Below are 113,019 nucleotides of genomic sequence, written 5' to 3' on the forward strand. Positions count from 1 at the left end.
ACGATGCATCGCCGATGGTAGTGTGGGGTTTCCCCATGTGAGAGTAGGTCATCGTCAAGATTAAATTCCGAAACCCCAATTGCGAAAGCAGTTGGGGTTTTGTTTTTGTCCGCAGAAAAGCCACGATTACTGGATTTCTATGCAATCGCTCGGTGCGTGGCTATCATGCGGGCCTCATTGTGAGGCGAGACCTGCATGCTGACGTTGTTAAAGCTTCTTAAAGATGGCCGATTCCATTCGGGTCAAGCATTGGGTGCTGCCCTGGGCGTCAGTCGTAGCGCTGTGTGGAAGCAGCTTCAGCATTTGGAGGCTGAGCTGGGTTTGTCTATTCATAAGGTTCGCGGGCGCGGCTATCAATTGTCCGCGCCATTAGCGCTGCTCGACCCTGCCGAGATCAGCGCTCAGGCGCACTCTTGCGCCTGGCCCGTCCAGGTTTACGACTCGATCGACTCCACTAATGCCGAAGCACTGCGCGCTATTGATCGCGGGCAAGCGGCACCCTTTGTGGTGCTTTCGGAGCGGCAGACGGCCGGGCGCGGGCGACGTGGTCGCAAGTGGGTCAGTCCATTCGCAGAAAACGTCTATTACAGCCTGGTGCTACGTATTGATGGTGGGATGCGTCAGCTGGAGGGCTTGAGTCTTGTTGTTGGACTCGCTGTCTTGCAGACGTTGCGTGAGCTCGGTATTACAGCCGCTGGATTGAAATGGCCTAACGATGTCCTTGTGGGCCAGAAAAAAATCGCGGGAATACTGCTCGAGTTGGTTGGTGACCCTGCTGATGTGTGTCACGTGGTCCTGGGTGTAGGTATCAATGTGAACATGCAGTCCGCTGACGAAGTGGATCAGCAATGGACATCCCTGCGGCTCGAGTCAGGCAAATTGTTTGATCGCAACCAATTGGTTGCGATGCTGGGGGAGATGCTGCAGCAATACCTGGCTCGTCACCAGGCGGGTGGTTTTTTGGCCCTCCAGTCGGAGTGGGAGCAAAATCATCTGTGGCAGGGGCAAAGCGTGTCGTTGATTGCCGGCGTCAATCAAATTGATGGTGAGGTACTTGGTATCGATGGCCAGGGCGCCTTGCGCCTGAAGGTGGATGGTGTGGAGAAAGTCTTCAGCGGTGGTGAGTTGAGCCTGAGGTTGCGTGATGATTCTTGAGCTCGATTGTGGGAATAGTTTCATCAAGTGGCGTGTGCTTGCCGCTAATGCCGGGCAGGTGCTGGGTGAAGGGGTCGTCGACTCCAATCCTGGATTGCTGGAGGGGGTGGGGGCGCTCAAGGGGCTTGCCCTCACGTTTTGCCGGTTGGTAAGCGTCAGGACCGCGGAGGAAACCGCTGCGCTGACGTCTTTGCTCGGTGATACCTTTCATGTGCCGGTTGTATGCGCAACGCCTGCGCGCGAAATGTCAGGCGTGCGCAATGGGTATGAAGAGTTTGAGCGGTTGGGCCTGGATCGGTGGCTTGCAATGCTTGGGGGCTTTCATCTGGCTTCAGGTGCGTGCCTGGTGCTCGATTTCGGTACGGCGGTGACTGCTGACTTTATCGCAGCGGATGGAGAGCACCTGGGTGGTTTCATCTGTCCGGGGATGCCGTTGATGCGCAACCAGTTGCGCACCCACACGCGCAAAATTCGTTATGGGGATCTGGCGGCCGAGCAGGCCCTGGAGCGTCTTGTTCCAGGTCGCGCGACTGTCGAGGCTGTAGAGCGTGGTTGTCTGTTGATGTTGCGCGGCTTCGTGCTGACCCAACTCGAATTGGCGCGCAGTTACTGGGGTGAGGACTTTGTCGTGTTCCTCACCGGGGGGGATGCGAACCTGGTTGCTGAGGTCGTGCCTCAGGCCAGGGTTGTTCCGGACTTGGTGTTTGTCGGATTGGCCATGGCCTGTCCCTTGTCCTGAGGTTTTTATGCGTTGGTTGTTTCTGCTGCTGCTTGTCCTCAATGGGTTCTATTACATCTGGCATCAACAAGAGGCCCCTTTGCGCGCGAAGGATGTCACGCCTTTGAGTCTTTATCGCGGATCTCAACAAGATATCCGCTTGTTGAGCGAAGCAAGTGACGTATCCAGGGATAAGGGTAAGGCTGTCTCGACAGACAATGGCTGCCTTTATCTGGGTGGCTATGCGCGCCAGGAGGCTGCACAGGCGGTTGAGCGTCGTTTGAGCGGGATGGAGGTCAAGTATCAGTCCCTGCCGAAAGCTGCGACCGAAGGGGCAGGGTATTGGGTGCGTATCGCACCGGAAAGCCGGCGTTGGCTGGACGATTTGCAGCTGCAAAACCTTTCTAAAGAATTCAATGAGTTAAAACATAAAATAATGCCGTGCGAGGGGGTTGCACCCACCGAATAGTTTGCATAGAATGGCGCCCGCTCCACAGCGAACACCGGAAACGGTAAGCGGTGTGAAGCGAGGTCAACGCAGCTAAGCTCAGGTTTTTAATGAGAAAAATGCTTGACAGAAGGCTGGCATGATGTAGAATGCCGGCTCGCTTAGGAGGGGTTCCCGAGCGGCCAAAGGGATCAGACTGTAAATCTGACGTCTACGACTTCGAAGGTTCGAATCCTTCCCCCTCCACCATTTTTAGCGAGAGCTGTAAGCCTCGCGGGTATAGTTTAGTGGTAGAACCTCAGCCTTCCAAGCTGATGATGCGGGTTCGATTCCCGCTACCCGCTCCAAGTTTACAGGTTTTGCACAGTGTTACGCTCTTGTAGCTCAGTTGGTAGAGCACACCCTTGGTAAGGGTGAGGTCAGCGGTTCAAATCCGCTCAAGAGCTCCATATAACAAGGCAGATATGAAAATATCTGCCTTTGTTTTAGGTGGTAGTGGTTGCGCCTGATTGGGTTTCTGAAGGTTGTCGGTGTCGTGAGCGCCGGCGTTGCAGCCAGGATTGCCTTGTAAGTGTTGTAAAGTCTTTTTCGGGTCGGCATAATGGTCGGCCTGATTTTGTTTTAGGTCAGTAGCTCAATTGGCAGAGCGACGGTCTCCAAAACCGTAGGTTGGGGGTTCGATTCCCTCCTGACCTGCCAGATTCACTCGGTGTATCTGGCTTTCTTTTCACAGGATCTTCATAGATGACTCCTAAAGCTGAAGCTCAAGGCTCTCGTTTCGACCTCCTCAAGTGGCTTGTAGTAGTCGCTCTGGTGGTTGTTGGCGTTGTTGGCAATCAGTACTTTTCTGCTTCGCCGATCCTGTACCGCGTACTCGCATTGCTTGCCATTGCTGCCGTAGCTGCCTTTGTAGGCCTGCAGACGGTCAAGGGCAAGTCTTTCTTTGTACTGGTTAAGGAAGCGCGCACCGAAATTCGTAAAGTCGTTTGGCCAACTCGCCAAGAAACCACGCAGACCACGTTGATCGTTGTGGCTGTTGTCCTGGTTATGGCGTTGCTGTTGTGGGGGCTCGATTCCCTGCTCGGCTGGCTTGTTTCCTTGATCGTCGGCTAAGGGTGTCCCGTGGCTAAGCGTTGGTATGTTGTGCATGCTTACTCCGGTTACGAGAAGCATGTAATGCGCTCGCTGATCGAGCGCGTAAAGCTGGCCGGTATGGAAGATGGCTTCGGCGAGATTCTGGTTCCCACTGAAGAAGTGGTTGAAATGCGCAATGGCCAGAAGCGCAAAAGCGAACGCAAATTCTTCCCTGGCTATGTGCTGGTGCAGATGGATATGAACGAGGGTACTTGGCACTTGGTCAAGGACACTCCTCGGGTGATGGGTTTCATTGGCGGTACTGCCGATAAGCCTGCGCCAATCACCGATAAAGAAGCAGAAGCGATTCTGCGCCGCGTTGCCGATGGCAGCGACAAGCCGAAGCCGAAGACGTTGTTCGAGCCGGGCGAGTCGGTGCGTGTCAACGATGGTCCGTTCGCAGACTTTACCGGTGTTGTTGAAGAAGTTAACTACGAAAAGAGCCGGATCCAGGTCGCAGTGCTCATTTTCGGTCGCTCTACTCCGGTGGAGCTCGAGTTCAGCCAGGTCGAAAAGGTCTAGTTGAACAAAAATCCCAACCCCGCAGCCGTAGGCTGTGGGGTTTTGTCGTCACTGGGATAAACGCGCAAGTAACCGGGGAGCCTCTCGAGGCGTTCGAACCCGTAATTGGAGTGCCTCATGGCCAAGAAGATTACCGCTTACATCAAGCTGCAAGTGAAGGCCGCTCAGGCTAACCCAAGCCCACCTGTTGGTCCTGCTCTGGGTCAGCACGGCGTGAACATCATGGAATTCTGCAAGGCTTTCAACGCCCGTACTCAGGGTCTTGAGCCAGGTCTGCCGACTCCAGTGATCATCACTGTCTACAGCGACCGTAGCTTCACTTTCGAAACCAAATCCACCCCTGCTTCGGTTCTGCTGAAGAAGGCGGCCGGTCTGACCAGCGGTTCCGCTCGTCCGAACACCGTTAAGGTTGGCACCGTGACTCGTGCTCAGCTGGAAGAAATCGCGAAAACCAAAAACGCGGATCTGACTGCAGCTGATATGGAAGCAGCCGTGCGTACCATCGCCGGTTCTGCTCGTAGCATGGGCCTTAACGTGGAGGGTGTGTAATGGCTAAGCTGACCAAGCGTCAAAAGGCTATCGCCGGCAAAATCGAAGCAGGCAAGGCCTACAACTTTGTAGACGCCGCTGCCCTGCTGGCCGAGCTGTCGACTGTCAAGTTCAGCGAGTCGTTCGACGTAGCTGTAAACCTGGGTGTTGACCCGCGTAAATCCGACCAGGTCGTTCGTAGCGCTACTGTGCTGCCACACGGCACTGGCAAGACCGTTCGCGTTGCTGTGTTCACCCAGGGTCCAGCTGCTGAAGCCGCTCTGGCTGCCGGCGCTGACCGTGTAGGCATGGACGACCTGGCTGCCGAAATGAAAGGCGGCGACCTGAACTATGACGTAGTGATCGCATCCCCGGATGCAATGCGCGTTGTAGGTCAGTTGGGTCAGATCCTCGGTCCACGTGGCCTGATGCCTAACCCTAAAGTCGGCACCGTAACTCCAGACGTAGCTACCGCGGTTAAAAACGCCAAGGCTGGTCAGGTTCGTTATCGCACCGACAAAAACGGCATCATCCACACTTCCGTTGGCAAGATCGGCTTCGATGCCGTCAAGCTGAAGGAAAACGTTGAAGCCCTGATCGCTGATCTGAAGCGTATCAAGCCAGCTTCCTCGAAAGGCATTTACGTCAAGCGCGTTACCCTGAGCACCACTATGGGCCCAGGTCTGGTCATCGACCAAAGCTCGCTCGACGCGTAAGACACAGATTGGCGCGAGCGATCGCGCCAATTGAAAAATTGGGGTCCCTGCCTGGCGGGGGCTATCCAAGACCGTAGGCGACGCAAGTCTTAAACCTCAAGCCTACGCAGATGGTGCTCCCGGTTCCTTACCGAATCAGACACCAAAACGACATCCGGTTTCGACCAGATGAAACGGTAACAAGCAGGAGTTAAACCCGTGGCAATTAAACTCGAAGACAAGAAGGCCATCGTCGCTGAAGTCAACGAGGCTGCCAAAGTCGCTCTGTCCGCTGTCGTGGCTGATGCCCGTGGCGTAACAGTAGGCGCGATGACCGGACTCCGTAAAGAGGCTCGTGAAGCTGGCGTTTACGTACGTGTTGTACGTAACACCCTGCTCAAGCGCGCTGTTGCTGACACTGAATTCAGTGTCCTCAACGACGTGTTCACTGGCCCTACCCTGATTGCGTTCTCCAAAGAACATCCAGGCGCTGCTGCCCGGATCTTCAAGGAATTCGCAAAGGGTCAGGACAAGTTCGAGATCAAGGCAGCTGCGTTCGAGGGCAAGTTCCTCGCAGCTAACCAAATCGACGTACTGGCAACTCTGCCGACCCGTGACGAAGCAATTTCTCAGCTGATGAGCGTGATTCAAGGCGCTACCAGCAAATTGGCTCGTACTCTGGCGGCAATTCGCGACCAGAAAGAAGCTGCTGCAGCCTAAGGCTCGTCAACTTCTCGCGTTTTTTGTTTTTTTCGATGGTCGCGTAGGCCGTCCCCAATATCAGGAATTAGATTCATGTCTATCTCTCAGAACGATATCCTTGAAGCAGTTGGCAACATGTCCGTAATGGAAGTTGTTGAGCTGATCAAAGCTTTCGAAGAAAAATTCGGTGTTACCGCTGCTGCTGCATCGGCTGGTCCAGCTGTTGCTGCTGCCGTTGCTGAAGAGCAAACCGAATTCAACGTCATGCTGACCGAAGCTGGCGAGAAGAAAGTTAACGTGATCAAGGCTGTACGTGAACTGACCGGTCTGGGCTTGAAAGAAGCCAAGGCTGTAGTTGACGGCGCACCTGCCATGGTTCTGGAAGCTGTTGCCAAAGACGCAGCTGACAAAGCCAAAGCAGCTCTGGAAGAAGCAGGCGCTAAAGTCGAGCTGAAGTAAGCATCGACTTTGCTCCTCCAGCCCGAGCGTTAAGCGACAGGCTGATGGCTGGTGGCTCTTGCCACCGGCCTTTTTCCGTTATTGGCAGCCGACTGGGTCGGTGCCGATAACGTGCTGTAACCACCCGATGTGGTGGCGCAAACCATGGGGTTTGCACGATTTTCTGGCTGCTCCCGTCGGGAGGGGCCAAACAAGCAGGTGACCAAGCTGGGGAACGCTGATGGCTTACTCATATACTGAGAAAAAACGTATCCGCAAGGACTTTAGCAAGTTGCCGGACGTCATGGATGTGCCGTACCTCCTGGCCATCCAGCTGGATTCGTATCGTGAATTCTTGCAAGCGGGAGCGACTAAAGATCAGTTCCGCGACGTGGGCCTGCATGCGGCCTTCAAATCCGTTTTCCCGATCATCAGCTACTCCGGCAATGCTGCGCTGGAGTACGTCGGTTATCGCCTGGGCGAACCGGCATTTGATGTCAAAGAATGCGTATTGCGCGGTGTAACTTACGCCGTACCTTTGCGGGTAAAAGTGCGCCTGATCATTTTCGACAAAGAATCGTCGAACAAAGCGATCAAGGACATCAAAGAGCAAGAAGTCTACATGGGTGAAATCCCCCTGATGACTGAGAACGGTACCTTCGTAATCAACGGTACCGAGCGTGTAATCGTTTCCCAGCTGCACCGTTCCCCGGGCGTGTTCTTCGACCACGACCGTGGCAAGACGCACAGCTCCGGTAAACTGCTGTACTCCGCGCGCATCATTCCTTACCGCGGTTCGTGGCTGGACTTCGAGTTCGACCCGAAAGACTGCGTATTCGTGCGTATCGACCGTCGTCGCAAGCTGCCGGCCTCGGTACTGCTGCGCGCGCTGGGCTATACCACTGAAGAAGTGCTGGACGCGTTCTATACCACCAACGTATTCCACGTGAAGGGCGAGACCCTGAGCCTGGAGCTGGTGCCTCAGCGCCTACGCGGTGAAATCGCTGTCCTCGATATTCAGGATGACAAAGGCAAGGTTATTGTCGAGCAGGGTCGTCGTATTACCGCTCGCCACATCAACCAGCTGGAAAAAGCCGGGATCAAAGAGCTGGATGTGCCTCTGGACTATGTCCTGGGTCGTACAACCGCCAAGGTCATCGTGCACCCGGCAACCGGCGAAATCCTGGCAGAGTGCAACACCGAGCTGAACACCGAGATCCTGGCCAAAATCGCCAAGGCTCAGGTTGTTCGCATCGAAACTCTGTACACCAACGATATCGACTGCGGTCCGTTCGTCTCCGACACCCTGAAGATCGACTCCACCAGCAACCAACTGGAAGCGCTGGTCGAGATCTATCGCATGATGCGTCCTGGCGAGCCGCCAACCAAGGACGCTGCCGAGACCCTGTTCAACAACCTGTTCTTCAGCCCTGAGCGCTATGACCTGTCTGCGGTCGGCCGGATGAAGTTCAACCGTCGTATCGGTCGTACCGAGATCGAAGGTTCGGGCGTGCTGTGCAAGGAAGACATCGTCGCGGTACTGAAGACCCTGGTCGACATCCGTAACGGTAAAGGCATCGTCGATGACATCGACCACCTGGGTAACCGTCGTGTTCGCTGCGTAGGCGAAATGGCCGAGAACCAGTTCCGCGTTGGCCTGGTACGTGTTGAGCGTGCGGTCAAAGAGCGTCTGTCGATGGCTGAAAGCGAAGGCCTGATGCCGCAAGACCTGATCAACGCCAAGCCAGTGGCTGCGGCGGTGAAAGAGTTCTTCGGTTCCAGCCAGCTGTCCCAGTTCATGGACCAGAACAACCCGCTGTCCGAGATCACCCACAAGCGTCGTGTTTCCGCACTCGGCCCTGGCGGTCTGACTCGTGAGCGTGCCGGCTTCGAAGTGCGTGACGTACACCCGACTCACTACGGTCGTGTATGCCCGATTGAAACGCCGGAAGGTCCGAACATCGGTCTGATCAACTCCCTGGCCGCTTATGCGCGCACCAACCAGTACGGCTTCCTGGAAAGCCCGTACCGCGTGGTGAAAGACGCTCTGGTCACCGACGAGATCGTGTTCCTGTCCGCCATCGAAGAAGCCGATCACGTGATCGCTCAGGCCTCGGCCACGATGAACGACAAGAAAGTCCTGATCGACGAGCTGGTAGCTGTTCGTCACTTGAACGAATTCACCGTCAAGGCGCCGGAAGACGTCACCTTGATGGACGTATCGCCGAAGCAGGTAGTTTCGGTTGCTGCGTCGCTGATTCCGTTCCTCGAGCACGACGACGCCAACCGTGCGTTGATGGGTTCGAACATGCAGCGTCAAGCTGTACCGACCCTGCGCGCCGACAAGCCGCTGGTAGGTACCGGCATGGAGCGTAACGTAGCCCGTGACTCCGGCGTTTGCGTCGTGGCTCGTCGTGGCGGCGTGATCGACTCCGTCGACGCCAGCCGTATCGTGGTTCGTGTTGCCGATGACGAAGTTGAAACCGGTGAAGCCGGTGTCGACATCTACAACCTGACCAAGTACACCCGCTCCAACCAGAACACCTGCATCAACCAGCGTCCGCTGGTGCGTAAGGGTGATCGGGTTCAGCGTAGCGACATCATGGCCGACGGCCCGTCCACCGACATGGGTGAACTGGCTCTGGGTCAGAACATGCGCATCGCGTTCATGGCATGGAACGGCTTCAACTTCGAAGACTCCATCTGCCTGTCCGAGCGTGTTGTTCAGGAAGACCGTTTCACCACGATCCACATCCAGGAACTGACCTGTGTGGCCCGTGACACCAAGCTTGGCCCAGAGGAAATCACTGCCGACATCCCGAACGTGGGTGAAGCGGCTCTGAACAAGCTGGACGAAGCCGGTATCGTTTACGTAGGTGCTGAAGTTGGCGCAGGCGACATCCTGGTCGGTAAGGTCACTCCGAAAGGCGAGACCCAGCTGACTCCGGAAGAAAAACTGTTGCGTGCGATCTTCGGTGAAAAAGCCAGCGACGTTAAAGACACCTCCCTGCGTGTACCTACCGGTACCAAAGGTACTGTCATCGACGTACAGGTCTTCACCCGCGACGGCGTTGAGCGTGATGCTCGTGCCCTGTCGATCGAGAAGTCCCAGCTGGACGAGATCCGCAAGGACCTGAACGAAGAGTTCCGTATCGTTGAAGGTGCTACTTTCGAACGTCTGCGTTCCGCTCTGGTCGGCCACAAAGCCGAAGGCGGCGCCGGTCTGAAGAAAGGCCAGGACATCACCGACGAAGTTCTCGACGGTCTTGAGCACGGCCAGTGGTTCAAACTGCGCATGGCTGAAGATGCTCTGAACGAGCAGCTCGAGAAGGCTCAGGCCTACATCGTTGATCGTCGCCGTCTGCTGGACGACAAGTTCGAAGACAAGAAGCGCAAACTGCAGCAGGGCGATGACCTGGCTCCAGGCGTGCTGAAAATCGTCAAGGTTTACCTGGCAATCCGTCGTCGCATCCAGCCGGGCGACAAGATGGCCGGTCGTCACGGTAACAAAGGTGTGGTCTCCGTGATCATGCCGGTTGAAGACATGCCGCACGATGCCAATGGCACCCCGGTCGACGTCGTCCTCAACCCGTTGGGCGTACCTTCGCGTATGAACGTCGGTCAGATCCTTGAAACCCACCTGGGCCTCGCGGCCAAGGGGCTGGGCGAGAAGATCAACCGCATGGTTGAAGAGCAGCGCAAAGTTGCCGAGCTGCGCAAATTCCTGCACGAGATCTATAACGAGATCGGCGGTCGTCAGGAAAGCCTCGATGACTTCTCGGACCAGGAAATCCTGGACCTGGCTCAAAACCTGCGTGGCGGCGTTCCAATGGCCACTCCAGTGTTCGACGGCGCCAAGGAAAGCGAAATCAAGGCCATGCTGAAACTGGCGGACCTGCCAGAAAGCGGCCAGATGCAGCTGACCGACGGCCGTACCGGCAACAAGTTCGAGCGCCCGGTTACCGTTGGCTACATGTACATGCTGAAGCTGAACCACTTGGTAGACGACAAGATGCACGCTCGTTCTACCGGTTCGTACAGCCTGGTTACCCAGCAGCCGCTGGGTGGTAAGGCGCAGTTCGGTGGTCAGCGTTTCGGGGAGATGGAGGTCTGGGCACTGGAAGCATACGGTGCCGCTTACACTCTGCAAGAAATGCTCACAGTGAAGTCGGACGATGTGAACGGCCGTACCAAGATGTACAAGAACATCGTGGATGGCGATCACCGTATGGAGCCGGGCATGCCCGAGTCCTTCAACGTGTTGATCAAGGAAATTCGTTCCCTCGGCATCGATATCGATCTGGAAACCGAATAACACGTGACGCGAATCGAGAGCGGGGCAAGATTGCCCGCTCTCTGCTCCGCCAGGAGGAAAGGCCTTGAAAGACCTACTGAATTTGCTGAAAAACCAGGGTCAAGTCGAAGAGTTCGACGCCATCCGTATCGGATTGGCATCGCCTGAGATGATCCGTTCGTGGTCGTTCGGTGAAGTTAAAAAGCCGGAAACCATCAACTACCGTACGTTCAAACCTGAGCGTGACGGCCTGTTCTGCGCCAAGATCTTTGGCCCGGTAAAGGATTACGAGTGCCTGTGCGGTAAGTACAAGCGCTTGAAGCACCGTGGTGTGATCTGCGAGAAGTGCGGCGTTGAAGTCGCGCTGGCAAAAGTTCGTCGTGAGCGCATGGCGCACATCGAACTGGCCTCGCCAGTTGCCCACATCTGGTTCCTGAAATCGCTGCCGTCTCGTATCGGCTTGCTGATGGACATGACCCTGCGTGATATCGAACGCGTTCTCTACTTCGAGAGCTACGTCGTTATCGATCCAGGCATGACCACCCTTGAAAAAGGTCAGCTGCTGAACGACGAGCAGTACTTCGAAGCGCTGGAAGAGTTCGGCGACGATTTCGATGCCCGTATGGGTGCCGAAGCTGTCCGCGAACTGCTGCACGCTATCGACCTGGAGCACGAGATTGGCCGCCTGCGTGAAGAGATTCCGCAAACCAACTCCGAAACCAAGATCAAGAAGCTGTCCAAGCGTCTGAAGTTGATGGAGGCCTTCCAGGGTTCCGGCAACCTGCCAGAGTGGATGGTGCTGACCGTTCTGCCGGTTCTGCCGCCGGATCTGCGTCCACTGGTCCCGCTCGATGGCGGTCGCTTCGCGACTTCCGACCTCAACGATCTGTATCGTCGAGTGATCAACCGTAACAACCGTTTGAAGCGCCTGCTGGATCTGTCCGCTCCGGACATCATCGTGCGCAACGAAAAGCGTATGTTGCAGGAAGCTGTCGACGCATTGCTCGACAACGGTCGTCGTGGCCGCGCTATCACCGGTTCCAACAAGCGTCCTCTGAAATCCCTGGCTGACATGATCAAGGGTAAGCAAGGTCGTTTCCGTCAGAACTTGCTCGGTAAGCGTGTTGACTACTCCGGTCGTTCGGTAATTACCGTAGGTCCGACCCTGCGTCTGCACCAGTGCGGTCTGCCGAAGAAGATGGCTCTCGAGCTGTTCAAGCCGTTCATTTTCGGCAAGCTTGAAATGCGTGGTCTCGCTACCACCATCAAGGCTGCCAAGAAGATGGTCGAGCGCGAGCTGCCAGAGGTTTGGGACGTTCTCGCTGAAGTGATTCGCGAACACCCGGTTCTTCTCAACCGTGCACCGACCCTTCACCGTCTGGGTATCCAGGCGTTTGAACCGGTACTGATCGAAGGCAAGGCTATCCAGCTGCACCCTCTGGTCTGCGCCGCGTACAACGCCGACTTCGACGGCGACCAAATGGCCGTGCACGTACCGCTGACGCTGGAAGCCCAGCTCGAAGCGCGTGCGTTGATGATGTCGACCAACAACATTCTGTCGCCAGCCAACGGTGAGCCAATCATCGTTCCGTCGCAGGACGTTGTATTGGGTCTGTACTACATGACGCGTGAAGCGATCAACGCCAAGGGCGAAGGTCGTGTGTTCGCGGATCTGCAGGAAGTTGACCGTGTGTTCCGTGCCGGCGAAGCCGCACTGCACGCCAAGGTCAAAGTCCGGATCAACGAAACCGTCAACGACCGTGATGGCGGCAGCGTGACCAACACCCGTATCGTCGACACCACTGTCGGCCGTGCGCTGTTGTTCCAGGTTGTGCCAAAGGGTCTGTCGTACGACGTCGTCAACCTGCCGATGAAGAAAAAGGCGATCTCCAAGCTGATCAACCAGTGCTACCGCGTGGTTGGTCTGAAAGAGACCGTGATCTTCGCTGACCAGTTGATGTACACCGGTTTTGCCTATTCGACCATTTCCGGCGTTTCCATCGGTGTTAACGACTTCGTTATCCCGGATGAAAAAGCCCGCATCATCGGTGCAGCCACCGACGAAGTGAAAGAGATCGAAAGTCAGTACGCCTCCGGCCTGGTAACCCAGGGCGAGAAGTACAACAAAGTGATCGACCTTTGGTCCAAGGCGAACGACGAAGTTTCCAAGGCGATGATGGCCAACCTCTCGAAAGAGAAAGTCATCGACCGTCATGGCGTCGAAGTCGACCAGGAATCCTTCAACTCGATGTACATGATGGCTGACTCTGGTGCGCGGGGTTCCGCAGCACAGATTCGTCAGCTGGCCGGTATGCGTGGCCTGATGGCCAAGCCGGACGGTTCCATCATTGAAACGCCGATTACCGCGAACTTCCGTGAAGGTTTGAGCGTACTCCAGTACTTCATCTCCACTCACGGTGCTCGTAAGGGTCTTGCGGATACCGCGTTGAAAACGGCGAACTCGGGTTACCTGACTCGTCGTCTGGTAGACGTGGCGCAGGATCTGGTTGTAACCGAGATCGATTGCGGCACCGAACACGGTCTGCTGATGACTCCGCACATTGAAGGCGGTGACGTTGTAGAGCCGTTGGGTGAGCGCGTATTGGGTCGAGTTATCGCCCGTGACGTATTCAAGCCAGGTACCGAGGACGTCATCGTTCCTGCCGGCACCCTGGTAGACGAGAAGTGGGTCGAGTTCATCGAGCTCAACAGCATCGACGAAGTGATCGTACGTTCGCCGATCAGCTGCGAAACCCGTTTCGGTATCTGCGCCAAGTGCTACGGCCGCGACCTGGCTCGTGGTCACCAGGTGAACATCGGTGAAGCTGTCGGCGTTATCGCTGCCCAGTCCATCGGTGAGCCGGGTACCCAGCTGACGATGCGTACGTTCCACATCGGTGGTGCGGCAAGCCGGACCTCCGCTGCGGACAGCGTCCAGGTGAAGAATGGCGGTACCGTTCGTCTGCACAATTTGAAGCACGTGGAACGAGTGGATGGTCACCTGGTTGCCGTGTCCCGTTCCGGTGAGCTGGCCATCGCTGATGACTTCGGTCGTGAGCGTGAGCGTTACAAGCTGCCGTACGGTGCCGTGATTTCGGTTAAAGAAGGTGACAAGGTCGAAGCTGGCGCCATTGTGGCCAAGTGGGACCCGCACACTCACCCGATCGTTACCGAAATGAAAGGTACCGTGACCTACGTGGGCATGGAAGAAGGCATCACGATCAAGCGTCAGACCGACGAATTGACCGGTATGACCAACATTGAAGTACTCGACGCCAAAGACCGTCCAGCTGCCGGTAAGGACATCCGTCCTGCCGTGAAGATGGTCGACGACAACGGCAAGGATCTGTTGCTGCCAGGCACTGACGTTATCGCTCAGTACTTCCTGCCAGCCAACGCCCTGGTCGGTGTGGCGGATGGTGCGAAGATCGCGATCGGTGATGTTATCGCTCGTATCCCGCAAGAGACTTCGAAAACTCGCGACATCACCGGTGGTCTGCCGCGTGTTGCCGACTTGTTCGAAGCCCGTCGTCCGAAAGAAGCGTCGATTCTGGCTGAAGTCAGCGGCACCATCGCGTTCGGTAAAGAGACCAAGGGCAAGCGCCGTCTGGTTATCACCCCGAACGACGGTAGCGATCCGTACGAAGAGCTGATTCCGAAGTGGCGTCACCTGAACGTGTTCGAAGGCGAACAGGTAAACCGCGGCGAAGTTATCTCCGACGGTCCTAGCGATCCACACGACATCCTGCGTCTGCTGGGTGTGAGTGCGCTGGCCAAGTACATCGTCAACGAGATCCAGGACGTTTACCGTCTGCAAGGCGTGAAGATCAACGACAAGCACATCGAGACCATCCTGCGTCAGATGCTGCGTAAAGTTGAGATCGCTGAATCCGGCGATTCCAGTTTCATCAAGGGCGACCAGATGGAATTGACTCACGTGCTGGTAGAGAACGAGCGCCTGAGCGGCGAAGACAAGTTTGTCTCCAAGTTCACTCGTGTTCTGCTGGGTATCACCAAGGCGTCGTTGTCCACCGAATCGTTCATCTCGGCGGCTTCCTTCCAGGAAACCACTCGCGTACTGACCGAAGCGGCGGTAACCGGCAAGCGCGATTACCTGCGCGGCCTGAAAGAAAACGTGGTCGTGGGTCGTCTGATCCCGGCTGGTACCGGCCTGGCTTATCACAGCGAGCGTAAGCGCCGCCGTGATGCAGACAAGCCGTTGCGCGTAAGCGCCAGTGAAGTGGAAGCTGCACTGACCGAAGCGCTGAACTCGAGCGGTAACTGAGTTCTGCGGTAAATGAGTGTGAGGCCCTGGTCACTCCGTTCATCGAATCGAGACAAATTGTCGAGATTGGATGAGCGGGGAGGGCGGGGCCTTGCCTTGACTGGGGACAAGATCCTCTTTAGACTCTTGTACCCCTAAATTTGGCGGGAACTCGTTCCTGCCATTTTGCTTTTCTTGCAAGACAATAGCGTCGCAAGACAACAGTGGAGCTAGTAGATGGCAACTATCAACCAGCTGGTACGTCAGCCGCGTAAGCGTATCGTCGAGAAATCCGACGTGCCTGCGCTGCAGAACTGCCCGCAACGCCGTGGCGTGTGCACCCGTGTGTACACCACCACGCCGAAAAAACCTAACTCGGCACTGCGTAAAGTATGCCGTGTGCGCCTGACCAACGGTTTCGAGGTTTCCTCGTACATCGGCGGTGAAGGCCACAACCTGCAAGAGCACAGCGTGGTACTGATCCGCGGCGGTCGTGTAAAAGACTTGCCAGGTGTTCGTTACCACACCGTTCGCGGTTCGTTGGATACTTCCGGTGTTAAAGGTCGTAACCAGGGTCGTTCGAAGTACGGTACCAAGCGTCCGAAGTAATCGGCCGTTTTGCAGTTTTTCATTTTATTGAGTCGATAAGAGTAAGGTCGGGCACGCATCCATTGGAGCTGTCCCGGGCTAACCTGAAGACCGTTTGAGGGCTTATCAATGCCAAGACGTCGCGTAGCAGCCAAGCGTGAGATTCTGGACGATCCGAAATACGGAAGCCAAATCCTCGCCAAATTCATGAACCACGTAATGGAAAGCGGCAAGAAAGCCGTTGCCGAGCGTATCGTTTATGGTGCCCTGGATACCGTGAAGGCTCGTAAGGCCGGCACCGATCCCCTGGAACTCTTCGAAAAAGCACTCGACGCCATCGCTCCGCTGGTCGAAGTGAAGTCGCGCCGCGTTGGTGGTGCTACTTACCAGGTTCCGGTCGAGGTTCGTCCTTCCCGTCGTAACGCTCTGGCAATGCGCTGGTTGGTAGACTACGCCCGCAAGCGCGGCGAGAAGTCTATGGCTCTGCGTTTGGCTGGCGAACTGTTGGACGCTGCCGAAGGTAAAGGTGCTGCAGTTAAGAAGCGTGAAGACGTTCACCGTATGGCTGAAGCCAACAAGGCTTTCTCGCACTACCGCTTCTAATTTTAGCGTCACTAATTTTGCGAGGGCTTTATGGCTCGTACAACACCGATTAATCGCTACCGTAACATTGGTATCGTTGCACACGTGGATGCTGGTAAAACCACCACCACCGAGCGCGTCCTTTTTTACACTGGCAAAAGTCACAAAATGGGCGAGGTGCATGACGGCGCCGCGACCACAGACTGGATGGTGCAGGAGCAGGAGCGTGGTATTACCATTACTTCTGCTGCCATTACTGCCTTCTGGCAGGGTTCCGCCAAGCAGCACAAAGACCAGTACCGTTTCAACGTCATCGATACCCCGGGCCACGTAGACTTCACTATTGAAGTTGAGCGTTCCCTGCGTGTACTCGACGGCGCGGTCGTTGTGTTCTGCGGTACTTCCGGCGTTGAGCCTCAGTCCGAAACCGTATGGCGTCAAGCCAACAAGTACGGTGTTCCACGTATCGTTTACGTGAACAAGATGGACCGTGCCGGTGCGAACTTCCTGCGCGTGATCGCTCAGATCAAACAGCGTCTGGGTCACACTCCGGTGCCTATCCAGCTGGCTATCGGTTCCGAAGACAACTTCCAGGGTCAGATCGATCTGATGACCATGGAAGCCGTTTACTGGAACGATGCCGACAAGGGGATGACTCCTCGTCGTGAAGCCATCCCTGCTGAACTGCAGGAACTGGCTGAAGAGTGGCGCAACAACATGGTTGAGGCTGCGGCCGAAGCCAGCGAAGAACTGATGAACAAGTACCTTGAAGGTGAAGAACTCACCATCGAGGAAATCAAGGGTGCTCTGCGTCAGCGTACTATCGCTGGTGAGATCGTTCTGGCTGTTTGCGGTTCTTCTTTCAAGAACAAGGGTGTTCCCCTGGTTCTCGACGCCGTTATCGACTACCTGCCGGCTCCAACCGACATTCCTGCCATCAAGGGTACTGACCCGGATGACGAGGAAAAGCAAATGGAGCGTCATGCAGACGACAACGAGCCGTTCTCGGCTCTGGCGTTCAAGATCGCTACCGACCCATTCGTGGGTACCTTGACTTTCGTCCGTGTTTACTCGGGCGTGTTGGCCTCCGGCGACGGCGTGATCAACTCGGTCAAAGGCAAGAAAGAGCGCGTGGGTCGTATGGTGCAAATGCACGCAAACGCCCGTGAAGAGATCAAGGAAGTACGCGCTGGCGACATCGCGGCCCTGATCGGCATGAAGGACGTCACCACTGGTGAAACCTTGTGCAACGCTGACAAGCCAATCATCCTGGTTCGCATGGACTTCCCGGAGCCGGTTATTTCGGTTGCCGTAGAGCCTAAGACCAAGGATGACCAGGAAAAAATGGGTATCGCTCTGGGCAAACTTGCTCAGGAAGACCCGTCTTTCCGCGTCAAGACTGATGAAGAGACTGGTCAAACGATCATCTCTGGCATGGGCGAGTTGCACCTGGACATCCTGGTTGACCGGATGCGCCGTGAGTTCAACGTCGAAGCCAACATCGGTAAGCCTCAGGTTTCGTATCGTGAGCGCATCACGAAGAATTGCGAAATCGAAGGCAAGTTCGTTCGTCAGTCCGGCGGTCGTGGCCAGTTCGGCCATTGCTGGATCCGTTTTGCTCCTGCTGACGAAGGTCAGGAAGGTCTGCAATTCGTGAACGAAGTAGTGGGTGGTGTGGTTCCTAAGGAATACATCCCGGCTATCCAGAAGGGTATCGAAGAGCAGATGAAGAACGGCGTAGTTGCCGGCTATCCGCTGATCGGCCTGAAGGCTACCGTGTTTGATGGTTCTTACCACGACGTCGACTCGAACGAGATGGCGTTTAAGGTGGCTGCTTCCATGGCGACCAAGCAACTGGCCCAGAAGGGCGGTGGTGAGTTGCTCGAGCCGATCATGGCGGTAGAGGTTGTTACGCCTGAAGACTATATGGGTGACGTGATGGGCGACCTTAACCGTCGTCGCGGCATGATTCTGGGTATGGAAGACACGGTCTCCGGTAAGGTGATCCGTGCTGAAGTTCCGTTGGGCGAGATGTTCGGTTATGCGACCGACGTTCGTTCGATGTCCCAGGGTCGCGCAAGCTACTCTATGGAATTCAAAAAATACAATACAGCTCCGTCGCACATCGTCGAAACTGTAACCAAAAAACAAGGCTGATTCAGTCCTTTAGGCAAGGAGTTAATTGTCGTGGCTAAAGAAAAATTTGATCGTTCCCTACCGCACGTCAACGTTGGCACCATCGGTCACGTTGACCACGGTAAAACCACTCTGACCGCAGCTCTGACTCGCGTTTGCTCCGAAGTTTTCGGTTCCGCAATCGTTGATTTCGATAAAATCGACAGCGCTCCAGAAGAAAAAGCTCGTGGTATCACCATCAACACCGCGCACGTCGAGTACAACTCGAAGATCCGTCACTACGCTCACGTTGACTGCCCAGGTCACGCTGACTATGTGAAGAACATGATCACCGGTGCTGCCCAGATGGACGGCGCGATCCTGGTTTGCTCGGCCGCTGATGGTCCGATGCCACAAACCCGTGAGCACATCCTGCTGTCCCGTCAGGTAGGCGTTCCGTACATCGTGGTTTTCCTGAACAAGGCTGACCTGGTAGACGACGCTGAGCTGCTGGAACTGGTCGAGATGGAAGTTCGCGACCTGCTGTCCACCTACGACTTCCCGGGCGATGACACTCCAATCATCATCGGTTCGGCTCGTATGGCGCTGGAAGGCAAAGACGACAACGAAATGGGCACCACTGCCGTTCGTAAACTGGTTGAAACCCTGGACAGCTACATCCCGGAACCAGAGCGTGCTATCGACAAGCCATTCCTGATGCCAATCGAAGACGTATTCTCGATCTCGGGTCGTGGTACTGTTGTGACTGGTCGTATCGAGCGCGGTATCGTTCGCGTTCAAGATGCACTGGAAATCGTTGGTCTGCGTGACACCACCACCACCACCTGCACTGGTGTTGAAATGTTCCGCAAGCTGCTCGACGAAGGTCGTGCTGGCGAGAACTGCGGCGTTCTGCTGCGTGGTACCAAGCGTGACGACGTTGAGCGTGGCCAGGTTCTGGTTAAGCCAGGTTCGGTTAAGCCGCACACCAAGTTCACCGCAGAAGTTTACGTTCTGAGCAAGGAAGAAGGCGGTCGTCACACTCCGTTCTTCAAAGGCTACCGTCCACAGTTCTACTTCCGTACTACTGACGTGACTGGTAACTGCCAGCTGCCAGAAGGCGTTGAAATGGTAATGCCAGGTGATAACATCCAGATGGAAGTTACCCTGATCAAGACCATCGCAATGGAAGACGGCCTGCGTTTCGCTATCCGTGAAGGCGGTCGTACCGTCGGCGCTGGCGTCGTAGCCAAAATCATCGAGTAAGCATCTCTTTTGAGATAGCTTCGATGCTTTGAAAAGCCCCCGCTCAGCGGGGGCTTTTTTATTGGGTTGACACCCATCTGGGGCGTCTATAGAATTGCGCCTCCTTTTAACGGGCGTATTGCGCCCGGTGGGAATAGCAGCCGGAGTCTGAAATCCAATGCAAAATCAGCAAATCCGTATCAGGTTGAAGGCTTTCGACCATCGCCTGATCGACCAATCAACCCAGGAAATCGTGGAAACCGCGAAACGTACTGGTGCTCAAGTGCGTGGTCCAATTCCACTGCCTACCCGTAAAGAGCGGTTCACCGTTCTGGTCTCCCCGCACGTCAACAAAGACGCGCGTGACCAGTACGAGATCCGTACTCATAAGCGCGTTCTGGACATCGTCCAGCCAACGGATAAAACCGTTGATGCTCTTATGAAGCTTGATCTTGCGGCCGGTGTGGAAGTGCAGATCAGCCTCGGCTAAGACTCGGTCTTAGTCGTGTAACGCTCTGAAATGGGCGGCCATAGCGGGTGAAAGCCCCGTACACTCATGAGGTTTACAACATGACTATTGGTGTAGTCGGTCGTAAATGCGGTATGACCCGTATTTTCACCGAAGAAGGTGTCTCCATTCCGGTCACGGTCATTGAGATCGAGCCGAATCGCGTCACCCAGTTCAAAACTGAAGAGACCGATGGCTATCGTGCAGTGCAAGTCACTGTCGGCGAGCGTCGTGCTTCGCGTGTAACAGCAGCTCAGGCTGGCCACTTCGCTAAAGCGAACGTTGCCGCTGGTCGTACCGTAATGGAATTCCGCCTTGAAGAAGGCGAGTACCAGGCCGGCGATCTGATCAACGCTGAAATCTTCGCCGCTGGTCAACTGGTTGATGTAACCGGTCAGTCCAAGGGTAAAGGCTTCCAGGGTACGATCAAGCGTTGGAATTTCCGCGGGCAAGATAACACCCACGGTAACTCCGTATCCCACCGCGTTCCAGGCTCTATCGGCCAGTGCCAGACTCCTGGTCGTGTATTCAAGGGCAAAAAAATGTCCGGTCATATGGGCGCTGAGCGCGTGACCGTGCAGTCCCTCGAAGTAGTGCGCGTGGACGCTGAACGCAATCTGTTGTTGGTCAAGGGCGCTGTTCCTGGCGCTACTGGCGGCAACTTGGTTGTACGTCCAGCAGCCAAGGCTCGCGGTTAAGGGGAAGCTGACATGCAATTAAATGTAAATGACGCTCAAGCGATCGAAGTTTCCGAACTGACATTTGGCGGCGAATTCAACGAGACGCTGGTTCACCAAGCAGTCGTAGCCTACATGGCTGGCGGTCGTCAGGGTTCCAAGCAGCAAAAGACCCGTTCCGACGTTCGTGGTGGCGGTAAGCGCCCATGGCGTCAGAAAGGTACTGGCCGTGCTCGTGCCGGTACTATCCGTAGCCCAATCTGGCGTGGCGGCGGTACCACTTTCGCAGCTCGTCCTCAGGATCACTCCCAGAAGCTGAACAAGAAGATGTACCGCGCAGCAATGCGTTCCATCCTTGCTGAGCTGGTGCGTACTGATCGTCTGGTCGTGGTTCAGGATTTCGCCGTTGAAACGCCGAAAACCAAAGACCTGCTGGGCAAACTGAACAACATGAGCCTGACCGACGTTCTGATCGTGTCCGACGCTGTTGATCAGAACCTGTACCTGGCTGCTCGTAACCTGCCACACGTAGATGTACGTGACGTGCAAGGTTCCGATCCAGTTAGTCTGATCGCATACGACAAGGTGTTGATCACCGTGTCGGCCGTGAAGAAATTCGAGGAGCTGCTGGGATGAACCAGGAACGCGTATTTAAAGTTCTGCTTGGCCCGCACGTTTCCGAGAAGGCTACGGTTCTGGCAGACAAGAAAGGCCAGTTCGTTTTCAAGGTTGCTACCGACGCAACCAAGCTGGAAATCAAGAAGGCCGTCGAAAGCCTGTTCAGCGTGAAAGTAGAGCGTGTTACTACCCTGAATGTTCTGGGTAAGAGCAAGCGCACTGCTCGCGGTCTGGGCAAGCGTAATGACTGGAAGAAGGCAGTTATCTCCCTTCAGCCAGGCCAAGATCTCGATTTCAGCAGCAGTGCTGAGTAAGGAAGGGGTGCATCATGGCAATCGTTAAATGCAAACCGACTTCCCCTGGCCGCCGTTTTGTGGTCAAGGTGGTCAACCAGGAGCTGCATAAAGGCGCTCCTCACGCACCGCTGCTCGAGAAGAAATCGAAGTCTGGTGGTCGTAACAACAATGGCCGTATTACCACTCGTCACATCGGTGGTGGTCATAAGCAGCATTATCGTCTGGTCGACTTCCGTCGCAACGACAAAGATGGCATCTCTGCCACTGTCGAGCGTATCGAATACGATCCAAACCGTACTGCTCACATCGCTCTGCTGCTGTACGCAGATGGCGAGCGTCGCTACATCATCGCCCCTAAAGGCGTGAGCGCTGGCGACCAGCTGATCGCAGGTGCCCTGGCACCGATCAAGCCGGGCAACGCTCTGCAACTGCGCAACATTCCAGTTGGTAGCACCGTACACGGCATCGAATTGAAGCCAGGTAAAGGCGCTCAGATCGCTCGTTCCGCTGGTGCTTCGGCTCAGTTGATCGCTCGTGAAGGCGTGTACGTTACCCTGCGTCTGCGTTCCGGTGAAATGCGTAAAGTCCTGGCTGAATGCCGTGCGACCCTGGGCGAAGTCTCGAACTCCGAGCACAGCCTGCGTTCGCTGGGTAAAGCTGGTGCCAAACGCTGGCGTGGCGTTCGCCCAACCGTTCGTGGTGTTGCCATGAACCCGGTTGACCACCCACATGGTGGTGGTGAAGGTCGTACCTCTGGTGGTCGTCATCCGGTATCGCCATGGGGCTTCCCGACTAAGGGCGCGAAGACTCGTGGTAATAAGCGTACCGACAAAATGATCGTCCGTCGTCGCAAGTAAATAGAGGGATACGACAGTGCCACGTTCTCTGAAAAAAGGTCCTTTTATCGATCTTCACCTACTGAAGAAGATCGAAGTGGCGGCGGAAAAGAACGATCGCAAACCGGTGAAAACCTGGTCGCGTCGTTCGATGATCCTGCCACAAATGGTCGGTCTGACCATCGCAGTACACAACGGTCGTCAGCACGTCCCAGTTCTCGTGAACGAAGACATGGTCGGCCACAAACTGGGCGAGTTCGCCGGTACCCGCACTTATCGCGGGCACGTGGCAGACAAGAAAGCCAAGCGTTAAGGGGTTAGGAAATGGAAGTAGCCGCTAAGTTGTCGGGCGCTCGAATCTCCGCCCAGAAAGCCCGCTTGGTCGCCGACCAGATCCGCGGGAAGAAGGTGGGCGAAGCGCTCAACCTGTTGGCTTTCAGCAGTAAGAAAGCCGCCGAGATCATGAAGAAAGTGCTGGAGTCGGCCGTAGCCAACGCCGAGCATAACGAAGGCGCAGACGTTGATGACCTGAAGGTCAGCACTGTTTTCGTCAACGAAGGGCGTTCGCTGAAGCGCATCATGCCACGTGCCAAAGGCCGTGCTGATCGCATCGTCAAGCGGTCTTGCCATATCACTGTCAAGGTTGCTGACAAGTAACGGAGTCGAAGAGATGGGTCAGAAAGTACATCCCATTGGCATTCGCCTGGGAATCGTCAAGGAGCACACCTCCGTCTGGTACGCAGACGGTCGGACTTATGCGGACTATTTGCTCGCAGATCTGAATGTGCGTGAGTACCTCCAAGACAAACTAAAAAGCGCGTCCGTAAGCCGTATCGATATCCATCGTCCGGCCCAAACTGCACGCATCACCATCCACACCGCTCGTCCAGGTATCGTTATCGGGAAGAAAGGTGAAGATGTTGAGAAACTGCGTCAGGACCTGACCAAGCAAATGGGTGTGCCTGTGCACATCAATATCGAAGAGATCCGTAAGCCGGAGCTCGACGGTATGCTGGTTGCGCAGAGCGTAGCTCAGCAGCTGGAGCGTCGCGTAATGTTCCGTCGCGCTATGAAGCGCGCCGTACAGAACGCCATGCGCATTGGTGCCAAAGGCATCAAAATCCAAGTGAGCGGTCGTCTCGGCGGTGCTGAAATTGCACGTACTGAATGGTATCGCGAAGGTCGTGTGCCATTGCACACCCTGCGTGCCGACATCGACTATGCCAACTACGAAGCTCACACCACTTACGGTGTGATCGGTGTAAAGGTTTGGATCTTCAAAGGCGAAGTAATTGGTGGTCGCCAAGAAGAACTGAAACCACAAGCACCAGCGCCTCGTAAAAAAGCTGCTAAGTAAGGGGTACGCCAAATGTTGCAACCAAAGCGTACGAAGTTCCGCAAGCAAATGACTGGTCACAACCGTGGCCTGGCATTGCGCGGTAGCAAAGTCAGCTTCGGCGAGTTCGCGCTGAAGTCTGTTGCTCGTGGTCGTCTCACCGCTCGTCAGATCGAGTCAGCGCGTCGTGCTCTGACCCGTCACGTAAAACGTGGCGGCAAGATCTGGATCCGTGTATTCCCGGACAAGCCTATTTCCAAGAAGCCACTCGAAGTTCGGATGGGTAAAGGTAAGGGTAACGTCGAATACTGGGTTGCCCAGATTCAGCCAGGCAAAGTCCTGTATGAAATCGAGGGTGTTTCTGAAGAGCTGGCGCGTGAGGCTTTCGCCCTGGCTGCTGCAAAGCTGCCGCTCGCCACCTCCTTTGTTAAACGGACGGTGATGTGATGAAAGCGAATGAACTTCGTGAAAAATCCGCACAGCAGCTGAACGAGCAACTGCTCGGCTTGCTGCGCGACCAGTTCAATCTGCGTATGCAGAAAGCAACTGGCCAGTTGGGGCAGTCTCATCTGCTCTCGCAAGTTAAGCGTGACATCGCTCGCGTGAAGACTGTGCTCAACCAGCAGGCAGGTAAGTAATCATGGCTGAAGCCGAAAAAACTGTCCGTACGCTGACTGGCCGTGTTGTCAGCGACAAGATGGACAAAACCATCACCGTTCTGATCGAGCGTCGCGTTAAGCACCCGATCTACGGTAAATACGTTAAGCGTTCGACTAAGCTGCACGCGCACGACGAAACCAATCAGTGCCACATCGGCGACAAAGTCACTATTCGTGAAACTCGTCCTTTGGCCAAGACCAAGTCTTGGGCGCTGGTTGATGTTCTCGAACGCGCTGTGGAAGTCTAAGGACTAGGGGTCGGAGAAATTATATGATTCAGACTCAATCCATGCTCGATGTGGCCGATAACAGCGGCGCTCGCCGCGTTATGTGCATCAAGGTGCTGGGTGGCTCCCATCGTCGTTACGCTGGTATCGGTGACATCATCAAAGTTACCGTCAAGGAAGCAATTCCTCGCGGTAAAGTGAAAAAAGGCCAAGTGATGACTGCTGTTGTAGTCCGCACTCGTCACGGCGTACGTCGTGCTGATGGCTCCATTATCCGCTTTGATGGCAACGCTGCTGTTCTGTTGAACAACAAGCAAGAGCCGATCGGCACCCGTATCTTTGGGCCAGTGACCCGTGAACTTCGTACTGAGAAGTTCATGAAGATCGTCTCGCTCGCCCCAGAAGTGCTGTAAGGAGATCCGACATGCAAAAGATTCGTCGTGACGACGAGATCATCGTGATCGCCGGCAAAGACAAAGGTAAGCGCGGTAAGGTGCTTAAGGTTCTCGCTAACAACCGTTTGGTTATTGGTGGTCTGAACCTGGTCAAGCGTCATACCAAGCCTAACCCGATGTCGGGCGTGCAGGGCGGTATCGTCGAAAAAGAAGCTCCACTGGATGCTTCTAACGTCGCCATTTTCAACGGCGAAACCAACAAGGCTGACCGCGTTGGTTTCAAAGTAGAAGACGGCAAGAAAATTCGTGTCTTCAAGTCGACCCAAAAAGCGGTTGATGCTTGAACACTGCTAGGTAGATGAGACCATGGCACGACTAAAAGAGATTTACCGGAAGGAAATTGCTCCGAAACTTAAGGAAGAACTTAAGCTTTCGAACGTGATGGAAGTTCCGCGCGTTACCAAAATCACCCTGAACATGGGTCTGGGCGAAGCGATCGGCGACAAAAAAGTCATCGAGCACGCTGTTGCTGACCTGGAAAAGATCACCGGCCAGAAAGTCGTTGTGACCTACGCTCGCAAATCCATCGCTGGCTTTAAAGTCCGTGAAGGTTGGCCGATCGGCGTCAAAGTGACCCTGCGCCGTGAGCGTATGTACGAGTTCCTGGATCGTCTGCTGTCGATCTCCCTGCCTCGGGTTCGCGACTTCCGCGGCCTGAATGCCAAGTCCTTCGATGGTCGTGGCAACTACAGCATGGGCGTGAAAGAGCAGATCATCTTCCCGGAAATCGACTACGACAAGATCGATGCTCTCCGCGGTCTGGACATCACCCTGACCACCACTGCCAAGAACGATGATGAAGGCCGCGCTCTGCTGCGTGCGTTCAAATTCCCGTTCCGCAACTGATTGGAGTAGGACCATGGCCAAGATGAGCATGAAAAACCGCGAGCTGAAGCGTCAGCTCACGGTTGCCAAGTACGCCAAGAAGCGTGCAGCACTGAAAGCTATCATCGTTGATCTGAACGCAAGTCCAGAAGCGCGTTGGGAAGCTACAGTAGCCCTGCAGAAGCAGCCACGTGACGCAAGCGCTTCGCGCATGCGTAACCGCTGCCGCCTGACCGGTCGTCCACACGGCGTTTACCGCAAGTTCGGCCTCGGCCGTAACAAGCTGCGTGAAGCTGCCATGCGTGGTGACGTACCGGGTCTGGTTAAAGCCAGCTGGTAAGTACTGTCAAAGTCTCGGTGTCCAGGATCGCAAGATCCTGACCACCGGTGGCCTTGAATCTGGATCAAGCCCCTTTTGGGGCTTGATTCATTTCTGGGGTGTGTCTAGAATACCCGGCTCGCCTGAGCCCGTGTTTTTCATGCTCGGAGATTCTCGGCGACACGTAATAGCCGCAAGGCTAATTTTTTTGTATTAGGAGCGTCTAGCCCATGAGTATGCAGGACCCGTTAGCGGACATGCTAACTCGTATCCGTAATGCCCAGATGGCTGAAAAGTCCGTCGTAAGCATGCCATCTTCCACGTTGAAGGTAGCTGTTGCCAAAGTCCTGAAGGACGAAGGTTACATTGCGGGTTATCAGATCAGCAGCGAAATCAAACCACTGCTGTCCATCGAGCTGAAGTACTTCGAAGGCCGTCCGGTTATCGAAGAAGTGAAGCGCGTTAGCCGTCCAGGCCTGCGTCAGTACAAGTCCGTCGATGATCTGCCAAAAGTTCGTGGCGGTCTCGGTGTGTCTATCGTCTCCACCAACAAGGGTGTGATGACTGATCGTGCTGCGCGCGCTGCCGGTGTCGGCGGCGAAGTTCTTTGCACTGTGTTCTAAGGGGGGATAAGCATGTCTCGCGTCGCTAAGAACCCCGTTAAGCTGCCAGCCGGTGTCGAAGTAAAATTCGCAGGCCAACAGCTTTCGGTGAAGGGTGCCAAGGGCACTCTCGAACTGAACATCCACTCGTCCGTTGAGATCGTTGAAGAAGCCGGTGAGCTGCGTTTCGCTGCTCGCAATGGCGATCAACAGACTCGCGCGATGGCTGGTACCACTCGTGCGTTGGTAAACAACATGGTCCAGGGCGTAAGCCAAGGCTTCGAGCGCAAGCTCCAGCTGGTCGGTGTTGGTTACAAAGCGCAAGCAAAAGGCACAGTGCTGAACCTGGCTCTTGGCTTCTCGCACCCAGTGGATTACGAACTGCCGGAAGGCATCACCGCTGAGACTCCTAGCCAGACCGATATCCTGATCAAGGGCATCGACAAGCAGCTGGTAGGTCAAGTGGCCGCCGAGATCCGCGACTTCCGTCCACCAGAGCCGTACAAAGGCAAAGGTGTGCGCTACGCGGACGAAGTCGTCCGTCGTAAAGAAGCCAAGAAGAAGTAGGGCATAGCAAATGACCGACAAAAAAGTTACTCGACTGCGTCGCGCTCGCAAAGCACGCCTGAAAATGCACGAACTCGAAGTCGTGCGTCTCTGCGTGTTCCGCTCTTCGCAGCACATCTACGCCCAGGTCATTTCGGCCGACGGCAACAAAGTCCTGGCAAGCGCCTCGACTTTGGATAAAGAACTGCGTGATGGTGCCACCGGCAACATCGACGCGGCCACTAAGGTTGGCCAGCTGGTCGCTACGCGTGCTAAAGCCGCTGGCGTCTCGCAGGTGGCTTTCGACCGCTCTGGCTTCAAGTACCACGGCCGCGTCAAGGCGCTGGCTGATGCTGCTCGTGAAGCTGGGCTGGAGTTCTAAGTTATGTCAAATAACGACCAAAAGCGCGACGAAGGCTACATCGAGAAGCTGGTTCAAGTTAACCGCGTAGCCAAAACCGTTAAAGGCGGCCGTATCTTCACTTTCACCGCGTTGACCGTGGTTGGTGATGGTAAGGGCCGTGTTGGCTTCGGCCGTGGCAAGTCGCGTGAAGTGCCTGCTGCGATCCAGAAGGCAATGGAAGCTGCTCGCCGCAACATGATCCAGGTTGATCTGAACGGCACCACTCTGCAGTACGCAATGAAGTCCGCTCACGGCGCTTCGAAGGTGTACATGCAGCCTGCTTCTGAAGGTACCGGTATCATCGCTGGCGGCGCTATGCGTGCTGTCCTCGAAGTTGCTGGCGTTCAGAACGTTCTGGCCAAGTGCTACGGCTCGACTAACCCGGTAAACGTGGTTCACGCCACTTTCAAGGGTTTGAAAGCAATGCAGTCTCCTGAATCCATTGCCGCCAAGCGTGGCAAAAGCGTCAAGGAGATCTTCTGATCATGGCTACCGTAAAAGTAACGCTGATCAAAAGCATGACCGGCCGCATCCCTAACCACAAACTGTGTGTTAAGGGTCTGGGTCTGCGTCGCATCGGTCACACTGTAGAAGTCCAGGATACTCCCGAGAATCGCGGGATGATCAACAAGGCTTACTACATGCTGCGTGTCGAGGGTTAATCGATGAAACTCAATGATCTGAGTCCAGCGCCGGGTTCCCGTCGCGAAAAGCATCGTCCGGGCCGTGGTATCGGTAGCGGTTTGGGTAAGACTGGTGGCCGTGGTCACAAAGGTCAGACCTCCCGCTCCGGTGGCACCATTGCTCCAGGCTTTGAAGGCGGTCAACAGCCGCTGCATCGTCGCCTGCCGAAGTTCGGTTTCGTTTCCCTGAAGGCCATGGACCGCGCAGAAGTGCGTCTGTCCGAGCTGGCTAAAGTGGAAGGCGACATCGTCACCGTGCAGTCCCTGAAAGATGCCAACGTGATCAACGTCAACGTACAGCGTGTGAAAATCATGCTGTCCGGTGAAGTGACTCGCGCTGTCACTATCGGCAAGGGAATCGGCGCCACCAAAGGTGCGCGTGCGGCTATCGAAGCAGCTGGCGGCAAGTTCGAGGAATAAATGGCTAAGCAAGGTGCTCTCTCTGCGCTCGGCAAAGGCGGTATGTCTGAACTCTGGGCTCGTCTGCGTTTTCTGTTCCTGGCGATTATCGTCTACCGAATAGGCGCACACATCCCGGTTCCAGGTATCAACCCGGACCGACTCGCGGACCTGTTTCGACAGAATGAGGGGACCATTCTTAGCTTGTTCAACATGTTTTCCGGCGGCGCGCTGGAACGGATGAGCATCTTTGCACTGGGGATCATGCCGTACATCTCGGCATCGATCATCATGCAGCTGATGACCGCCGTCAGCCCGCAGCTGGAGCAGTTGAAGAAGGAAGGTGAAGCTGGCCGTCGCAAGATCAGCCAGTACACCCGCTACGGCACTGTCGTCCTCGCTCTCGTCCAGGCCATTGGCATGTCCATTGGTCTGGCGGGGCAGGGCGTTGCGTTCACTGGTGACTTTGGCTTCCATTTCGTCGCGGTATCCACGTTTGTGGCTGGTGCGATGTTCATGATGTGGCTGGGTGAGCAGATTACTGAGCGTGGTGTTGGCAACGGTATCTCGATGTTGATTTTTTCGGGTATCGTCGCCGGTCTTCCGAGAGCGATCGGGCAGTCTTTCGAGTCTGCACGTCAGGGTGATATCAACATCTTCGCCCTGGTTGCCATCGGTTTGCTGGCAGTAGCGATTATCGGTTTCGTGGTGTTCATTGAGCGTGGTCAGCGTCGTATTGCTGTTCACTACGCCAAGCGTCAGCAGGGCCGCAAGGTCTTCGCTGCGCAGACCAGCCACTTGCCGCTGAAGGTGAACATGGCCGGTGTTATTCCGGCTATTTTCGCGAGCAGCATTTTGCTGTTCCCGGCTTCGTTGGGTGCCTGGTTCGGTCAGTCTGAAGGTATGGGCTGGTTGCAGGACATCTCGCAGTCGATCGCTCCTGGTCAGCCGTTGAATATTCTGCTGTTTAGTGCAGGGATTATTTTCTTCTGCTTCTTCTATACGGCGTTGATGTTCAATCCGAAAGACGTAGCGGAAAACCTGAAGAAGTCCGGTGCCTTTATTCCGGGCATCCGTCCAGGTGAGCAGTCTGCGCGCTACATTGATGGCGTTCTGACTCGCTTGACCATGTTCGGTGCTCTTTACATGACGGCCGTCTGCCTGTTGCCCCAGTTCCTGGTGGTTGCAGCCAACGTACCGTTCTACCTTGGCGGGACCTCGTTGCTGATCGTCGTCGTGGTTGTGATGGACTTCATGTCCCAAGTACAATCGCACCTCGTTTCGCACCAGTACGAATCCCTGATGAAGAAAGCCAACCTGAAGGGTTACGGCAGCGGCATGCTGCGCTGACCCATAAGGTTCGAGGAGTTGGTGATGAAAGTTCGTGCATCGGTGAAAAAGCTGTGCCGTAACTGCAAGATTATTCGCCGCGAAGGTGTTGTTCGAGTAATTTGCAGCGCGGAACCGCGTCACAAACAGCGCCAAGGCTGAGTGTGATTGTGCTTCAAGCCCGGTAGCTAGTGCGCTACCGGGTTGATTATTTGTTATTACAGCGATATTATCTCGCGCCCTATTTCTTGGCTTCCGGGGCGTAGGTAGCTGTCAATTGGAGTCCCACTGAATGGCCCGTATTGCAGGCGTTAACATTCCAGATAACAAGCATACTGTTATCTCGCTGACCTACATCTATGGTGTTGGTCGCACTACTGCACAGAAAATTTGTGCAGAGACTGGGGTAAACCCAGCAGCAAAGATCAAAGATCTGAGCGACGAGCAGATTGAACAGCTGCGTGGCGAAGTGGCGAAGTTCACCACTGAAGGTGACCTGCGTCGCGAAATCAACATGAAAATCAAGCGCTTGATGGACCTCGGTTGCTATCGCGGTCTGCGTCATCGTCGCGGTCTTCCAGTACGCGGTCAGCGTACCAAGACCAACGCGCGTACCCGTAAAGGTCCGCGTAAGCCGATCCGCAAGTAATCGCCCCAGCGAATCGACAGGAATTTAATCATGGCAAAACCTGCTGCTCGTCCTCGTAAAAAAGTTAAAAAGACAGTGGTTGATGGCATCGCCCACATCCATGCATCTTTTAACAACACCATCGTGACCATCACCGACCGTCAAGGTAACGCTCTTTCCTGGGCTACCTCCGGTGGTTCGGGTTTCCGCGGTTCCCGCAAGTCCACCCCGTTTGCTGCTCAAGTAGCTGCTGAACGTGCTGGTCAAGCTGCGCTGGAATACGGCCTGAAAAACCTCGACGTCAACGTCAAAGGTCCAGGTCCAGGTCGTGAATCCGCAGTCCGCGCTTTGAACGGCTGTGGCTACAAGATCGCCAGCATCACCGACGTGACGCCAATCCCGCACAACGGGTGCCGTCCGCCGAAGAAGCGCCGCGTGTAATCCAGGAGATTGTAAAGAATGGCTCGTTACATTGGTCCAAAATGCAAACTCGCTCGTCGCGAAGGCACCGATCTCTTCCTGAAGAGCGGCGTGCGCGCGATCGAATCGAAGTGCAACATTGAAGCAGCACCTGGTATCCACGGCCAACGCCGCGGTCGCCAGTCCGACTACGGCACCCAACTGCGTGAAAAGCAGAAGGTCCGTCGTATCTACGGCGTTCTCGAGCGTCAGTTCAGCGGCTACTACAAAGAAGCTGCTGGCAAGAAAGGTGCAACCGGTGAAAACCTGCTGCAACTGCTCGAATGCCGTCTGGACAACGTTGTATACCGTATGGGCTTTGGTTCGACTCGTGCCGAATCCCGTCAGCTGGTATCGCACAAGTCGATCAGCGTAAACGGTCAGACCGTTAACGTTCCGTCCTACCAGGTTCGTGCTGGTGACGTGGTTGCTGTTCGCGAGAAAGCAAAAAATCAACTTCGCATTGTCCAAGCTCTCGATCTGTGTGCCCAACGTGGCCGCGTAGAATGGGTAGAAGTAGACACTGAGAAGAAGTCGGGCGTTTTCAAGAACGTTCCAGCTCGCAGTGATCTGTCCGCCGACATCAACGAAAGCCTGATTGTCGAGCTCTACTCCAAGTAAGGGCTAGAAAATAGGTGCATCCATGCAGATTTCGGTAAATGAGTTCCTGACACCCCGCCACATTGATGTGCAGGTTGTCAGTCCAACCCGCGCCAAGATCACTCTCGAGCCTCTCGAGCGTGGTTTCGGCCATACCCTGGGCAACGCGCTGCGCCGCATCCTGTTGTCCTCAATGCCCGGCTGTGCAGTAGTCGAGGCCGAGATTGACGGTGTGCTCCACGAGTACAGCGCCATCGAAGGTGTACAGGAAGACGTAATTGAAATCCTGTTGAACCTTAAAGGTCTGGCTATCAAGCTGCACGGTCGTGACGAAGTTACGCTGACCTTGTCGAAGAAGGGTTCGGGGGTGGTTACCGCTGCCGATATTCAGCTGGATCATGATGTCGAGATCGTTAATCCCGATCACGTAATCGCTAACCTGGCGTCTAACGGCGCCCTGAACATGAAGCTCGTAGTAGCTCGTGGTCGTGGTTATGAACCGGCAGATTCGCGTCAGAGCGATGAAGACGAAAGCCGCAGCATCGGTCGCTTGCAGCTTGACTCTTCGTTCAGCCCGGTTCGCCGTATCGCATACGTGGTGGAAAACGCCCGTGTCGAGCAGCGTACTAACCTGGACAAGCTGGTTATTGATCTGGAAACCAACGGTACTCTGGATCCTGAAGAGGCAATTCGCCGCGCTGCAACCATCCTGCAACAGCAGTTGGCTGCGTTCGTCGACCTCAAGGGTGACAGTGAGCCAGTGGTTGTCGAGCAGGAAGACGAGATCGATCCGATCCTGCTTCGCCCGGTTGACGATCTGGAACTGACTGTACGTTCGGCTAACTGCCTTAAGGCGGAAAACATCTACTACATCGGCGACCTGATTCAGCGTACCGAAGTAGAGCTGTTGAAGACTCCGAACCTGGGTAAGAAATCCTTGACTGAAATCAAGGACGTTCTGGCCTCCCGCGGTCTGTCCCTCGGCATGCGCCTCGACAACTGGCCGCCTGCAAGTCTTAAGAAGGACGACAAGGCGACTGCCTGATCGTCGTAATCACCGAACGTAGTGTTTGGTAAGGAATGAACCATGCGTCATCGTAAAAGTGGTCGTCACCTGAGCCGCACCAGCTCGCACCGCAAGGCCATGTTCCAAAACATGGCGGTGTCGCTGTTCGAGCACGAGCTGATCAAAACTACTCTGCCAAAAGCTAAAGAACTGCGCCGCGTTGCCGAGCCGCTGATCACTTTGGCCAAGACAGATAGCGTTGCTAACCGCCGTCTGGCTTTCGACCGTACTCGTTCGAAAGCTATCGTTGGTAAGCTCTTCAACGACCTGGGCAAGCGTTACGCTACCCGTGAGGGTGGCTACCTGCGCATCCTCAAGTGCGGTTTCCGCGCTGGCGACAACGCGCCTATGGCGTACGTCGAGTTGGTTGATCGTGCTACTGCTGGCGAAGCTGTATCTGCCGAGTAAGACGTCAGTCTGAAACAAAGAACCGGGCCTAGTGCCCGGTTTTTTGTGCCTGTAAGAAATGTACCTTCGTATAATCCTTGAATCCTTCCCCTTGTCATATTATCGGTTGGGGGCTGATCATTAGTAATTTTCTATCGATGCCTGCAAGTTAATGAATTTGTAGGTGTAACATTGATGATCAATACTCCCTCTCAGCCGATAGCCGGCAGTTCAAGACCGACAGAGGAAGGAAGATCGCATGAGCCAGAACAAAACGCTTACCACCGCCAGTGGCGCTCCTGTTGCCGATAACCAGAATTCCCGTTCCGCCGGCCCTCGTGGCCCGCTGCTGCTCGACGACTTTCACCTGATCGAGAAGCTTGCCCACTTCAACCGTGAAAACATCCCTGAGCGCCGTGTACACGCCAAAGGCTCGGGTGCCTACGGTACGTTCACCGTGACACGCGATATCACTCAATACACCAGCGCGAAGCTGTTCGAGGCGGTCGGCAAGCAAACCCCGACTTTCCTGCGGTTTTCCACCGTGGGCGGTGAGCGTGGTTCGGCCGATACCGAGCGTGATCCGCGGGGCTTTGCCTTGAAGTTCTACACCGAGGAAGGCAACTGGGACATCGTCGGCAACAACACCCCCGTGTTCTTCATTCGCGATCCGCTCAAGTTTCCTGACTTTATCCACACCCAGAAGCGTTTGCCGCAAAGCAACCTGAAGAGTGCCCAGGTGATGTGGGACTTCTGGTCGCATTCGCCCGAGGCGCTGCACCAGGTCACCATCCTGTTCTCCGACCGGGGTATCCCTGATGGATACCGGCACATGCATGGCTTTGGCAGCCACACTTACAGCCTTATCAACGCTCAAGGTGAGCGTCACTGGGTGAAGTGGCACTACAAGACCAGACAGGGGATCAAGAACCTTGCTCCTGCCGAGGCTGCGCGCCTTGCGGGTACTGATCCGGATTACGCCCAGCGCGACTTGTTCAATGCCATCGAGCAGGGTGATTTCCCGAAATGGCGCGTGTGCATTCAGATCATGAGCGAGACTCAGGCGGCGGGGCACTACGAGAACCCGTTTGATGTCACCAAAACCTGGTCGCAGAAAGAGTTTCCACTGATTGAGGTCGGAGAGCTTGAGCTCAATCGCAATCCGCAGAACTACTTCGCGGAAGTCGAGCAGGCGGCGTTCGGTCCCAGCAATATGGTGCCAGGTGTTGGTCTGTCGCCGGATCGCATGCTGCAAGGTCGGGTCTTCGCCTACGCGGACGCTCATCGCTACCGTGTCGGCACCAATCACCAGCAGTTGCCAGTCAACGCTGCGCGCAGTCCGGTCAACACCTATCAGCGCGATGGCTCGATGGCCTTTGGCAGCAATGGCGGTGCGACGCCGAACTATGAGCCGAACAGCTATGTCGAGTCGCCGAAGCAGGCGCCTCGTTACGCAGAGCCCGCATTGGCCCTCAGTGGTGCCGCCGATCGTTACGACCACCGTGAAGACACTGATTACTACAGTCACGCCGGCGCGTTGTTCCGCTTGATGACTGATGAGCAGAAATCATTGCTGGTCGGCAACATCGCCGGTGCGATGGCGGGTGTGTCGAGTGATGTGGTTGATCGCCAGCTGCAGCATTTCTACAAGGCTGACCCGGCGTATGGAGAAGCAATCGCAAAGCTGCTCAACGTACAGCTTAACGAAGTCTAAATGAGAAGCAGAACCGCCCTTATTTGGGCGGTTTTTGCGTTATTTCAGCTGGTTTTCTCAGAATATCTTCGCTTTTATTGCGTCTTGCGAGTGACGATAAGGACATGTTGGTTCAAACTACAACTTTCAAGCAGGGAGATGTAGGGCGATGCAAGGCCACCCAGATGTGATCGATTACCTCAACACGTTGCTGACCGGCGAACTGGCCGCGCGTGATCAATATTTCGTCCACTCGCGGATGTATGAGGACTGGGGTTTCACCAAGCTCTACGAACGAATCAACCACGAAATGGAAGAAGAAGCAGGGCACGCTGACGCCCTGATGCGCCGGATTCTGATGCTTGAAGGCACGCCGCGCATGCGTCCGGACGATCTCGATGTCGGCACCACGGTGACCGAGATGCTCGAAGCGGACTTGCGCCTGGAATACAAGGTGCGGGCTGCGCTGTGCAAAGGCATCAAGCTCTGCGAACAGCACAAGGACTATGTCAGCCGCGAAATGCTGCGGGTTCAATTGCATGACACCGAAGAGGATCACACCTACTGGCTCGAGAAGCAGTTGGGTCTGATCAAGTTGATCGGGCTTGAGAACTACCTGCAATCCCACACCTGATTCCGCGAATACAAAAAAGCCCCTGTCACTGATGAAGTGACAGGGGCTTTTTCATGGAGCCCGGTAAGCCCTGTCACGTTCCAGCAGCGGCTTGAGGTAGTAGCCGGTATGGGATTGCTTCATCTCTGACACTTCTTCCGGTGTGCCGACGGCAATGATCTGCCCGCCCTTGGAACCACCCTCCGGACCCAGGTCCACCAGCCAGTCAGCGGTCTTGATCACGTCCAGATTGTGTTCGATCACTACTACTGTGTTGCCGTGGTCGCGCAGGCGGTGCAACACGTCGAGCAGTTGCTGGATATCCGCGAAGTGCAGCCCGGTGGTGGGTTCGTCGAGGATGTACAGGGTCTTGCCGGTATCACGCTTGGACAGCTCGCGGGACAGTTTCACCCGCTGGGCTTCACCGCCGGACAGCGTGGTCGCCGATTGCCCCAGCTTGATGTACGACAGGCCGACGTCCATCAACGTTTGCAGCTTGCGCGCCAGGGCCGGTACGGCATCGAAGAACTCCCGTGCTTCCTCGATGGTCATCTCGAGGGTTTCGTGGATGCTCTTGCCCTTGTACTTGATCTCCAGGGTCTCGCGGTTGTAACGCTTGCTCTTGCACACGTCGCAGGGCACGTAGATGTCCGGCAGGAAGTGCATCTCGACCTTGATCAGGCCGTCGCCTTGGCAGGCCTCGCAGCGGCCGCCCTTGACGTTGAAGGAGAAGCGCCCCGGCCCGTAGCCCCGGGAGCGGGATTCCGGTACGCCGGCGAACAGCTCGCGAATCGGCGTGAACAATCCGGTGTAGGTCGCCGGGTTGGAGCGCGGTGTACGGCCGATCGGGCTTTGGTCGATGTCGACGACCTTGTCCAGGTGTTCCAGGCCCTTGATGCTGTCGTGTACGGCCGCTTCAAGGGTAGTGGCGCCATTCAGCGCTGTAGCGCTCAAAGGGAACAGCGTGTTGTTGATCAGCGTCGACTTGCCGGAGCCGGACACGCCGGTCACACAGGTCAGCAGGCCGATCGGAATCTCCAGGTCGACATTACGCAGGTTGTTGCCGCGCGCGCCCTTGAGCGACAGCGTCAGCTTCTTGTTGCGTGGCGTACGCTTGGCCGGGACTTCGATCTTCACCCGGCCCGACAGGTATTTGCCCGTCAGCGAGTCCGGGTGCGCCATGACCTCGGCCGGTGTGCCTTCGGCAACGATATGCCCGCCGTGTACGCCAGCGCCCGGGCCGATGTCTACCACGTAGTCGGCCAGACGGATCGCGTCTTCGTCGTGCTCGACCACGATCACCGTGTTGCCGATGTCGCGCAGGTGCTTGAGGGTGCCCAGCAGCCGGTCGTTATCGCGCTGATGCAGGCCGATGGAGGGTTCGTCGAGGATGTAGAGGACGCCCACCAGGCCGGCGCCAATCTGGCTGGCCAGGCGAATACGCTGGGCCTCGCCACCGGACAGGGTGTCCGCGCTGCGATCCAGCGACAGGTAGTCGAGGCCGACGTTGACCAGGAACTGCAGGCGCTCGCGGATTTCCTTGAGGATCTTGTCGGCAATTTCGCCACGCCGGCCGGTGAGCTTGAGCCCACCAAAATAATCGGATGCATCTCCGATCGGCAGGTTGGTCACCGCCGGCAGGGTTTTCTCGCCGACCCACACATGCCGCGCCTCACGCCGCAGACGGGTGCCACGGCAATCCGGGCACGACTGGGTGCTGAGGAACTTGGCCAGTTCTTCGCGCACCGATGCCGATTCGGTTTCGCGATAGCGACGCTCCAGGTTCGGCACGATGCCTTCGAACGGGTGCGAACGTTTGACGATATCGCCACGGTCGTTCAGGTATTTGAAGTCGACGTTTTGCGAGCCGCTGCCGTGCAGGATGAATTTCTGCTGGTCGGCGGGCAATTCGTTGAACGGTACTTCCAGACTGAACTTGTAGTGCGAGGCCAGCGAGCCGAGCATCTGGAAGTAATAGACGTTACGCCGGTCCCAGCCACGAATCGCCCCTTCGGCCAGGGTCAGTTCACCATTGACCAGGCGCTTGATGTCGAAGAACTGCTTCACCCCCAAGCCATCGCAGGTCGGGCAAGCGCCGGCCGGGTTGTTGAAGGAGAACAGCTTTGGCTCAAGTTCGCTGATGGCGTGGCCGCAGATCGGGCAGGCGAAGCGTGCGGAGAAGATCATCTCTTCACCCGGCTCGTCGTCCATCGGCGCCACCAGGGCGATGCCGTCCGCCAGTTTCAGCGCGGTCTCGAAGGACTCGGCCAGGCGCTGTTGCAGATCGGCGCGGACCTTGAAGCGGTCGACCACGACATCGATGGTGTGTTTTTTCTGCTTGTCGAGTTTGGGGGCTTCGTCCAGCTCATAGAGCTTGCCGTTGATTCGGGCACGGACAAAACCCTGGGCGCGCAGCTCTTCGAAAACCGACAGGTGCTCGCCTTTGCGCTCGCGGATGACCGGCGCCAGCAGCATCAGCTTGCTGCCCTCCGGTTCGGCGAGGACCAGGTCGACCATCTGGCTGACGGTCTGCGCTTCCAGCGGGATGTCGTGGTCCGGGCAGCGCGGGATACCCACGCGTGCATAGAGCAGGCGCAGATAGTCGTAGATTTCGGTGATGGTGCCGACCGTCGAGCGCGGGTTGTGCGAGGTCGACTTCTGCTCGATGGAGATCGCCGGCGACAGGCCTTCGATGGTGTCGACGTCGGGCTTTTCCATCATCGACAGGAACTGCCGGGCGTAGGCCGACAGCGATTCGACGTAGCGGCGCTGACCTTCGGCGTACAGGGTGTCGAAAGCCAGGGACGACTTGCCGGAGCCGGACAGGCCGGTGATGACGATCAGCTTGTCCCGCGGCAGGGTCAGGTCGATGTTCTTCAGGTTGTGGGTTCGAGCCCCACGAATCAGGATCTTGTCCAAGGTGGCCTCGCTCGGCGGGCGTCGAAAACGTAGGAGTATACGGCCAAATACTGGATGGATGCACACTATCGAACGAGTGGGCTACTGTCTTACATGAAGAGTGTGTCAGCAATGCGCGTCAAAGCGTCGCGATATACCCTGCCAATCGATGGGACTGGTAGAATCGCCGCCGGTTCACATGAGGTTTTTCCATGCACGATCCCCACAGCGAGCGCATGAGTGGCAGCGAGACCCGGGCGGCAAGCGGTCTGGCCCTGGTGTTCGCCTTCCGTATGCTTGGCATGTTCATGGTGTTGCCGGTACTGGCGACCTATGGGATGGATCTGGCCGGAGCCACGCCGGCCCTGATCGGTCTGGCGATTGGCGCTTATGGCCTGACCCAGGCAGTGTTCCAGATTCCTTTCGGTTTCATTTCCGACCGCATCGGTCGCCGCCCGGTGATTTACCTGGGCCTGGTCGTCTTTGCCCTCGGCAGTCTGCTGGCAGCCAATGCCGACTCGATCTGGGGCGTGATCGCCGGGCGGATCCTGCAGGGCGCCGGAGCGATTTCCGCGGCGGTCATGGCCTTGCTGTCCGACCTGACCCGCGAGCAACACCGGACCAAGGCCATGGCCATGATCGGCATGACCATCGGCCTGTCGTTTGCGGTGGCCATGGTGGTCGGCCCGCTGCTGACCCGCGCCTTCGGGTTGTCCGGATTGTTCCTTGCTACCGGCGGCATGGCGCTGTTCGGCATCGTGATCGTGATGTTCATGGTGCCGCGCTCCACCGGCCCGTTGCAGCACCGTGAGTCCGGAATCGCGCGCCAGGCGTTGATTCCGACCCTCAAGCATCCGGACCTGCTGCGCCTGGACCTGGGCATTTTTGTGTTGCACGCGATGTTGATGTCCAGCTTCGTCGCCTTGCCGCTGGCGCTGGTCGAGAAAGCCGGGCTGCCCAAAGAGCAGCACTGGTGGGTGTACCTGACCGCGTTGCTGATTTCTTTCTTCGCCATGATCCCGTTCATTATCTACGGCGAGAAGAAACGCAAAATGAAACGAGTTTTACTCGGCGCCGTCGTGACGCTGATGCTCACTGAGCTATTCTTCTGGCAGTTCGGCGATAGCTTGCGGGCTCTGGTGATCGGTACGGTGGTGTTCTTCACCGCGTTCAATCTGCTGGAAGCTTCGTTGCCATCGCTGATCAGCAAGGTTTCACCGGCCGGCGGCAAGGGCACGGCGATGGGGGTTTACTCCACCAGCCAGTTCCTGGGCTCGGCACTGGGGGGCATCCTCGGTGGCTGGCTGTTCCAGCATGGCGGTCTGTCGGTTGTGTTCCTCGGATGCGCCGGTCTGGCTGCCCTCTGGCTGGCCTTTGCTGTTACCATGCGCGAACCTCCCTACGTCACGAGCCTGCGCTTGCCGTTGTCGCCAGAGGCGATCCGCGAAGCGGGTCTGGTCGAGCGCCTGATGGCGGTCGTAGGGGTAACAGATGCAGTCATCGTCGCGGAAGAGGCGGCGATTTACATCAAACTGGACACCGAACTATTGGATCGCACCACCCTTGAGCGCCTGGTGAACAACCCGGCCGGGGCAGCGTGCGTAGCCTAGGAGAACGTTATGGCCCGTGGGGTTAACAAAGTCATATTGGTCGGCACTTGCGGCCAGGATCCCGAAGTTCGCTACTTGCCTAACGGTAACGCCGTGACCAACCTGAGTCTGGCGACCAGCGAACAGTGGACCGACAAGCAAACCGGTCAGAAAGTCGAAAAGACCGAATGGCACCGTGTGTCGATGTTCGGCAAGGTTGCGGAAATCGCCGGCGAATACCTGCGTAAAGGTTCGCAGGTCTACATCGAAGGCAAGCTGCAGACCCGCGAGTGGGAAAAAGACGGTATCAAGCGTTACACCACCGAAATCGTGGTCGACATGCAAGGCACCATGCAACTGCTCGGCGGCCGTCCACAGGGCGACCAGCAGGGCCAGGGTGGCGGTAACAACTACCAGCAATCCGCTCCGCGCCAGCAGGCTCCGCGTCCACAGCAGTCGGCGCCGCAGCAGTCGCGCCCGGCTCCACAGCAGGCCGCACCGCAGCCGGCTCCGGATTTCGACAGCTTTGATGACGATATCCCGTTCTGATTCTTTCACCGAAGAATAGAACCTGAAAAAGCCCGGCCTCCTTATGGATGCCGGGCTTTTTTGCATTTTTACCAAGGCATTCCTCGCCGGGATCGAGGACCGTCCAGCCGTCAGCGCGCAGTGATACTCTGCTATGGGTCCAGACCCTGTGCAGAGTTGCCCTATGGATCGCCTGTCTACGTTGTTGTCACAGTTCGGAGTGCGCGCGCACCTGTTTTACAGCGGCAAGCTTTGCGGCATGGCGTCCTACGATGGCGCCGACCAGCGCGGCCATATTCACCTGTTGCAGGCCGGCTCTGTCACGTTGAAAGGCCTGGGGAGGCGTGAGTTGTTGCTCACTCGCCCCAGCCTGATTTTCCTGCCGCGCCCCAACCGACATCAGCTCATCGCCAGTGACACTGAAGGTGCTCAGCTGTTATGCGCGTCGATGCTGTTCGATGGCGGCGCCAGTAATCCGATATCTGCTTCGCTCCCCGATCTTCTGGTATTGCCTCTGGATGAGCTGCCGTTGCTGGCCGACACCCTGAGATGGCTGTTCGGTGAAGCTGGCGCCGGGCATTGTGGCAGGGAGGCAGTGCTTGATCGTTTGTTCGAACTGTTGATCATCCTGCTGCTCCGGCATTTGCTCGACCACCAGCAGTTGAGCACTGGAATGATGGCCGGGTTGGCCGACGTGCGGCTGTCGCGCTCGTTGATTCAGATGCACAACCAACCTCAGCGGGCCTGGTCAGTGGCCGAGTTGGCGAATGAATCGAACATGTCCCGCGCCGCTTATGCGGTGCATTTTCGCGCGGTTCTGGGGCAAACACCGTTGGATTATCTTTTGAGCTGGCGGATCAGCCTGGCGCAGAAGCGCCTGCGGGAGGGGCGGCCGATTACGCTGATCGCCGATGAGGTGGGCTATGAAAGTCCGTCGGCGCTTGCCCGTGCGTTTCGCCGCAAGACCGGCTGCAGTCCACGGGACTGGATGAAGTCCCAGGCGGCTGAGGGCGGCGTACTGGCTGAGGATGACGATGACCTGAATGCATTGAGCTGATTCAGGCCATCGGCGGATGAGGTTGTCAGCTCAAGGAGTTTCCAGTCTGGTCAGCGAATGGCCCGCCACGAACAGGGAGGCGGCAAGCAAGCCGATGTCCTTGAGCAGGAACTGGCCTGGCGCGACCGTAATGGCCGGGAAACCAAGGCCTGGCTCAATCACTCCTGGCGTCGAGAACATAAAGCTCAAGGTGGTGAAAAATAACCCGGCAGACAAGGCGCCTCCGATCAAGGAAAGCTTTGGTGACAGCAGGCGGCCTGCAATCAGTACACCGATGGAAACCTCCAGGACACCGAGCAAACTGGAAAACAGATCGACACTGATAAGGTCATAGACCCAACCCAGGAAAGGGCTGTTGCTCACCAGAGGCACCAGTCCCTCTGCTTCATAGTGAGTAAATTTCATTCCGCCGAACCAGAAGTAGATAACGGCGAGGGCAAAGTAAATGCCGTAGGTCCCGATCGCCATGGTGGTGAGTCCGAGGGATGTTTTTTTCGACAGGTTGTCAGTGCTGATATTCATGCTGTTCATTGTTCAGGCTTCCAGTGAGTTATCCAGAAAGTGGCATGGGTGAAAGCAACATCCCCCGCGTATGCGTAGGGAGTGGAGTGATTGTTGGCTTTGGCATGACTTTCCAGGGTTCTGGCGGTATTGCGTTCGATGCAGATCGTCCAGACTCACTGGCAATAAAAAGCCCATGGCATGTGAGGCCATGGGCTTTTTCATTTTTGCTGTCTCGTCCTGAATGAGGTTTACACCTTCTGGCTTCCTATCAGGAACTCGTCGGTCGACACCACGCTGGCATACGCAAACGCCAGGGCCGCCATGAACGCTGCATGAACCTGCGCCGCCGGAACTGTCACACCATTGAACTCCAGGTCACGGGTGGCGCAGGCGTCGTGGATCACGGTGACTGTATAGCCAAAATCCGCCGCCGCACGGGTGATGCCGTCCACGCACATGTGGCTCATGCTGCCCACGACCACCAGTTCCTTGATGTCTTGTTCGTCGAGGATCGATTTCAGTTCGGTTTCACGGAACGAGTTGACGAAATGCTTGAGTACCACCGGTTCGTCGGCGCGGTTGAGGACCTTGGGATGCAGCTTGGCGCCTTCGGAGTTCGGGGTGAAAAACGGCGCCTCTTCGGAGGTGAATTCATGGCGGATATGCACCACCGAATCCCCTGCGTCGCGGAAGGCCTTGATCAGGCGTGTGGCGTTGTCTGCAGCGGCGTCGGCACCGACCAGCGGCCACTTGCCTTGGGGGAAGTAGTCGTTCTGGATATCGACTACGATGAGCGCTTGCTTGGCCATGACTGTTTCCTCGAAGTGTGTGTTGGTGTGGAATCAAGTATTGGCCCTGGCAGACGATCCGGGGATTGGCCGCACCGACAATAGAAGGGGGAAAACTGACAATGGACGCAGAAAGGGCAATCGCCGAACTCGGTGTGCTGATCTATCCCGGCGCGCAGATGGCGGCGGTGCATGGCTTGACGGATTTGTTCGGGGTGGCCAACCGGATCGCCGCCGAGCATCAGTCTGCGCAGTTGCCGCTGTTGCGGGTCAGTCATTGGCAGGTCGAAGGCGATCAGCCACCGGATCGGGTGTTCGACAGCCATCCTGGCCCGGAGCGCGCCCTGGTGGCCGTGTTGATTCCGCCTTCGATTGCCGGTTTTTCCGAGGGCCAGGCGTCACAGGGATTGATCCGCTGGTTGCATGAGCAACATGCCAGCGGTGCGACACTGGGCGGGGTTTGCGTGGGTTCTATCCTGTTGGCCGAAAGTGGTCTGCTCGACGGGCGCAGCGCCACGACTCACTGGACCTCGGCCAAAGCCTTCGCCGAACGTTATCCGGCGATCCGGCTCAAGGCCGATACGCCGATTGTCGATGACGGCGACCTGATTACCACCGCCGGGCTGATGGCCTGGTCGGAACTGGGTCTGCGCCTGGTCAACCGGCTGCTGGGGCCGAGCATCGCCACCAATACCGCACGTTTTCTGGTGGTGGAACATAGCGACAGCGCCAGTGAGTGCGGCAGCAATTTTGCGCCGATCCTCAGCCACGGCGATGCGGCGATCCTCAAGGTGCAGCACTGGCTGCAAAGCACCGGGGCGACCGATGTGTCGCTGGCGGCAATGGCCGAAAAGGCAGGGCTGGAAGAACGCACCTTCCTGCGACGCTTCCGCGCCGCAACCGGGCTCAAACCCACCGAATACTGCCAGCATCTGCGAGTCGGCAAGGCCCGGGAAATGCTCGAATTCACCAACGGCACCATCGACCATATTGCCTGGACGGTGGGTTATCAGGACCCCGGAGCGTTTCGCGCGACGTTCAAGAAAATCACCGGGCTGGCGCCGAGTGATTATCGGACGCGGTTCGGGGTGACGCCGGGGGCAGTAGCGCGGTAGGCCCATCCACAAGTCCTCTGTGGGAGCGGGCTTGCTCGCGAAGGCAGAGTGTCATTCACCGCAAATGTTGACTGAAAGTCCGCATTCGCGAGCAAGCCCGCTCCCACATGGGGTTTGTGCCAGTCTTGAGTCGTGCAAAATGCCGGAGTATCAAAGGGCGTCGTGCAGAATAAAACAGGCCCAATGCCATCACTTTCTACGCAACGGGCTGATTTAAAACCCCTTTTGCCGTAACGGGCCTTGGCCTGATCTCTGCACCCCTTCAGCTACATTCATCAAGCGTCGATTGAAGGGGGATGCATGACCCCAACAAACCGCAAAAAACTGGTGGTTGCCCATTCGGTACGCGCCGACGCGCCGCTGCACGAAGTCGAAACCAACCGTGCACTCGCCCGCTGGCTGGCGCAGATAATGGGACTCAAGTACGGCGGCAGCTACGATTCGCAATTGCACGACGGTCGGGACCTCTACCTGTTGCCGACCCAGACGCTGGTGGGCGCTGAGGCTGCCCGGCAACTGGGGGTCAAGGGACCGGAGGATTTGTGGGGGGGTTATGTCGACCATGATTTCATCTGTACCAAAGCCATCAGTCATGGGCTGCTCAACCACCATGCCCATGCGCCGCCAGGCTGGGCGCCGTTGTTTTCCGAGCGGGTGCGCAGCGTGGTGCTCGACGGTCTCAGCGTGTTCTCCCTGAAGGATGCGCGCCCGGCGGCGGAGCATCTGTTGTACACCGGGCCGATCCGCCTGAAGCCGATACACGCTTGCGCCGGACGTGGTCAGGAAGTGATCCAAAGCCTCGACGTGTTCGATGAAATTCTGGCCAGGCCCGAGGCTGACGCGACCTTCACCGAAGGTGTGGTGCTGGAGCAGGATCTTGATCAGGTGATTACCCACAGCGTCGGCCAGAGTTTAATCGGCGACAAGGTGCTGAGTTACTGCGGTGATCAATACTTGACCAAAGACGCCGGGGGCGAGGAAGTGTATGGCGGCTCGAACCTGTTGGTGGTGCAGGGCAGCTATGACGATTTATTGAAGCTGGACCTGGCCGATGACGTGCGGATGGCTATCAAGCAGGCGCAGGTGTTCGACAGCGCCGCGGATGAAGCCTATCCGCGTTTCTATGCGTCACGGCGCAACTACGACATCGCTCAGGGCATCGATAGCGACGGCAAACAGCGCAGCGGCGTGCTCGAACAGTCCTGGCGCATGGGCGGTGCCAGCAGTGCCGAGGTGGCGGCTTTGCAGAGTTTCGTCAACGATCCGGGGATGCGCGCGATTCGTGTGTCTTCGGTGGAAACCTACATTGATCAGCCGCTGCCGACAGATGCCATCGAGGTGTATCGCGGGCCGGCGCAAAGCAGTGAATTTCTCCTCAAGTATGTAACGGTTAAATCCTATGACGGCTAGAAGCGAATCCATTCAGATCGATATCGATAATGAACAGATGAGCGGGACTTTTCTGAGCCCCAAATCGAAAGTCCCCGGCGTGCTTTTTGTGCACGGTTGGGGCGGTAGTCAGGAGCGGGACCTGGAGCGCGCCAAAGGCATCGCCGGGTTGGGTTGTGTGTGCCTGACCTTCGACCTGCGCGGGCACACCGGTGGCACCGGCATTCCATTGTCCCGGGTGACCCGGGAGGACAATCTGCGCGACCTGCTGGCAGCCTATGACCGCTTGCTCGCGCACCCGGCCCTCGATACCTCGGCGATTGCCGTGGTCGGTACCAGCTACGGGGGGTATCTGGCTTCGATCCTGACCTCGCTGAGGCCCGTTCGCTGGCTGGCGTTGCGGGTGCCGGCGCTGTATCGCGACGAGCAATGGCACGCGCCGAAACGCGACCTGGACAAGCTGGATCTGCGCGACTACCGAAGCACCCGGGTGTGCGCCGACAGCAATCGTGCCTTGCATGCCTGCTCACAATTCACCGGGGATGTCCTGCTGGTGCAGTCGGAGACCGACGACTACGTGCCCCACGCGACGATCATGAGCTACCGGGCGGCCTGCCAGCAGACGCACTCAATGACTCACCGCATCATCGACGGTGCCGACCACGCCTTGAGCGACCCGGTTTCCCAGCAGGCCTACACCTCGATCCTTGTCGACTGGATTACCGAGATGGTGGTCGGGGAGCGGTTGAGCATTATTCAATCCCAGTGATTTGCGGTGTGCATGCGGACGCCTTCGCGGGCAAGCCCGCTCCCACAATGTCTGCAGGTGTTCACAAAGAATGTGTTCATCACCGATCAACTGTGGGAGCGGGCTTGCCCGCGAAGGCGTCCGCAAGCACACCCCAAATCATTTGGGTTTCCTGGTAATCCGCAACGCCTTGGCCTTGGCCTCCACCAACAGGTACATCACCAGGGCAATCAATAGCGGCAGGATGAAATAGATCGCTCGATAGGCCAGCAGCCCGGCCACCAGGCTGCCCCGCGAAACCTCGTGTTGCAGCAGCGCCACGAACACCGCCTCGAGCACGCCGAGCCCGGCCGGGATGTGGGTGATGACCCCGGCGATGGCGCTGATCAACAGCACGCCCAGTACCAGTGGATAGTCCAGTTTGCTCGGCAGCAAGCTGAAGATCACCGCGGCCATCAGCGACCAGTTCAGCGCACCGAGGGTCAGTTGCAGCACCGCCATGCGCAAGGACGGGAGGTCGATTTCGATACCGCGAATCGCCCACTCCCGACGTTTGGCAAACTGGCACGCCACCAGGTAGCCGGCGCTCAACAGCAACAACAAGACCCCCACGCCTTGCAGCGCACTGCTGTTGAGCTTCCAGCCCGGCGGCATGCGCACCAGCCCGCTGCTGAACACGGCGCCGGCAATGACCATGTAGCCGAACCAGTTGGTCGCCAGGCTCAGGCCAAGGATCTTCGCGATATTGCTCTTGCTGACCCCTAGCCGCGAATACAGCCGGTAACGCATGGCGATACCGCCGACCCAGGCGCTCAGGTTCAGGTTGAAGGCGTAGCTGATGATCCCTACGGGCAGGATCTGCTTCCAGGTCAGGTTCTGGCGGATGTAGGTGCGGCCGATCAGGTCGAAGCAGGCGTACACCAGAAAACTCACCAGGGTCAGCCCCGACGCAATAATCAGTGTGCGCACCTTGAAATCAGCCAGGTTATCGAACACTTCGTTCCATTCGAGGCGCTGGGCGAGCATGGTGAACAGCACGATCAGCATCAGGAAAAACAGCATCGTCAGCGGTCGTTTCCAGCGACTCCAGTGCGACTTGCCATGGCTTTTGGCGTGAGTTGCCGTGCCGGGCTCAGCGCGGTTCATGGTCAGCGCTCCCGGTCGGAGGGGGGAAGGGTTTCAGGCGAGGTTTATGCGCCGGCAACCAACCGGCCCAAGCCGGGAAATGCCGCAGGAAGTGAAACACCAGAAAACCGATGGTCATGTGCCAGACCCGCCCGCGTGGCGCGATGTCGTGAGACATGGCCTTGCAATGGTTGTCGCTGAGGTCTTCCAGGCGATCGAACAGAACTCGGTTGAAGCCACGGTCGCGGATCAGCACATTGGCTTCCAGATTCATCGACAGGCTCAACGGGTCGAGGTTGCTCGAGCCAACGGTGCTCCAGTCCTCATCCACCAGCGCGACCTTGCCGTGCAGCGGGCGGTCGCAATATTCGTAGATCTTCACCCCGGATTTGAGCAAGTAATCGTAGGTCATACGCGCCGCGAGCCTTGCCACCCGCATGTCTGGCTGGCCCTGCAGGATCAGCCGCACATCCACGCCTCGGCGGGCCGCGTTGCGGATCTCGCGCAGCAAACGGAAACCGGGAAAGAAGTAGGCGTTGGCGATCACCACCCGGCGCTGCGCCTGGCGCAATACATGGCGGTAAACTTCCTCGATGTCGGTCTGGTGTTCCCCATTGTCGCGGTACACCAGCCGCACCTGGCCATCGTGGTCGTTGAAGGCCAGTTCCGAGCGCCGCTGTCGACGGTGTTGCCACCAGTATTTGGCGTGCGCCGGGCGACCGCATTGCAGCAGGGCAAAGTGATGGATATCGGCCACGGCCGGGCCTTGCACTTCTACGGAATAATCCTGTTTGGCCTCGGGGCCGAAATCGGCCAGATGATCGGCGGAAAAGTTGATCCCGCCGACGAACGCTACGGTGCCATCGACCACCACAATCTTGCGGTGCAGGCGCCGGAACCAGTTGGTGCGGATGCCCAGGCGCTTGGGTGCCGGGTCGAACATTTGCAGGTGCACACCGGCGGCGGTCAGGGCGGTGAGAAACCCGGTACTCAGTTCGCCGCAGCCAAAGCCGTCGAGGCTGACGGTGGTGCGCACGCCGCGTTGAGCGGCTTCGATCAGGATCTGTTGCAGCTCATTGCCGACCTTGTCCTCGAACACGATGAAGGTTTCCAGCAGGATTTCACTTTGCGCCCGGCGCAGGGCTTCAAACACCCGGGGAAAGTACGCCTCGCCATTTTCCAGCAACTCGATCCGATTGCTGCCTTGCCAGCCATATTCGACATCGACCGCTGTCGGCTCGAAGGTGGGCGGAGCGGGGATGTGTTCCAGCGTGTTTTTTTCCATCGACTGGCTGCTCATAGCTCGATCTCCACCGACAGCGGAGCGTGGTCGGAAAGGTGCGACCAGGGCCGGGAGGTCAGCACTTGCGGATGGCTGGCCTTGAGGTTGCGTACGTAGATGCGGTCCAGGCGCAATGCCGGCCAGCGTGCGGGGAAACTGCGCGCCGGTTTGCCATGATGCGCGGCGAAGACTTCGCGTAAACCGCTGGGCTTGAGCAATGCATCGGCGCGCTGGCGCCAATCGTTGAAGTCCCCGGCGACAATCACCGGGGCGTCTCCCGGCAGGGCGTCCAGGCGCTGGGCGAGCAGCTTCAGTTGCGCGGTGCGATGGGTTTCGAGCAACCCCAGGTGTACGCAAATGGCGTGCACTTCCTGGCCGTCGCCGGGCAAGCGCAACACGCAATGCAAGAGCCCGCGGTTCTCGTGGCCGCTGAAGGACACGTCGAGGTTGTCGTAGCGGATGATCTGGAACTTCGACAACAACGCATTGCCGTGATCGCCCGCCGGATACACTGCATTGCGGCCATAGGCGAACTGCGGCCACAGGCTGTCGGCGAGGAACTCGTATTGCGGCATCGCCGGCCAGTTGGTGTAGCGCCTGGGATGCTGTTCGTGAGTGCCGTGGACTTCCTGCAAAAACACCACATCGGCAGACACGCTGCGCACCGCTTCACGCAGTTCCGGCAGGATGAAACGCCGGTTCAGCGCGGTGAAACCTTTATGGGTGTTGACCGTCAGCACGGTGAAACGACAAGTGACGGACGAACCCTGTACCCGCATCTCGGTTGCGTTTGAGTGTGCGGGAATATCGGTGTGATTCGCTGTCATGTCGCCTCCCGCCTGACGGCTCCTGTCATTGGATGACCCTGGGGCGGCGGCGAAAGTTTCGACGGGGCTACAGACGGTACCCGACTTGAACTCACATCCATCCAGTGTGGGAGCGGCGGTGCGGCGATCCGACTTGCTCGCGAAAGCGGTGTTTCAGTCACTTCATTGTCGAGTGTGCCGACGCCTTCGCGGGCAAGTCGGATCGCCGCACCGCCGCTCCCACAGGGTCCCTCAGTGGCCAGCAACGATCCGGGTCGTCCCTTCAGCCGGTTCGGCGAACACCGGGCCGAGGCGATCAAGACGCCCACTCCAAGCGGTCAACGCCAGTGCCACCAACACCACCAGAGCACCGATCCACGCGGTATGAATCAACCCCATGTGGGCCACGATCAGGCCGCCGCCCCAGGCGCCACCGGCAATACCGAGGTTGAATGCCGCGATGTTCAGGCCGGACGCCACGTCCACCGCCTGCGGGGTGTAATGCTCGGCCTGACGCACCACATACACCTGCAACCCCGGCACGTTGCCGAATGCTACCGCGCCCCAGACCAGCACGGTGGCCAGCGCCAGCCACGGATTGCCGGCGGTGAAGGTCAGCACGAACAACACGGCGGCGAGCAGGGCAAAGATGATTTTAAGGGCGTTGATCGGGCCGCGCTTGTCCGCGAGTTTACCGCCCCAGATGTTGCCGACGGCCACGGACATACCGTAGACCAGCAGCACCAGGCTGACGGTGCCGGCGCTGAAGCCGGAGAGGTCCTGAAGAATCGGCGCGAGGAAGGTGAAGGCAATGAACGAGCCGCCGTAGCCGACGGCCGTCATGGCATACACCAGCAGCAGGCGCGGTTGCTTGAGCACCTGCAATTGCTGCAACAACGATGCGGGTTTGCTGTGGGCGATATTGTTCGGCACGTAGATCAGGCTGCCGATGAAGGCGATCACGCCCAGGACCGAAACGGCAAGGAAGGTTTCACGCCAGCCGAAATGCTGGCCGATGAATGTCCCCAGCGGCACGCCTGTGACCAGCGCCACGGTCAGGCCGGTGAACATGATGGCAATCGCGCTGGCGGCTTTTTCCTTCGGCACTAGACTGGTGGCGATGGTCGAGCCGATCGAGAAAAACACCCCGTGGGCCAGGCCGGTGACGATCCGTGCGAGGATCAGCGACTCGTAACCTGGTGCTTGCCACGCCAGCAGGTTGCCGAGGGTGAACAGCACCATCAGCGACAACAGCAGCAACTTGCGCGGAACCTTGCCGGTGAGGGCGGTCAGCACCGGGGCGCCGACGGCGACGCCGAGGGCGTACAGGCTGACCAGCAGGCCGGCGGACGGCAGGCTGACGCCGAGGTCGGCGCCAATAGTGGGTAACAGGCCAACGATGACGAACTCTGTCGTCCCGATGGCAAAGGCGCTGAGGGTCAGCGCGAGCAAGGCAATGGGCATGGCTGCAACTCCGGTGGATTCATTCGATGGAGCGCAGTGTCGGGGTTTGGGTTGTGCGGAAAAATACAGGGGAGGACATTTGATATTTGCCCTGGGCGCAAAGATCGCGAGCGCGGGTGTTAATCAGTGGCGAGGGAGCCATATCCGAACTTGCCCGGCATTTCTCGATCAGTTCCATACAGACACAGCCAAAGGAGCGGGTGCTTTGATCAGGCTCAAGACCGCGATACTGCTGGGAGCGTTGCTGTTTGTGGGCAGCGAGCAACTGGAGGCCGCCGCGATACCGGGGCTGCCCGCCACCGCGACCGCAGCAACTCCGCCGGCCCACCCCGAACCGCTGGTGCAAGGCGGGTTACTGGGGGCCATCAGTACAAGCATCGACGAGGTCCAGACCAAACTCGATCTCAACGAAAACCTCGTCGACGTCTGGCGCCTGCGTGCCGATCTCGCGGTCGATGAAGTGGATCAGTTGGTCAATCAGCCGTCGGCCCGTTCGCCCTGGAGCGTCGCCGGAGATTTCCTGCTGCTGACCTGCGTGTGGACGGTGGTGTTTGCCTGTCTTTGGCTGCTCGGGCGGATGGTCGCCAGGCGGCTGTGCGAGCATCGTCTGCTGCTCAGTCGTGAACGGGGCCAGGCGTTGCTCAGATACATGCTGCCCTACACCTTTGCGGCGGTGATCAGTCTGCCGTTGACGATTTATGCCAGCCAGTTTTTGCCGATATCGGCGGGACGGGCGCTGGCACTGTGTCTGGCTTATGCCGCCAGCGCGGGGATATTTTCCGCGTCATTGGTGCTGTCGCTGGTGGTGGTGTTCAATGCCGGGCACAAGCGGCGGGCGGTGCAGATCATCCGCGAGAAGAGTCCCCGCCCATTGTTCGTTATCGGCTTTCTGGTGGCATTGAGCGACGCCCTGACCAGCCCGCAGATCGCCCATCAACTGGGCAGCAACCTCACCAGCAGCATCGCCGTGTTTACCGGGTTGGCGGCATCGATTTCCTTCGGCTTGCTGGTGATCCGCATGCGCCGCCCGGTCGCTCACGTGATCCGCATCCTGCCGCTGGCCCAGCGCCAAAGTCAGCCGGCGTTGCGTGAAACCCTGCGGATATTTTCCGGGCTCTGGTACTGGCCGATTCTGTTGATGGTACTGGTTTCGATCATCAATCTGATCGGTGCCGGGGCGGACAACCAGAGAGTGCTGCGCAGCGCCTTGTTCACCACGGTGCTGCTGATTGCCACGGTGTTTCTCAGCACCACGCTGCACCATTTGTTCAAGGCCCGCAGCGAAGCGGACCTGCGCCGCAGCGGCGCCTACAAGGAACGTTTTCTCAACCTGTCCCATGCCTTGCTGCGCATCGGCATGGCCATCGTGTTCATCGATATCCTCGGGCGAATCTGGGGCGTGTCGCTGTTCGAATTCGCGGTGAGCAATGCCGTGGGCCGGGCGATCAGTGATTCCCTGAGCCACATCGGTCTGATCCTCTTGGTGACCTGGATGGTCTGGGTGGTGCTCGACACGGCGATACAGGAAGCTCTGAAACCACCGACCAACAAGCGCTCGGCGCGCCAGCCGAGTACGCGGGTGAAAACCATCCTGCCGTTGTTGCGCAATGCGATCAAAATCATCCTGGTGGTGATCTGCGCGATCACCACAATGGCCAACCTTGGGATCAACGTCGCGCCGTTCCTGGCTGGTGCCGGGGTCATCGGCCTGGCGATCGGTTTCGGTTCCCAGCAACTGGTGCAGGACGTGATTACCGGGCTGTTCATCATCATCGAAGACACCTTGTCCATCGGTGACTGGGTGGTGCTCGATTCCGGTCACGCAGGCACGGTCGAAGGCCTGACCATCCGCACCTTGCGCCTGCGCGATGGCAAGGGCTTCGTACACTCGGTGCCGTTTGGGCAGATCAAGGCCGTGACCAACCAGTCGCGGCAATTCGCCTATGCGTTTTTTTCGGTGCAATTGACCTACGACACCGATGTCGACAAGGCCATCGAACTGATCCGCGAGGCGGGGCATTCCATCTGCAGCGACCCGTTCCTGCGCTACAACCTGCAAGGGCCGCTGGATGTGTTTGGCGTCGACAGGATGGACCTCAATGGTGTGGTGCTGACCGCGCAATTCCGCACGGTGTCCGGGGGGCAATACGCGGTGAGCCGGGCCTTCAACCAGCGTTTGAAAAAGCTTGTGGATAACTGCCCGTGGGTGCATTTCGCGCAGACTTATCCACAGCAGGCGCTGGTGCCGCGGCATCCGGTCGAGCCGCCAGTCGAGGCAGGGCATGAGCCGGATCATTCGGCGGTGCTGATGCCGGGTCGGCCGCGGTCTCAATAGTTTTTTGTCGACAGTACTGGCCCCTTCGCGAGCAAGCCCGCTCCCACAGGGGGATTTGTGAACGACACAGATCATCTGTGGGAGCGGGCTTGCTCGCGAAGGGGCCAGACCAGGCACCCTCAATGCCGGATCAGCTTGCTGCGCACCTCGGCACTCGCCTGCTGATCCAGCTCCAACCAAAAAAGCGGCTTGCCGGCAATCTCGGCAGCAACCGGCAACCCGTCCCGATACACCAGCCGATTGCTCGCCAGCGCCGGGACTTTCGCGCCGGGCAATAGCGTTCCGGCGAGGTTCAGTGGATCGACCCCGCACACCGCGACCAGGCTGCCGTCATGGGGTCGACGCCGGACCTCGCGCAACAAGGGAATCGCTTCGGGCAGGGCGAATTGCTCGCCCGCCAGGCCACTGACAAACCGCCCGCCGCGAATCTCGCCCCGCGCCTCCAGGCGATGGAACGTACGCAGCAGTTCGCGCCAGCTCGGCAACCAGTCTGCCTCACGCTCCAGCAAGCGCCAGAACACCACGCCGTAGCGGCGCAGCAAGGTCATGGCGATGTGTTCAAGGGTTTCGGCAGGCATCCGCTGGTTTTGCACCACCGGCGCGCGTCGCAACAGGGCCCAGCGCCCGGCGTCGTCCATGCCACCGATGAATGCCCCGCGTCCACGCCGGCTGTTGCGCGGCTGGCGCTTGCTGGCCGGGGTAATCAGTGCGCGCAATCCGGCGAAGCTGTCGGCATTCACCAGCCCCGCGCCCACCAGTTCCTGCAGGGCGATCTCCAGCTCTGAACGCAGCAGGTGGGCCTCATGGATCAGTTCGTCGAAAAACAGCGCGCCATGCTGGCTGAGGGCGGCGTGGACCTTTTGTGTTTTCGGCGACAGTTCGCTGACCGGCGTCTGTTCGGTCAAGCCGCTCCAGAGGCCGACCCGGTTGCGCGGCAGCAACACAATCGGCGTGCTGCGCAGGGCGGTGCTGGCGCTTTTGTTGTTCGCAGTCAGGCGCGTCCACACCAATCTGCCACTGCGGCACAGTTCATCGAGCCAGGTTGCCGAGTAGTCCTTGATTCGCGCTGGCAGGATGTCGCTGTCCCAGGCTGAAGCGGCGGCGGGGTAGCCTTCGAATTGCGCAGTAACGGCTGGCAATGCTGCCGCGCCCTGGACCTGGCTCGCGGTCGACACATGCTGCCAGTCGAACAGGAATCGCATGAAGTCCTGCAATGCCACCGGTTCGATTTCCCGACGCAGGCGCTTGACCGTGTAGCGGTGAATCCGCGCCAGCAAGTGCCGCTCGCACCATTCTTCCCCGGCGGTGCCCGGGGTGAAGCGGCCGCGCAGCACGTAGCCTTCGCGTTCCAGTTGCGCCAGGGCCTGGTTCACTTGTGCAGCGGGCAAGCCGAGTGGTTCGGCAATGCGATCGAGCGCCAGCGGCCCGAAGGCGCTTAGCCGTGCGCGGATCAGTTCGAGGACGGCTTCGTCGGTTTCCCAGACTTCATCGAAGTCCGGCAGCGCTTGCAGGGCGGGCGTCAATTCGGCTTGTGGATAGATCGCCCGCAGGCAAGTCAGGCGCTCCAGTGCCAGCCACAACGATTGCCCGGCATTGATCTGCAAACGGCCCGCACGTCCGCTGTCGGCCAGGGTATTGAGCCAGTCGGGCCACTGCGGATTGGCGCCGGCTTCGGTATCGGTGATGCACGCCAGGCCCATCAAGGCCTCGTGCATTTCATCGACACCGCAGGGCGCTGGCCAGGCTTCGTCGCGTACAGCGGCAATCGCCTCGGCGTCCAGGGCACCGAGGTCGTCGGTGGATTGCGGGTCGCTCCAGCGGCGGTTGAGCACGGCCTGGGTGCGGCGTTCTTCCAGTGGTGCATCGTCGAGAAAGGTATAGGGCCGGGCGCTGAGTATCTCCGCCGCCAGCGGCGAAGGCGCCGGCAAGTCGCGGCTGATCAGGCGGATGTCACCGCGTTCCATACGCCGCAACAGTGCCAGCCAACCTTGGGTGTCCATGGCATCGTGCAGGCAATCGTCGAGGGTCTGTTCCACCAGCGGATGGTCGGGAATTTCCCGTTCGCCGGCGAGGTTTTCCACGCAGGCAATCTGATCGGGAAACACGCTGGCGATCAGGTCGTCGCTTTTCATCCGCTGAATCTGTGGCGGGACTTTGCGCCCACCGCTGTAGCGCGGCAGGGCCAGGGCCACGCTGGCATTCCAGCGCCAGCGCACGCCGAACAGCGGCGCGTCGAGCACGGCCTGGATCAGGATGTGTTCGGCGCTGTTGCTGTGCAGGTAGCGCCAGACGTCGTCCAGTTCAAAGCTGTGGCTGGTGGACAGCGATAGCACGATGGCGTCTTCGCTGGCGGCGGCCTGCAGTTCGAAGTTGAAGGTGCGACAGAAACGCTTGCGCAGGGCCAGGCCCCAGGCGCGGTTGATGCGGCTGCCGAACGGCGTGTGAATGACCAGTTGGGTGCCGCCGGACTCGTCGAAAAAGCGCTCCATCAGCAGCGTGTCTTGGGATGGCAGGGCACCCAGCGTCTGTCGCGCTCGGGCCAGGTAATCCACCAGTTGTTCGGCGCTGGCGAGGTTCAGGCCCAGGGTCTCGGTCAGCCAGTCGAGCGCTGGCTGCAAGTTGCCTGGCGCGGCACCCAGCAGGTCGTCAAGTTGCGCCTGCAAGCGCGCCACCGCCGCAGACAATTCGGCGCTGCGCCCAGGTGCTTCACCGAGCCAGAACGGAATGGTCGGCGGCTGGCCCTGGGCGTCCTCGACCCGAACCTTACCGGTTTCCACCCGCAGGATCCGATAGGACGTATTGCCCAACTGGAAGATATCCCCGGCAATGCTTTCCACCGCAAAGTCTTCGTTGATGGTGCCGATGTTCAGCCCTTGAGGCTCCAGCAGCACGCTGTAGTCGGCGTTGTCCGGAATGGTCCCGCCACTGGTCACCGCCGTCAGTTTCGCGCCCCGGCGGCCGCGCAGGGTGCGGCTCACGGCGTCGCGATGCAGGTAGGCGCTACGGATGCCCTGACGCCCGTTGTAACCCTCGGCGAGCATGTGCAGCAGTGCCTGATAGTGTTTGTCGTCGAGTGCGGCGTAGGGCGAGGCGCGGCGCAGCATCTCCAGTAGCGCTTGCTCCGGCCACTCCTGACAACTGACTTCGGCGATGATCTGCTGCGCCAGTACGTCCAGCGGCGCTTGCGGGATCAGCAAGGTATCGAGTTCGCCCCGGCGCACGCAGTCGAGCAGCGCGGCGCATTCGATCAGGTCGTCGCGGGTGGTGGCGAACAAACGGCCCTTGGGCGTGCCGCCGACCTGGTGCCCGGAACGGCCGACCCGTTGCAGAAACCCGGCAATCGAACGCGGCGAGGCGATCTGGCAGACCAGGTCGACGTCGCCGATGTCGATCCCCAGTTCCAGCGACGCTGTGGCGATCAGCACTTGCAGGTCGCCGCGCTTGAGTCGCTGCTCGGCGTCCAGGCGAAACTCCTTGGCCAGGCTGCCGTGGTGCGCCGCCACGGCATCCTTGCCCAGGCGCTCGCTCAGGTGCCGGCTCAGGCGTTCGGCCAGGCGCCGGGTGTTGACGAAAATCAGCGTGGTCCGGTGCTCCCGGGCGAGGGCGGCGAGGCGGTCGTACACCAGTTCCCAGACATCGTTGGCCATCACGGCCGATAGCGGCACGGGCGGCACTTCGATGTCCAGGTCGCGGGGGCGGGCGTGGCCGATGTCGACGATCTCGCACGGGCGGTCGCGACCGACCAGGAAGCGCGAGACGGCTTCGATGGGTTTTTGCGTGGCCGACAGACCGATGCGCAGCAGCGGCTCCGGGCAGAGGGCTTGCAGGCGTTCAAGGCTCAGTGCCAGATGGCTGCCGCGCTTGCTGGCGGCCATGGCGTGGATTTCGTCGACGATCACCGTTTGCGCCGTGCCGAGCATCTGCCTGCCCGAGTCGGAACCGAGCAGCACATACAGGGATTCCGGCGTGGTCACCAGTATGTGCGGCGCCGTTTTGCGCATCGCCGAACGGTCTTTTTGCGGTGTGTCACCGGTGCGAACGGCGGTGGTGATCTGCAATGGCGGCAGGCCCATCACGCGCAATTGCTCGGTAATGCCGGCCAGCGGGTTTTGCAGGTTGATCCGGATGTCGTTGGACAGCGCTTTGAGGGGCGAGACGTAGACCACCAGGGTGGCGTCGGGCAAGCCTTCGGGGCTTTCCAGGCCGCGGTGCACCAGGTCGTCGATGACGGCGAGAAAGGCGGTGAGGGTCTTGCCGGAACCGGTGGGCGCGGCGACCAGGGTCGAGCGGCGCTGGCGGATCAACGGCCACGCCCGGGCCTGGGCGGCGGTGACCGCCGGGAACGTGTGGCTGAACCAGGCGCTGACGGCAGGGTGGAAGCCGCTCAGGGCACTGTCTGCGGGGATGGGCAGGTTCATGCAGCAAGTTATGCGGGTGGGGGCTGAAGATGCAAGTACCGCTCGGGATCTCTAGTGGCCTTCAGGGCCTCTTCGCGGGCAAGCCCGCTCCCACAGGGGATCGGCGGTGTACCCAAATCCAGTGTGGGAGCGGGCTTGCCCGCGAAGAGGTCAGTCCAGGCACCGCAAAAGTCGGACATCTACACTTTACGGATGACGGTTGCGCTCTAAACCCGCAAAATGCAACGATTCCGGCAATTACCAACGACATCGCCTGGGGGCGGTGTCGATAAAGCCATTGTTTCAATCAGACTGGGCCTGCTGACTCTATGCGAATGCGCCTTATGTTACTGGGCGGCGGAAATGCCCTTGGGCAGGCGCTGATTCGCCTCGGTGCGGAGGAAGACATCGGTTTCCTCGCTCCCCGCCCGCCCGAAGACGGCTGGGATGCCGCGAGCCTGACACAACTGCTCGACGACACCCGTCCCGATGCATTGATCAATCTTGCCTACTACTTCGACTGGTTTCAGGCCGAGGCAGTGAGCGAATCGCGCCTGGCCGGCCAGGAACGCGCGATCGAGCGTCTGGCGGAGCTGTGCCAGCACCACAACATCGTGCTGCTGCAACCCTCCAGCTATCGCGTGTTCGACGGCTCCCGAGCCACGGCCTACAGCGAAAAAGACGAACCGGTGCCCCTGGGCTTGCGGGGGCAGGCCTTGTGGCGGATCGAGCAAAGCGTGCGCGCCACCTGCCCGCAACACGTGCTGCTGCGTTTCGGCTGGCTGCTGGACGACAGCCCGGATGGCGCCCTTGGCCGCTTCCTCGCCCGTGCCGAACAACCCGAAGAGCTGCTGATGGCCGACGACCGGCGCGGCAATCCGACGCCGGTCGACGATGCCGCCCGTGTGATCATTTCTGTGCTCAAGCAACTCGATTGCGCCGCGCCGCTGTGGGGCACCTACCACTACGCCGGGCATGAGGCCACCACGCCGCTGGCGCTGGGGCAGGCGATTCTGACCGAAGCCCGCAGCCTGCATCCGCTGGCCATCGAAGCCCCGACCGCCCAGGCCCACGCCGCGCGTCCGGATGCTGCGGAAGAGCCGCAACACGCGGTACTGGCCTGCAAAAAAATTCTGCACACCTTTGGAATCAAACCGCGCGCCTGGCGTGCGGCGCTTCCCGGTCTACTGGACAGGTTCTATCGCCATGGCTGACGGCCCCGTTTTAATCACCGGTGGTGCCGGTTTCATTGGTTCACACCTGACTGACGCCCTGCTTGCCAAGGGCCATGCGGTGCGGGTTCTCGATGACCTGTCCACCGGCAAGCGCAGCAATCTGCCGCTGGACAATCCCAGGGTCGAACTGATCGTCGGCGACGTGGCCGATGCGGCTTTGGTCGCCCAGGCGATGACCGGTTGCAGCGCCGTGGCGCACCTGGCCGCCGTGGCGTCGGTACAGGCCTCGGTGGACGATCCGGTGCGTACGCACCAGAGCAATTTCATCGGCACGCTGAACGTCTGCGAAGCCATGCGCCAGGCTGGGGTCAAGCGCGTGCTGTTTGCCTCCAGCGCGGCGGTGTATGGCAACAATGGTGAAGGTGAGTCGATCGACGAAGACACGCCCAAGGCGCCGCTGACGCCGTATGCGGTGGACAAACTGGCCAGCGAGCAGTACTTCGATTTCTACCGTCGTCAGCATGGGCTGGAGCCGGTGATTTTCCGCTTCTTCAACATTTTCGGACCGCGCCAGGATCCGTCCTCGCCGTACTCCGGGGTGATCAGCATTTTCAGCGAGCGAGCACTGAAGGGCTTGCCGATCACCGTGTTCGGCGATGGTGAGCAGACCCGGGATTTTGTCTACGTCGAAGACCTGGTCGACTTGCTGGTGCAGGCCATCGAGAAGCCCCGGGTAGAAGCCGGTGCGGTCAATGTTGGCTGGAACCAGGCGACGACCCTCAAGCAAATGCTCGAAGCGCTTGAAGCCGTGGTCGGCAAGTTGCCACCGGTAAGCTACGGCCCGGCGCGCTCCGGTGACATCCGCCATTCCCGGGCGAACAACCGGCGTCTGCTGGAGCGCTTCACTACCACAGGGCAGACACCGATGCGTGTGGGGCTGGCGCGGTTACTGGGGCGCTGAGATTCTTGCAGCCACAAAAAAGGCGTCCATCAAGGACGCCTTTTTTGTGGCCGGAATTTGCTTTGACAGCTTATGTAATTCCTGTGGCCAGGTTCACCACCACGTGAACATTCTTCCAGCAATGTCGCTTAGAACTTGTAGCCCAGGCCAACCATGTAGATGAACGGGTCTACATCGACGTCCACACGTGCCCGGGTACCTGGGGCAATCGAGTTGTTCTCGACAGTGGCGCGGGTATCGATGTCGATGTAGCGCACCTGGGCGTTGATCATGATGTTGTCGGTCAGCATGTAGTCAGCACCGACCTGCCACGCCAGGCCCCAGGAGTTTTCCGCCTTGAAGTTGCTGAAACCGGCGGACTGCGCCTGGCTGCCAACGTGTTCGTCGTAGATATAGGTGTAGTTGATGCCGCCGCCGACGTACGGCTGGAAGGCCGACTTCGGATCCAGCGGGTAGTACACCAGGCTCAAGGTCGGCGGCAGGTGCTTGAGGGTGCCGAGTTTGCCGTTGGCCGCGCTCAGAGCCGTGCCCTTGAGTTTCACGTCATGCTCGAACGGTGTGGCCGCCAGCAGCTCGATACCCAGGTGGTTGGTGAGCATGTAGGCGAAGTTCAAGCCCAGTTGCGTGTCGCTGCTCATGGTCGCCTTGCCACCCAGGTCGGCACCTGCGAGCGGGCCTTGATCAACCTTGACGCTGGAGCTGTCAGCCTCGGGGTTGACGGTGATGGCGCCGGCACGAAGGATGATGTCACCGGCTTCGAAAGCATTGGCGAGCGGGGCTGCGAGCGCGAGGGCAACCAGCGAAGCGCTGAGCAAGGACTTGTTCATGGGGGCTCCAGAGGACGTTAAAAATGTTCGATGTCCAATGGTAAGCCGGCTAACTATTCGGTCTTTTGATGCAGCTCAATGAAAGTGGGAAGGGCGTGATTTTTGTGGTGTTTTTGATGGCCCCTTCGCGAGTAAGCCCGCTCCCACAAGGAGTTGCGCGCTGCTGAAGATTTTTGTTTCAACATTGCACCTGTGGGAGCGGGCTTGCCCGCGATGGCGATTGTGTTGGCGACAAGGAAACTCCGGCTTCACTCCGGCAATTCATACAGGTAAATCTTGTCCGCCTCCATCTGATACCCGGCATCCGCCAGTTCGCTGGTGGACGCCTTGACCTGCAATGCCCCCTCGATCCAGTAAGGCTGATACAGCTCGTCAAGCTTCACGCCGACTTCGCTCTTGACGTGCACGATCTGGTTCGACGGCGGTGGCGGCACATGGATGCAGGCGCCGAAATACGGCACCAGCAGAAACTCCGTGGTGCGGCCTTCCTCGCTCACCTCCAGGGGCACGATGTATCCCGGCAGGCGAATGTTCTGGCCGTCGAGGGTCTTGACCACCGGTGCGTTGGGCATGTCCTGCTTTGCTGCTGGCGCCGACTCTGCCGAGAGCGTGCTGCTCATCTGCGACAGATCGTGCAGCGGCGTCATGTTCGGCACTTCTTTCGGCGCGTCGGGCGGGATCATCTCCGACCAGGTCAGGTCTTTTGGCTGGGCCGCCCACAAGGGCAGGGCGACCAGCATCAACAGCGCAAGTACAGCGCGGGGCATTTTCAACGTCCTCATAAACGAATCGACAGGCCATCGGCCAGGGATTGGCGATAGGCGCGCCAAGCCGGCACGCTGCCCATCAGCAACGCGGCGATCAGGATGCCACCGAGCAGCGTCCATTCATACTCGCTCGGCCAGGACAGCGGAAGGAACAGGCCGTAGTTGGCTTGCACGTACCCTTGGGCCGCCGCGATGCACACATACAGCAACACCACACCGGCGATCACGCCCGACAGTGCCAGGGCAAAGGCTTCGAGCACCAACAGCGTTGCGATGTGCCATGGCCGAGCACCCACCGAGCGCAGGATCGCCATTTCCCGGCGGCGTTCGTTGAGGCTGGTGAGAATGGCCGTGAGCATGCCGATCAACCCGGTCAGCACCACAAACAGCGAGACCACGAACAAGGCTTTTTCCGCAGTGCCCATCAGGCTCCACAGCTCTTGCAACGCCACGCCCGGCAGGATCGCCAGCATCGGTTCGCCGCGGAATTCGTTGATTTCCCGTTGCAGGGCAAAGGTCGAAATTTTGTTGTTCAGACCGAGCATGAACGCGGTGATCGCTTGCGGCGTGAGGTCCATGTTGCGCGCCTGATCGGCGGTGATGCGCCCCTCGCCCCGAGCCGGTACGCCGTTATGCCAGTCGATGTGAATCGCTTCCATCCCACCGAGGCTGATGTGCAACGTGCGGTCCACCGGCGTGCCGGTGCGCTTGAGAATACCGACCACGGTGAACGGTTTGTCGTCGTGCTTGACCAGGCTGATCGCCGCCACGCCGTGGGCCAGCACCAGTTTGTCACCGAGTTTGTAGTGCAGTGCCTCGGCCACTTCGGCACCGAGCACCACTTCGAACGGGTCGGTTTCGAAGGCGCGGCCATCGCTCAATTGCAGGTGTTGCTGGCGGCCGTACTGGTAATGCTCGAAGTAGGCTTCGGTGGTGCCCATCACCCGGTAGCCGCGATGGGAGTCGCCGAGGGACATCGGGATCGCCCATTTCACTTTCGGGTTGCTGGCGAAATGTTCGAAGCTGTCCCAGCGGATGTTGTTGGTGGCATTGCCGATGCGGAACACTGAGTACAGCAACAGGTTCACCGAGCCTGAGCGGGCGCCGACGATCAGGTCGGTGCCGCTGATGGTGCTGGCGAAACTGGCCTTGGCTTCGGTGCGCACGCGCTCCACCGCCAGCAGCAGGCACACCGAGAGGGCGATGGCGAAAGCCGTAAGGATCGCGGTGAAGCGGCGGTTAGCCAGGCTGGCCATGGCTAGACGAAACAGATACATCTCAGACCTCGGACGGGGTAGCGGCGCGATTGAGTTCGGCCAGCGACAGGTTGTGGTCGAACAGTGGCGCCAGGCTCTGGTCGTGGCTAACGAACAACAGGCTCGACCCGGCGTCGCGGCACTCGGCGAACAGCAGGCGAATGAAATTCTCGCGGGCGTCGTAATCGAGGGCCGAGGTCGGCTCGTCGGCGATCACCAGTTCCGGTTGACCGATCAGCGCGCGGGCGGCGGCGACCCGTTGCTGCTGGCCGATGGACAACGAATCGGCGCGGCGACCGAGGATGCTTTCATCCTTCAAACCCAAGTGGGCGAGTAGCGTGGCGGCTGCTTTGTCGACACTGCCGTGGCGCTGTTTTGCCCGTTCGGCGCGCAGTTTCGAGAAGTGGCAGGGCAGTTCGACGTTTTCACGCACCGATAGAAACGGCAGCAGGTTGAACTGCTGGAAGATGTAGCCGGTGTGATCGACGCGGAAGTGGTCGCGGGCGCCGGCCGAGAGTTGCGTCAGTTCCTGGCCGAGCAGGCGGATGCTGCCGCGATCAGGTTTTTGCACACCGCCGAGCAGGCCGAGCAGGGTGGTCTTGCCGCTGCCACTGGGGCCTTTGAGGAACAGGGTTTCGCCGCGCTCCAGGCGGAACGCCGGGATGTCCAGCAGCGGCGGGTGACCGGGCCAGCTGAAGCCCAGGTCGGACAGTTCGATGAGTGCTTGGGTCATGTGAAACCGGTCTGGTTGGTGGTGAACCCTGTGGGAGCGGGCTTGCTCGCGAATGCGGTGTGTCAGAGACATTGATGCAAACTGATACGGCGCTTTCGCGAGCAAGCCCGCTCCCACATTTGATTTGCGGTGGATCAGAGTTTCAGTGCAGCAGCCTTGGCCGTCACATCAACCCCTTGCTGCCCGCTCGGGCCGATCAGTTGTACCTGAATTTTTTGGGTGGCCGGGAAGCTGGTGAAAATATTCGTCAGGTCCAGGGTCTTCAGCGCGTCTGGCGTGGCGCAGGTGAACTGATAGCGAGCGTTGATTTCGCTGTGATCATGGTGATGTTCGTGGCCGTCTTTGTCCTTGGCGTCTTCATCGTGATCATCGTCGGCCTCGTGCTGGCCGCCGAACAGCGGGCTTTCCAGTTCCTGGTTCTCCACCACGCAACCGGCGGGTTTCGGCAGGTTGAACAGGGCCAGTGGTTGCTCAAGTCGAGCACGGACGGCGGCGACTTTGGCTTTGTCTGCTTCGCTGGTGGCGACGTGCTCGAAACCCACCAGGTTCATGGCCGGGCTTTCCAGCTCCAGTTCCAGGGTCTTGCCGTCCAGCGCCGCGTTCAGGCGTCCCACGCCATGTTCGTGGGCGCTCAGGCTGCCATGTTCATGATCGTGTTCGGCGGCGGCATGGGCGACAGCCAGCGGCAACATGGCAAACGGCAGGGCGAGAAGCAGACGACGCATGGCGAGTCTCCGAAAAGTAAAATGAAGAAAATGTTATGTGATCTTATAACGTAAGTGCGGAGAGTTTGACTGCCTGCTTGGCGTTGCACAAGTCCCATGGGACCATGCCGGGAAGAAATGTGCGGGAGCAGACCTATGTTGCGAATTCGCGGAAGCATCGGCGACTGGCCGGTGGATTTGACCCTGGAGATGGACGATGCGGACTGGGCGCGATTAGGGGCGCAGTTGCAGGTAGAAAAATCCCCGGTCAGCGCCCCTGTGGCGAAACCGCTGAATCAGGATGATGCGCTGTGGCAGATCGCCCGGGATTTGCTGCGTAAGGCCGGACAGTTGAGTGGACCGGATTTGCTCGATCAATTGGAAGGCCTGACCGGCAGTGCGGCGGCGGGCAAACGCCTGTTGGTGCGCTTGCGCCATTGTGCGGATGTGAAAGTGGAAAGCGGCGGCGATACACCGTTGTACCGCTGGTTGTAGGAGCGAGCTTGCTCGCTCCTACAAGGTGGCGATTAGTACAGTGCGGCAAACAATTTACGACGGTAGGTGCTCACCAACGGATGATCGTTGCCCAGCAACTCGAACACCTGCAGCAAGGTCTTGTGCGGCAAGCCTTCGCTGTAGCTGCGGTTGCGGGTGAACAGCTTGAGCAATGCCTCCAGCGCGGCGTCGTACTGCTGACGGGCCAGTTGCTGGATCGCCAGTTGATAAACCGCCTCATCGTCCAGCGGGTCTTTCGCCAGCCGGGCCTTCAGGTCGGCGGCATCCGGCAAGTCCTTGGCCAAACCGAGAAACTTGATCTGTGCCTTGGCGCCGGCCAGCGCGGCCTTGTGCTCGTCGCTCTTGACCGCATCGAGCACGGCTTGCGCTTCGCCCAGTTCACCGCGCTCGGTCAGGCAGCGGGCGTAGAGAATCAGTGCCTTGGCGTTGGTGTTGTCTTCACCCAGGATCACTTTGAGTAGCGCTTCGGCATCGGCAAAACGGCTGTCGTCGAACAGCGCCCGGGCCTGCTCGAACGGATCGGCGGCGGCCGGTGGCGGCATCTGCACATGGGGTTCGAGCAGGGCGCGCACGGCGGATTCCGGCTGGGCACCGGCAAAGCCGTCGACAGGCTGGCCGTCCTTGAACAGCACCACGGTCGGCAGGCTGCGGATGCCGAAGCGGGCGACGATGTCTTGCTCGAGGTCGCAGTTGACCTTGGCCAACAACAACTCACCCTGATAGCTCTCGGCAATGCTCTGCAACATCGGCATCAGTACTTTGCAGGGCGCGCACCATTCGGCCCAGAAATCCACCAGCACCGGCTTGTGGAAAGAGTTCTCGATCACCGACTGGTCGAAATCGGCAGTCGTGGCGTCGAAGATGTACGGCGTTTCCTGACTCATGGGCAATCTCGTAGAAGCGTGAATTGGGCAACTATACGGCTTGGTGGGGGGCGGCCGGAAGCGGTTGGCCGTGAGAGGTGTGTTGCCTGACAGGGCGCCTTCGCGGGCAAGCCCGCTCCCACAGGGATTGAAGTCGCCACAAGATGTGTGGTTCACACCAACCATTGTGGGAGCGGGCTTGCCCGCGAAGCTTTTAGCTAGCGCTGCGCGTGGTACAGGCTCACATGCCGAAACTCGTGGGGCTCGGCCAGATCCGGCAGGGTCATCGCCTCCAGCATCTCTATGCGCCGGTACAACGGATGGCGAAAATCCCGCACTCGGGAATCCGCCACCAGCGCCTCTCGGCCGCGGCTGAGGAACTGGTCGAGCAGTGGCAGGTTCGCCCGGTCGTACAGCACATCCGCCACCAGGATCAGATCGAAGCGATCGGCCTCGGCGAAAAAGTCTGTCGAATAATTCAGCTGCACATCATTGAGCTCGGCATTGGCCCGACAAGCGGCAATCGCCAGTGGGTCGAGGTCGCAGGCCAGCACTTCCATCGCCCCGGCCTTCGCCGCAGCAATCCCTGCCACCCCGGAACCGGCACCGAAATCCAGCACCCGTTTGCCTTCGACCCAATGCGGGTTTTCGGCCAGATAGCGGGCCACGGCCAGACCGCTGGCCCAGCAGAAACTCCAGTACGGCGGTTCATGCAAAATTCGCCGGGTCTCTTCCGGGCTGAAGGCGCGGTCCATATTGTCGCCGTCGATCAGCCACAACTTCAGGTCGGTCCCTGGTAACTCACAGGCGACCAATTGCGCATCACCGAGCAGTTCACCCAACGCCTTTTGCAGGTCGAGCGGTGCACTCATGGGGCTTTGACGAATTGCAGTTGGCCCAGGGCCTGGGTGGTCGGCTGGGTAATCAGCTGCGACGGCAGGTGCAGGATCAACTGCCCGGACTGACTGGCGCGGCCTCGCAGTTCAACGCGGGCCCCGGCCGGGAAGGATTGCGGATTGAAACGCAGGTGAAACGCCAGCACCTGGTTGTTGCCGATCAGGCTGGAACTGGCGAGCAATTGTTGCGGGCGATCCTTATCGTCGATCACCAAAAGCGCCAGTTCGACTTCAGCGCCGGCCGGTACGCCTTGCAAGGTGCCGCTCAGTTCACGCTGATGGGCGGGCAGGGGGCCAAGCTCGGCGGCCTCCCGGGCTTTCTTCTGCGCTTGCTGTGGCGCCGGGCCAGGCGTTGGCGGCTGGGGCTTGGGTGCATCGCTGCCGCAAGCCACCAGCAGGCTGAAAACACTGAGCAAAATGAGCGGACGTAACGACATTGCAGGCTCCATAAAGCTGAATTCCATGGATCAAGTGATCATCCCGTCTGTATACCGCAAACCCTATGGCTTGTCTTGCCACCGGGATGCGCTACCATGGCCCTCCCTTTTTTTGTTGCCTGCCACCATGCACTGTCCCTTCTGCGGTGCCAACGACACCAAGGTCATCGACTCGCGTCTGGTCGCCGAGGGCGAACAGGTGCGCCGCCGGCGTGAATGCCTGGCCTGCGGCGAGCGTTTCACGACGTTCGAGACGGCTGAACTGGTGTTGCCGCGCCTGATCAAAACCGACGGCAGTCGCCAGCCGTTCGACGAAGAAAAACTCCGCGCCGGCATGCAGCGGGCGCTGGAAAAGCGCCCGGTGAGTGTCGAGCGCCTCGAATCGTCGCTGGTGCACATCAAACACAAACTGCGCGCCACGGGCGAGCGCGAGGTCAAATCCCTCGTGGTCGGCGAACTGGTGATGGCCGAGCTGCAGAAGCTCGACGAAGTCGCCTACATCCGCTTCGCTTCGGTATATCGCCGCTTCCAGGACCTCAACGAGTTCCGCGAAGAGATCGATCGCCTGGCCCGTGAACCGGTGAAAGAATGAACACGCCCGCAGAACTTGCCATCCTCGATGCTCATTTCATGGCCCGTGCCCTGGAACTGGCGCGCAAGGGGCAGTACACGACGCACCCCAATCCGCGGGTCGGTTGCGTGATCGTGCAGGGCGGGCAGATTGTCGGTGAAGGCTGGCACGAGCGCGCCGGCGAGCCCCACGCCGAAGTCCACGCCTTGCGCGCGGCCGGTGAGCAGGCTCGTGGCGCCACCGCTTACGTGACGCTTGAACCTTGCAGCCACCATGGCCGCACACCGCCTTGCGCCGATGCACTGGTCAATGCCGGTGTGGCCCGCGTGGTCGCGGCGATGCAGGACCCGAACCCGGAAGTCGCCGGTCGCGGTCTGCAACGTCTGGTCCAGGCCGGCATCGCCACCGAAAGCGGTGTGCTGGAAGGCGAGGCGCGCAAGCTCAATCAAGGTTTCCTGAAACGCATGGAACACGGCTTGCCGTTCGTGCGGGTCAAGCTGGCGATGAGCCTGGACGGGCGCACGGCCATGGAAAGTGGCGAAAGCCAATGGATCACCGGCCCGGCCGCACGTTCGGCGGTGCAACGCCTGCGCGCCCAGGCCAGTGTGGTGCTGACCGGCGCCGATACGGTGCTGGCGGACAATGCTCGTTTGACTGTGCGCGCCGATGAGCTGGGGCTGGATGCAGAGCAAACCGCCTTGGCCATGAGCCGTCCGCCGCTGCGGGTGCTGGTCGACGGACGCCTGCGGGTGCCGCTGGATGCACCGTTCTTCAAGGCCGGCCCGGCGCTGGTCGCGACTTGCGTGGCGGTGGAAGAGCAATACGCCAACGGCCCGGAATGCCTGATCGTGCCCGGCTACGATGGCCAGGTCGACCTGCGTCAGCTGCTGGTTGAGCTCGCCGCCCGTGGCGTCAACGAGGTGTTGGTCGAGGCTGGTCCGCGTCTGGCGGGTGCTTTCGCCCAGCTCGGGCTGGTGGACGAGTTCCAGATTTTCATCGCCGGCAAGTTTTTGGGCTCCTCGGCGCGGCCGCTGCTGGACTGGCCGCTCGCGCAAATGAAGGATGCGCCGGAACTCAAAATCACCGAAATTCGTGCAGTTGGCGATGACTGGCGAGTCATCGCCATCCCAGTGCCAGCAGCAAGCGTATAATTTCCGGCCATCGCTATAGCGCTGGCTTTGTTCTCGAGGAGAACCTCATGTTTACCGGCATCATCGAATCCATCGGCAGTATTCGTGCATTGACCCCAAAGGGCGGTGATGTGCGGGTTCACGTCGAAACCGGCAAGCTCGACCTGAGCGACGTCAAGCTGGGCGACAGCATCGCGGTCAACGGCGTATGCCTGACCGCCGTTGAGTTGCCGGGCAACGGCTTTGCGGCGGACGTCAGTCGCGAAACCCTCGACTGCACCGCCATGAACGACCTGAAAAGCGGTAGCCCGGTCAATCTGGAAAAAGCCCTGACCCCGACCACTCGCCTCGGCGGGCATCTGGTCAGTGGTCACGTCGACGGCGTGGGCGAAGTGGTTGCCCGTACCGAGAACGCGCGGGCCGTGGAATTCCGCATCCGCGCGCCGAAGGACCTGGCCAAGTACATTGCCCATAAAGGCTCGATCACCGTCGACGGCACCAGCCTGACCGTGAACGCAGTCGATGGCGCCGAGTTCCTGCTGACCATCATTCCCCACACCCTGAGCGAAACCATCATGGCGTCGTATCAGCCGGGTCGCCGGGTGAACCTGGAAGTGGACTTGCTGGCCCGTTATCTGGAACGCCTGCTGCTGGGCGACAAGGCCGCAGAGCCTGCAAAATCCGGAAACATCACTGAAAGCTTTCTGGCCGCCAACGGCTACCTCAAATCCTGACTCAAGGGGGTGCCTTGTGGCGCTCAATAGCATCGAAGAACTGGTTGAAGACATCCGCCAAGGCAAGATGGTCATCCTCATGGATGACGAAGACCGCGAGAACGAAGGCGACCTGATCATGGCCGCCGAGTGCTGCAAGCCTGAGCACATCAACTTCATGGCCAAGCACGCCCGTGGCCTGATCTGCATGCCGATGAGCCGCGAGCGCTGCGAACTGCTCAAGCTGCCGTTGATGGCGCCGCGCAATGGTTCCGGTTTTGGCACCAAGTTCACCGTATCGATCGAAGCGGCCACCGGCGTGACCACCGGCATCTCCGCCGCCGACCGCGCGCGCACCGTGCAGGCCGCCGCCGCCCGTGATGCCAAGGCTGAAGACATCGTCAGCCCGGGCCACATCTTCCCGCTGATGGCCCAGGCCGGCGGCACCCTGGCCCGTGCCGGCCACACCGAAGCGGCGTGCGACCTGGCGCGCATGGCCGGTTTCGAGCCGAGCGGCGTGATCTGCGAAGTGATGAACGACGACGGCACCATGTCCCGTCGCGCCGAGCTGGAAGCTTTTGCCGCCGAACACGACATCAAGATCGGCACCATCGCCGACCTGATTCACTACCGGATGATCCACGAACGTACCGTTCAGCGGATTGCCGAGCAGCCACTGGACAGCGAACTGGGCCAATTCAACCTGGTGACCTATCGTGATTCGGTGGAAGGCGACGTGCACATGGCGCTGACCCTGGGCAACGTGTGTGCCGAAGAGCCGACCCTGGTTCGCGTGCACAACATGGACCCGCTGCGTGACCTGCTGATGGTCAAACAACCGGGCCGCTGGAGCCTGCGGGCCGCCATGGCCACGGTTGCCGAGGCCGGCAGCGGCGTGGTGCTGTTGCTCGGTCACCCGCTCGATGGCGACGTGTTGCTGGCGCATATCCGCGAAACCGCCGATCACGCCGCGGTGAAAAAACCGACCACCTACAGTACTGTCGGTGCTGGTTCGCAGATCCTGCGCGACCTGGGCGTGCGCAAAATGCGCCTGATGTCGGCGCCAATGAAATTTAATGCGATATCCGGTTTCGATCTGGAAGTTGTAGAATACGTGCCCTCCGAATAATGACCGGTTGTTTCCGGCCTTGAATTCGCGGTTCAAATATCACCGAGGGACGCGTACGAGACGCGTCCCGGCTCTTTAAGAGATCTATCGAATGACCCTGAAGACCATCGAAGGTACCTTCATCGCCCCTAAAGGCCGCTACGCTCTGGTAGTGGGCCGTTTCAACAGCTTCGTCGTTGAAAGCCTGGTCAGCGGTGCAGTTGATGCCCTGGTTCGCCACGGCGTGAGCGAAAGCGACATCACCATCATCCGCGCACCTGGCGCCTTCGAAATTCCGCTGGTTGCGCAGAAAGTCGCCCAGAAAGGCGAGTTCGCGGCAATCATCGCCCTGGGCGCGGTCATTCGTGGCGGCACTCCGCACTTCGAATACGTGGCTGGCGAATGCACCAAGGGCCTGGCCCAGGTGTCCATGGAGTTCGGCGTTCCTGTCGCTTTCGGCGTCCTGACCGTTGATTCCATCGAACAAGCCATCGAACGTTCCGGCACCAAGGCCGGCAACAAAGGTGCTGAAGCTGCCCTGTCCGCTCTGGAAATGGTCAGCCTGCTGGCGCAGTTGGAGGCCAAGTGATTAGCGACGAAAGCGATCGTTTCAACCCGCGCGATCCAAAGCCTGCGGATGCCGGCAAGCCATCGAAAAGCGTCAAGCGTCGCGAAGCCCGTCAGCTCGCGACCCAGGCGCTGTACCAATGGCACATGGCCAAGCAATCGCTGAACGAGATCGAAGCGCAGTTCCGGGTCGATAACGATTTCACCGATGTCGACGGCGCCTACTTCCGCGAGATCCTGCACGGGGTTCCGCAGTTCAAGACCGAAATCGACACCGCGCTCACGCCATGCCTGGATTTGACCATCGAAGAGCTGGACCCGGTTGAACTGGCGGTTCTGCGCCTGTCCACCTGGGAACTGCTCAAGCGCGTCGACGTGCCGTACCGCGTTGTGATCAACGAAGGTATCGAACTGGCCAAGGTCTTCGGTTCCACCGACGGCCACAAGTTCGTCAACGGTGTGCTCGACAAGCTGGCCCCGCGTCTGCGTGAAGCTGAAGTCAAGGCGTTCAAGCGCTGATCGGCGCTTGCAACTGCTATGGGTGAGTTTGAACTGATCCGTAACTTCTTCGCCGCTGCGCCTTGTGCGCAGGGCGGCGAAGGCGTTGCCCTCGGGATTGGCGATGACTGCGCCTTGCTAGCTGTTCCTCCCGGGGAGCAGTTGGCGATTTCTACCGATACGTTGGTGGCCGGCGTGCATTTCGCCGATCCCTGCGATCCGTTTCTGCTCGGTCAGCGCTCGCTGGCCGTAGCCGTCAGCGACCTGGCCGCCATGGGCGCCACTCCGGTTGCCTTTACCCTTGCCCTGACCTTGCCGACGGTGACCGCCGATTGGCTGCAAGCCTATGCCCGCGGTTTGAACCAGATGGCGCAAAGTTGCGGCGTGGCGCTGGTGGGTGGCGACACGACCCGCGGGCCGCTGAGCCTGACCATGACCGTGTTCGGGCGAGTACCGGCCGGTCTGGCGCTGACCCGCAGCGGTGCGCAACCGGGCGACCTGCTGTGTGTCGGCGGCAACCTGGGCAATGCCGCCGGTGCCTTGCCCTTGGTGCTCGGCCAGCGCACAGCGCAAGCGAGCATTGCCGAGCCGTTGCTGGCGCATTACTGGTCGCCGCAACCGCAGCTCGGTTTGGGTCAGGCGCTACAGGGCAAGGCTACTTCGGCAATGGATATTTCTGACGGACTGCTCGCTGATTGCGGGCATATCGCGCTGGCTTCGAAGGTCGGTATCGAAGTCGAGCGGGATCGTTTACCGCTGTCGCAGAGCCTGGTCGACTTTCTCGGTCAATCGGACGCACAGGTTGCGGCCCTGAGCGGCGGCGACGATTACGTCCTGGTTTTCACCTTACCGTCCGTCGAGTTGCCGCTATTGCTGGGCGATGGCTGGCCGATCCATGTAATCGGGCAGGTGGTGACGGGGCAGGGCGTGAGGCTGCTGGACGCCGATGGCAAAGACATCACCCCGCAAACCCGGGGTTATCAACATTTTCGGGAGTCACCGTGACAGATCATCCCAAACAGGTCCCGGCGGAGTTCGTACCGCCGTCGGTCTGGCGTAATCCATGGCATTTCCTGGCGTTCGGCTTCGGCTCGGGCACCTTGCCAAAGGCGCCCGGCACTTGGGGGTCGTTGGTTGCGCTGCCCTTTATTCCGTTGTGGCAAATGCTGCCCGACTGGGGTTACTGGCTGATGCTGGGCATCACCATGCTGTTCGGCTTCTGGCTGTGCGGCAAAGTGGCCGACGATTTGCGGGTACACGACCATGAAGGCATCGTCTGGGACGAAATGGTCGGGATGTGGATAACCCTGTGGCTGGTGCCGGAAGGCTGGCAGTGGTTGCTGGCGGGTTTCCTGATGTTCCGCTTCTTCGACATTCTCAAGCCATGGCCGATTCGCTGGATTGACCGGCACGTACATGGCGGCGTCGGCATCATGCTCGATGATGTCCTGGCCGGGGTGTTCGCCTGGTTGGCGATGCAGGGGCTGGTGTGGTTTTTCGCCTGATCGAGGGGGGCCGGGCGTTAATCGGGAGAACGGTTAATCGGGGGAGGCACGGGTGGCGGTGACGAGTGGCAAGGTGAAGACAGTTGCTCCCACATTGATTGTGGCGGCGTGTATCAAACATTTTGATGGTTATCGCCGATAATTCAGCCTAAGCGTCCTCCGGAACCTGCTGTTACAATGCCGGCTCTGCGAATCTTCAGACTTTTAGATCAGGAGCACACCGGTGCCTGTCGTTTTTGTCGCCGCTTCCAAGCTGCCAACGCCTTTTGCGCAATTCACCATGCATGGCTTTCTCGATGAAGCCACCGGCCGCGAGCACGTTGTGCTGAGCCTGGGTGAATTCGACGACGGTGCCCCGGTACTCGGCCGGTTGCACTCCGAATGCCTGACGGGCGATGCCCTGTTCAGCCAGCGTTGCGACTGCGGCTCGCAACTGGAGGCCGCCTTGCAGGCCATCGCCCGTGAAGGTCGTGGCGTCTTGCTCTACCTGCGCCAGGAAGGCCGGGGCATTGGCCTGCTGAACAAGATCCGCGCCTATGAGCTGCAGGACGGTGGCGCCGATACCGTCGAAGCCAACGAGCGCCTGGGCTTTGCCGCCGACCAGCGTGACTACGCCATGTGCCTGCCGATGCTGGAGCACCTGGGCGTGAAGTCCCTGCGCCTGATGACCAACAACCCGCGCAAGGTCAAGGCTTTGACCGACATGGGTATCGTGGTCGCCGAGCGCGTGCCGCTGCACACCGGCCACAACCCGCATAACCGACTCTACCTGGCGACCAAGGCCAGCAAGCTAGACCACATGATGGGCAATGAGCATCAGGGCGAGGTAGACCGGGCGTGACCCGCGGTCAGGTGCGGCGGCGACTGTCGGTCAACTGGTGGCAATACCTGGCACTGGCCCTGTTGCCGCTGATTGTGATCAACGCGCTGTTCGGCCAGAGCGAAGCCATTCTGCCGGTGCTGGCGATGCCGTTGTTCATCGCCGGAGTCGCCTCGATGTTTGTCAGCCTGAAATTTTTCGGCGCCTACAAACACGCGCTGATCGCCACCCAGAAAGCCCTCGATACCCCTGAAGAACCTGCCGCCTGGGTCAGTCTGGCGGCCAAGCGGCGCACGGCATTCCTGGCCGCCGGACTGCCGGCCTGGATCGGTGCCCTGGCGGTGTTCGTCGGTCTCGAAGCCGTGCCGCTGATGCTGCTGGCACTGTCGACCGCGGTGCTGTTCTACCTCTACCGTATTCCGCGTCAACTCGGTTGATGCGCGCGCGCTGGCTGGCGGTGTTGCTGCTGGCCGCCAGCGGCTCGGCATTCGCGGTCGAGCGGGTTGTCAGCCTGGCACCATCGCTCTCTGAAATCGTCGTTGAACTGGGCTCCGCCGACCTCCTGGTCGGTGTGCTGGACGCCGGTGAGCGACCTGCCGAACTCAAGGGCCTGCCCTCCGTTGGCCGCTATGGCCAGCTGGACATGGAGCGCCTGCTCAGCCTGAAACCCGATCTGTTGCTGCTATGGCCCGGCAGCGTCGGCCCGGCCCAGCGTGACCAGCTCAAGCGACTGAATATTCCCACCTACATCGCCGAACCCCACAGCCTGGACCAGCTCGCCGCACAGATCGAGACCATTGCCGCTCAGCTCGGTCGGCCTGAACGCGGAATTTCGTTGGCCACCGATTTACGCCAGCGGCTGGATGAATTGCGCTTGCGCTATCGGCGCGATCAGCCACTAGGGGTGTTCTATCAGGTGTGGGATCGACCGCTGTACACGGTGGGTGGCGAGCAGATCATCAGTGATGCGCTGGAGGTCTGCGGTGCGCAAAACGTGTTTGCCGACCTGAAACTGCCGGCACCTCAGGTGAGCGTGGAGGCGGTGTTGCAGCGTAATCCCGAGGTGATTCTGGCCAGCGAACAGGCGCAGCTCGATGCGTGGAAAGCCTGGCCGCAGGTGGCTGCGGTAACACAAGGGCAATTGCGCCTGGTCACGGACAAGGGGCTGGAGCGGCCGAGTGGGCAGATGATCGAGGCGACTGCAAAGCTTTGTCATTTGATTGCGCCCGACCGCTGAGACCGAGTTGACTGTTTCGCGAGCAAGCCCGCTCCCACAGGATCGCGCAAAACCTGTGGGAGCGGGCTTGCCCGCGAAGAGGTCGGCCCAGACAGTACAAGGTCCGGATCAGATCTCCGGCGTCCACGTCACCCCGAACATCCACGCCCGACCTTCCTCGCGATACCCATACTGGCTACCTTGGTAGCTGTACAACGCCCGGCTGTAACCCTTGTCCAGCAGGTTATCGACCTTCAGTTGCAGCCTGATTTCATGATTGAGCTCCCAGCTGCTGCGCAGTCCCAACAAGGCATAGCCGCCAAGCGGCTGTTGATTGTTCAAGTCGTCATAACTGCTGCTGACCGCTTGCCAACTGGCGCCGAGGCCCAGGCGATCGAATTGCCGGTCCAGATCCCAGCTCAAGGTGCGCCGCGCACGACGGGCCAGGGTATGGCCAGTGTCGCGATCCCGCGGGTCGATGATCGCCACGCCAAGGTTGCTCTGCCAGCCGAACAACTCCTGCTTCAATGCCGCTTCAAAACCGTTGATCCGCGCCGAGGCAACGTTCTCCGGGCGCGAGTTGCTGCCGAAGATGATCGCGTCTTCGAGGTCCGTCCGGTAGAGCGAAGCCTCCAGGCGACTGTCCTCGGTCAGTTGGCTGCGCCACTGCAGTTCATAGCTTTTCGAGGTTTCAGGCTTCAGGTCCGGGTTGCTGAAGTCCGGGTAATACAGATCGTTGAACGTCGGCGCGCGGAAGCCTTCGCTGTAGGTCAGCAGCACTTCGTTGTCCGGGTTCAGCGGCAGGGTGAAGGTGCCGCTCCAGGTGTTCTGGCTGCCGAACTGCTGGTTATCGTCGTGGCGCAGGCCCAACTCCGTGGAGAAACTGTCCGCCTGAAAACGATGCTGGATAAACGCGGCGCGGTTCCAACGGCTGTCTTCGTCATACGCCGTGCTGCTGTTGATCCGGTCTTCATACCAGTCGCCGCCCAGCAGCAGGCTATTGCGCTCGTTTAGCGTCAGGTCGTTTTGCCAGGTCACCGAGTCGCGATACGTGTTGAACACCGTGCGTTCATCGCTGAGCTTGTCGAGGGGCTCCTCGCGGTTTTCGCTGTGGCCGAAATCAATGCGGGTTTTCCACAGGTCGTTGACCCGTGCATCGACATAGCTGCTGACGCTACTGACATCGAAGTTGCTGTAGGGCTGTTGCTGGACCGACGCGAACGGGCTGTCGAACTCGCTCTTGCCACGGTTATCCAGCACGTTGGCGCCGATCTCGACGTCATCGCCCAGGGCATGGCTCAAGCTCAGGCTGAACGACTGGTTGCGATACTCGTCATGGTCGCCGTCGCTGGGGTGTGACTGGTGGGTGCGATTGATCCCGGCGCTGTCGTCGAGGCTGGCGCCGAGGTTGAAGCGGGTTCGCTCATCCCCACCGGACAGGCCAAGGCTGTGCTCCCAGGTCTGGTTGCTGCCAAAACCCGTGTGCAAACGCGGTTGCAGGCCTTGTTCGCTACCACGGCGAGTGAAGATCTGGATCACCCCGCCAATCGCATCGCTGCCATAAATCACCGAGCGGGAGCCGCGCAGCACTTCCACGCGCTCGACTTGCTCGATATTGATGTGTTGCAGATTGCTGTCGCCGGAGGTCGAGCTGCCGATGCGCTGGCCGTCCACCAACACCAGGCTCTGGGCCGACTGGGTACCGCGGATGTATACACCCGGAAGGCTGCCGCGCCCACCCGTTTGCGAAACCTGCACACCCGGTACCCGACGTAGCAGATCGGTAACGCTGTCGGGTTGCAGGCGATCGATGTCCTCGCGGGTGAACACCGTGTTGGCGGCGCTGCTGTCGTTGCGCGCTTCGACCTGGCGGTTGGCGCTGATCAATACGTCGGGCAGCTTCAATGCCTGGTCGCGTTCGAAGGTGTCGGCAAGCAGCTGGCCAGCCGGCAGCAGAGCCAGCGTCAGGGCGAGGGGGGAGAGTTTCATTGGTAGTCCGTTGGTGCTTCGTGGCGCACACAAATCAAATGTGGGAGCGGGCTTGCTCGCGAAGGCGGAGTGTCAGTCAACTTTCCAGTTGAATGATCCGACGCTTTCGCGAGCAAGCCCGCTCCCACAGGGTTTTGCGTTTAGATGTTGAGCAGTTGCAAGCGCTCGCGAATGGACGCTTCGATTCCCGCCTCATCCAGGCCACACTCGGCCAGCATTTGCGCAGGCTTGGCGTGTTCGACGTAAATGTCCGGCAAGCCCAGGTGCAGCATCGACTTGAGGATGTTTTCACGGGCGAGGAATTCGCTGACCGCACCACCGGCGCCGCCCATGATCGCGTTTTCTTCGACGGTCACCAGCAGATCGTGGCTGCTGGCGATTTCGCGAACCAGTGCTTCATCCAGCGGCTTGACGAAACGCATGTCGACCACCGTCGCGTCCAGCGTTTCGGCGACTTTCAGGGCTTCGGCCAGTTGCACGCCGAATACCAGCAGGGCGACTTTGCTGCCCTGGCGGCGGACTATGCCTTTGCCGATCTCGATCGGTTCGAGGTCTTTCTCGATGGTCGCGTTCGGACCGTTGCCGCGCGGGTAACGCACCGCCGCCGGGCCTTCGTACAGGTGGCCGGTGGTGAGCATCTTGCGCAGCTCGTTTTCATCGCTCGGGGTCATCACCAGCATGCCGGGAATGCAGCGCAGGAACGACAAATCGAAGCTGCCGGCGTGGGTCGGGCCGTCTTCGCCCACCAGGCCTGCACGGTCGATGGCGAACAGCACGTCGAGATTCTGCACCGCCACATCGTGGACAAGCTGGTCGTAGCCGCGCTGCAGGAAGGTCGAATAGATGGCCACCACGGGTTTGGCACCTTCGCAGGCCATGCCAGCCGCGAGGGTGACGGCGTGCTGCTCGGCAATGGCCACGTCGAAGTAACGCAGCGGGAAACGTTCGCTGAAGGCAACCAGATCCGAGCCTTCCTTCATCGCCGGGGTAATCCCGACCAGGCGCGGATCAGCCGTCGCCATGTCGCACAGCCATTCGCCGAACACACCGGAGTACTTCGGCCCGCTGGCCTTCTTCGGCGCGGCGGCCGGAGCGTCCAGCGGTTCGAGTTTGGTGATGGCGTGGTAACCGATCGGGTCGACTTCCGCCGGAGCGAAGCCTTTGCCTTTCTTGGTGACGACGTGCAGGAACTGCGGACCTTTCAGGTCGCGCATGTTGCGCAGGGTGCCGATCAGGGTCGGCAGGTCGTGGCCATCGATCGGGCCGATGTAGTTCCAGCCCAATTCTTCGAACAGCGTGCCGGGAACCAGCATGCCTTTGGCATATTCTTCGGTCCGGCGCGCGATTTCCCAGGCGCCGGGCAGGCGCGACAGCACTTTTTTGCTGCCTTCGCGCATGCTCGCGTAGGTGCGGCTGGAAAGGATCTTCGCCAGGTAGTTCGACAAGCCACCGACGTTGCGCGAGATCGACATGTCGTTGTCGTTGAGGATCACCAGCATGTTGGCGTCCACTTCCGGCGCATGGTTCAGCGCCTCGAACGCCATGCCCGCGGTCAGCGCGCCGTCGCCGATCACCGCGATCGCCTTGCGCTCGCTGTTTTGCAGGCGGGCGGCAATCGCCATGCCCAGCGCTGCACTGATCGAGGTGCTGGAGTGGCCGACGCCAAAGGTGTCGTACTCGCTCTCGGAGCGGCGCGGGAACGCAGCGACGCCGTCCTTCTGGCGCAGGGTTTCCATGCGCTCGCGACGACCGGTGAGGATCTTGTGTGGATAAGCCTGATGACCCACGTCCCACACCAGCCGGTCGTCCGGGGTGTCGAAGACGTAATGCAGCGCGATGGTCAGCTCGATCACGCCCAGGCCGGCACCGAAATGCCCACCGGTCTGGCCGACCGTGTAGAGCAATTCCAGGCGCAACTCATCGGCCAGGGTTTCCAGCTCGGCTTCGCCTAACCGGCGCAGGCCGTCCGGCGTGTTAGCGCGGTCGAGCAGGGGCGTGGTCGGGCGCTTGCGGGGAATCTCATGAAACGTCGTGGGCATCAGGCGAATCGTTATAGGTATAAAAGATGCGGCAGTTTACCTGATGCATCGCCCCCTGCCCACGCGTTGGGCTTTTTTGGCGCAATCGCCTTCAGCTGCGGCGATCGACGATATACCGGGCCAGATCACGCAAGGGCTCGGCCGCCGCGTCAAACGGTCGCAGCGCGTGCAGGGCCTGGTCGCGCAGCTCCAGGGCATAGGCCTTGGCGGCGTCGAGTCCGAGCAGGGCCGGGTAGGTCGGCTTGTCCCGGGCAATGTCGGCGCCCTGGCGTTTGCCGAGGGTTTCGGTATCGCTTTCGACGTCGAGAATGTCGTCCTGCACCTGGAATGCCAGGCCGATGGCCTGTGCATAAGTCTGCAGGGACTTGAGTTCGTCTTTCTCGGCACGGCCGCTGGCCAGGGCACCGAGCTTGACGCTGACCTCGATCAACGCGCCGGTCTTGTGCCGGTGCATGTACTCCAGGGCTTTCTGGTCAAGCTTCAGACCGACCGAGCCGAGGTCGATGGCCTGACCGCCGACCATGCCTGCCGGGCCTGCCGCCAGCGCCAAGGCACTGACCATCTGCAGGTGGATCTCGGCGTCCAATGTGCTCAGGCGTGGGTCGAGCAGGGCGCTGAAGGCCAGACTCTGCAAACCGTCGCCGGCGAGGATTGCGCAGGCTTCATCGAATTTCTTGTGGGTGGTGGGCTGGCCGCGACGCAGATCGTCATCGTCCATCGCCGGCAAATCGTCATGTACCAGCGAATAGGCGTGGATCAGCTCCACCGCACAGGCTGCGCCGTTGGCTTGCTCGGCCTTGCCGCCCAACGCTTCGCACGCGGCGTAGGCCAACAGTGGGCGCACGCGTTTGCCGCCATTCATCACGCTGTAGCGCATGGCTTCATACAGCCGCGCCAGCTCCGGGCTCGGTGCCGTGAACAGGGTTTCCAGGGCCGCATTGACGCGGGCCTGGCTGCTTGCCGAGTACGCTGCAATCATTCTGGCTGATCCGCGTCGAAGGGTTCCTCAGCCAACTCGCCATCACGCTCGAGCAGCACCTGAACCTTTTGCTCGGCCTGGGCCAGCGCCGCCTGGCAATCGCGGGTCAGACCGATGCCTTGCTCGAAAGCGGCCAGCGAGTCTTCCAGCGACAATTCGCCATTCTCCAGACGCTCCACCAGCGTTTGCAGGTCGGCGAGGGACTGTTCGAAATCCAGTGCAGCTTTTTTGCGGGCCATGGCGGCGATTTCCGGTTGACGTTAAACCGGCGCGACACTAGCAGATAGGGGGGGCATGGGCAAATGAGCGGGGTGGTTGGTGCAAGGGTTTCAGTGCTCAGGATGCGCTTGATCGGGATATTTGATCTGGTAGCGAGTACTGCGCCCGCCACCCGGCAGGCGTTGCAGGCAATCCTTATCCAGCAGTTCCGCCAGATGCCGGGTCGCGGTCGCTTTGGAGACTTTCGCCACGGCCTGATACTGCGCCGCACTGATCCCGCCTTCGAATCCACGCTCCCCTCCGTCCAGCAAACGATTCAGTACTTTGGTCTGCTCGGTCGACAGCTCGGACTCCCGGTGCGCCTGCCAGAAGCGCGCTTTGCCCAGCACGGATTCGATCCGTGCCATGGCTTGTTGCAAGCTGCGCAATAGAGTTTGCAGGAACCATTCGAGCCAAACCGTAATGTCCGTGTTGGATTTCTGGCAGGTTTCCAGCACCCGGTAATAGCCAGATCGATCCTCGAGAATACTCGCCGACATGGCATAAAAACGGATCGCCTGAGCCTCGCCTTGAGCCAATGCAAGGTCGGTGATCGTCCTGGTCAGGCGACCGTTGCCGTCGTCAAACGGATGGAGTGTGACAAACCAGAAGTGTGCGATGCCAGCTCGCAGCACAGGGTCGGGCCCGGACTGATTTCGGCTGGTTTCAAACCATTCGAGGAAGGCATCGAGTTGGCGCTCAAGGCCCAGGCGAGGCGGTGCTTCGAAGTGCACGGTCGGTCTGTCGAGACGACCGGAAACCACTTGCATTGGATCATCGCCGCGCAAAGCACCTACACGAATGCTTTGCGCGGCCAAGCCAATTTCCTGTTCTGGAAACAGCCACTCATGCCAATCCAGCAATCGTTCAAGTGTCAGCGGCTCGGCGAAATGCCGGGTAGCATCGAGCATTAATTGCGCGAGCCCTTCACTGCGCTTGCTGACGTTGTCGCCATCATTGAGTTCCAACCCCAATCGCCGCGCCAATGAAGAACGAACTGAACCGACATTCAGCTGTTCGCCTTCAATCGCCGACGAGGTGACGATGTTCTGCAGCAATGCATCCAGTTCACTTTGCGCGCTCAGCGAACTGCCCACGGAACTGGCCATGCCCATTAGCCGGCCTTGTCCTTGAACGCACTCGCGTAACAAAGGCGCCAGGCGTTCGGCATTCCAGGTGAACCCCGGCCAATCAGGCTGCTGCCATATCCATTGAGGTGTCATGAACTTGATGCTCTAAGTGGGGTGAGCCGATTGGAAAGGATATTCGGCTCACATAATGAGCCGAATATGGCGCGTATTCGGCTCACCGTCCACCCGTTACCGTGATTCCCACCGCAATTTCGGAGCCATCCGATTGTTAAAAAACACCCGAATGGCTAACCTTTGCGCCATCTACGACCCAATAGTCACGGGTCTTTCAGACGAAACGCAGTATCGACATCTGCAATGCGCCCAGGATCAGGCGCAAGTTTTCGTCATGCATGGCAGGAGGCGTCGCATGCGCTCATTTCTTTTGCTGCTGATCGGGCTGGTTTTCGCGCCTGTGATTCTGGCCGCGCCGAATGCCGAGTTGTCGGAACCGGTGGGCGGCTGGCGTTACAACGGTCTGCTGGACCGTAGCGAATACCCGCAAGTCGCCTATCCCACGCCACCCATCGACCGGGGTGTGCAGCGCAATCGCACGATGATCGAAGGTCGGCTCAAGGCGATCGGCACCCAGCGCGGGCCGCACACCTTGGCGGTCAACGGCAATCCGCTGAATCTCTATACCGACGAGCAAGGGCGTTTCGCCCGGCCCTATGCGTTTGGCGCCGGTTCCAACAGCGTCGAAGTGCGCAGCGCCGAAGGTCAGTCCCTCAAGCGTGTTCAATTCTATGAAGCCAACAACCTGCGCACCCCGGCGCGGATTCGCGTGGTACTGGGTTGGGACGATCCGAAAGCCGAACTCGACCTGCATATTGTCACGCCAGATGGCCAGCATGCCTTCTGGGCGCACTCGGCCTTGACCAATGGCGGCGGCCTCGACCCTGACGGCGTCGATGGCCCGGGTCCGGAAATGTTCACCATGACCGCACCGCAGCGTGGCACTTATCTGGTTTACGTGAACTATTGGGGCAACTTCGGCAGCGGCGGCTATAACTTCGATGAGTCCGGCAACCAGAACGAGGTGATTACCTCGCAGATCAACCTGGTGCTCAACGAAAACACCGTCGATGAAAAACGCGAGACGTTCATCGTGCCCCTGCGCGCAATCGGCGACCTGCTGCTGGTCAAGACTTTCAACTACTAAGCATCCCCGCTCCACGGATGAACATCGGGTTTTGTGAACATGAGTGATAGCACTGTTACTCCGGCCGCTGGCGCACCAGCGGCCAAACCTTCCTTGCATTGGCCGACGCTGCTGATCGGAATATGCCTGGTCATTGGCGTGGCCGGTGGGTTGGGGTGGTTCATGCACAAGCCCAGGGCCCCGGCGCCTGTGTTGGCCAGTGACAAACTGGGCATGAGCCGCCCCGATGGCCTGCTGGAAACTCATTCCCTGAGCCAGTTGCCCAAGGACTTGCTGGCGGTGCCGTTCCTCAAGGAAACCCTGACCGAAGATTTCGTCTTCTATTACGAAACCCACGTCGACCGCCTGGGGTTGATCGGCAGCTTGCGGCGGATCATTTACGAACATGACCTGAAACTGCAGGACACCTTGATCGAGCAACTGTTCGATCAGCCTGCCGACGTAGCGTTGTGGCGCGGGGCGGATGGGCGGCTCAAGGATTTCCTGCTGGTGATGGATCGCGGCGGGTTGGCCAAGGTGCTGGAACCGCTGGCCAAAGTGGCGCTGGACGACTCGCAGTTGAGCAAAGTCGCTGACGTGAAAGTCGGTGCCGACGACGTGGCGTTCTATCAACTCAGTTACAACGCGAGCAAGGCGCTGCTGTTCGCGTCCCATGGCGACAAACTGGTGGTGCTGTCCAACCCGGCGAAACTCTACGATCCGCAGAGCGGTGCAACGGAGGAGCCGGGCAGCGTGTCGACCACGGCCATTGCCGCGTTGCTCAATGGCGACAAACTGTTCCCCGAAGCCTTCGGCCTGCCGCCGCGCGCGCCGGAGGTGAAACAACGTCTGTCGGTCAATGCCAGTGTGTTGGCCATGGGGTATCAGCGCTTCATTCCAAATTTCGCCGGTCTGCGTTTCGACATGGACGACAAGGGCTGGCACAGCTTCCTGGCCATGGATGAACTGGAGAATCAGCCGGACTTCGATTTCAAACCGATCTGGCAAGCCATGCCCATGGGCGCCAGCGCTTGCGTGGCGTTGCCGCTGGCTGCCGAACAACAGACACCGCTGCTGGTGAAACTCGGTGCGCAGGAGAAGGTGGCCCAGACGCTGACCGAACAAATGGCCGGCGCGGCGGGGCTTTGCTGGTATGCCGATTCGCGGTTGTACACACCCTTGCTGGTGGCCAGCCTCAACGATGACGACAGCGGCAAACTCGATGGGGATTTGGGCAGCCTGTTCGGCTCGATGGTCGGTGCCTACGAGAGCAATGTCGAAGTAGGCGCATTCCCGGTGGTGGAAAAACAGGAAGGCCAGAGCCATCAGTGGCAACGCCAGGTCAGCTCCAGTTTCGGTCCTTATGCGGCCAAGGAAGCTGAAGCCCCCGATGCCATTACCGGTAAGGCGTTCATGAAAGTCAGTCTGGCGCGGCATGGTTCAACCTTGCTGTTTTCCCTCGACGACAAACTCGTGGACAAGGCCCTCGGTACCCTCGACAAACGCTTCCCGCCGATGGCCGACGTGGTACCGAAAGACCTGCTGATGCCGGTCTATTTCGGTCCGGACTCGATGGCGCAACTGATGCAGCAGGAAACCCTCGACAGTCTGCCCCAGGACATGGAACCGGTGTTCTACAACGCAGCACAAACCTACCTGATCCCGAAACTGCGCAAGCTCGGCGGCTACGGCAAATATGCCCTGACATTGCCCGAAGGCAGCGAGCCCGACGGCCACTGGCAGTGGCTGCCACTGGAGTGGAAAGCCCTGTGACGGCATTGATCCGCAGTCTCGGCCTGTTGGCGTTGTTGCTGAGCACCGGTGCCCGGGCTGTCGAGACACCGCCGCTCGACCCGCAGCAATCCCAGGTGTTCCGCGCCTGGTTCGTGCGCATCGCCCAGGAACAATTGAGCCAGGGCCCGAGCCCGCGCTGGTATCAGCAGGATTGCGCCGGACTGGTGCGCTTCGCCGCTAACGAAGCGCTGAAAGTCCATGACGACAAATGGCTGCGCAGCAATGGCCTGTCCAATCGTTACCTGCCGCCGGAGCTGCCGTTGAGTGATGACCAGCGCGGTCTTGCCCAGCAATGGCAGCAGGGCGGCGGCAAGGTCGGGCCGTACGTCAATGCGATCAAATTGATCCAGTTCAACAGCCATCTGGTCAGCCGCGATGTGTCTCAAGCACGCCCCGGCGACCTGATGTTTTTCGATCAGGGTGACGACCAGCACCTGATGATCTGGATGGGCCGCTACATCGCCTATCACACCGGCACCACCACACCCACCGACAACGGCATGCGTTCGGCAAGCCTGCAGCAACTCATGACATGGAAGGACACCCGATGGATACCCGATGCAGCCAACCCCAACTTCATCGGCGTCTATCGACTGAATTTTCTCTCCCAATGACCGGTGCCCGCATGCTGCGTTATCTGTCCCTGATGTTGGTATTGGTATTGCCATTCTCAGCTGTTCACGCCGAAGACAGCGTTCCATCCAGCGGCTATACGCCAGTGGCCGGCGAGAGTTTTTTCCTGCTGGCCGACAGCAGCTTTGCCAGCGATGAACAGGCGATGGTGCGACTCGAAGCGCCGGGCCGCGACTATCGCCGGTTTCGCATGGAACCCTACGGCGGCGCCGACATTCGGGTGTATCGCATCGACAAACCGCTGGATTTCCTCAAGCGCCAGAAGAACCTGCATCGAGTGGTCAGCGATGGCCAGTTCAAGGGTGAAGGCCTGTCCAATACCCTCGCTTATCTGTGGGACAACTGGTATCGCAAGTCCCGTCGGGTGATGCAGCGGGCGTTTTCCTACGAGTCGCGTAAACAAGTCACCGAGGAAGTGCCGGAACTGAAGATGGGCAATGCGATGGCCGCGCCAACGCCCTACGATGCACAGCCGCAATTCGCGCTGATACCGGGTCTGCCGGTGGTCAGCCAGTTCCGTTATCCGTTGTGGCAGGCCAAGCCGATACAGCCACCTGCCGGGGTGAACCTGGCCGGGTCTTCCAGTGAATTCGTCAGTGTCGCGCCGGGCAACGTGTACATCCCGTTGGGCAATCTCAAACCGGGTCTTTATCTGGTGGAAGCGCTGATCGGCAAGTACCGCGCGACCACCATGGTGTTCGTCTCCAACACCGTGGCGGTGAGCAAGATCGCCGGTGACGAATTGCTGGTGTGGGCCGCGCGCAAACACGAAGGCAGCTCGGTGCCGAAGGTCAATGTGCTGTGGACCGATGGCCTCGGCGTGATGAGCAGCGGCGCCACCGATACCGACGGCTTGCTGCGCCTGAAACACGTCAGCCCCGAGCGTTCGTTCGTGATCGGCGAGGACGAAGAGGGTGGGGTGTTCGTCTCCGAGAATTTCTACTACGACAGCGAAATCTACGACACCAAGCTCTATGCCTTCACCGACCGGCCGCTGTATCGGCCGGGGGATTGGGTGTCGCTGAAAATCGTCGGGCGGGAGTTCAAGAATGCCCGGGACTCGGTGCAGCCAAGTGCGGCCGACGTCAATGTGACCGTGCTGGATGCGACCGGCACGGCGCTGCAATCCCTCGATCTGAAGCTTGACTCCAAGGCTGGCACCCAGGGCCGATTCCAGTTGCCCGATAACGCCGTGGCCGGTGGTTATGAACTGCGTTTCAACTACAAGGATCAGGCCTACAGCAGCGCCTTTCGCGTCGCTGATTACATCAAGCCGCACTTCGAGATTTCGCTCAATCTGGCCAAGCAGGATTACCGTACTGGCGAACCGGTCAAGGGCAACCTGGTGCTGCTGTACCCGGACGGAAAACCGGTGGCCAATGCCAAATTGAGCCTGAGTCTGCGCGCCCAACAGCTATCGATGGTCGACAACGAACTGCAATACCTCGGACAATTTCCGGTGGAGCTGACCAGCACCGAATTGACCACCGACGCCAAGGGCAACGCGTCCCTCGACTTGCCGGCAGCGGACAAACCGAGTCGCTACATGCTCACGGTGTTTGCCAGCGACGGCGCGGCGTATCGGGTCAAGACCACCAAGGAAATCCTCATCGACCGTGGCGCGGCGAACTTCCGCTTGAGCGCACCTCAGCGCTTCAGCGCGGTGGGCGACAAGGTTGCGTTCAGCTACACCCGCGAAGGCGAGCAGGCGCAGGCTGTTACACCGGGCAGCTACGGCTGGGTACGACTGGAAGACCAGAGCACCGGCGAAGGCAAACTCACGGCAACCGACAAAAGCTTCACGCTGGCCTTTGACCGACCGGGCACCTACAACCTGACACTCAAGGATGACCACGGTCGCGTGGTTGGCGCCACCGGGCATTCGGTCACCGGCGACGGTGTCAAAGCCGTACCCGGCACCGTGGAAATCGTCCTCGACAAGCCCGAGTACATCGCAGGCGATGAAGCGCTGGCACTGATCACCTTCCCCGAGCCAGTGAGCGATGCGCTGCTGTCTCTGGAGCGGGACAAGGTCGAAGCCACTGCGTTGCTGTCCAAGGGCGGCGAGTGGCTGAAGATGGAAAAACTCAGCGATACCCAATACCGGGCGCGCATCCCGGTGAAGGACGGTTTCGCGCCGAACCTGACCTTCTCGGTGCTGTACACCAAGGGTGGCCAGTACAGTTTCCAGAACGCCGGCATCAAGGTGGTCACGCCACAGATCGACGTGGCCATCACCACGGATAAGGAAACCTATCAGCCGGGAGAAACCGTCTCGGTGGACCTGACCACCCGGTTCGCCGGCAAAGCGATTCCCGCACACCTGACGGTCAGCGTGGTCGATGAAATGGTCTACGCCCTGCAACCGGAAGTCGCGCCGAGCATCGACCAGTTCTTCTATCACCCACGTCGCAACAACGTGCGCACCAGTGCCAGTTTGTCGTTCATCAGTTATGACGTTGCCTTGCCGGGCAGCCCCGGTGCACCGGGCAAAGCCAATCGCAGTGAGCGCGGCGTGAAAGTGCTGGAGCGGCCGCGTCGCGAGGATGTCGACACGGCTGCCTGGCAACCTGAATTGCTGACTGATGCCAACGGCAAAACCCGCTTCACCTTCAAGATGCCCGACTCCCTGACCCGCTGGCGTATCACCGCCAGGGCCATCGCCGATGACGGTCAGGTCGGGCAGAAGAAGCAATTCGTACGCTCGGAAAAACCGCTGTACCTGAAGTGGAGCGGTCCGACCCGATTCCGCGCCGGCGACAAGCCGGAGCTCGGTGTGTTCGCTTTCAGCCAGGCCGAGAAACCGGTCAAGGCCGAACTGGTGACCCGTTACGCCGGCAACGAACAGCGTGTGCCCGTGACCCTGAACAGCGGCATCAACTACATCCCGTTGCCGCCCTTTGAACTGGCCAATGGCGAGTGGAGCGCCGAACTGGTGCAGGATGGCAAAACCGCTGACGCCCTGGCGGTGCGCCTGAGCGCGACCGGTGAAGGCTGGCAGGTGATTCAAACCCAGAGTCTTGATGCGGGTGAGGGCGATACGCCGCTGATGCTGCCGGCAGATGCCAGTGATATCCGCCTGCGTCTGGACGACAGTCCGCAAGCGTTGTTCCGTTCTGCCCTCGACGATCTGTTGAGCTACCCCTACGGTGGCGTCGAGCAGACCGCCAGCGGCCTGCTGCCGTTGAGCATCGCCTACCCGACGTTGGCGGCGAATCCGCAGGTCCGCGATCGCCTGCGCCTGATCATGCAAAACAGCCGCTTGCGCCTGGTTCAAATGGCCGGCCCTTCGGCGAGCTTCACTTGGTGGGGCATGGACGGCGAACCGGATGCCTTCCTCACCGCCTACGCCTATTACGCCGACTGGCATGCCAGCCAGGTATTGGAACTGAGCCTGCCGCCGGAGCATTGGCAGCGGGTGCTGGAGGTCTACGCCAAGCAGGCGAAGAACACGCCGCTGTTGCAGCGGGCACTGATCCTGTCGTTCGCCAAACAGATGCAGTTGCCGGTCAACACCTTGCTCAGTGGCTTGATGGACGACCTGGCGAAAGCGGGCGAGGGCACCGCCGCGAATCTGATGGAAGACGGCGAAGACAGCCTGGTCATGAGCGATCCGGATTCCGCCTTGGGGCTGGCGGCCGCACGGGTGCTGACGGCATCGCTGGCAAGGCAGGCGAAGGTCGCTTTGCCGGACGCGTTCAATCGGCAACTGGCCGACGCGCAGCAACGTCTGGCGGTCAGTTCCCAGCCGATTGCCGAAGCGCTGAACCTGTCGCTGCAACCCTTCGATCAGGCTCACGCCCAGGCCTTGCTGCAACGTCTGTTGCCACAGCAATCGACCCTGGAACGTGCGTTAGCGCTCACCTGGCTGCAACGCAGTATCGAGCAGGCATCGCCCACCATTGCATTGGCCCCGGGTGAAGGCTGGAAGAAGCAGTACGGGGTTTCTGGTGAGATGTATTGGACGTGGCAGGGGCCTGCACCAGTGCCGACGGTATTGACGCTGGCCGGGGTGCAAGAGCGTCCGCTGCGCGCTGCATTGAGCTACCGCAGCCAACAGCCGGCGGTCGATCCGATGGCCGTGACCATCACCCGTCGCCTGTCGCGACTGGTGCCGGGGGATGAGGCTTTCACTTTCAAACTCGAAGCGGTCGGCAACGCGCCGCTGTCCAGCGACAACCTCTATCTTGACGAAGTGATTGTCACCAGCAAAGCCGCCAAACCGCTGCGCTATGGCCTGCTGGAAGTGCCGCTGCCGCCGGGCGCCGATGTCGAGCGTACGACCTGGGGCATCAAGCTCATGGGCAAGGCTGGCACCGAACCGACATCGCTGGAGAAGGCGCGATTCGAACCGGGGCAAATGGCTTATGCCGTTCCGGTCGATGCATTGAGTGGCGAATTGCGCCTGCGGCATCTGGTGCGTTTCTCGCAGAAGGGGCAGTTCAACTTGCCGCCGGTGCGTTTCACTCAGGTTTATGCGCCGCAGCATCAGGCGTTGGAACAAAAGGCAGCCCTTGGCCAGGTCACGGTTCACTGACGTGCACAGGCTGCTGATAGCTGGGTTGCTGTGTTTGATCCCTGTGCTGGCAACGGCGCAGGACGAACCTTTGCGCCTGGCCTTCAAGGGCGACTTGTTGTCGCTCGGCCGAACGCAGGTGATTGCCCGCGAGTCGTTGCCGCCGACTTTGCAGACGCCACTGGGCAGTGTGTGGAAGTTGTTCGTCTACGCCTGGCTGGTGGACACCGGCGCGCGTGAGCCGGCTTATGAATGCCGCGGGCAGTCGAAAGAAGAGGTGTATTGCTGCACGGCGGGCGGCAGGGTCGAGCGTGATCAGGCCTTGGTGAAATCATGCGGTCTGTATTTCGAACCTGCGCGGTTGGGCATCGCAGATGCCGACTGGCGAGCCTATTGGCAGACGCGGCAGGCGCCGCAATGGTTGCTCGATTTGCCTTCGTTGCAACCGGCTACCCGGGTTTCGGTAGCAGAACTGTTGAAGGTGTTGGCCGTGCTGCCGGCGCAGGCTCAAGCCCGACGTGTGTTGCTCGATGTGGTGCTCAATGCCGCCGATGGCCATGTCGTCGGCGAACTCGGCAGCCGCCTGCGGGTGAAGACCTGGAGCTGGCTGGCGGATCAGGATGCAACATCGCGTCAGGGCGGGTTTGCCGGTTGGACGGCGGACGGTATACCGGTCTGGGCCGGCGGGCGCGGCACCAGTCAACGGGTTCTTCGAGATTACGCGCAGGCACTGTCTACCGTGATTCCTGTTGCATGGCCTGCGGATGCAGGGCGGTGCGTAGAAGTCGACCTGTTCTCCCGCTATCCACTTCGGCGCGTGCTGTCAGGAGGCACCGCAGTGACTTCCGGGGCATTGCAGGGTGACTACCGCGTTGAATTCGCCAACGGCAATGGGCTGGATATTCATGGCGACGGCGAACTGTTTCTGCTGAACGACAAGCTTGTCGCCCGGCTGGATCGCGAAGAGTACGTTGCCCGCGTTCTCCAGCGCGAAGCCACTGCCGAACCGGTCGAGGCCGCCAAAGCCCTGGCCGTGGCCATCCGCACCTATCTGCTGCAAAACGCTACGCGCAGCGGTGAATGCCTGAGCATCGACGACAGCAGCAGCCGTCAGCGGGTCGCACCGCGACCGGCGTCGTCCGGGGCGCGCGACATCGCCGCGTGGACCAGCGACCTGGTGCTGGCTGGAAGTACCGTTACTTACCATTCCGATCAACCCGGCCCGGACAGGCTGTCCTGGCAGCAAGCCGTCGAACAGGCCCGTGCCGGCCAGCGCTACGACGCCATCCTGCTGCACGCCTACCCACGCGCCAGTCTCAGTCGCTGGGACAACCCGGTCGCGTCCTGCGAAGCGTTGCCCGCCGCGCAAGACTGGCTGCAGAAACAACGGCGCGGCTGGCGTGCGCGGTTGGAAGGCGAGGTCGGCTACAACGAAGTCAGCACCTTCGCCGTCTGCCGCCTGGCCTTCGGCCGTCCCTATGTCGACCGCGAACGCCAGCGCATCTACGTGCGTGGCGCGCAGACACTGCAAGACCGCCTCGACCTGACCCACGAATACCTGCACCTGGCCTTCGAAGCACACCCCAACGGCCAGGATGAAACCTACATCGAAGGGCTCGCCCGCCACCTCTTGCTGGAATAGTCCATGAAACTCCGTTATCCACAGGTCTTGCTGTTGCTCTGCTCGCTGCTGGCGTTGCCATCGGTGATGGCGGCTGACAGCGTCAAACTCGATACCCCCGCAGGTGGCTGGCGCACCGGCGCACCCGAGGGCGAAGGGGAAAACTTCCGGCAGACCGTCAACTACCCGGCCTCGTCGGTGAATACCCCGGCAGGGCAGGCCAACACCGCTCGCATCAGCGGGCAGATCAAAGCCACAGCCAAATCCACAGAACCCGGCCGTCTGATCGTCAACGGCGTGAGCATGCCGCTGAAAATAGACCCGGCCGGCCGCTTCGATCGCCCGTTCTCATTCCCCAACGGCAGCAACAGCGTCGAGGTTCGCAGCCCCGATGGCCAACAACGTCAGCGCACGCAATTTCTCAACAGCAGCGGCGGTGCAACCCCGGCCAAGTTGCGCGTCTTGCTGGCGTGGGACAGCGACAACACCGACCTCGACCTGCACCTGATCACCCCCGACGGCGCGCACATCTGGTACGGCGACCGCGTCGCCCCCAACGGCGCCACGCTCGACGTCGACGTCACCACCGGCTACGGCCCGGAAATCTTCGCCATGCCTGCACCGATCAAGGGGCAGTATCTGGTGTATGTGAACTACTTCGGTGGCGGCTACAGCAGTGATGAGGAAGGGCAGGAAGACGCGGTACAAGCGCTGACCACTGCGCAGGTGACGGTGATTACCGAGGAAGGCACGCCGAGCGAGAAGATGGAGACGTTCCTGGTGCCGATGCGCGCGGTGGGAGAGTTGACGTTGGTGAAGGGGTTTAGTTATCCCTGAGGGGAAAGGGACAGCAGTGCTGACACTATTCGTTTTTTATTTGTCGCAGCAGTGCTGCGACAAATGCAGGTTCTGGGCGGTTCACTTTCTTTCAGGCATTAAAAAGCCGGCTTGTGGCCGGCTTCTCGGGGACTGGCTTGGATCATTTTTGGTAAACCGCGCCAGCCTTCAAAACGTACACCCGGATCTTGCGTCCGGCTGTGGGACCTGGTGAGAAAGTCATCTGCCAGGCCAGCGCATCTGAGCCGCAGGGCGGTTCGATGCGCAAATGTGGGGCGCAGCATACGCAGGTTTGATGGAAATTCCCAGCGGGAAGTGCCGGGCAGAGCCGTTTGGCCACCCGGGTGGGTGGCCGATGGGCTTTCTGGAGTGCTTAAAGAAATGGCACCGTCGGCCGTCGTTTGTTCAGGGTAGACCACCAGAACACCCAGCCCAGCACCCTGATGTTCTGCTCTTCGATTTGTGCAGCCCGGAAGATTTCATCCGGGTATTCGGCGCGGTTGTGGCTGCGCAGTCGCAGGGAGTTGCCCGGTAGACGGTGCAGGTACTTGATGCGCAGCATGCCGTCATGTTCGATGGCGTAGATCTCGCCATCGACAATCTGGGTCAGGCCACGGTCAATCGCCAGGGTCGAACCATCTTCGATTTTTTCTCCCATGCTGTTGCCGCTCATAAGGGCGCAGACGGCGTCGGCGTGGTTGATTTCCAGGGAGTCGAGGTGGCTGCGGGGCAGGCGGATGGATTGCTCGGGGTCTTCCATGACGTGGGTTTTGTTGGAGCCCGGGGCGGTGACAGCTTCCTTGAGGAATGGCAGTTCGACGTCGACAGGCTCGATGACCGTATAGACACCGCGGATAGTCTGGGCATCGAAGGTGTTGCCGGTTTCGTCGAGCAGGCGCAGGTGTTGTGCATCTTTCGAGCCTTCGCCGGTTTTCAGCCAGTCGCTGCTGACGGACAGTTTTCTGGCGACCTCTTCCATGCAATGGGCGGGCACACCACGGGTGTACCAGTTATGTACATTTTGCGGAGCCGTATCCAGGAATTCGGCAAATCCGGTGGTCGTGATGTTCGCTGCTTCGAGGAGAGCCTTGAAGCGTGGGCCGCTAGTGTTCTTTTTCATGAGCGCGAGTCTACTGGCGGCTAACAAGGGTTTGAATAAACGCCTCGTTCAAATTTCGCGGGAAATTTACGACCGGATGTAAGACGCTCTTGGGGAATTTTAAACAAACAAAAACCGAGATCGAGCATGGTTAAACACTGTGTTTGGCGTACGAATCAAGCACCCACAAAAAACCCCGGATCAACCGGGGTTTTTCTTGCAGCTTGTCGCTTGAAGCTCGCGACTGCTCTTAACCTTTATAGGCAGCAACCGACTTGGTGATTGCGTCGCGGGCGGCATCTGCACCGGCCCAGCCTTCGATCTTCACCCATTTGCCTTTTTCGAGATCTTTGTAGTTCGCGAAGAAGTGCTCGATCTGCTGGATCAGCAGTGGTGGCAGGTCGGTGTATTCCTTCACGTCGACGTACAGCTGGGACAGCTTGTCGTGTGGGACTGCGATGACTTTGGCATCGCCGCCGCCGTCGTCGGTCATGTTCAGGATGCCGACCGGACGGGCGCGGATCACCGAACCTGGAGCAACCGGGTAAGGGGTTACGACCAGCACGTCGAGGGGATCACCGTCGTCAGCCAGGGTGTTCGGGATGTAACCGTAGTTGGCCGGGTAGAACATTGGGGTGGCCATGAAACGGTCAACGAACAGGCAATCGCTGTCTTTGTCGATTTCGTATTTGATCGGCGCGTGGTTGGCCGGAATCTCGATAGCGACGTAGATGTCGTTCGGCAGGTCTTTGCCAGCCGGAATCTTGCTGTAGCTCATTGGGCGTTGCCCCCGTTAGTTGACCAAAAACACTTGGCCGGATTGACCAAAAAGTGGCGGCGATTATAGGCATATTCCTGTGTCGACGCCATGGACCAGAAGTCGTATGGCACTCACTGGTGTGCCTGATAGACAGGGTCATGCGCCTGAAGTTGCTTCAATCTCGCCAGCGGGTCCTGGCGATAGAACAGCTTCAACTGCTGGTACACCTGTGGATAAGCCTCGTGCAGCAAATCCGGGGCGCTGAAGAAGTATTCGCTGGTGACGGCGAAGAACTCGGCAGGGTTCTCTGCGGCATAAGGGTCGATGGCAGTTTCGGCATCGGGATTGCGTTCCAGTTGCCGGTCGAGGTCGTTGTAGGCCTCTTGCATGACGCTGGCCCAGTCGCTGACGCGCATGTCGGCATGCAGCGGCGGCAGGCCGTTGGCGACGCCGTTGAGCATGTCGAGCTTGTGCGCCAGTTCGTGGATCACCAGGTTGTAGCCTTCCCAGCCACCACTGGCCATTACACCGGGCCAGGCGAGGATGATCGGGCCTTGCTGCCAGGCTTCTCCGCTGTGCTCTGCGTCCCATTCGTGCTCGACGCCGCTGGCATCGCGATAGCGCTGGGGGCTGAGGAAGTCGTCGGGGTAGAGGATGATTTCGTGGAAGCCCTGATACCAGTTCAGGTCGCCGAGGTGCAGCAGCGGCAGTTGCGCCTGGGCAGCGAGCAGCAAGCGTTGTTCCTGATGCAGTTCGACACCGGGCAGGGCGCTCAGGTGCTTGTCTTCGAGGAACAGCACGCAGGCTTCGCGCAGCCACTGGTCTTCGGCGGTGCTGATGCCATCGAGAAAACTCAGGTGATGGCGCACCCGTTGCCACATGTCATCGGCAATCGGGTGCTTTGCCAGGGTGCGCCGGCGACGCCAGGTGCTCAGGGACCACATCGTGTCAGCGCGATTCGGCTTTGGAGTTCGACCCGGCGAGGCGGTTACGCACCATGCCAATGATCATCGGCACCAGGGAGATCAGGATGATGCCGACTACTAGTAGCGACAGGTTCTTTTTGATGAACGGTACGTTGCCAAAGAAGTAACCGAGCGTCACCAGGCCGCCGACCCACAGGATGGTGCCCAGCACGCTGAAGGCGAAGAAGCGCGGATAAGGCATTTTCCCCACGCCGGCGACGAACGGTGCAAAAGTACGGATGATCGGCAGGAAGCGCGCCAGGGTCACGGTTTTGCCGCCATGCTTGTCGTAGAAGTCGTGGGTTTGTTGCAGGTAGTCACGACGGAAGATCTTCGAGTCCGGATTGCTGAACAGCTTTTCACCCGCCGTTCGTCCGATGATGTAGTTGGTGCTGTCGCCCAGGATCGCCGCCAGCATCAGCAGACCGCCGAGCAGTACCGGGTCCATGCCGCCACCGGCCGCCACGGCGCCGGCGATGAACAGCAGGGAGTCGCCCGGCAGGAAGGGCATGACCACCAGGCCCGTTTCACAGAAGATCACCATGAACAGAATGGCGTAGATCCATGCCCCGTAGTTGGTTACAAGCATGTCGAGGTAGACGTCGAGATGCAGGACAATGTCGATCGGGTTGAAATCCATGGATAGCACCTATGGTGACGGCCCGACTCGGCAGGCCTGTGCGGTTGACTTCGCGTAAGACTACGGATAGGGGTAGTTTTTCTTACAAGCCGGGAATATCGGGATTATACGAGGCGATTGGTGAAAATCGCGTCGAGATTGTAGCGGGGAATGTCATCACAGGGCTGATGTTTGATAACGATCGGGTGGGAGCGAGCCTGCTCGCGATGCCGTTGCCTCGTTGGACCCGTGTAATCCGGTCGACGCCATCGCGAGCAGGGTGCAGGTGATTCAGAGTTCGTCGCTGATCGGCAGCACATAGTTCTTGAATTCGGTGTCTTCCTTGAATCCGATGGACTCGTAGGTTTTCTGCGCGACTTCGTTGTTGCTGCTGGTGGAAACACGCATGCGCACGGCATTGGTTTCCTTGGCCATTTTTTTTGCGGTGCGGATCAGGTTGTCGGCTACCAACTGGCGGCGGGCGTCCTCGGCGACATAAATATCGTTGAGGATCCATACACGCTTGAGCGAAAGCGAAGAGAAGCTCGGGTAGAGCTGGCAGAAGCCCATCAGTTTGTTGCTGTCGTCATCCGACAGCGCCAGATAGATCACCGATTCCTTGCGACGCAGGCGTTTTTCGAGGAACGCCCGGGACGAGTCCGGATACGGCAGGGAACCATAAAACTCGCGATATTTGACGAACAACGGAGTCAGCAGGTCCAGGTGTTCGAGGGTCGCTTGAATAATCCGCATGGTAGGTCTCGTCTTCAAGTGGCTGTCTTACGTCTCTGACGGCGATGGGAAACCCTTGGCGGCCGCGCAACGATCCTGCCTGAAACTGGTACGAATGTGCAATGCGCAAGCGGTTCAGGCATTCGGCGGGCTGAGCAGGAAATTTCCTTTCATGTCGCCTCCCGTGTCCGATTCCAGTGTTTGAACCTGCGCTTCGTCCTTCAGGTTCACCCCTGACAACTGCCGCCGGCAGGCTTCGCGCATCAAATACAGCAAACGGTGTGCCGCCATGCCATAGCTCAGGCCTTCGAGCCGGACATTGGAGATGCAATTACGGTAGGCATCGGTAAGGCCGACCTTGGGATTGTAGGTGAAATATAAACCCAGGCTGTCAGGAGAACTGAGGCCAGGGCGTTCGCCGATGAGGATCACGGTCATTTTTGCGCCAAGCAACTCACCGATTTCATCGGCGACGGCCACCCGGCCCTGCTCCACGAGTACGACTGGCGCAACAGTCCAGCTGTCGCAGGCCATTTGCTCTTCGAAACGCGCCAGAAACGGCAGGGTATGGCGATGAACGGCCAGTGCCGACAGGCCGTCGGCGACCACGATCACCAGATCCACGCCTCCCGGATGGGCAGTCGCGTAATCACGAAGGGTCTGCGCCGAGGCATCACTGAGTTTTCGCCCCAGATCGGGGCGTTGCAGGTACGTGTTGCGATCCGTCGCCGCACTGTGCAGCAAAAGACACTCGCGATCGCGTTCAACCAATTGCGCGCCGAGGGAGCAATGGTCAAACGGCAAGTGCACCGCATCCCGCGCCTGAGCGTGGGCATATTGGAAGTCCAGTTGCGCGTGGGTGGGAATGCTGGTGCCGGTGCGGCCCAGAGCGATTCGCGCCGGCGTCAGGCGCCGCAGTTCCAGCCAGGGGTTGTGTGGATCGAAGGGTAGTTTATCCATGTCAATGCTCATCCCAGTTGCGCCAAGGCCTGCCGGAAGGCTGGCGGCAGGCTGTCGCCGAAGAGAACCCTGCCATCGGCTTGAGTGAAGATGCCCATTTTCGCCAGCCACTGCTCGAATTCCGGTGCGGGCTTCAGGCCCAGGGTCTGCCGGGCGTAGAGCGCATCGTGGAACGAGGTGGTCTGGTAGTTGAGCATGATGTCGTCGGAGCCGGGGATGCCCATGATGAAGTTGATCCCGGCGACACCCAGCAGGGTCAGCAAGGTGTCCATGTCATCCTGGTCGGCTTCGGCGTGGTTGGTGTAGCAGATGTCGCAACCCATGGGCACACCGAGCAATTTGCCGCAGAAGTGGTCTTCCAGGCCAGCGCGGATGATCTGTTTGCCGTTGTACAGGTATTCCGGGCCGATGAAGCCGACGACGGTATTGACCAGGAACGGTTTGAAATGCCGCGCCACGGCGTAAGCCCGGGTTTCGCAGGTTTGCTGATCGACGCCATGATGGGCGTTGGCCGACAGAGCGCTGCCCTGGCCGGTTTCGAAGTACATCAGGTTCTGGCCCAGCGTGCCGCGATTGAGGCTCAATCCTGCGTCGTAACCTTCCTGCAATATATTGAGGTTGATGCCGAAACTGGCGTTGGCTGCTTCGGTGCCAGCGATCGACTGGAACACCAGGTCCAACGGCACGCCGCGATTGACCGCTTCGATCGAGGTGGTGACATGGGTCAGCACGCAAGCCTGGGTCGGAATGTCGTAGCGCTGGATGATTGCGTCGAGCATCTCCAGCATGGCGCAGATCGAGGCGATGCTGTCAGTGGCTGGGTTGATGCCGATCATGGCATCGCCATTGCCGTGCAGCAGGCCGTCGAGAATGCTCGCGGCGATGCCGGCCGGTTCGTCGGTGGGGTGATTCGGTTGCAGGCGCGTGGACAGTCGACCGCGCAGGCCCAGGGTGCCGCGAAACTGCGTAACCACGCGGATTTTTTGCGCCACCAGCACCAGATCCTGCACGCGCATGATCTTCGACACAGCGGCGGCCATTTCCGGGGTGAGGCCGGGGGCGAGGGAGCGCAGGACCTGCTCGTCGGCGGCATCGCTGAGCAGCCAGTCGCGAAAGCCGCCGACGGTGAGGTGGCTGACGACCGCGAAGGCTTGTTTGTCGTGGGTATCGATGATCAGTCGGGTGACTTCATCGGATTCGTAGGGGATCAGTGCTTCCTGCAGAAAGTGGCTTAGCGGAGTGTCGGCCAAAACCATCTGTGCGGCCACCCGCTCGCCATCGTTGAGCGCGGCGACGCCGGCCAGAAAATCTCCGGAGCGGGCCGGGCTGGCCTTGGCCATCACTTCCTTGAGGCTGTCGAAGCGGTAAGTCTGGGCGCCGACGGTATGGGCGAATGTGGCCATGGGGCGGTGTCCTCCAATAATTACTGCAATCTGCTCTTCCTGTGGGAGCGGGCTTGCTCGCGATTACGGTGTGTCATTCAAAATGGATGCCGACTGACACGACGCCTTCGCGAGCAAGCCCGCTCCCACAGGGCAATTGCATGCACTTCAATAATGCAGGCGCCGGGCAGTGGGCCCGGCGCCGGTGCATCTCATATACCTTCGAGCATAGCGTCTGCCGGTGCCTCGGAACGTTGCCTGGCGGTCAACTGGAAGTACAGGTAACCGGCAACCATGAAGCCGAGGAAAACCAGGCCGATCAGGGTGTTGAACCAGGCCATCGCCACCAGGCACACCACCGCCAGGAACAACGCGATCCCCGGCACGATCGGATAGCCCGGCGCGCGGAAGGTGCGCTCCAGGTTCGGTTCGGTCTTACGCAGCTTGAACAGGCTCAGCATACTGATGATGTACATCACGATGGCGCCGAATACCGACATGGTGATCATCGCCGCCGTCAGGGTCATGCCTTGCAGGTTGACCAGGCCGTCGCTGTAGATTGCCGCGATGCCGATCACGCCGCCGGCCAGGATCGCCCGATGCGGGGTCTGGAAGCGCGAAAGTTTGGCCAGCCCCTTGGGCAGGTAACCGGCGCGAGCCAGGGCGAAGAACTGCCGTGAATAGCCAAGAATGATCCCGTGGAAACTTGCCACCAGGCCGAACAGGCCGATCCATACCAGCATGTGCATCCAGGTCGAATTATTGCCGACCACGGCTTTCATCGCCTGGGGCAACGGATCGTTGATGTTCGACAGTTGACGCCAGTCGCCGACGCCACCGGCCATCACCATCACGCCGATGGCCAGGAACACCAGGGTCAGAATGCCGCTGACGTAGGCCTTGGGGATCGTGCGTTTCGGGTCCTTGGCTTCTTCGGCGGCCATGGCCGCGCCTTCGATGGCGAGGAAGAACCAGATCGCAAAGGGGATCGCTGCAAAAATCCCGGGAATCGAGCCCATCGTGAACTCGTTCGAACCTGACCAGCCATTGAGCACGAAGTTACTGAAGCTGAAGCCCGGTGCGACCACGCCCATGAACACCAGCAATTCAGCGACCGCCAGCACGGTGACCACCAATTCGAAGGTGGCCGCGATGCTGACGCCGAGGATATTCAGGCCCATGAATACGAAATAGGCGCCAACGGCGGCGATTTTTGGGTCAAGTTCCGGGTATTGCACGTTGAGGTAGGCGCCGATGGCCATGGCGATGGCCGGTGGTGCAAAGACGAATTCGATCAAGGTGGCGATGCCGGCGATCAACCCGCCTTTCTCGCCAAAGGCACGGCGGCTGTAGGCAAACGGCCCGCCAGCGTGGGGAATCGCCGTCGTCAGTTCGGTAAAGCTGAAGATGAAGCAGGTGTACATCGTCGCCACCATCAACGCGGTGACGAGAAAACCCAGTGTGCCTGCGGTGCCCCAGCCGTAACTCCAGCCGAAGTACTCGCCGGAAATCACCAGGCCGACGGCAATGCCCCATAAATGCAGGGTGCCGAGTGTGGGTTTGAGCTGTGTGGAAGAAGTAGTCATAAGTCCTCTCTAATTTTTATTGTTCGATCTTTTGGACTTTCGGGTGCGAAGGGTTGAGTGCAATTCCTGAATGACGGGTACGCAAGGCCCGTGCCAGAGCGGCCAGCCTTTTGTTTTGTGTCATTTAAGACGCCTTCGCGAGCAAGCCCGCTCCCACATTGGACTTGTGTCGGTTGTCTGATGTGGGTTTACACAAACCCCTTGTGGGAGCGGCGGTGCGACGATTCGACTTGCTCGCGAAGGTGGTAGAAAGGGCGACACAGAAATACCTGTGTCGCCCCCGGTTTTTAGAAGAAGCCCAGCGGATTGATGTCGTAGCTCACCAGCAGGTTTTTGGTCTGCTGATAGTGGTCGAGCATCATCTTGTGGGTTTCACGGCCGACGCCGGACTTCTTGTAGCCACCGAACGCGGCGTGCGCCGGGTACAGGTGGTAGCAGTTGGTCCATACGCGCCCGGCCTTGATGGCGCGACCCATGCGGTAGGCGCGGTTGATGTCGCGGGTCCAGAGTCCGGCGCCCAGGCCGAACTCGGTGTCGTTGGCAATGGCCAGGGCTTCGGCTTCGTCCTTGAAGGTGGTGATGCTCACCACCGGGCCAAAGATTTCTTCCTGGAACACACGCATTTTGTTGGTGCCCTTGAGCAGCGTCGGCTGGATGTAATACCCGCTTGCCAGGTTGCCCTCGAGTTTTTCCACCTTGCCGCCGGTCAGCAGCTCGGCACCTTCGCCCTTGGCGATTTCCAGGTACGAAAGGATTTTGTCGAATTGCTGCTCGGACGCCTGGGCGCCGACCATGGTGTCGGTGTCCAGCGGGTCGCCACGTTTGATTTGCAGGACTTTCTTCATCACGACGGCCATGAACTCGTCGTAGATCGACTCTTGCACCAGGGCACGGGAAGGGCAGGTGCAGACTTCGCCCTGGTTGAAGAACGCCAGCACCAGGCCTTCGGCAGCTTTCTCGATGAAGGACGGTTCGGCCTTCATGATGTCTTCGAAGAAGATGTTTGGCGATTTGCCGCCCAGCTCCACGGTGGACGGAATGATGTTTTCTGCCGCGCATTTCATGATGTGCGAGCCGACCGGGGTCGAGCCGGTGAAGGCAATCTTGGCGATGCGCTTGCTGGTGGCCAGGGCCTCGCCGGCTTCGCGACCGAAGCCCTGAACGATGTTCAACACGCCCGGTGGCAGCAGGTCGCCGATCAGTTCGACCAGCACGGTGATGCCCAGCGGGGTTTGCTCGGCAGGCTTGAGTACCACGCAGTTACCGGCGGCGAGTGCCGGGGCGAGTTTCCAGGCGGCCATCAGGATCGGGAAGTTCCACGGGATGATCTGCCCGACCACGCCCAGCGGTTCATGGATGTGATAGGCCACGGTGTTGCCGTCGATCTCGGCGGCGCTGCCTTCCTGGGCACGGATGCAACCGGCGAAGTAGCGGAAGTGGTCGGCGGCCAGCGGGATGTCGGCGTTGAGGGTTTCACGCACGGCCTTGCCGTTGTCCCAGGATTCGGTGATTGCCAGCAGTTCGAGGTTCTGTTCGATGCGGTCGGCGATTTTCAGCAGCACCAGCGAGCGTGCCTGGGCGGACGTGGCGCCCCAGGCATCGGCCGCCGCGTGGGCAGCGTCCAGGGCCTTGTCGATGTCTTCGGCCGTGGAACGGGGGAATTCGGCAATCGGTTGGCCATTCACTGGCGAGGTATTGGTGAAGTACTGACCTTTGACAGGCGCGACGAACTCGCCGCCGATGTAGTTACCGTATTTGGCTTTGAACGAAACGATAGCGCCTTCAGTACCGGGGTGAGCGTAACGCATGGTGGTCTCTCCTTGCTTTTGTGCTTATAGGGAGTCGCGCATGTGCGCTTGCTTTAAGCGTAGAGCAAGGGCCGGGCCAGTGCCTTGCATGCCAGGTAAATCAAGGCCTTGCGTAGTTTTTGTCGGACAAACGGGGTTGGCTTGTGGCGCTTTCGGTACAGCCCTCGTGACACTTTGTACCGTTTTTGGCACGGTGTGTGACCGAGCGGTCTTGCCGGCATTGCAATGCGGGTCAGGCTGGAGGATGCTCGGCATCACATAACGCAATGCACATGTAGCAGCTGACGAAGGCTGCGTTCGAGGGCGAAGCACTCGCCTCGGTTCGGCAATGAAATCCGGGACACAGGTTTTACGACCGCTCCGCGCCCGAACGCAGCCTGCGGCAGCTGCTACACGGAGGCGAGCCAGATCTTTCTGGGAGAATAATAAGAAATGCACGACAACCATTTGAGTCGCCATGCCCAGCAAGTAATGACGGTGACCCAGGGCAAGACCCACTTGCACGGTCCCGGCAGCGATCCGTCCATCGCCCGCTCATGGCTGCGCTGCCTCGAGGACTATCACCTCGATCCGGCCCTGAGCATCGCGCCAACGGTGCTGGAACATGGCCGTGTCCTGGAAAGCCGCGAGCGCTTGCAGCAGGTTCTGCACATCGCCGGCAATGAAATGACCAGCCTGCATCAACAACTTTCCGGCGCCGGTCATGCAGTGTTGCTGACCGACGCCCGCGGCGTGATCCTCAACTGCGTCACCGCGCCCGCCGAACGGCAGATTTTCGAACGCGCCGGCCTCTGGCTCGGTGCCGACTGGAGCGAGGCCTGTGAAGGCACTAACGGTATCGGCACCTGCCTGGTGGAGCGTCAGTCGCTGACTATCCATCAGGATGAACACTTTCGCGGCCGCCACACCGGCCTGACCTGCTCGGCGAGCCCGGTCTTCGATCCCCATGGCGAATTGCTGGCGGTGCTTGATGTGTCGTCGGCGCGGCGCGATGTGTCGCGGCAAAGCCAGTTCCACACCATGGCGCTGGTCAACCTGTCGGCGAAGATGATCGAGAGCTGCTACTTCCTGCGCTGCTTCGACAATCAATGGTTGCTGCGTTTTCACCTGCAGGCCGAGTCCGTCGGTCTGTTCAGCGAAGGCTTGCTGGCGTTCGACGGGGAAGGGCGCATTTGCGCGGTCAACCAGAGTGCGCTGAACCTGCTGGGACATATTCGCGGCGGCTTACTGGGTAAGCCGGTGGAAGCGTTTTTCGATTGCTCGCTCGATGAGTTGCTCGGTCGCGCGAGCACCAATGCCGCCGCCAGTTGGCCGTTGCGCACCCGTGATGGTCGCAAGCTGTTCGCGGTATTGCGCGGTGAGGCTCGGCGGCCGCTGCCGACCCCGTTGGCGCCGGTGGTCAAGGTTGCACAAGCGCCGCGCCTGTCGGGCATTTGCCTGGATGACGCAACGTTGCAGGCGGACTTCCGCAAGGCCTTGCGCGTCTACGAGCGCGACGTGCCGCTGCTGATCAACGGCGAAACCGGGTCCGGCAAGGAGGCTTTCGCCAAAGCGGTGCACCATGCCAGCCAGCGAGCGGACAAAGCCTTTGTCGCCCTCAATTGCGCGGCCATTCCCGAAAGCTTGATCGAAAGCGAGCTGTTCGGATATCGCGGCGGCAGCTTTACCGGTGCGCGCAAGGAAGGCATGCGCGGCAAGTTGCAACAGGCCGATGGCGGGACCTTGTTCCTCGATGAAATCGGTGACATGCCACTGGCCTTGCAGACGCGCTTGCTGAGGGTGCTCGAAGACCGGCAAGTGGTGCCGATCGGCGGCGAGCCGGAATCGGTGAACGTGCGGATCATCAGTGCCACTCACCGCAACTTGCTGGACCGTGTGCAGGACGGCAGCTTCCGCGAGGATTTGTATTACCGCCTCAACGGGCTGGAAGTTGCGTTGCCACCGTTGCGTGAGCGCAGTGACAAATCCCGGTTGCTCGACTTTTTGCTGGCCGAGGAGGCGGGCGGAGAAACTGTGTTGATCGACGGGCCGGCGCGGGAAGCCTTGTTGGGGTTCGCCTGGCCGGGCAACGTGCGGCAGTTGCGAAATGTGCTGCGTACGTTGGCGGCGTTGTGTGAAGGCGGGCGGATCGGGCTGGAGGATTTGCCGGCGATGATTCGTTCGGCCAGGCCGGCGGTGGCGCAGGCTATCGAGGAGCCATCGGAGCATCCGTTGGAGGATGCCGAGCGGCTGGCGTTGCTCACTGCGCTGGGGCAGACGCGGTGGCACATGACGAATACGGCTGAGCAGTTAGGGGTCAGTCGCAACACCCTGTATCGCAAGCTGCGTAAGCACGGTATCGCCCGGTAAACCGTGTCGCGGTCATTCGCGAGCAAGCCCGCTCCCACATTGGTTTTATAGTGAACACCTGCGAGCAAAATGTGGGAGCGGGCTTGCTCCGGGCGGCGATCCGACGAAGGCGTCTTCAGATCTGAAACATCAGGTGCGATTTTTCCTACCCTAAGCTAACCTGCGGCCATGTTTTAAGAGGTCGACTAATGCACATTCATATTCTGGGTATCTGCGGGACTTTCATGGGCTCGATGGCGGTTCTGGCCAAAGAGTTGGGCCATCACGTGACCGGCTCCGATGCCAACGTCTATCCGCCGATGAGCACTCAGCTGCAAGCCCAGGGCATTGAATTGACCCAAGGCTACGCCCCGGCGCAACTCGATCCGGCCCCCGATCTGGTGGTGATCGGCAACGCCATGTCCCGGGGCAACCCGGCGGTGGAGTACGTGCTGAACAAAGGCCTGCCTTACGTCTCCGGCCCGCAATGGCTGGCCGATCACGTGCTGCAAGGTCGCTGGGTGCTGGCGGTTGCCGGTACGCACGGCAAGACTACCACCAGCAGCATGCTGGCCTGGGTGCTGGAGCATGCGGGCATGGCTCCGGGTTTCCTGATCGGCGGCGTGCCGCAAAACTTCTCGGTGTCCGCGCGCCTGGGCGATACGCCGTTCTTCGTCATCGAAGCCGACGAATACGACAGTGCGTTCTTCGACAAGCGCTCCAAGTTCGTACATTACCGCCCGCGCACCGCAATCCTGAACAACCTTGAGTTCGATCACGCGGACATCTTCCCGGACCTGCCGGCCATCGAGCGGCAGTTCCATCACTTGGTGCGGACCATTCCGAGCGAAGGCCTGGTGATTCATCCGACCACTGAGCCAGCCTTGCAGCGCGTCATCGAGATGGGCTGCTGGACACCGGTGCAAACCACCGGTGCCGGTGGTCAGTGGCAAGTCAAGTTGCTCAGTGAAGATGGCTCGAAGTTCGAAGTGATGTTCGAAGGTGTCGCCCAGGGCGTGGTCGAGTGGGACATGACTGGCCAGCACAACGTCGCCAACGCTCTGGCGACCCTGGCTGCTGCACGCCACGTCGGTGTAGTGCCATCCATGGGCATCGCCGCGTTGAGCGCCTTCAAAAGCGTGAAGCGGCGGATGGAAAAAGTCGCGGAAGTGGGTGGCATCACCATTTATGACGACTTCGCTCACCACCCGACTGCCATCGCCACCACGCTGGATGGCCTGCGCAAGCGCATCGGCGATGCACCGTTGATCGCGATCATCGAGCCGCGTTCCAACTCCATGAAGCTTGGCGCGCACCGTGACGGATTGCCGGAAAGCGTGGTCGATGCCGATCAAGTGATCTGGTACGCACCGGCCAACCTCGGCTGGGATCTGGCGGGCACCGCGGCGCTGTGCACCGTGCCGTCGATTGTCAGCGATTCCCTGGAAGGCATCATCGAGCGCGTGAAGAGCCAGGCCCAACCCGGTACTCACGTGGTGATCATGAGCAACGGCGGCTTCGGCGGCCTGCACGGCAAACTGGCTGAGGCGCTCAAATGAACACCGGCCCGGACCGCATCACCCTGGCAATGACCGGCGCTTCGGGCGCCCAGTACGGTTTGCGCCTGCTCGACTGCCTGGTGCGGGAAGATCGTGAAGTGCACTTCCTGATTTCCAAGGCCGCGCAGTTGGTGATGGCCACCGAAACCGACGTCACGCTGCCAGCCAGGCCGCAGTTGATGCAGGCGTTCCTCACCGAATACACGGGGGCTGCCGCCGGGCAGATTCGGGTGTACGGCAAGGAAGACTGGATGTCGCCGGTGGCTTCGGGTTCCGGCTCCCCTGCGGCGATGGTGGTAGTGCCGTGTTCCACGGGCACGTTGTCGGCCATCGCCACCGGTGCCTGCAACAACCTGATCGAACGGGCCGCAGACGTGACGCTCAAAGAGCGTCGGCAGTTGATTCTGGTGCCCCGTGAAGCGCCATATTCGAGCATTCACCTGGAGCACATGCTCAAGTTGTCGAACATGGGTGTGACGATCCTGCCGGCGTCGCCGGGTTTCTATCATCAGCCGCAAACCATCGACGACCTGATCGATTTCGTCGTGGCGCGGATCCTCAACCTGCTGAATATTCCTCAGGACATGTTGCCGCGCTGGGGCGAGCATCATTTGACCAACGATGAATAAGCTGCTGGTGATGGTGCTGGCGCTGCAATTGGCCGGGTGCGCCACGGCGCGCACCCTCGATGCAGCCAAACCGGGGGCGCCGGTGGTTTACTCGGGGACTCGCCTGGATTTGTACGCGTTGAACGGTGGGTGCTGTGCGATGGACCGTTTCGGTGCCGAAGCGCCGAGCTATCCGGGCGTTGATCTGCCGGCCAGTGCGTTGCTCGACACGCTGCTGTTGCCGTTGTCGTTGCTGACGGTGATAGGAGTGAGTTTTCAGGCGACGGGCGGATTGTAAGAGAGCGTTGTGGCGAGGGGGCAAGCCCCCTCGCCACAGGTTCGCGGTTTACTTGCCCAACTTCCTCAGCTCATCCGACTCGACAATCCTGACCCCATCCTGCTCTTCCAGCGCCAGGCGCCACATCGCGCGAGCCAGTTGGCAGGCTTCGATACCATGGTATTTGCCAGGGATCAGCCGAGACAACGGGCCGGCGACTTTCTCGCCCAGTCGCGGTTCGGTGCGATCACCCAGTAACAGCGAAGGGCGGCAAATGGTCAGCTGCGGCCAATCCTGCGCGCGCAGTGCGTACTCCATTTCACCTTTGACCCGGTTGTAGAAAATCGAGGATCTGCGATCGGCTCCCAGGGCACTGATCACGATCAGGTGCCGTGCGCCCATCTCCCGTGCGCGTTTGGCAAAGGCCACGACCATGTCCAGGTCCACCGCGCGGAACGCCTGTTCCGAGCCCGCCTGTTTGATGGTGGTGCCCAGGCAGCAGTAGGCGATATCGACACGGCCGTTCAGCTGCGGCAGAAACTCCGTCGGGTCGCCGACGGGGTTTTCAAGGTGCGGGTGCTTGGCCAATGGACGGCGTGAGGGGGCCAATACCCGTGAAATCGTTGGCTCGTTAAGCAGGCGATCGAGCAGATGTTCACCGGTCAGTCCGGTGGCTCCGGCAAGTAATACGTGCTGAGGCGTCAAGTACATAGTGTTTCTCCCTTGATACTATTCAGCTTAGTTGCTGTTTGCATCCTTGCTTTCGATGGACGCACTTTGCAGGGCTTTTCGTGCCTGCTGTTTACGCAGTAGCTGCCAATGCGAGAGGACGGTTTTCGGTGCCCAGATCTGGGGTTCGGACGCTTCGAAACCGTCCGCCAGCTCACGTTCGGCGACGCTGGCCTTGGTCAGTTTAAAGGCTTGTTCCAGGTCATCGGTCTGGTTCAGGGCCCGGGCGAACAGGGCATCGCCGAAGTAAGTGAAGTTGGCTTCCTCCGAGCAACCGAAGGACACTCGGTCGGCCCGCGAGGCCGTCATGATCAGGGTCCGTTCATCCTTGAGGGCGGGGATGAAACCGCCGGAGTAGCAGGACGAAATCACGATGATCTTGTCGCGATTTTTCAGCGGGGCGAGAACAGCGGCCAATTCGTCGGCCGGCAGATCGGCCAGTTCCATGCGCGGCTGATCCAGTACCAGTTCGTGTTCGCTGGTGCCATGGCTGGTCAGGTAGATGAAAATCAGGTCTTCCGGACCGCTGCGTTCGGCCAGCGCCAAGGCCGCGCGGCGCAGGTTCTCCCGGGTAGCCATCGGGCGGTCGGCGAGGTGGTCACGATGGTTCACCAGGCGGATCTGGCCGAAGGCGCCGAAACGGGTGGAGAGCATATTGGCGACGTAGTCGGATTCGCGCAGAAACACGCTTTGCTTGCCGTCACCGCCCAGGGTCAACGAATACAGCTCCACCGTTGGGGTCGAGGGCGGAATGTTGGCCAGCGCTGCGTCGAGCAAGCGCCCCTGTGCCAGCAGGCCGAGTTCGAGTGTGTCCGGCAACAGTTTGCCCTCGGCGTCGCGCACGCGCTGGCCGTTGATCCAGGTGCCGCTGAGCACGGTGCCGTCGGTCAACACCAATGTGCCGCGCCCCTGGTAACTGTCGTTGTCGAACTGGCCGGTGTAAAAGCTGCCGTCGGACAGGTTCAGGCGACCCTGGCCGGAAAAACGCCAGTCATTGAACTGGCCGATGTAGTGGCTGCCGTCAGTGCCGATCAACTCGCCCTTGCCGTTCAGCGAGCCTTCCTTGAACTGTCCCAGCCAGACATCGCCATCGGCGTTTTCGTAGCGGCCCTTGCCGTGCAGTTGATTGTTCTTGAAGCTGCCGACATAGATGTCGCCATCGGCGCTGTTGAAAGTCCCATTGCCCTCCAGCTGGCCGTCGACGAAGTGCCCGGTGAACTGATTGCCGTTGCCGTCGCCGCGCTGGCCTTCGCCATTGGGTTTGCCGTGGGCGAACTGGCCCTGATAGGAGCTGCCGTCTTCGAGTTCGAGGCGACCCAGGCCGGCGTATTGATCGGCCTTGAATTCTCCGCGATAGCTCATGCCGTTTTCTTTGAGGGTTCCTTCGCCGTTGCGCCGACCGGCCTTGAAGCCGCCGCTGTAGCTGCTGGCGTTGGTGGTCAATGCCCCCTGGCCGTCGAACAGTCCCTGATTGAACTGCCCGCGATAGACTTCGCCATTGCTGCCATGCCATTCGCCCTGGCCCTGCCACTGGCCCTTGTCGAATTCTCCGGCATACCAGCTGCCGTTCGGGTAGTCGATACGCCCCTTGCCTTGCAGCAAGCCATTGACCAGGTCACCACGATAGCGTCCGCCGTCCGGCAGGCGTGCGTCGGGAGGCAATGGCGATTCGCCGTCGCCGCAACCGGTGAGCATCAGGGTCAAGACAAGGAGTGCAAGTGGGCGCATAGCGGATTCCGGGCAATTAGGCGAGGGAGTATGCCGCAGCTATGTGACCTTATACAGGGCGAGGTACCGCGTGAGGGCGCGAAACAGCATGAGCTGCTTCGCATCCGGGACGGTTTATACGAAGCACAGGGACAGGGGTTCGGCGATGTACGCCGGTTTGTCCGAACCTTCGATTTCCAGAGTGGTGGTGGCCTTGAGCAGCCATTGGCCGGGTTTCTTCTCGATGACTTCGGTCAGGTCGACCTTCAGGCGCACTTTCGAATTGACCTTGACCGGCTGGATGAAGCGCACGCTGTCGAGGCCGTAGTTGACTACCATCTTCAAGCCTTCGGGCATGACGAGGATGTCTTCCATCAGTTTCGGAATCAGCGACAACGACAGGAAACCGTGGGCGATGGTGCTGCCAAATGGCGTTTGCGCGGCCTTGACCGGGTCGACGTGGATGAACTGAAAATCCCCTGTGGCTTCGGCGAACAGGTTGATGCGGTCCTGATCGATGGTGAGCCATTCGGAACGTCCAAGTTCCTTGCCGACATAATCTTTGAGCTCTGCAACTGGAACATAGGGCATTGAGACTCTCCTTGGGTTCATCGGTTTTATAGTTTTGGCTTGCGGGGATCTGACCTCCCGGCTTACTACTTTAGATCAACATGGCCAAACGCTCCGGTCAACTGACCATGCTTTTGGCGAATGCCGGTCTATAGCGCGAGCATGCTTATAATGCCCTGCCAATGCGGGTGACGGATTTTGCGGGAGATTTTTGATGCTGTTACGGGGCCTGACGTGGCTGGTGCTGTTCCAATTGCTCGGCACTGCGATCAATCATTTGTTCTTGCCGGTGCTGCCGGGGCCGATTGTGGGGTTGCTGCTGTTGCTGGTGTACCTCATCTGCCGCGGGCAGGTCGGCGAGCCACTGAACCTGGCGGCCAGCAGCCTGCTGCGCTACCTGCCGCTGTTGCTGGTGCCGCCGGCCGTGGGCGTGATGGTCTACGCCGCTGACATCGCGGCTGACTTCTGGGCCATTGTCGGTGCGCTGGTGTTGTCGCTGCTGCTTTCCATGGCCTTCGCCGGGGTGCTGATGCAGCGCATGGTCAAGGGGCACGCTCGCTCCGAGGACAGCCAATGATCTTCGACTGGCACGGCGCCTGGACGTCGGTGATTCATCATCCCTTGTTTGGTATCGGCATTACCCTGGGCGCCTATCAACTCGTCCTGGCGGCATTCGAAAAAACCCGATGGATCTTTTTGCAGCCGGTGCTGGTCTCCATGTTGTTGGTGATCGGCGTGCTGGTGGGCTGCGGCCTGACTTACGCCGAGTACCGCAAGAGCACCGAGATCCTGAGCATCCTGCTCGGTCCGGCCACTGTTGCGCTGGCGGTGCCGCTTTATCTCAACCTGCGACGGATTCGGCAGTTGTTCTGGCCGATATTTACTACGCTGGTGATAGGTGGGGTGGTGGCCACGGGGATGGGCGTGTTGCTGGGCTGGTCATTCGGTGCCGAGCACATGATCCTGATGACCATGGCGCCGAAGTCGGTGACCTCGCCGATTGCGATGCTGGTGGCTGAACAGATCGGTGGCGTCGCGGCGCTGGCAGCGGTGTTCGTCTTGATTACGGGTGTGATCGGCGCGATTTTCGGTCCGGCCCTGCTAACCCGGCTGGGCGTGCACAGCCCGGAAGCCAGGGGCATGGCGCTGGGCATGACCGCCCACGCGGTCGGCACGGCGGTGGCGATGCAGGAAAATGAAGAGTGCGGCGCCTTCGCGGCGCTGGCGATGAGTTTGATGGGCGTGGCCACGGCGGTATTACTGCCGTTGGCGGTGTCGATGGTGGTGTAAGGAAATGTCTATGAGTCTGCCGCTTTTTCCGCTCAACACAGTGCTGTTTCCCGGTTGCATCCTCGACTTGCAGATTTTCGAGGCGCGTTACCTGGACATGATCGGCCGCTGCATGAAACAGGGCGGCGGTTTCGGTGTGGTGTGCATCCTTGACGGTGAGGAAGTCGGGATCGCCCCGGCCGGCTACGCGCTGGTGGGCTGTGAAGCGCTGATCACCGATTTCAAACAGCAGGACAACGGCCTGCTGGGGATTCGGGTCCAGGGCGGTCGACGCTTTCACGTTTTGCGTACCGAAGTGCAGCGCGATCAGTTGACCGTGGCTGAGGTCGAGTGGCTGGAAGATGAGCCGGAGCAACCGCTGCAGGACGAGGACGCCGATCTGGTGGCGTTGCTCAAGGCCCTGGCTGAACACCCGATGGTCGAAGCCTTGAACATGGGCACCGAAGCGACCGGGCAACAGTCACTGGCCAATCAGTTGGCGTACCTGTTGCCATTTGCCGAACTGGACAAGATCGACTTGTTGCAACTTGATGATCCGCAGCAGCGACTGGATGCGATCCAGGCATTGTTGGATGAGTTGCAGGGTGAGTTGTTTGCTTAATTATTTTGTTTTGATTTCAAAGCTTAAAGTCCTTGTGGTGGTGAGTTGATTTATTTAAGTTCTCCGTGTGCCCCGGGTTTGGGGTTAATAGTAACAAGGAGAGTTTGAATTATGAGTAATAATGTTGTTGAAGCGAGGTTGGTTCATCCCTCGCAGGAGAAAGAATCTTTTATCATTCAGGCCGTTATCTGGCGTGATATAGGCGATGAGTTGATTAAGATTAATCCGGCTGTCAGATATGTTGACGTCAGGGATAAGGTAGACAAAGAGCTTAATACCGTATTCCGAGAATATTATGGGCGCTTGGATAAATACCTTGAGAAGCGCGCTGGAGACTTTGTGAATGGGCTTCCGCTTTAGAATTAAACATTTATTGTTTCAGGTTGATGGGTCGCTTCAAAGTTTAAAGGTCAAATAATTGCTTGTAAAAATAATCCCGATCATTGCGATCGGGATTATTTTTTTTGGGGGGGTAAGTGGATGTGCGGTGTAAGTAACTAATTTAATAGGCATATCTCAACATCGTATGCGGCAAATGCCGCAACACGAAGAATCCGAACAACGCCGCCAGTGCCGGCAACAGCAACCACCAGACTTTCGGCGGCATGGCATTGAGTGGTGCCTGACGCTGACCCAGCCACAAACTCGCTGCACATACACAAGCCGCCAGCATCGCCCCGGCCAATACGTCCGTCGGCCAGTGGGCACCGAGGTATACGCGGGAGAGGGAGATGGCCAGCGCTGGCAAACAGCCCACCAGCAACCAAGTCAAGCGCATACGCGGCGGTTGTTCGCGGCCGGCGAGGACGGCGAGGGTCAGGAACAGTGCGAAGGAGCCAGATGCATGACCGCTGGGCATGCTGTAGCTGGTCAGCGGGTCGGTCAACACTTCGGGGCGTACGCGGGCGAAAAAGTATTTGGTCGCGGTATTGGCCAGTGCCGTGAAGAGCAGCGTGCTGCCCGCGAAAATCGCGTGCCGCCATTGCCGCATCAGCAGCAGCAAACCGGTCAGCAGCGCACTGAACAGCAGCATGTTGCGGAATTCACCGATCAGCGTGAATACCACGGCCACTTCATCGAGCATCGGGCTGCGGTGTTCCTGTACCAACGTCATCAGCCCTTGATCGAGGGCGGTCAGGTGCGAGTAACCGATAAACAGCCCCGTCAGAATCAGCAAGCTCATTCCGGTAATGAACAACGTCGCGCGGCGATGCCGGCGCAGGCTGCTGGTCGCGCTCAAGCCGACCATCACTGCAATGCTGCCAGCAACAACCCCGGCCTGGAGCCAGAAACCTTCGGGCAACGGCAAGCGGATTGCCGCGCCCGTGGCCCAGCCAGGCAGCAGATAAGCCACCGACCAACCCGCGCCAGCCAACAGGCTGACAGCGAAGAAGCGCGGGAAAGGCATGTCGCACATTCCGGCCACCATCGGCAGCATTGGCCGCAGGGGACCGATAAAGCGCCCGACCAGCAGGCTGGCGATGCCGTAGCGCTGGAAGTATGACTCGGCCCCGGCGATCCATTCCGGATGATGGCGCAAGCCCGGCAGGCGCCGGATGTTCTGATGGAAGTGCCGCCCCAGGAAATACGAAATGACGTCGCCCAGTACCCCGGCGACGAAC

At 59.5% G+C, this 113,019-nt stretch carries 114 protein-coding genes and 4 tRNA genes (1 of these 118 only partly in view); 84 read left to right on the forward strand and 34 right to left on the reverse strand.

Going from position 1 to position 113,019, the window contains the following annotated elements; all coding sequences use genetic code 11:
- Positions 1–195: 195 nt before the first annotated feature.
- The 49 genes from birA (at position 196) to bfr (ending at position 35,613) form a co-directional block, all read left to right on the forward strand.
- Positions 196–1,155: a bifunctional biotin--[acetyl-CoA-carboxylase] ligase/biotin operon repressor BirA gene (gene birA, locus AC07W4_RS09615; protein WP_495032274.1), complete on the forward strand. Its 960-nt coding sequence runs from the start codon at positions 196–198 to the stop codon at positions 1,153–1,155.
- Positions 1,145–1,894 carry a pantothenate kinase gene (locus AC07W4_RS09620; RefSeq protein ID WP_495032275.1) on the forward strand — a complete coding sequence of 250 codons (750 nt, stop codon included), beginning with the start codon at positions 1,145–1,147 and terminating at the stop codon, positions 1,892–1,894. Before birA ends, AC07W4_RS09620 begins: the two co-directional genes overlap by 11 nt.
- A gap of 7 nt (positions 1,895–1,901) precedes the next feature.
- Positions 1,902–2,342, forward strand: a complete 441-nt coding sequence (locus AC07W4_RS09625; RefSeq protein ID WP_008053877.1) for a hypothetical protein — start codon at positions 1,902–1,904, stop codon at positions 2,340–2,342.
- Positions 2,343–2,485: 143 nt separating this feature from the next.
- Positions 2,486–2,570 (forward strand) — tRNA-Tyr (locus AC07W4_RS09630).
- Between the two features lie 24 nt (positions 2,571–2,594).
- A tRNA-Gly gene (locus tag AC07W4_RS09635) sits at positions 2,595–2,668 on the forward strand.
- Positions 2,669–2,694: 26 nt separating this feature from the next.
- Positions 2,695–2,770, forward strand: a tRNA-Thr gene (locus AC07W4_RS09640).
- Positions 2,771–2,944: 174 nt separating this feature from the next.
- A tRNA-Trp gene (locus AC07W4_RS09645) sits at positions 2,945–3,020 on the forward strand.
- A 45-nt stretch (positions 3,021–3,065) separates the two neighbouring features.
- The gene (gene secE / locus AC07W4_RS09650) at positions 3,066–3,434 is read left to right on the forward strand and encodes a preprotein translocase subunit SecE (protein WP_007984402.1); all 369 of its coding nucleotides are present in this window, start codon (positions 3,066–3,068) and stop codon (positions 3,432–3,434) included.
- Between the two features lie 9 nt (positions 3,435–3,443).
- Positions 3,444–3,977, forward strand: coding sequence for a transcription termination/antitermination protein NusG (nusG, locus tag AC07W4_RS09655; RefSeq protein ID WP_007984405.1), 534 nt, complete (start codon positions 3,444–3,446; stop codon positions 3,975–3,977).
- Positions 3,978–4,094: 117 nt separating this feature from the next.
- A complete protein-coding gene (gene rplK, locus AC07W4_RS09660) occupies positions 4,095–4,526 on the forward strand; it encodes a 50S ribosomal protein L11 (RefSeq protein WP_007933726.1) in 432 nt (143 codons plus the stop codon).
- Positions 4,526–5,221: a 50S ribosomal protein L1 gene (rplA, locus tag AC07W4_RS09665; RefSeq protein ID WP_003186095.1), complete on the forward strand. Its 696-nt coding sequence runs from the start codon at positions 4,526–4,528 to the stop codon at positions 5,219–5,221. Before rplK ends, rplA begins: the two co-directional genes overlap by 1 nt.
- Before the next feature lie 198 nt (positions 5,222–5,419).
- Entirely contained in the window at positions 5,420–5,920 is a 501-nt protein-coding gene (rplJ, locus tag AC07W4_RS09670) for a 50S ribosomal protein L10 (protein WP_007970413.1), read from the forward strand.
- 75 nt (positions 5,921–5,995) lie between these two features.
- Entirely contained in the window at positions 5,996–6,361 is a 366-nt protein-coding gene (rplL, locus tag AC07W4_RS09675) for a 50S ribosomal protein L7/L12 (protein WP_007970414.1), read from the forward strand.
- Between the two features lie 220 nt (positions 6,362–6,581).
- A complete protein-coding gene (gene rpoB, locus AC07W4_RS09680; RefSeq protein WP_007984407.1) occupies positions 6,582–10,655 on the forward strand; it encodes a DNA-directed RNA polymerase subunit beta in 4,074 nt (1,357 codons plus the stop codon).
- A 64-nt stretch (positions 10,656–10,719) separates the two neighbouring features.
- On the forward strand, positions 10,720–14,919 hold the full coding sequence (gene rpoC, locus AC07W4_RS09685) for a DNA-directed RNA polymerase subunit beta' (protein ID WP_008053876.1): 4,200 nt from the start codon (positions 10,720–10,722) through the stop codon (positions 14,917–14,919).
- A 216-nt stretch (positions 14,920–15,135) separates the two neighbouring features.
- Positions 15,136–15,507, forward strand: a complete 372-nt coding sequence (gene rpsL / locus AC07W4_RS09690) for a 30S ribosomal protein S12 (RefSeq protein ID WP_003186084.1) — start codon at positions 15,136–15,138, stop codon at positions 15,505–15,507.
- 108 nt (positions 15,508–15,615) lie between these two features.
- Positions 15,616–16,089, forward strand: a complete 474-nt coding sequence (gene rpsG / locus AC07W4_RS09695) for a 30S ribosomal protein S7 (RefSeq protein ID WP_007994653.1) — start codon at positions 15,616–15,618, stop codon at positions 16,087–16,089.
- A 30-nt stretch (positions 16,090–16,119) separates the two neighbouring features.
- Positions 16,120–18,225 (forward strand): elongation factor G, encoded by a 2,106-nt coding sequence (gene fusA / locus AC07W4_RS09700; protein WP_007994652.1) that lies wholly within the window; start codon positions 16,120–16,122, stop codon positions 18,223–18,225.
- Between the two features lie 30 nt (positions 18,226–18,255).
- Positions 18,256–19,449 carry an elongation factor Tu gene (gene tuf / locus AC07W4_RS09705; RefSeq protein ID WP_008053875.1) on the forward strand — a complete coding sequence of 398 codons (1,194 nt, stop codon included), beginning with the start codon at positions 18,256–18,258 and terminating at the stop codon, positions 19,447–19,449.
- A gap of 157 nt (positions 19,450–19,606) precedes the next feature.
- Positions 19,607–19,918, forward strand: coding sequence for a 30S ribosomal protein S10 (gene rpsJ, locus AC07W4_RS09710; RefSeq protein ID WP_003186070.1), 312 nt, complete (start codon positions 19,607–19,609; stop codon positions 19,916–19,918).
- Between the two features lie 80 nt (positions 19,919–19,998).
- Positions 19,999–20,634 (forward strand): 50S ribosomal protein L3, encoded by a 636-nt coding sequence (gene rplC, locus AC07W4_RS09715; protein ID WP_003186059.1) that lies wholly within the window; start codon positions 19,999–20,001, stop codon positions 20,632–20,634.
- Positions 20,635–20,646: 12 nt separating this feature from the next.
- Positions 20,647–21,249 carry a 50S ribosomal protein L4 gene (gene rplD, locus AC07W4_RS09720; protein ID WP_003228735.1) on the forward strand — a complete coding sequence of 201 codons (603 nt, stop codon included), beginning with the start codon at positions 20,647–20,649 and terminating at the stop codon, positions 21,247–21,249.
- Complete coding sequence (gene rplW, locus AC07W4_RS09725) at positions 21,246–21,545, forward strand: 50S ribosomal protein L23 (protein WP_002555488.1); 300 nt, start codon at positions 21,246–21,248, stop codon at positions 21,543–21,545. Before rplD ends, rplW begins: the two co-directional genes overlap by 4 nt.
- 14 nt (positions 21,546–21,559) lie before the next feature.
- The gene (rplB, locus tag AC07W4_RS09730) at positions 21,560–22,384 is read left to right on the forward strand and encodes a 50S ribosomal protein L2 (RefSeq protein ID WP_008053874.1); all 825 of its coding nucleotides are present in this window, start codon (positions 21,560–21,562) and stop codon (positions 22,382–22,384) included.
- A 16-nt stretch (positions 22,385–22,400) separates the two neighbouring features.
- The gene (gene rpsS / locus AC07W4_RS09735; RefSeq protein WP_002555486.1) at positions 22,401–22,676 is read left to right on the forward strand and encodes a 30S ribosomal protein S19; all 276 of its coding nucleotides are present in this window, start codon (positions 22,401–22,403) and stop codon (positions 22,674–22,676) included.
- Positions 22,677–22,687: 11 nt separating this feature from the next.
- Entirely contained in the window at positions 22,688–23,020 is a 333-nt protein-coding gene (rplV, locus tag AC07W4_RS09740; RefSeq protein WP_003103908.1) for a 50S ribosomal protein L22, read from the forward strand.
- 13 nt (positions 23,021–23,033) lie between these two features.
- Positions 23,034–23,720 carry a 30S ribosomal protein S3 gene (gene rpsC, locus AC07W4_RS09745; RefSeq protein WP_007970424.1) on the forward strand — a complete coding sequence of 229 codons (687 nt, stop codon included), beginning with the start codon at positions 23,034–23,036 and terminating at the stop codon, positions 23,718–23,720.
- Positions 23,721–23,732: 12 nt separating this feature from the next.
- A complete protein-coding gene (gene rplP / locus AC07W4_RS09750) occupies positions 23,733–24,146 on the forward strand; it encodes a 50S ribosomal protein L16 (protein WP_003228729.1) in 414 nt (137 codons plus the stop codon).
- Positions 24,146–24,337, forward strand: coding sequence for a 50S ribosomal protein L29 (gene rpmC, locus AC07W4_RS09755; RefSeq protein WP_002555481.1), 192 nt, complete (start codon positions 24,146–24,148; stop codon positions 24,335–24,337). Before rplP ends, rpmC begins: the two co-directional genes overlap by 1 nt.
- 2 nt (positions 24,338–24,339) lie before the next feature.
- Positions 24,340–24,606, forward strand: coding sequence for a 30S ribosomal protein S17 (gene rpsQ / locus AC07W4_RS09760; protein WP_003176419.1), 267 nt, complete (start codon positions 24,340–24,342; stop codon positions 24,604–24,606).
- A 23-nt stretch (positions 24,607–24,629) separates the two neighbouring features.
- On the forward strand, positions 24,630–24,998 hold the full coding sequence (gene rplN, locus AC07W4_RS09765) for a 50S ribosomal protein L14 (protein WP_002555479.1): 369 nt from the start codon (positions 24,630–24,632) through the stop codon (positions 24,996–24,998).
- 11 nt (positions 24,999–25,009) lie between these two features.
- Complete coding sequence (rplX, locus tag AC07W4_RS09770) at positions 25,010–25,324, forward strand: 50S ribosomal protein L24 (protein WP_003176416.1); 315 nt, start codon at positions 25,010–25,012, stop codon at positions 25,322–25,324.
- Between the two features lie 22 nt (positions 25,325–25,346).
- Positions 25,347–25,886 carry a 50S ribosomal protein L5 gene (gene rplE, locus AC07W4_RS09775; RefSeq protein WP_003210069.1) on the forward strand — a complete coding sequence of 180 codons (540 nt, stop codon included), beginning with the start codon at positions 25,347–25,349 and terminating at the stop codon, positions 25,884–25,886.
- Positions 25,887–25,899: 13 nt separating this feature from the next.
- Entirely contained in the window at positions 25,900–26,205 is a 306-nt protein-coding gene (rpsN, locus tag AC07W4_RS09780; protein ID WP_003176414.1) for a 30S ribosomal protein S14, read from the forward strand.
- Positions 26,206–26,414: 209 nt separating this feature from the next.
- A complete protein-coding gene (gene rpsH / locus AC07W4_RS09785) occupies positions 26,415–26,807 on the forward strand; it encodes a 30S ribosomal protein S8 (RefSeq protein WP_003186040.1) in 393 nt (130 codons plus the stop codon).
- A gap of 12 nt (positions 26,808–26,819) precedes the next feature.
- The gene (gene rplF / locus AC07W4_RS09790) at positions 26,820–27,353 is read left to right on the forward strand and encodes a 50S ribosomal protein L6 (protein WP_003176412.1); all 534 of its coding nucleotides are present in this window, start codon (positions 26,820–26,822) and stop codon (positions 27,351–27,353) included.
- A 10-nt stretch (positions 27,354–27,363) separates the two neighbouring features.
- Complete coding sequence (rplR, locus tag AC07W4_RS09795) at positions 27,364–27,714, forward strand: 50S ribosomal protein L18 (RefSeq protein ID WP_003186037.1); 351 nt, start codon at positions 27,364–27,366, stop codon at positions 27,712–27,714.
- A gap of 3 nt (positions 27,715–27,717) precedes the next feature.
- Positions 27,718–28,218, forward strand: a complete 501-nt coding sequence (gene rpsE / locus AC07W4_RS09800) for a 30S ribosomal protein S5 (protein ID WP_003186035.1) — start codon at positions 27,718–27,720, stop codon at positions 28,216–28,218.
- 2 nt (positions 28,219–28,220) lie between these two features.
- Positions 28,221–28,397: a 50S ribosomal protein L30 gene (gene rpmD, locus AC07W4_RS09805; protein ID WP_003176408.1), complete on the forward strand. Its 177-nt coding sequence runs from the start codon at positions 28,221–28,223 to the stop codon at positions 28,395–28,397.
- Positions 28,398–28,400: 3 nt separating this feature from the next.
- Positions 28,401–28,838, forward strand: a complete 438-nt coding sequence (rplO, locus tag AC07W4_RS09810; protein ID WP_003228720.1) for a 50S ribosomal protein L15 — start codon at positions 28,401–28,403, stop codon at positions 28,836–28,838.
- Complete coding sequence (secY, locus tag AC07W4_RS09815; RefSeq protein WP_003228718.1) at positions 28,839–30,167, forward strand: preprotein translocase subunit SecY; 1,329 nt, start codon at positions 28,839–28,841, stop codon at positions 30,165–30,167. It begins immediately after the preceding gene.
- Between the two features lie 24 nt (positions 30,168–30,191).
- Positions 30,192–30,308: a 50S ribosomal protein L36 gene (gene rpmJ, locus AC07W4_RS09820; protein WP_002555468.1), complete on the forward strand. Its 117-nt coding sequence runs from the start codon at positions 30,192–30,194 to the stop codon at positions 30,306–30,308.
- A gap of 130 nt (positions 30,309–30,438) precedes the next feature.
- Complete coding sequence (gene rpsM / locus AC07W4_RS09825) at positions 30,439–30,795, forward strand: 30S ribosomal protein S13 (protein WP_009045849.1); 357 nt, start codon at positions 30,439–30,441, stop codon at positions 30,793–30,795.
- A gap of 30 nt (positions 30,796–30,825) precedes the next feature.
- Positions 30,826–31,215 carry a 30S ribosomal protein S11 gene (rpsK, locus tag AC07W4_RS09830; RefSeq protein ID WP_002555466.1) on the forward strand — a complete coding sequence of 130 codons (390 nt, stop codon included), beginning with the start codon at positions 30,826–30,828 and terminating at the stop codon, positions 31,213–31,215.
- Between the two features lie 18 nt (positions 31,216–31,233).
- Entirely contained in the window at positions 31,234–31,854 is a 621-nt protein-coding gene (gene rpsD / locus AC07W4_RS09835; protein WP_003176404.1) for a 30S ribosomal protein S4, read from the forward strand.
- A gap of 22 nt (positions 31,855–31,876) precedes the next feature.
- Positions 31,877–32,878 carry a DNA-directed RNA polymerase subunit alpha gene (locus AC07W4_RS09840; RefSeq protein WP_007970428.1) on the forward strand — a complete coding sequence of 334 codons (1,002 nt, stop codon included), beginning with the start codon at positions 31,877–31,879 and terminating at the stop codon, positions 32,876–32,878.
- A gap of 42 nt (positions 32,879–32,920) precedes the next feature.
- Positions 32,921–33,307, forward strand: coding sequence for a 50S ribosomal protein L17 (rplQ, locus tag AC07W4_RS09845; RefSeq protein ID WP_007970429.1), 387 nt, complete (start codon positions 32,921–32,923; stop codon positions 33,305–33,307).
- A gap of 238 nt (positions 33,308–33,545) precedes the next feature.
- Positions 33,546–35,000, forward strand: a complete 1,455-nt coding sequence (locus AC07W4_RS09850; RefSeq protein ID WP_495032276.1) for a catalase — start codon at positions 33,546–33,548, stop codon at positions 34,998–35,000.
- Between the two features lie 148 nt (positions 35,001–35,148).
- Positions 35,149–35,613 (forward strand): bacterioferritin, encoded by a 465-nt coding sequence (bfr, locus tag AC07W4_RS09855; protein WP_008053867.1) that lies wholly within the window; start codon positions 35,149–35,151, stop codon positions 35,611–35,613.
- Between the two features lie 51 nt (positions 35,614–35,664).
- Here bfr and uvrA read toward each other — a convergent pair whose 3' ends face one another.
- Positions 35,665–38,511, reverse strand: a complete 2,847-nt coding sequence (gene uvrA / locus AC07W4_RS09860; protein WP_495032277.1) for an excinuclease ABC subunit UvrA — start codon at positions 38,509–38,511, stop codon at positions 35,665–35,667.
- Positions 38,512–38,702: 191 nt separating this feature from the next.
- On the opposite strand from uvrA, the gene AC07W4_RS09865 reads away from it, so the two are divergent.
- The 3 genes from AC07W4_RS09865 to AC07W4_RS09875 all read left to right on the forward strand — a co-directional run bounded on the left by AC07W4_RS09865 (position 38,703) and on the right by AC07W4_RS09875 (position 41,664).
- Positions 38,703–40,100: an MFS transporter gene (locus AC07W4_RS09865; RefSeq protein WP_495032278.1), complete on the forward strand. Its 1,398-nt coding sequence runs from the start codon at positions 38,703–38,705 to the stop codon at positions 40,098–40,100.
- A 9-nt stretch (positions 40,101–40,109) separates the two neighbouring features.
- Positions 40,110–40,628, forward strand: a complete 519-nt coding sequence (locus AC07W4_RS09870; RefSeq protein ID WP_007984430.1) for a single-stranded DNA-binding protein — start codon at positions 40,110–40,112, stop codon at positions 40,626–40,628.
- 163 nt (positions 40,629–40,791) lie between these two features.
- Positions 40,792–41,664, forward strand: a complete 873-nt coding sequence (locus tag AC07W4_RS09875; protein WP_495032279.1) for an AraC family transcriptional regulator — start codon at positions 40,792–40,794, stop codon at positions 41,662–41,664.
- 30 nt (positions 41,665–41,694) lie between these two features.
- On the opposite strand, the gene AC07W4_RS09880 is transcribed toward AC07W4_RS09875, so the two are convergent.
- Positions 41,695–42,195, reverse strand: a complete 501-nt coding sequence (locus tag AC07W4_RS09880) for a YkgB family protein (protein WP_495032280.1) — start codon at positions 42,193–42,195, stop codon at positions 41,695–41,697.
- A gap of 221 nt (positions 42,196–42,416) precedes the next feature.
- On the reverse strand, positions 42,417–42,977 hold the full coding sequence (locus AC07W4_RS09885) for a cysteine hydrolase family protein (RefSeq protein WP_495032281.1): 561 nt from the start codon (positions 42,975–42,977) through the stop codon (positions 42,417–42,419).
- Between the two features lie 101 nt (positions 42,978–43,078).
- Between AC07W4_RS09885 and AC07W4_RS09890 the strand changes: the two genes are divergently transcribed.
- The 3 genes from AC07W4_RS09890 (at position 43,079) to AC07W4_RS09900 (ending at position 46,229) form a co-directional block, all read left to right on the forward strand.
- Positions 43,079–44,071, forward strand: coding sequence for a GlxA family transcriptional regulator (locus tag AC07W4_RS09890; protein ID WP_495032282.1), 993 nt, complete (start codon positions 43,079–43,081; stop codon positions 44,069–44,071).
- Between the two features lie 300 nt (positions 44,072–44,371).
- Entirely contained in the window at positions 44,372–45,481 is a 1,110-nt protein-coding gene (locus AC07W4_RS09895; RefSeq protein WP_495032283.1) for a DUF3182 family protein, read from the forward strand.
- Complete coding sequence (locus tag AC07W4_RS09900) at positions 45,471–46,229, forward strand: alpha/beta hydrolase family protein (protein ID WP_495032284.1); 759 nt, start codon at positions 45,471–45,473, stop codon at positions 46,227–46,229. Before AC07W4_RS09895 ends, AC07W4_RS09900 begins: the two co-directional genes overlap by 11 nt.
- A 138-nt stretch (positions 46,230–46,367) precedes the next feature.
- Here the strand turns inward: AC07W4_RS09900 and AC07W4_RS09905 are convergent, their stop codons facing one another.
- The 4 genes from AC07W4_RS09905 to AC07W4_RS09920 all read right to left on the reverse strand — a co-directional run bounded on the left by AC07W4_RS09905 (position 46,368) and on the right by AC07W4_RS09920 (position 50,885).
- On the reverse strand, positions 46,368–47,354 hold the full coding sequence (locus tag AC07W4_RS09905; RefSeq protein WP_495032285.1) for a lysylphosphatidylglycerol synthase domain-containing protein: 987 nt from the start codon (positions 47,352–47,354) through the stop codon (positions 46,368–46,370).
- A complete protein-coding gene (gene clsB, locus AC07W4_RS09910; protein WP_495032286.1) occupies positions 47,341–48,633 on the reverse strand; it encodes a cardiolipin synthase ClsB in 1,293 nt (430 codons plus the stop codon). Before clsB ends, AC07W4_RS09905 begins: the two co-directional genes overlap by 14 nt.
- Positions 48,630–49,394, reverse strand: coding sequence for an endonuclease/exonuclease/phosphatase family protein (locus AC07W4_RS09915; protein ID WP_495032343.1), 765 nt, complete (start codon positions 49,392–49,394; stop codon positions 48,630–48,632). The genes clsB and AC07W4_RS09915 overlap by 4 nt, the downstream gene beginning before the upstream one ends.
- A gap of 279 nt (positions 49,395–49,673) precedes the next feature.
- Entirely contained in the window at positions 49,674–50,885 is a 1,212-nt protein-coding gene (locus AC07W4_RS09920) for an MFS transporter (protein WP_495032287.1), read from the reverse strand.
- Between the two features lie 205 nt (positions 50,886–51,090).
- Here AC07W4_RS09920 and AC07W4_RS09925 point away from each other — a divergent pair, with 205 nt between their 5' ends.
- Positions 51,091–53,220 carry a mechanosensitive ion channel family protein gene (locus AC07W4_RS09925; protein WP_495032288.1) on the forward strand — a complete coding sequence of 710 codons (2,130 nt, stop codon included), beginning with the start codon at positions 51,091–51,093 and terminating at the stop codon, positions 53,218–53,220.
- 119 nt (positions 53,221–53,339) lie between these two features.
- Here AC07W4_RS09925 and AC07W4_RS09930 read toward each other — a convergent pair whose 3' ends face one another.
- The gene (locus AC07W4_RS09930) at positions 53,340–57,638 is read right to left on the reverse strand and encodes a DNA glycosylase AlkZ-like family protein (RefSeq protein WP_495032289.1); all 4,299 of its coding nucleotides are present in this window, start codon (positions 57,636–57,638) and stop codon (positions 53,340–53,342) included.
- 308 nt (positions 57,639–57,946) lie between these two features.
- Between AC07W4_RS09930 and AC07W4_RS09935 the strand changes: the two genes are divergently transcribed.
- Together AC07W4_RS09935 and AC07W4_RS09940 are read left to right on the forward strand one after the other, a co-directional pair.
- Positions 57,947–58,831 carry a sugar nucleotide-binding protein gene (locus AC07W4_RS09935; protein WP_008053852.1) on the forward strand — a complete coding sequence of 295 codons (885 nt, stop codon included), beginning with the start codon at positions 57,947–57,949 and terminating at the stop codon, positions 58,829–58,831.
- The gene (locus AC07W4_RS09940; RefSeq protein WP_495032290.1) at positions 58,824–59,753 is read left to right on the forward strand and encodes an NAD-dependent epimerase/dehydratase family protein; all 930 of its coding nucleotides are present in this window, start codon (positions 58,824–58,826) and stop codon (positions 59,751–59,753) included. Before AC07W4_RS09935 ends, AC07W4_RS09940 begins: the two co-directional genes overlap by 8 nt.
- Positions 59,754–59,881: 128 nt before the next feature.
- Here the strand turns inward: AC07W4_RS09940 and AC07W4_RS09945 are convergent, their stop codons facing one another.
- The 5 genes from AC07W4_RS09945 to AC07W4_RS09965 all read right to left on the reverse strand — a co-directional run bounded on the left by AC07W4_RS09945 (position 59,882) and on the right by AC07W4_RS09965 (position 64,061).
- Positions 59,882–60,580: an OmpW/AlkL family protein gene (locus AC07W4_RS09945; RefSeq protein WP_495032291.1), complete on the reverse strand. Its 699-nt coding sequence runs from the start codon at positions 60,578–60,580 to the stop codon at positions 59,882–59,884.
- 248 nt (positions 60,581–60,828) lie between these two features.
- Complete coding sequence (locus tag AC07W4_RS09950) at positions 60,829–61,347, reverse strand: DUF3299 domain-containing protein (protein WP_090451674.1); 519 nt, start codon at positions 61,345–61,347, stop codon at positions 60,829–60,831.
- A gap of 11 nt (positions 61,348–61,358) precedes the next feature.
- A complete protein-coding gene (locus tag AC07W4_RS09955) occupies positions 61,359–62,624 on the reverse strand; it encodes an ABC transporter permease (protein ID WP_495032292.1) in 1,266 nt (421 codons plus the stop codon).
- Between the two features lies 1 nt (position 62,625).
- The gene (locus AC07W4_RS09960) at positions 62,626–63,336 is read right to left on the reverse strand and encodes an ABC transporter ATP-binding protein (protein WP_495032293.1); all 711 of its coding nucleotides are present in this window, start codon (positions 63,334–63,336) and stop codon (positions 62,626–62,628) included.
- A 134-nt stretch (positions 63,337–63,470) separates the two neighbouring features.
- Positions 63,471–64,061, reverse strand: a complete 591-nt coding sequence (locus AC07W4_RS09965; RefSeq protein WP_495032294.1) for a DUF2796 domain-containing protein — start codon at positions 64,059–64,061, stop codon at positions 63,471–63,473.
- A 135-nt stretch (positions 64,062–64,196) separates the two neighbouring features.
- On the opposite strand from AC07W4_RS09965, the gene AC07W4_RS09970 reads away from it, so the two are divergent.
- Positions 64,197–64,535: a hypothetical protein gene (locus tag AC07W4_RS09970; protein ID WP_008053845.1), complete on the forward strand. Its 339-nt coding sequence runs from the start codon at positions 64,197–64,199 to the stop codon at positions 64,533–64,535.
- A gap of 32 nt (positions 64,536–64,567) precedes the next feature.
- Here the strand turns inward: AC07W4_RS09970 and trxA are convergent, their stop codons facing one another.
- From trxA to AC07W4_RS09985, 3 genes are all read right to left on the reverse strand, one after another.
- Positions 64,568–65,440: a thioredoxin gene (trxA, locus tag AC07W4_RS09975; RefSeq protein WP_495032295.1), complete on the reverse strand. Its 873-nt coding sequence runs from the start codon at positions 65,438–65,440 to the stop codon at positions 64,568–64,570.
- Positions 65,441–65,637: 197 nt separating this feature from the next.
- On the reverse strand, positions 65,638–66,291 hold the full coding sequence (locus AC07W4_RS09980; protein WP_495032296.1) for a class I SAM-dependent methyltransferase: 654 nt from the start codon (positions 66,289–66,291) through the stop codon (positions 65,638–65,640).
- Entirely contained in the window at positions 66,288–66,752 is a 465-nt protein-coding gene (locus AC07W4_RS09985) for a YbaY family lipoprotein (protein ID WP_008053842.1), read from the reverse strand. Before AC07W4_RS09985 ends, AC07W4_RS09980 begins: the two co-directional genes overlap by 4 nt.
- 127 nt (positions 66,753–66,879) lie before the next feature.
- On the opposite strand from AC07W4_RS09985, the gene nrdR reads away from it, so the two are divergent.
- From nrdR to AC07W4_RS10040, 11 genes are all read left to right on the forward strand, one after another.
- On the forward strand, positions 66,880–67,344 hold the full coding sequence (gene nrdR / locus AC07W4_RS09990) for a transcriptional regulator NrdR (RefSeq protein ID WP_003228656.1): 465 nt from the start codon (positions 66,880–66,882) through the stop codon (positions 67,342–67,344).
- Positions 67,341–68,474 (forward strand): bifunctional diaminohydroxyphosphoribosylaminopyrimidine deaminase/5-amino-6-(5-phosphoribosylamino)uracil reductase RibD, encoded by a 1,134-nt coding sequence (ribD, locus tag AC07W4_RS09995; protein WP_495032297.1) that lies wholly within the window; start codon positions 67,341–67,343, stop codon positions 68,472–68,474. Before nrdR ends, ribD begins: the two co-directional genes overlap by 4 nt.
- A 47-nt stretch (positions 68,475–68,521) precedes the next feature.
- Complete coding sequence (locus tag AC07W4_RS10000; RefSeq protein ID WP_007984458.1) at positions 68,522–69,187, forward strand: riboflavin synthase; 666 nt, start codon at positions 68,522–68,524, stop codon at positions 69,185–69,187.
- Between the two features lie 16 nt (positions 69,188–69,203).
- A complete protein-coding gene (gene ribBA / locus AC07W4_RS10005) occupies positions 69,204–70,295 on the forward strand; it encodes a bifunctional 3,4-dihydroxy-2-butanone-4-phosphate synthase/GTP cyclohydrolase II (RefSeq protein ID WP_007984459.1) in 1,092 nt (363 codons plus the stop codon).
- 91 nt (positions 70,296–70,386) lie between these two features.
- Positions 70,387–70,863: a 6,7-dimethyl-8-ribityllumazine synthase gene (gene ribH / locus AC07W4_RS10010; protein WP_003228649.1), complete on the forward strand. Its 477-nt coding sequence runs from the start codon at positions 70,387–70,389 to the stop codon at positions 70,861–70,863.
- Positions 70,860–71,360, forward strand: a complete 501-nt coding sequence (gene nusB, locus AC07W4_RS10015) for a transcription antitermination factor NusB (protein WP_008053839.1) — start codon at positions 70,860–70,862, stop codon at positions 71,358–71,360. Before ribH ends, nusB begins: the two co-directional genes overlap by 4 nt.
- An 18-nt stretch (positions 71,361–71,378) precedes the next feature.
- Positions 71,379–72,344 carry a thiamine-phosphate kinase gene (gene thiL / locus AC07W4_RS10020; RefSeq protein WP_495032298.1) on the forward strand — a complete coding sequence of 322 codons (966 nt, stop codon included), beginning with the start codon at positions 71,379–71,381 and terminating at the stop codon, positions 72,342–72,344.
- Entirely contained in the window at positions 72,341–72,844 is a 504-nt protein-coding gene (locus tag AC07W4_RS10025; protein ID WP_007970166.1) for a phosphatidylglycerophosphatase A family protein, read from the forward strand. Before thiL ends, AC07W4_RS10025 begins: the two co-directional genes overlap by 4 nt.
- 223 nt (positions 72,845–73,067) lie before the next feature.
- Positions 73,068–73,685 (forward strand): GTP cyclohydrolase II, encoded by a 618-nt coding sequence (gene ribA / locus AC07W4_RS10030; protein ID WP_008053837.1) that lies wholly within the window; start codon positions 73,068–73,070, stop codon positions 73,683–73,685.
- Positions 73,682–74,101: an MFS transporter gene (locus AC07W4_RS10035; RefSeq protein WP_495032299.1), complete on the forward strand. Its 420-nt coding sequence runs from the start codon at positions 73,682–73,684 to the stop codon at positions 74,099–74,101. The genes ribA and AC07W4_RS10035 overlap by 4 nt, the downstream gene beginning before the upstream one ends.
- Entirely contained in the window at positions 74,101–74,901 is an 801-nt protein-coding gene (locus AC07W4_RS10040; protein WP_495032300.1) for a cobalamin-binding protein, read from the forward strand. Before AC07W4_RS10035 ends, AC07W4_RS10040 begins: the two co-directional genes overlap by 1 nt.
- 108 nt (positions 74,902–75,009) lie before the next feature.
- Here the strand turns inward: AC07W4_RS10040 and AC07W4_RS10045 are convergent, their stop codons facing one another.
- The 5 genes from AC07W4_RS10045 to AC07W4_RS10065 all read right to left on the reverse strand — a co-directional run bounded on the left by AC07W4_RS10045 (position 75,010) and on the right by AC07W4_RS10065 (position 81,368).
- Positions 75,010–76,869 (reverse strand): TonB-dependent receptor domain-containing protein, encoded by a 1,860-nt coding sequence (locus tag AC07W4_RS10045; protein ID WP_495032301.1) that lies wholly within the window; start codon positions 76,867–76,869, stop codon positions 75,010–75,012.
- Positions 76,870–77,009: 140 nt separating this feature from the next.
- Positions 77,010–78,908, reverse strand: coding sequence for a 1-deoxy-D-xylulose-5-phosphate synthase (dxs, locus tag AC07W4_RS10050; RefSeq protein ID WP_495032302.1), 1,899 nt, complete (start codon positions 78,906–78,908; stop codon positions 77,010–77,012).
- 91 nt (positions 78,909–78,999) lie between these two features.
- Entirely contained in the window at positions 79,000–79,887 is an 888-nt protein-coding gene (locus AC07W4_RS10055) for a polyprenyl synthetase family protein (protein ID WP_489353554.1), read from the reverse strand.
- Entirely contained in the window at positions 79,884–80,126 is a 243-nt protein-coding gene (locus AC07W4_RS10060; RefSeq protein WP_007970180.1) for an exodeoxyribonuclease VII small subunit, read from the reverse strand. The genes AC07W4_RS10055 and AC07W4_RS10060 overlap by 4 nt, the downstream gene beginning before the upstream one ends.
- Positions 80,127–80,216: 90 nt before the next feature.
- Entirely contained in the window at positions 80,217–81,368 is a 1,152-nt protein-coding gene (locus AC07W4_RS10065; RefSeq protein ID WP_495032303.1) for a Fic family protein, read from the reverse strand.
- Between the two features lie 277 nt (positions 81,369–81,645).
- On the opposite strand from AC07W4_RS10065, the gene AC07W4_RS10070 reads away from it, so the two are divergent.
- From AC07W4_RS10070 to AC07W4_RS10095, 6 genes are read left to right on the forward strand one after another with little or no spacing between them, the layout of a single operon-like run.
- Entirely contained in the window at positions 81,646–82,437 is a 792-nt protein-coding gene (locus AC07W4_RS10070) for a YfaP family protein (RefSeq protein ID WP_495032304.1), read from the forward strand.
- Between the two features lie 39 nt (positions 82,438–82,476).
- Positions 82,477–84,189, forward strand: a complete 1,713-nt coding sequence (locus AC07W4_RS10075; RefSeq protein WP_495032305.1) for a DUF2138 domain-containing protein — start codon at positions 82,477–82,479, stop codon at positions 84,187–84,189.
- Entirely contained in the window at positions 84,186–84,824 is a 639-nt protein-coding gene (locus tag AC07W4_RS10080) for a DUF1175 domain-containing protein (RefSeq protein ID WP_495032306.1), read from the forward strand. The genes AC07W4_RS10075 and AC07W4_RS10080 overlap by 4 nt, the downstream gene beginning before the upstream one ends.
- Positions 84,821–89,380 (forward strand): alpha-2-macroglobulin family protein, encoded by a 4,560-nt coding sequence (locus AC07W4_RS10085; protein WP_495032307.1) that lies wholly within the window; start codon positions 84,821–84,823, stop codon positions 89,378–89,380. Before AC07W4_RS10080 ends, AC07W4_RS10085 begins: the two co-directional genes overlap by 4 nt.
- A complete protein-coding gene (locus tag AC07W4_RS10090; RefSeq protein ID WP_495032308.1) occupies positions 89,358–91,001 on the forward strand; it encodes a DUF2300 domain-containing protein in 1,644 nt (547 codons plus the stop codon). Before AC07W4_RS10085 ends, AC07W4_RS10090 begins: the two co-directional genes overlap by 23 nt.
- Before the next feature lie 3 nt (positions 91,002–91,004).
- Positions 91,005–91,817 (forward strand): YfaP family protein, encoded by an 813-nt coding sequence (locus tag AC07W4_RS10095; RefSeq protein WP_495032309.1) that lies wholly within the window; start codon positions 91,005–91,007, stop codon positions 91,815–91,817.
- Positions 91,818–92,190: 373 nt separating this feature from the next.
- Here the strand turns inward: AC07W4_RS10095 and AC07W4_RS10100 are convergent, their stop codons facing one another.
- The 9 genes from AC07W4_RS10100 to exaC all read right to left on the reverse strand — a co-directional run bounded on the left by AC07W4_RS10100 (position 92,191) and on the right by exaC (position 101,728).
- Positions 92,191–92,937, reverse strand: coding sequence for a LexA family transcriptional regulator (locus tag AC07W4_RS10100; RefSeq protein WP_495032310.1), 747 nt, complete (start codon positions 92,935–92,937; stop codon positions 92,191–92,193).
- Positions 92,938–93,166: 229 nt separating this feature from the next.
- On the reverse strand, positions 93,167–93,694 hold the full coding sequence (ppa, locus tag AC07W4_RS10105) for an inorganic diphosphatase (protein WP_008052339.1): 528 nt from the start codon (positions 93,692–93,694) through the stop codon (positions 93,167–93,169).
- A 113-nt stretch (positions 93,695–93,807) separates the two neighbouring features.
- Positions 93,808–94,620: a M90 family metallopeptidase gene (locus AC07W4_RS10110; protein WP_495032311.1), complete on the reverse strand. Its 813-nt coding sequence runs from the start codon at positions 94,618–94,620 to the stop codon at positions 93,808–93,810.
- Between the two features lie 4 nt (positions 94,621–94,624).
- Positions 94,625–95,281 carry a DedA family protein gene (locus tag AC07W4_RS10115; protein ID WP_008052342.1) on the reverse strand — a complete coding sequence of 219 codons (657 nt, stop codon included), beginning with the start codon at positions 95,279–95,281 and terminating at the stop codon, positions 94,625–94,627.
- Between the two features lie 270 nt (positions 95,282–95,551).
- Entirely contained in the window at positions 95,552–96,013 is a 462-nt protein-coding gene (locus tag AC07W4_RS10120) for a GNAT family N-acetyltransferase (protein ID WP_007990572.1), read from the reverse strand.
- A gap of 114 nt (positions 96,014–96,127) precedes the next feature.
- On the reverse strand, positions 96,128–96,952 hold the full coding sequence (gene eutC / locus AC07W4_RS10125) for an ethanolamine ammonia-lyase subunit EutC (RefSeq protein WP_495032312.1): 825 nt from the start codon (positions 96,950–96,952) through the stop codon (positions 96,128–96,130).
- An 8-nt stretch (positions 96,953–96,960) separates the two neighbouring features.
- Positions 96,961–98,355 (reverse strand): ethanolamine ammonia-lyase subunit EutB, encoded by a 1,395-nt coding sequence (locus AC07W4_RS10130; protein WP_495032313.1) that lies wholly within the window; start codon positions 98,353–98,355, stop codon positions 96,961–96,963.
- 191 nt (positions 98,356–98,546) lie between these two features.
- The gene (gene eat / locus AC07W4_RS10135; RefSeq protein ID WP_495032314.1) at positions 98,547–99,920 is read right to left on the reverse strand and encodes an ethanolamine permease; all 1,374 of its coding nucleotides are present in this window, start codon (positions 99,918–99,920) and stop codon (positions 98,547–98,549) included.
- A gap of 287 nt (positions 99,921–100,207) precedes the next feature.
- Entirely contained in the window at positions 100,208–101,728 is a 1,521-nt protein-coding gene (exaC, locus tag AC07W4_RS10140) for an acetaldehyde dehydrogenase ExaC (RefSeq protein ID WP_150701619.1), read from the reverse strand.
- Positions 101,729–102,160: 432 nt separating this feature from the next.
- Between exaC and AC07W4_RS10145 the strand changes: the two genes are divergently transcribed.
- From AC07W4_RS10145 to AC07W4_RS10160, 4 genes are all read left to right on the forward strand, one after another.
- On the forward strand, positions 102,161–104,077 hold the full coding sequence (locus tag AC07W4_RS10145) for a sigma-54-dependent Fis family transcriptional regulator (protein ID WP_495032315.1): 1,917 nt from the start codon (positions 102,161–102,163) through the stop codon (positions 104,075–104,077).
- A gap of 188 nt (positions 104,078–104,265) precedes the next feature.
- Positions 104,266–105,615, forward strand: coding sequence for a UDP-N-acetylmuramate:L-alanyl-gamma-D-glutamyl-meso-diaminopimelate ligase (gene mpl, locus AC07W4_RS10150; RefSeq protein ID WP_495032316.1), 1,350 nt, complete (start codon positions 104,266–104,268; stop codon positions 105,613–105,615).
- Complete coding sequence (gene ubiX, locus AC07W4_RS10155) at positions 105,612–106,244, forward strand: flavin prenyltransferase UbiX (RefSeq protein WP_495032317.1); 633 nt, start codon at positions 105,612–105,614, stop codon at positions 106,242–106,244. Before mpl ends, ubiX begins: the two co-directional genes overlap by 4 nt.
- Entirely contained in the window at positions 106,237–106,521 is a 285-nt protein-coding gene (locus AC07W4_RS10160) for a YceK/YidQ family lipoprotein (RefSeq protein ID WP_008052350.1), read from the forward strand. The genes ubiX and AC07W4_RS10160 overlap by 8 nt, the downstream gene beginning before the upstream one ends.
- A gap of 48 nt (positions 106,522–106,569) precedes the next feature.
- On the opposite strand, the gene AC07W4_RS10165 is transcribed toward AC07W4_RS10160, so the two are convergent.
- The 3 genes from AC07W4_RS10165 to AC07W4_RS10175 all read right to left on the reverse strand — a co-directional run bounded on the left by AC07W4_RS10165 (position 106,570) and on the right by AC07W4_RS10175 (position 109,527).
- Positions 106,570–107,211: an oxidoreductase gene (locus tag AC07W4_RS10165; RefSeq protein ID WP_495032318.1), complete on the reverse strand. Its 642-nt coding sequence runs from the start codon at positions 107,209–107,211 to the stop codon at positions 106,570–106,572.
- A gap of 27 nt (positions 107,212–107,238) precedes the next feature.
- Complete coding sequence (locus AC07W4_RS10170) at positions 107,239–108,957, reverse strand: C13 family peptidase (protein WP_495032319.1); 1,719 nt, start codon at positions 108,955–108,957, stop codon at positions 107,239–107,241.
- Positions 108,958–109,071: 114 nt separating this feature from the next.
- Positions 109,072–109,527, reverse strand: a complete 456-nt coding sequence (locus AC07W4_RS10175) for a MaoC family dehydratase (RefSeq protein ID WP_046041672.1) — start codon at positions 109,525–109,527, stop codon at positions 109,072–109,074.
- A 193-nt stretch (positions 109,528–109,720) separates the two neighbouring features.
- On the opposite strand from AC07W4_RS10175, the gene AC07W4_RS10180 reads away from it, so the two are divergent.
- The 4 genes from AC07W4_RS10180 to AC07W4_RS10195 all read left to right on the forward strand — a co-directional run bounded on the left by AC07W4_RS10180 (position 109,721) and on the right by AC07W4_RS10195 (position 111,757).
- The gene (locus tag AC07W4_RS10180) at positions 109,721–110,083 is read left to right on the forward strand and encodes a CidA/LrgA family protein (RefSeq protein ID WP_008052355.1); all 363 of its coding nucleotides are present in this window, start codon (positions 109,721–109,723) and stop codon (positions 110,081–110,083) included.
- Positions 110,080–110,796 (forward strand): LrgB family protein, encoded by a 717-nt coding sequence (locus AC07W4_RS10185; RefSeq protein WP_495032320.1) that lies wholly within the window; start codon positions 110,080–110,082, stop codon positions 110,794–110,796. The genes AC07W4_RS10180 and AC07W4_RS10185 overlap by 4 nt, the downstream gene beginning before the upstream one ends.
- A gap of 10 nt (positions 110,797–110,806) precedes the next feature.
- Positions 110,807–111,397, forward strand: a complete 591-nt coding sequence (locus tag AC07W4_RS10190; RefSeq protein ID WP_007998442.1) for an LON peptidase substrate-binding domain-containing protein — start codon at positions 110,807–110,809, stop codon at positions 111,395–111,397.
- 111 nt (positions 111,398–111,508) lie between these two features.
- The gene (locus AC07W4_RS10195) at positions 111,509–111,757 is read left to right on the forward strand and encodes a hypothetical protein (protein ID WP_495032321.1); all 249 of its coding nucleotides are present in this window, start codon (positions 111,509–111,511) and stop codon (positions 111,755–111,757) included.
- A gap of 142 nt (positions 111,758–111,899) precedes the next feature.
- Here the strand turns inward: AC07W4_RS10195 and AC07W4_RS10200 are convergent, their stop codons facing one another.
- Positions 111,900–113,019 carry the 3' portion of a bifunctional DedA family/phosphatase PAP2 family protein gene (locus AC07W4_RS10200; protein ID WP_495032322.1) on the reverse strand. It continues 197 nt past the right edge of the window, so the window shows 1,120 of its 1,317 coding nt (coding positions 198–1,317); its start codon lies beyond the right edge, outside the window; the stop codon is at positions 111,900–111,902.

The sequence above is a fragment of the Pseudomonas sp. GW821-FHT02A08 genome, assembly GCF_059422045.1.

Bases quoted from the DNA above. Each gene is read 5' to 3' on its own strand.
- birA (WP_495032274.1), top strand. From the start codon at position 196: ATGCTGACGTTGTTAAAGCTTCTTAAAGATGGCCGATTCCATTCGGGT.
- AC07W4_RS09620 (WP_495032275.1), top strand. From the start codon at position 1,145: ATGATTCTTGAGCTCGATTGTGGGAATAGTTTCATCAAGTGGCGTGTG.
- AC07W4_RS09625 (WP_008053877.1), top strand. From the start codon at position 1,902: ATGCGTTGGTTGTTTCTGCTGCTGCTTGTCCTCAATGGGTTCTATTAC.
- secE (WP_007984402.1), top strand. From the start codon at position 3,066: ATGACTCCTAAAGCTGAAGCTCAAGGCTCTCGTTTCGACCTCCTCAAG.
- rplK (WP_007933726.1), top strand. From the start codon at position 4,095: ATGGCCAAGAAGATTACCGCTTACATCAAGCTGCAAGTGAAGGCCGCT.
- rplA (WP_003186095.1), top strand. From the start codon at position 4,526: ATGGCTAAGCTGACCAAGCGTCAAAAGGCTATCGCCGGCAAAATCGAA.
- rplL (WP_007970414.1), top strand. From the start codon at position 5,996: ATGTCTATCTCTCAGAACGATATCCTTGAAGCAGTTGGCAACATGTCC.
- rpoB (WP_007984407.1), top strand. From the start codon at position 6,582: ATGGCTTACTCATATACTGAGAAAAAACGTATCCGCAAGGACTTTAGC.
- rpsL (WP_003186084.1), top strand. From the start codon at position 15,136: ATGGCAACTATCAACCAGCTGGTACGTCAGCCGCGTAAGCGTATCGTC.
- rpsG (WP_007994653.1), top strand. From the start codon at position 15,616: ATGCCAAGACGTCGCGTAGCAGCCAAGCGTGAGATTCTGGACGATCCG.
- fusA (WP_007994652.1), top strand. From the start codon at position 16,120: ATGGCTCGTACAACACCGATTAATCGCTACCGTAACATTGGTATCGTT.
- rpsJ (WP_003186070.1), top strand. From the start codon at position 19,607: ATGCAAAATCAGCAAATCCGTATCAGGTTGAAGGCTTTCGACCATCGC.
- rplC (WP_003186059.1), top strand. From the start codon at position 19,999: ATGACTATTGGTGTAGTCGGTCGTAAATGCGGTATGACCCGTATTTTC.
- rplD (WP_003228735.1), top strand. From the start codon at position 20,647: ATGCAATTAAATGTAAATGACGCTCAAGCGATCGAAGTTTCCGAACTG.
- rplW (WP_002555488.1), top strand. From the start codon at position 21,246: ATGAACCAGGAACGCGTATTTAAAGTTCTGCTTGGCCCGCACGTTTCC.
- rplB (WP_008053874.1), top strand. From the start codon at position 21,560: ATGGCAATCGTTAAATGCAAACCGACTTCCCCTGGCCGCCGTTTTGTG.
- rplV (WP_003103908.1), top strand. From the start codon at position 22,688: ATGGAAGTAGCCGCTAAGTTGTCGGGCGCTCGAATCTCCGCCCAGAAA.
- rpsC (WP_007970424.1), top strand. From the start codon at position 23,034: ATGGGTCAGAAAGTACATCCCATTGGCATTCGCCTGGGAATCGTCAAG.
- rplP (WP_003228729.1), top strand. From the start codon at position 23,733: ATGTTGCAACCAAAGCGTACGAAGTTCCGCAAGCAAATGACTGGTCAC.
- rpmC (WP_002555481.1), top strand. From the start codon at position 24,146: ATGAAAGCGAATGAACTTCGTGAAAAATCCGCACAGCAGCTGAACGAG.
- rpsQ (WP_003176419.1), top strand. From the start codon at position 24,340: ATGGCTGAAGCCGAAAAAACTGTCCGTACGCTGACTGGCCGTGTTGTC.
- rplN (WP_002555479.1), top strand. From the start codon at position 24,630: ATGATTCAGACTCAATCCATGCTCGATGTGGCCGATAACAGCGGCGCT.
- rplX (WP_003176416.1), top strand. From the start codon at position 25,010: ATGCAAAAGATTCGTCGTGACGACGAGATCATCGTGATCGCCGGCAAA.
- rplE (WP_003210069.1), top strand. From the start codon at position 25,347: ATGGCACGACTAAAAGAGATTTACCGGAAGGAAATTGCTCCGAAACTT.
- rpsN (WP_003176414.1), top strand. From the start codon at position 25,900: ATGGCCAAGATGAGCATGAAAAACCGCGAGCTGAAGCGTCAGCTCACG.
- rpsH (WP_003186040.1), top strand. From the start codon at position 26,415: ATGAGTATGCAGGACCCGTTAGCGGACATGCTAACTCGTATCCGTAAT.
- rplF (WP_003176412.1), top strand. From the start codon at position 26,820: ATGTCTCGCGTCGCTAAGAACCCCGTTAAGCTGCCAGCCGGTGTCGAA.
- rplR (WP_003186037.1), top strand. From the start codon at position 27,364: ATGACCGACAAAAAAGTTACTCGACTGCGTCGCGCTCGCAAAGCACGC.
- rpsE (WP_003186035.1), top strand. From the start codon at position 27,718: ATGTCAAATAACGACCAAAAGCGCGACGAAGGCTACATCGAGAAGCTG.
- rpmD (WP_003176408.1), top strand. From the start codon at position 28,221: ATGGCTACCGTAAAAGTAACGCTGATCAAAAGCATGACCGGCCGCATC.
- rplO (WP_003228720.1), top strand. From the start codon at position 28,401: ATGAAACTCAATGATCTGAGTCCAGCGCCGGGTTCCCGTCGCGAAAAG.
- secY (WP_003228718.1), top strand. From the start codon at position 28,839: ATGGCTAAGCAAGGTGCTCTCTCTGCGCTCGGCAAAGGCGGTATGTCT.
- rpmJ (WP_002555468.1), top strand. From the start codon at position 30,192: ATGAAAGTTCGTGCATCGGTGAAAAAGCTGTGCCGTAACTGCAAGATT.
- rpsM (WP_009045849.1), top strand. From the start codon at position 30,439: ATGGCCCGTATTGCAGGCGTTAACATTCCAGATAACAAGCATACTGTT.
- rpsK (WP_002555466.1), top strand. From the start codon at position 30,826: ATGGCAAAACCTGCTGCTCGTCCTCGTAAAAAAGTTAAAAAGACAGTG.
- rpsD (WP_003176404.1), top strand. From the start codon at position 31,234: ATGGCTCGTTACATTGGTCCAAAATGCAAACTCGCTCGTCGCGAAGGC.
- AC07W4_RS09840 (WP_007970428.1), top strand. From the start codon at position 31,877: ATGCAGATTTCGGTAAATGAGTTCCTGACACCCCGCCACATTGATGTG.
- rplQ (WP_007970429.1), top strand. From the start codon at position 32,921: ATGCGTCATCGTAAAAGTGGTCGTCACCTGAGCCGCACCAGCTCGCAC.
- AC07W4_RS09850 (WP_495032276.1), top strand. From the start codon at position 33,546: ATGAGCCAGAACAAAACGCTTACCACCGCCAGTGGCGCTCCTGTTGCC.
- bfr (WP_008053867.1), top strand. From the start codon at position 35,149: ATGCAAGGCCACCCAGATGTGATCGATTACCTCAACACGTTGCTGACC.
- AC07W4_RS09865 (WP_495032278.1), top strand. From the start codon at position 38,703: ATGCACGATCCCCACAGCGAGCGCATGAGTGGCAGCGAGACCCGGGCG.
- AC07W4_RS09870 (WP_007984430.1), top strand. From the start codon at position 40,110: ATGGCCCGTGGGGTTAACAAAGTCATATTGGTCGGCACTTGCGGCCAG.
- AC07W4_RS09875 (WP_495032279.1), top strand. From the start codon at position 40,792: ATGGATCGCCTGTCTACGTTGTTGTCACAGTTCGGAGTGCGCGCGCAC.
- AC07W4_RS09880 (WP_495032280.1), bottom strand. From the start codon at position 42,195: ATGAACAGCATGAATATCAGCACTGACAACCTGTCGAAAAAAACATCC.
- AC07W4_RS09885 (WP_495032281.1), bottom strand. From the start codon at position 42,977: ATGGCCAAGCAAGCGCTCATCGTAGTCGATATCCAGAACGACTACTTC.
- AC07W4_RS09890 (WP_495032282.1), top strand. From the start codon at position 43,079: ATGGACGCAGAAAGGGCAATCGCCGAACTCGGTGTGCTGATCTATCCC.
- AC07W4_RS09895 (WP_495032283.1), top strand. From the start codon at position 44,372: ATGACCCCAACAAACCGCAAAAAACTGGTGGTTGCCCATTCGGTACGC.
- AC07W4_RS09900 (WP_495032284.1), top strand. From the start codon at position 45,471: ATGACGGCTAGAAGCGAATCCATTCAGATCGATATCGATAATGAACAG.
- AC07W4_RS09905 (WP_495032285.1), bottom strand. From the start codon at position 47,354: ATGAACCGCGCTGAGCCCGGCACGGCAACTCACGCCAAAAGCCATGGC.
- clsB (WP_495032286.1), bottom strand. From the start codon at position 48,633: ATGAGCAGCCAGTCGATGGAAAAAAACACGCTGGAACACATCCCCGCT.
- AC07W4_RS09915 (WP_495032343.1), bottom strand. From the start codon at position 49,394: ATGCGGGTACAGGGTTCGTCCGTCACTTGTCGTTTCACCGTGCTGACG.
- AC07W4_RS09920 (WP_495032287.1), bottom strand. From the start codon at position 50,885: ATGCCCATTGCCTTGCTCGCGCTGACCCTCAGCGCCTTTGCCATCGGG.
- AC07W4_RS09930 (WP_495032289.1), bottom strand. From the start codon at position 57,638: ATGAACCTGCCCATCCCCGCAGACAGTGCCCTGAGCGGCTTCCACCCT.
- AC07W4_RS09935 (WP_008053852.1), top strand. From the start codon at position 57,947: ATGCGAATGCGCCTTATGTTACTGGGCGGCGGAAATGCCCTTGGGCAG.
- AC07W4_RS09940 (WP_495032290.1), top strand. From the start codon at position 58,824: ATGGCTGACGGCCCCGTTTTAATCACCGGTGGTGCCGGTTTCATTGGT.
- AC07W4_RS09945 (WP_495032291.1), bottom strand. From the start codon at position 60,580: ATGAACAAGTCCTTGCTCAGCGCTTCGCTGGTTGCCCTCGCGCTCGCA.
- AC07W4_RS09950 (WP_090451674.1), bottom strand. From the start codon at position 61,347: ATGCCCCGCGCTGTACTTGCGCTGTTGATGCTGGTCGCCCTGCCCTTG.
- AC07W4_RS09955 (WP_495032292.1), bottom strand. From the start codon at position 62,624: ATGTATCTGTTTCGTCTAGCCATGGCCAGCCTGGCTAACCGCCGCTTC.
- AC07W4_RS09960 (WP_495032293.1), bottom strand. From the start codon at position 63,336: ATGACCCAAGCACTCATCGAACTGTCCGACCTGGGCTTCAGCTGGCCC.
- AC07W4_RS09965 (WP_495032294.1), bottom strand. From the start codon at position 64,061: ATGCGTCGTCTGCTTCTCGCCCTGCCGTTTGCCATGTTGCCGCTGGCT.
- AC07W4_RS09970 (WP_008053845.1), top strand. From the start codon at position 64,197: ATGTTGCGAATTCGCGGAAGCATCGGCGACTGGCCGGTGGATTTGACC.
- trxA (WP_495032295.1), bottom strand. From the start codon at position 65,440: ATGAGTCAGGAAACGCCGTACATCTTCGACGCCACGACTGCCGATTTC.
- AC07W4_RS09980 (WP_495032296.1), bottom strand. From the start codon at position 66,291: ATGAGTGCACCGCTCGACCTGCAAAAGGCGTTGGGTGAACTGCTCGGT.
- AC07W4_RS09985 (WP_008053842.1), bottom strand. From the start codon at position 66,752: ATGTCGTTACGTCCGCTCATTTTGCTCAGTGTTTTCAGCCTGCTGGTG.
- nrdR (WP_003228656.1), top strand. From the start codon at position 66,880: ATGCACTGTCCCTTCTGCGGTGCCAACGACACCAAGGTCATCGACTCG.
- ribD (WP_495032297.1), top strand. From the start codon at position 67,341: ATGAACACGCCCGCAGAACTTGCCATCCTCGATGCTCATTTCATGGCC.
- AC07W4_RS10000 (WP_007984458.1), top strand. From the start codon at position 68,522: ATGTTTACCGGCATCATCGAATCCATCGGCAGTATTCGTGCATTGACC.
- ribH (WP_003228649.1), top strand. From the start codon at position 70,387: ATGACCCTGAAGACCATCGAAGGTACCTTCATCGCCCCTAAAGGCCGC.
- thiL (WP_495032298.1), top strand. From the start codon at position 71,379: ATGGGTGAGTTTGAACTGATCCGTAACTTCTTCGCCGCTGCGCCTTGT.
- AC07W4_RS10040 (WP_495032300.1), top strand. From the start codon at position 74,101: ATGCGCGCGCGCTGGCTGGCGGTGTTGCTGCTGGCCGCCAGCGGCTCG.
- AC07W4_RS10045 (WP_495032301.1), bottom strand. From the start codon at position 76,869: ATGAAACTCTCCCCCCTCGCCCTGACGCTGGCTCTGCTGCCGGCTGGC.
- dxs (WP_495032302.1), bottom strand. From the start codon at position 78,908: ATGCCCACGACGTTTCATGAGATTCCCCGCAAGCGCCCGACCACGCCC.
- AC07W4_RS10055 (WP_489353554.1), bottom strand. From the start codon at position 79,887: ATGATTGCAGCGTACTCGGCAAGCAGCCAGGCCCGCGTCAATGCGGCC.
- AC07W4_RS10060 (WP_007970180.1), bottom strand. From the start codon at position 80,126: ATGGCCCGCAAAAAAGCTGCACTGGATTTCGAACAGTCCCTCGCCGAC.
- AC07W4_RS10065 (WP_495032303.1), bottom strand. From the start codon at position 81,368: ATGACACCTCAATGGATATGGCAGCAGCCTGATTGGCCGGGGTTCACC.
- AC07W4_RS10070 (WP_495032304.1), top strand. From the start codon at position 81,646: ATGCGCTCATTTCTTTTGCTGCTGATCGGGCTGGTTTTCGCGCCTGTG.
- AC07W4_RS10075 (WP_495032305.1), top strand. From the start codon at position 82,477: ATGAGTGATAGCACTGTTACTCCGGCCGCTGGCGCACCAGCGGCCAAA.
- AC07W4_RS10085 (WP_495032307.1), top strand. From the start codon at position 84,821: ATGACCGGTGCCCGCATGCTGCGTTATCTGTCCCTGATGTTGGTATTG.
- AC07W4_RS10095 (WP_495032309.1), top strand. From the start codon at position 91,005: ATGAAACTCCGTTATCCACAGGTCTTGCTGTTGCTCTGCTCGCTGCTG.
- AC07W4_RS10100 (WP_495032310.1), bottom strand. From the start codon at position 92,937: ATGAAAAAGAACACTAGCGGCCCACGCTTCAAGGCTCTCCTCGAAGCA.
- ppa (WP_008052339.1), bottom strand. From the start codon at position 93,694: ATGAGCTACAGCAAGATTCCGGCTGGCAAAGACCTGCCGAACGACATC.
- AC07W4_RS10110 (WP_495032311.1), bottom strand. From the start codon at position 94,620: ATGTGGTCCCTGAGCACCTGGCGTCGCCGGCGCACCCTGGCAAAGCAC.
- AC07W4_RS10115 (WP_008052342.1), bottom strand. From the start codon at position 95,281: ATGGATTTCAACCCGATCGACATTGTCCTGCATCTCGACGTCTACCTC.
- AC07W4_RS10120 (WP_007990572.1), bottom strand. From the start codon at position 96,013: ATGCGGATTATTCAAGCGACCCTCGAACACCTGGACCTGCTGACTCCG.
- eutC (WP_495032312.1), bottom strand. From the start codon at position 96,952: ATGGATAAACTACCCTTCGATCCACACAACCCCTGGCTGGAACTGCGG.
- AC07W4_RS10130 (WP_495032313.1), bottom strand. From the start codon at position 98,355: ATGGCCACATTCGCCCATACCGTCGGCGCCCAGACTTACCGCTTCGAC.
- eat (WP_495032314.1), bottom strand. From the start codon at position 99,920: ATGACTACTTCTTCCACACAGCTCAAACCCACACTCGGCACCCTGCAT.
- exaC (WP_150701619.1), bottom strand. From the start codon at position 101,728: ATGCGTTACGCTCACCCCGGTACTGAAGGCGCTATCGTTTCGTTCAAA.
- AC07W4_RS10145 (WP_495032315.1), top strand. From the start codon at position 102,161: ATGCACGACAACCATTTGAGTCGCCATGCCCAGCAAGTAATGACGGTG.
- mpl (WP_495032316.1), top strand. From the start codon at position 104,266: ATGCACATTCATATTCTGGGTATCTGCGGGACTTTCATGGGCTCGATG.
- ubiX (WP_495032317.1), top strand. From the start codon at position 105,612: ATGAACACCGGCCCGGACCGCATCACCCTGGCAATGACCGGCGCTTCG.
- AC07W4_RS10160 (WP_008052350.1), top strand. From the start codon at position 106,237: ATGAATAAGCTGCTGGTGATGGTGCTGGCGCTGCAATTGGCCGGGTGC.
- AC07W4_RS10165 (WP_495032318.1), bottom strand. From the start codon at position 107,211: ATGTACTTGACGCCTCAGCACGTATTACTTGCCGGAGCCACCGGACTG.
- AC07W4_RS10170 (WP_495032319.1), bottom strand. From the start codon at position 108,957: ATGCGCCCACTTGCACTCCTTGTCTTGACCCTGATGCTCACCGGTTGC.
- AC07W4_RS10175 (WP_046041672.1), bottom strand. From the start codon at position 109,527: ATGCCCTATGTTCCAGTTGCAGAGCTCAAAGATTATGTCGGCAAGGAA.
- AC07W4_RS10180 (WP_008052355.1), top strand. From the start codon at position 109,721: ATGCTGTTACGGGGCCTGACGTGGCTGGTGCTGTTCCAATTGCTCGGC.
- AC07W4_RS10185 (WP_495032320.1), top strand. From the start codon at position 110,080: ATGATCTTCGACTGGCACGGCGCCTGGACGTCGGTGATTCATCATCCC.
- AC07W4_RS10190 (WP_007998442.1), top strand. From the start codon at position 110,807: ATGAGTCTGCCGCTTTTTCCGCTCAACACAGTGCTGTTTCCCGGTTGC.
- AC07W4_RS10195 (WP_495032321.1), top strand. From the start codon at position 111,509: ATGAGTAATAATGTTGTTGAAGCGAGGTTGGTTCATCCCTCGCAGGAG.